The organism is Arthrobacter bussei, assembly GCF_009377195.2.
Taxonomy (GTDB): Bacteria; Actinomycetota; Actinomycetes; order Actinomycetales; family Micrococcaceae; genus Arthrobacter_D; species Arthrobacter_D bussei.
The window spans coordinates 57,423-171,249 of sequence record NZ_VJXX01000004.1 but is presented as its reverse complement, the minus strand read 5'-3'; the positions used below and the strand labels follow the sequence as shown (position 1 = coordinate 171,249).

Below are 113,827 nucleotides of genomic sequence, written 5' to 3'. Positions count from 1 at the left end.
GCCTGCCCGGCATGCAAACCGTCAGCATCAACCGATAAGGTTCTTCCGTGAGTACAGCCCTCTACCGTCGCTACCGTCCGGAGACCTTCGCGGACGTCATCGGTCAGGAGCATGTCACCGACCCCCTGATGGCGGCCATCGACAAGGACCGCATCAACCACGCCTATCTGTTCTCCGGGCCGCGCGGCTGCGGCAAGACCACCTCCGCGCGCATCCTCGCCCGGTGCCTGAACTGCGCCCAGGGGCCCACTTCCACGCCCTGCGGCGTCTGCGACAGTTGCGTGGAGCTCGCCCGCAACGGTTCCGGGAGCCTCGACGTCATCGAGATCGACGCCGCCAGCCACGGTGGCGTGGACGACGCCCGGGACCTCCGTGAGCGCGCCACGTTCGCGCCGGTCCGCGACCGCTTCAAGATCTTCATCATCGACGAGGCCCACATGGTCACGTCCGCCGGGTTCAACGCCCTCCTGAAGATCGTGGAGGAGCCGCCGGAGCACATCCTCTTCATCTTCGCGACCACCGAACCGGACAAGGTCATCGGCACCATCCGTTCGCGGACGCACCACTACCCCTTCCGGCTCGTTCCGCCGGAGCCCCTCCTGGGGTACCTCGAGCTGCTGTGCCGGCAGGAGAACGTGCCGGTGGCGCCGGGCGTCCTGTCGCTCGTCATCCGCGCGGGCGGCGGCTCGGTCCGCGACTCGCTCTCCGTGCTCGATCAGCTCATGGCCGGTGCCGGCGAAGCGGGCCTCGACTACGAGCTCGCGGTGTCCCTCCTCGGGTACACGCACGCCACCCTGCTCGACGACGTCGTCGAGTCGATCGCGGCAGGAGACGCCGGGACGGTGTTCGATGCCGTGGACCGCGTCATCCAGACCGGTCATGATCCGCGCCGTTTCGTCGAGGACCTGCTCGAGCGCTTCAGGGATCTGATCGTCATCAATGCGGTACCCGAGGGTGCCTCCTCGATCCTCCGCGGCGTGCCGGACGACCAGCTGAACCGCATGCGGACGCAGGCCACGCAGCTCGGCGCCGGGGAGCTGTCCCGCTCGGCTGACATCACCAACACGGCGCTGACGGAGATGACCGGCGCCACCTCGCCGCGCCTGCACCTCGAACTCCTGTGCGCACGGCTCCTGCTGCCGGCCGCCGATGCCTCCGCCCGGGGCACGCTCGCCCGCGTGGACCGGATCGAGCGACGCCTCGAGTACGCCGGCGGCGCCCCGGCCGCAGCGTCACCCGCGGCGTCACCCGAGGCATCGCCAGAGGCATCACCCGAGACGGAACCGGATGCGGCGCCCGCACGCCCGGCGCGGGCGCGGCTGGACGTCCCACGCAACGCGGAAGAGGCGGCGGCTCGCTGGTCGCTTCCCGCAGCTGATCCCGCCGCTCCAGCCATCCCTGCAGCGGTACCGGCAGCCAACTCCCCCGCCGCTCCGGCTATCCCTGCAGCCGTGCGCCCCGATCGTGCGGGGCAGGGCTCCGCAGCAGCGGATTCATCGCCGGATTGGGGTGGCGCCTGGGGCGTCTCCACCGATTCGGCCTTCAGTGACGCGCCGGCAGGCCGACGTTCCTCCGGTAACGGTGCGGCTCCGGCCCCCTCCGGTGCCGGGACCAGTTCGGGTGCCGCGGGTGCCGCGGGTGCCGCCGCCGGGACCGGATCAGGTTCCGCCGGCGCCGACTCTGTCGCAGCCGGCACGAGTCCTGATCCAGCCGACGCGGGTTCCGCTCCAGCCGACGCCGGTTCCACTCCAGCCGGCGCTGAGGCCGCGTCCGGTTCCGCCACATCCGGTCCCGCCAGGTCCGGCGCCACCCCGTCCCCCTCCGCGTCACCCTCCGCACCGAGCGACGCACACCCCGGTACCCCGTCATCCGAGCACGGCGCACAGGGTGCCGCGGAGTACAGCCAGTCGACGCGTCCCGTGGCAGCCGGCGGTGACGCCCAGGGGCGCCGTCCCGAGCAGGACGACCGCGCTCCAGCCCCCCGTCCAGCAGACGCCCGGGGTCCTGGTCCGGAAGCCCGACCAACCCCCGCTGCAGAGCCCGGCGCACCTTCAGGCGCTCAGGGTGCTCCGCCGGCGGCCCGCGGCGGCGGGAACGTCGAGATGGTGCGGCGAGCGTGGCCGGAGATCATGGACGAGGTGGCGAAGATCAAGCGGGCCACCTGGCTGATCGTGAACGTGTCCGCGAAACCGCGCTCCTTCGAGGGCAACCAACTGGTCCTCGCCTTCGCCAACCAGGGAACGGCCATCGGGTTCCAGCGCGGTCAGCACATGGACAACGTGAAGCAGGCCATCCACAAGGTCCTTGGTCTGACCTGTTCCATCGAAGCGGTCCACGACGCCGACGGGGCGGGTGAGTCGGGCCCAAAAGTACCGGCTAGCCAGAACGGTCCGGGGAGCCCGGACCCGGGCTCCACTGTGCCCACTCCTGCGCCGGAAGAGCGGCCCATGGGTATCGGCGCTACTGCGTCAGGCCCCGCTGCACCCTCGTCCGACAGCCCACACCCGGCCGTTGCTGCCGGATCCCGCCACGGTGGGACGCCCGGCGTCGGTGCGCCTGCTGCAGCGGGTCCTGCTGCTCCCACTGCACCCGGCCCCGCTGCACCCTCGGCCGACAGCCCACACCCGGCCGTTGCTGCCGGATCCCGTCGCGGGCGGACACCCGGCGTCGGTGCACCTGCTGCAGCGGGCCCTGCTGCTCCCACTGCACCCGGCCCGGCTGGATCTCCGGCCGGCGGTAGCCCCTCGCCAGCTGCGCCGGCATCCCGGAGGGGTGACGTAGACGCTCAAGGCGCCGCCGCATCCCCACCCGCAGCCACGCCGCCCGAGACGGTTGCGGAGGCTCCACGACGTGGTCCTGCCATCACCGGCCCGCTACGCGACGCTGCATCTGCATCATCGGGCATGCCGCCGCACCGCAACGCCTCAGCCGGCAGCGGAGCGCTCCCCGATCAGCCACGTCGACCGGCTGCACAGCACCCGAGGGGCGCTGCGGCACCGGGCGCCCGTGACGAGACCCGGCAGGAAGCGGTCAGCGCCTGGGATCCGTCCATGTCCGACGATTCCTGGGCCCTGGTGGAACCACCGGAGGAAGCGTTCGACCCCGGCCCCGGCTGGGGCTCCGTTCCCGCGGATCCCTACGACCGTCGGTCGCCGTCGCCCGGCGTCGACCAGACCTCCCGCCCGGACCGCAGCGCCGGACAGCGGGGTGGACCTGCAGCGCAGGCGAGCGGCACCCGTCCTCCCGAGCGGTCCGGCTCCCACTCCGCCGTCGGAGGAGTGGGCCAGCGTCCAGGTGATCCTGTCCGCCCCGTGCCCCACACCTCAGCGCGCTCCGGCAGTGCCGAACCGACAGGCCAGGATCAGCGCGCACCGGGCCCCGCCCCGTCCGGGCGAGCCGATCAGCGTGGTCCCACCCCCGCTGGCGGATCACCTGGGCAGGTGTCCGACCCTGCAGGGGGAGCCGATCAGCGGGCTGCCGAGCGGACGGCATCACGCAGTGTCGTATGGAGCCCTCCGGCCGCCGCACCGGAGCGAGCAGCGGACCGATCGGCGGACAGCAACGCAAAGACCGTCGATCGCGCCGATCCCGGGGACGGACTGTCGCCGCCGGTGCAGTCCTCAGTGCCACTGGAGGCGCAGCCTGCCCAGCGGGCGCCCGAGAGCGATGGACCGGTCTCGCCGTCCGAGGCTGGTGGACCGGACGCGTCGCCTGCTGGTGCTCGTCCGGCCGGCCCCGTCATCCCGAGCTTCATCCGCACGGACGCTCTTGCGGACAGCCGTTCCGGTGCCGCGCCCGCCGCCCAGGGATCACCGGGGCCGGGGTCGATGGCACGGGGATCCGCTGCCGTCGTTGCGCCCGACGACGCAGCGGAGAGGGTCGGCTCGCCGTCCGACCGGCCGGCCGATCCCGGCAACGCACTGCGCAAGCCGGTCAGCCGCTACCAGAAACTGCTCGACGAAGCCGAGCGGAAACGGGCCGAGGAAGCGGCCGCTGTGCGCAGTACGGTCGACCTCCGCTTCGTCGAGGACGAGCCGAGCGCGGATGACGAGACGATCGAGGAGTCCGCCCTCGTGGGCAGGACCGCGATCGAGCGCATCCTCAACGGCCGGCTCGTCGAGGAGCGGAGCCTCGACGGTCAATAGGCGGCTCGCTCCCGCCAGGGCGTCGTCGCCCCCTGCCGCGTGGAGTCGGTGGGGGGCGCGCTCCTGGACGCCAGGCGCCCCGACAGGGCGGACAATGGAAGCAGTGCCGGGACGTCATGTTGCGGCCGGCCTGGACGGCGGCGCACGGACGCGGCGGCGCCGACGCCGGCCATTCCTCAGCTGGAGGCAGCCGCCGTCGACCGGCGTCCGCACGATCATCATCGAAGCAGTGCAGAGAGGGAACAGCGTGTACGAAGGAGCAGTGCAGGAGCTGATCGACGAGCTCGGACGCCTGCCCGGGGTGGGACCGAAATCTGCCCAACGCCTCGCGTTCCACATCCTCGAGGCGGACAGCGACGACATGAAGCGGCTCGTCACGGCCATCACGACCGTCAAGGAGCGGGTGAAGTTCTGCATCGTCTGCGGCAACGTGGCGGAGCAGGACAAGTGCGCCATCTGCCGCGACCCTCGCCGCGATCCGACCATGATCTGCGTGGTCGAGGAGTCCAAGGACGTCATCGCCGTCGAGCGGACCCGGTCCTTCCGGGGCAGGTACCACGTCCTCGGAGGTGCCATCAATCCGATCGCCGGTGTCGGTCCGGACCAGCTGCGTATCCGGGAACTGCTAGCGCGCCTCTCGGACGAGCAGATCCAGGAGATCATCATCGCCACGGACCCGAACCTCGAAGGTGAGGCGACGGCGACCTACCTGGTCCGCATGCTCAAGACCATCGGCATCCCGGTGACCAGGCTCGCCTCAGGCCTGCCGGTCGGCGGGGACCTCGAGTACGCGGACGAGGTCACCCTCGGCCGCGCCTTCGAGGGCCGCCGCGCCATGTCCTGACCCGGCCGGCACGTCTGTGTCAGGCGATGCGCGTCCCCTGCGTCAGCCGTCTGGCCGGCATGGTCAGTCTCCTCCGGCCGATCAGGAGGAGCCCGCCCGCCAGCAGGAGCTGGATACCCAGCCCGAGGGGCCAGATCGGCACCCCCTGCGGGAGTGGCTGCACGCCGCCCATCGACTCCTCGCACGTCACCTCGAGGTCCGGCCCCGCCTGGGCCGAGCGGACTCCCTGGCTGATGGTCTCCATGACGCCGGGTGTGTAGAACGGGCCGGTGGAGTACCCCATCGGCTGACCGCCGGTACTGCCGGGTTCGGGCAGGGTGTACGGGACGGCGTCGGCGACCACCACGAACGGATTCGCCGCGAGGATCCACGTGATGTACTGCGTGTCCGGCAGGTCGGTGGTGTACGTCTGGGCCACGCATTCCATCTCGGCGTCCGGAGCGGGAACTCCGAGGCTGTCGATGCTGCTCTCCGGATAGGTGTAGTACGAGGACCGCACCGTCCGCTCCTCCATCACCAGCAGGGTGCTCAACCCGAAGACGATCACCGTGCCGACGGCGAGCAGCGCCACCAGCATGTAGGTGCTCACGATGGAGAAGAGCGGACGGGTAGCGAGCGAGGAGACACCCACACCGATGGCGCAGGCCACCCCGAGTTCGACGGCGAGCATCACCAGCGAGACCAGGGCCTCCTGCAGGTTGACGCCCCCGAGGGCCAGTGCCCAGAAGATGAACGGGCAGCTGAGGACGAGGAACGCGAGGGACCCCACCCAGGACGCGAGCCACTTGCCGGCCAGGAGCTGTCCCGGGGTGATGAGGGTGACCTGCAGGATCGCGAGCGTACCGCCCGCGCGGTCCCCGTTGACGGCGTTCGCGGACAGACCGGGGGCCACGAGCAGGCCGAACAGCAGCACGAACCCGACGATCAGGTCGAACAGGATGCCGCCCTGGTTGTCCATGGTGCCGATCACCCCCGTTCCGAGGACGAAGATGAAGCCGATCACCACGAACCAGATGCCGAGCATCCAGTACCAGCCCTTGCCACGGAGCCGCTGCTTCATCTCGAGGACGAAGATGGTACGGACGGCGGACCGGAAGGGGAGGGCTGCCGTGCGAACGGGCTGTGGGCTGGATGGTTCAGTCACGGTGCTCATCGTCGATCCGTATCCAGGCTCATGTAGGTTTCCTCGAGTGCGCCGCCCGCGGGCGCGAAAGCGGTGACGACGACGTCGCTCATCACCAGGGTGCGCAGCAGCCAGGACGCTTCCGCGGTGCTGCCGAGTTGGACGAGGAACTCCTCGCGTCGCGAGTCACCGCGCGTCTCGAACCGCACGCCGTAACTGCTCAGTGCCTCGGCGAGGGCGGACATGGGCTCGGCCTGGACGTAGTAGCGGCGTGTCTGGCTGCCGGCTTCGTCGAGGGTCTGGCTCTTCACGGACTGTCCGCGACTCACGAACACCGCCCGGTCGGCGATCTCGTCGAGTTCCGAGAGGACGTGGCTCGAGACGACGATGGTCTTGCCGTCCGCGGCCAGGGAGCGCAGGAGCGACCGCAGTTCCACGCGGGACCCGGGGTCGAGGCCTGATGCCGGTTCGTCGAGCAGCAGCACGGCGGGGTCGTGGATGAGCGCCCGCGCGAGGCTGAGCCGTTGCTGCTGGCCACGGGACAGGACGCGGGCGGGCTGCCGGCCGAACTCGGTGAGGTTCACGGAGACCAGGAGTTCCTCCGCCCGCCGGGCAGAGTCAGCGGCGCTCATCCCGTAGAGCGCACCGAGCGTCTTCAGCACCTCGAGGGAGGTGAGCGAATCCCAGACGCCGAGGGTGTCCGGCATCCAGCCGACACGGCTCCGCACCTCGGCCGGGTGGCTGACGGGATCGAACCCCGCCACCCGGACCGTGCCGAGATCTGGAGCCAGGAGGCTCGCGAGGATCAGCATCAGTGTGGTCTTGCCGGAACCGTTGGGACCGATCAGTGCGGTCACCTCTCCGGGCGGAGCCTCGAAATCGATGTCGCGGATGGCCTGCACGGTGCCGAAACTCCGCGCAACCCCCTCGACAACTATTCCCCCATAGTCGTTGGTCATGGTAAGAGGGTATGCGACGGGACTCCGTCCGGACGGGAGCGAGCGCCTACTTATTCGGACCCAGACTTTGGGAGCGCAAATAGGGCGCCGCTACACTGGCACCGGCGCCGGGCCCACGCCCGCCGTCCACCGAGGCGCCGATGCTGCCGCCCCTTTCGCAACCATCCGTGCGGCCGGGTGCACAGCCGTCGTCCGCCCTTCATCAGTGAGCGAGTGCATGAGCCTCATAGTCCAGAAATTCGGCGGGTCCTCGGTCGCCGACGCCGAGGGCATCAAGCGGGTGGCCCGGCGCGTCGTCGACACGCAGTCCGCAGGCCACCAGGTGGTGGTCGTCGTCTCGGCGATGGGTGACAGCACCGACGAACTGCTGGACCTCGCCGGCCAGGTGAGTCCCGCGGCGTCGGACGCCCGCGAGATGGACATGCTCCTCAGTGCCGGCGAGCGCATCTCGATGGCTCTCCTCGCGATGGCCATCCACGGCATCGGAGCGTCCGCCCAGTCCTTCACCGGCAGCCAGGCCGGCATGATCACCGACGCCATCCACGGCAAGGCCCGCATCATCGACGTCTCACCGCACCGCATCCGGACGGCCATCGAGAAGGGTGACGTCGCGATCGTGGCCGGGTTCCAGGGCATGAGCCGGGACAGCAATGACATCACGACGCTCGGCCGCGGCGGGTCGGACACCACCGCCGTCGCACTCGCGGCAGCGCTCGACGCCGACGTCTGCGAGATCTACACCGACGTCGACGGCGTCTACACGGCGGATCCGCGCGTGGTCCCGTCGGCGCAGAAGATCGACACGATCTCCAGCGAGGAGATGCTGGAGATGGCCGCGTCCGGCGCGAAGATCCTGCACCTGCGCTGCGTCGAGTATGCACGGCGCTTCGGGGTACCCCTCCACGTCCGTTCATCGTTCAGCCACAACGAAGGCACCTGGGTGCTGCCCAGTCCCGACGACCAGATCAAGATTCAAGAGGGAGAACCCTTGGAACAGCCCATCATCTCCGGCGTTGCGCACGACCGCTCCGAGGCGAAGGTCACGGTGGTCGGAGTACCCGACATCCCCGGCAAGGCCGCGGAGATCTTCGGGATCGTCGCGGGCGCCAACACGAACATCGACATGATCGTGCAGAACGTCTCGACGCACGGCTCCGGCCGCACCGACATCTCCTTCACGCTGCCCATCGTCGACGGCGCGGAGGCGCTCGCCGCTCTGGGAGCGGCGCAGGACCGCGTGGGCTTCGAGACGGTCGAGTATGACGAGAAGATCGGCAAGCTCTCGCTGATCGGCGCGGGCATGCGCTCCAATCCGGGCGTCTCCTACCGTTTCTTCCGGGCACTGTCCGACGCCGGCGTGAACATCGACATGATCTCGACCTCGGAGATCCGCATCTCCGTCGTCACCGGTGCCGAACTGCTCGACACCGCGGTCCGGGCCGTCCACGCGGCCTTCGAGCTCGACGGCGACACCACCGCCACGGTCTACGCCGGCAGCGGGCGCTGACCTCCCGGGCCCTCCTGCCGCGCGATCGACCCGGCGCAGCCGTGGCCGCGTAGGCGACGGCTCCCGAGCGGGTGTCCGACGTCGCCCCTCCCACCGACCGCCGTCGACGAGCGGACGTCCGACGTCGCCCCTCCCCCCGACGCCCCTCGTAGGGCGGGCGTCCGACGTCGCCCCTCCCACCGACCGCCGTGGTCGGGTGGGCAGCAGCGAGCATTCCCATGCACGGGACCCGGTCAGTGGGAGGGACGCCCGCCCCGATCGGGCCGGGACGCGAAGAAGGCCGGCGGATCGGGATCCACCGGCCTTCTTCGTGTCATCGATCAGTCAGGCATGGCCTACTTGTTGCCCGTGGGGGTGATCGCCTCGCGGGGACCGGTCACGAGCTTGTCCGCAGGGCTGACGGTGGGGACCTCGGCCGCCGGTGCAGCCGCGACCGCGCCCGCTCCGCCGACCGCGACACTCACGTACGTGACAGCGGAGGATCCTGCGTAGCTGACGCGGCCCACGTAGGAGCCGGCGGTGAGGCCGGTCCAGTTGAGGGTCACGGCGCCCGTGGTGCCGTTCGCCAGGGCGAGCGGGTTCGGGGTCAGGGTCGCGTTGTTCTCGTTCGCGCCGAGGGCCACACCTTCGATGGTGCCGGACGTGGCCTTGTTGCCGACGCTCGAGTACAGGTTCGCGATGATGCGGTAGGTGCCGGGAGCCGGATCCTCGAGGACGAAGGTCTCGCTGGCGTCGGAGGTCGCGACCTGCTCGACCGTCCCTGCGGGCGTGATCAGGAACATGTCGAAGTCAGCCGTGGGATCGTCCGAGCGCACCGAGAACCTCGCGGCCGTCGCGCCGTCGGGAACGACGACGTCCTTGAAGGCGTTACTGGCGTTGTTCGCGTTGGCGGAGGCGCCGGGCACGAGCTCGATGTCCGCGGTCTCCGCCTTCGAGAGGCCCTCGAGCGTCATCTGGATCGGGGTGTTGGTCCCCGAGATCACGTCGTAGCTGCCGGACCCGTCAGCGCCTGCCGAGGTGAACGCGGCGTCATCGGGAGCGTTCAGGGCCTGGGGGCGGACCGCCACCGGGGAGGTGACCTTCTTGCCCTGGCCGGACCACGTGAGCGAACCGGCGGCGAACGACCCGAAGGGCGCGGTCTGGTTCTCGAAGGAGACCTTGAACGTCCGGGTCTCGCCTGCAGCGCTGAAGTTGAGGATCGACGGCGTGACCGTGACCTTCACTCCGGGCACGTTGGACGTGGCGCGGTAGATACCGGGCGTGACCGCCGTGACCGTGCGGGTCACTTCGGTACGGCCGGTGAGGTTACCGAGCGCGAAGGACGGCACGTTGGTGTCCTTGGCGGCGACGGGCTCGATGCCGTCGATACCGAGCGCGACGCCGGTTCCCTCGATGAAGCTGAGGTAGTCGTCCTCGTTCTGGTCGTAGACCAGGCCCGGGCTGAGGACGGTGGCCGGGTTGATGTGGCCGGCGCCCACGGCGAGGACGTCGGTCTCGACGCCGCCGGTGGCGGTCTTCAGCGGGTAGGCGGTGGTCATCATGGCCGACTTGACGGCTGCGGGCGACCACGTGGGGTTCTTGCCGAGCACGAGGGCTCCGAGACCCGCTACGTGGGGCGATGCCATCGAGGTACCGGACAGGAAACCGAACTGGGCGCCATTGGAACCGACGGTGGAGACGCCCGCGAGGACGGCGACACCGGGAGCCGTGATGTCCGGCTTCAGCAGGTCGGAATCGGTGGCGAGCAGCGGACCGCGCGAGGAGAATCCCGCGATCTGCGGGGTGGGAGGCAGGGGCTTGCCCGTGGTGTCCGTGGCCTTCAGCGCGACGGTGATGGCCGGGTTGGCAGCGACCTTCGCCTTGAGCTCGAGCGCCTCGGGGGCGTTCACGTGCACGGTGGGGACGGCGTGCTGGTCGGTGTCCGTGGAGGAATCGACCAGGTTCACGAGGATCATGCCCACGCCGCCGCCACGTGCAACCTCTGCACTCTTGGCGGTGCGGTCGACGACGCCGCGGTCGCAGACCACGATCTTGCCGGCGACCTTCGCGGGATCCAGGGTGTTCGGACCGCACAGGTTCGGGGTGACGGCACCGGCTGCTGCCGCGTTCACGGCCAGAACGACGGGGCTCGCGGCCACGCCGTTGCGCATGATGGACGCGCCACGGTACTTGGTGCCGTCGGAGAACTCGGCGGTGCCCTGCAGCTCGTAGTTGAACGTGCTGGCAGCGACCGTCGTCATCCACGGGGCACCGTGGTTGACGGTGCTGGCGGTGGGGCCGGAGTTGCCCGCCGAGGCGGCCACGAAGATCCCGGCCGAGGTGGCCGAGAGGAAGGCCAGGGACACGGGGTCCGTCGTCGTCGTCGTGCTGCCGGAGATCGAGTAGTTGAGGACGTCCACGCCGTCGAGGATCGCCTTGTTGATCGCATCGATGGCGGCCGAGGAGTAGCAACCGCCGGTGTCGGGGTCGTTGTCCTCCCAGCAGGTCTTGTACACGGAGATCTTGGCGGCGGGGGCGACGCCGGAGGAGACGCCGAAGTCGCGGCCGTCGACGCGCTGGGTCACACCGGCGTTACCTGCGGCGGTGCTCGCGGTGTGCGTCCCGTGGTTGTCGATGTCGACCGGGGAGATGACTTCCTGGGGTGCACGGTCAGCTTCCCCGACGCTGTCGAGGAAGGTGTCGGCGAAGTACTGGGCGGAGAGGACCTTCGAGTTGCAGAGGCTGCCGTCGAAGTCCTCGCCGACCTGGCACTCACCGATGAAGGTGCTGCCGTCGGTCTTGAGCATCGCGATCTCGCCTGCAGCGTTCAGGTAGGGCTCGCCCACCTTGGGCTTCGCATTGCCCTTGAGCGGCTTGACCGGGGATCCGGCGAAGAAGGGGTTGTCGGGGGCGTAGCCGGTGTCGATCACGCCGACCACCGTGCCCTTGCCGGCGTTCTTCTCTCCGCCGAACTGGGTCTTCCAGGACCCCTTGTTGCCGTTGAGGCCGAGGAAGTCGATGCTCGAGTAGTCGGGCGCGTTCTCGACGTCGGGCGCGACGAACAGGACGTCGTCGCTCTTGGCGAGCTCCACGGCCTGGTCGGTGCTGAGGTCTGCTGCGAAGCCGTTGATGGCAGCCGTGTAGGTGCGCTTGATCTCGACGTCGCCCTCTGCGGCGACCTCCTGCTGCTTGGTCTCGAGGAACTCCGAGTACTGCTGGACGTTGCCGGCGGTGGCGTCGAGCTTCGCACCGTCCTCGGGCTTGGTCGGTGCGATGCCCTCGACGCCGCCCTCATACGTTGCCACCGGCTTGTCGGCGAGTACGACGATGTACTTGCCGTCCGGGTACTGCGCGGGGTCGAGCTCCTTGGCGGGTGCCTTCTGGGGTGAGACCGTGGTGGCGGGCAGGGGCGCTGCGAAGGCAGCAGGCGCCACGGCCGTCGACGTCACCAATAGCGGCAGACCCAGAACGATAGCCGTGGCAGTGCGCAGGGTGCTGCGCCCCTGCACGGCTTTTCTCCGTTGTGTCATAGGAAGGTAGTGCCTCTCGTGAAAGTGCGGGCCGGCCACAGCCGTTCCCCCGGTGCCGCGGTCTCCTGGATAGGACCCCCGACCTGTGAGGATGCTCACAGACGCCACGGCGAGCACAAACTTACCCGAGGCAACACACCCTGACCACCGCATCGGGGTCGCGTCACACAGAATTTACACAGGGTATTTACCAATTCTGGTCGGAGTGATAATGGGTCGGTGCCCACCGACCTCCTGACCCACTGCTCCGAGGCGGACTGGCAGGACCAGGCGCAACGCCACCGCGAACGGGTGTCCCGCTTCTCCGACCCCTACCTCGAGCGCAGGTCGCGAGGGGCCAGGCACCCCGTGGAGGACTTCCTCTTCACCTACTACAACCAGAAGCCCGGCCGGCTGCTGCGGTGGCATCCGGGTGCGGGCGTGCTCCTCGACGGCCCGGCGGCCCGGGAGCGGGCGGGCTGGAAGTACTACGTCGCGGAGGGCGACGGCGTCCGCGTGGACGCCCGCCGGTTCGCTGAGGAGCGGCGCGAGGCGATCGACTTCGCCCGCCTCATCCTCGCCAGGACCGCCGCGCGCCCCGCACAGTTCGGCTGCTTCGGCCTCCACGAGTGGGCCATGGCGTACCGCTCCGCCGTCAACGGCATCCGCCACGAGTATCTCCAGCTCAGGCTCGGCGCGGCGGGCACGGACGACGTCGTCGAGGCCGCCCGCATCCGCTGCACGCACGTCGACGCCTTCCGCTTCTACACGCCGGAGGCCGTCCCGCTGAACGAACTCACGCCCACGCGTGAGACGCAGCGCGACCTGGAGCAACCCGGCTGCCTTCACGCCAACATGGACCTGTACAAGTGGGCGTACAAGCTCACGCCGCTGCTGCCCAGCGGGATCGTCATGGACTGCTTCGAGCTGTCCTGGCGCATCCGCACCATGGACATGCGCGCTTCCCCCTATGACCTCGCGGAGTGGGGCTACGAGCCCATCGAGATCGAGACGGCGCAGGGCAAGGCCGAGTACGTCCGGCTGCAGCGCGGTTTCGCCGACGAGTCGCAGACCCTCCGCGCCCGCCTCCTGGAGCACCTCGACCGCGCGCTCACGGACACCTGAACCGTCCGGGCACGACGGCGGGACGTGCCGCCGTCGTCCTTCGTCGTCCTTCGTCGTCCTTCGTCGTCCTTCGTCGTCCTTCGTCGTCCTTCCACCAGCGGTTACGCTGGTGAGCCAGCCGAGGGGGACGCCATGAACATGACCGGTCCGACGACCACACCGCACGGGCCGCGCCGAAGGATCCTGGCGCTCGTTCCGCCCCTCGTCGCGTTGTCCCTCGCCCTGACGGCATGCAGCCAGGGCGGTCCGGCCGCAGAACCGACCCAGCAGGAGACCACCGTGCAGTCAGCCACTCCCCCACCCTCGCCGTCGTCCGGAGCGCCGGAGCCGACGCCCGCGCCGTCCGCCCCCGCCACGGGTCCGACGACGGCGCCCACGCGTCCGGCGACGGGCCCCGCGGTCTCGCGCACCAACGCCAGGCTCACCATCTCCTTCAAGCAGGACGCAACGGCAGAACCCGTGCAGTACGTGCTCGAGTGCGTCGACGGCACCCCTGGGCCGGCGTCGACCCTGCCCAACGCGGAGGCAGCCTGCGCGCGCCTGAGAGAAGTCGGCGCGCAGTTCTTCACCGCCCGCCCGAACAAGGACGTCATCTGCACCCAGCAGTACGGCGGCCCGCAGACCGCGAGCATCACCGGCGACATCGACGGGACCTCCGTCGTGGCGGCGTTCGCGCTGACGGACGGCTGCGAGATCTCGCGCTGGGACCGGGTGAAGGACATCCTGGGCACGCCCGGCGCGCAGTAGCGGCGTAGCGTCATCGCGCGCCGGTGCCCGCACCGGCGGCCCCGGGCGCCCTCCGGTTCCCGGTAGACTTGTCGAGCAAGCTCGCGGAGCGCCGGTGTCATCCCGGACAGTCCTCAGGACGGTCCCTCGGATACGGCGTGAGACGGCACTTCCGGGCTCCTGCATTCAATGCTGGAACCCCCAGCACTTGCCGCTCACGCACAGGAGTTGCCGGATGCCCCGGATCGTTGTCGACGTCATGCCCAAGCCCGAGATCCTCGACCCGCAGGGGAAGGCGATCGCGGGAGCCCTTCCCCGGATCGGCCTCACCGGTTTCGCCGGCGTCCGCCAGGGCAAGCGCTTCGAACTGACCGTCGACGGCGAGGTGACCGGGGAGATCCTCGAGCAGGCGCGCCACGCCGCGACGACGCTGCTGTCCAATCCGGTCATCGAGGATGTCACGCGCGTGGAGGTCATCGAGGAGGACGGCCAGTGACCGCCGCAGGCCTCGAGACGCCCCTCATCGGCGGGCCGCAGCCCGTCGCCTCGAACAACGACGACAGCCCGCTGAACGGCGTGACCGTCGGCGTGGTCACCTTCCCGGGCTCGCTCGACGACCGCGACGCCGTCCGGGCCGTCCGCCTCGCCGGCGGCAGCGCCATCCACCTCTGGCACGGCGACCACGACCTCCGGAACGTCGACGCCGTCATCATCCCCGGTGGCTTCTCCTACGGCGACTACCTCCGCGCCGGCGCGATCTCCCGCTTCGCCCCGCTGATGGAGCAGATCACCTCGGCTGCCTCCGGCGGCGCCGACGCCCTGCCCGTGCTCGGCATCTGCAACGGCTTCCAGGTCCTCACCGAGGCGCACCTGCTGCCCGGTTCCATGATCAAGAACAACCACCTCCACTTCATCTGCCGCGACCAGCGACTGCGCGTCGAGAACGCCGGCACCTTCTGGACCTCCGACTACGGGCAGGACGAGGAGATCGTCATCCCGCTGAAGAACCAGGACGGGCAGTTCGTGGCCGACAACCGCACGCTCGACGAGCTCGAGGGCGAGGGCCGCGTGGTGTTCCGGTACGTCGACGGCAATCCGAACGGCTCACGCCGCGACATCGCCGGCATCTCCAACGCTGCCGGCAACGTCGTCGGGCTCATGCCGCACCCCGAGCACGCCGTCGAGGCAGGGTTCGGCCCTGACTCCTCGGCACGCGGCGAGGTCGGCGTCCGCGGAGGCACCGACGGGCTCGGCATCTTCACCTCGGTACTCAAGAAACTGGTGGGCTAAGTGACTGCAGAGACGACCCGTACGTTCAACATCGACACCGTCGCGAACGCCGAGGCCACGCCCGGCCATGCGCTCCCGTGGGCCGAGCTCGGCCTGAAGGACAACGAGTACCAGCGGGTCGAGGAGATCCTCGGCCGCCGTCCCACCGGCGCCGAACTCGCCATGTACTCCGTGATGTGGAGCGAGCACTGCTCCTACAAGTCCTCCAAGGTGCACCTGCGGCAGTTCGGGGAGAAGGTCACCGACGCCATGAAGGAGCACCTCCTCGTGGGCATCGGCGAGAACGCGGGCGTGGTGGACATCGGTGACGGCTGGGCCGTGACGTTCAAGGTGGAGAGCCACAACCACCCCTCCTTCGTGGAGCCCTACCAGGGAGCGGCCACCGGCGTCGGCGGGATCGTCCGCGACATCATCTCGATGGGCGCCCGACCGGTCGCCGTCATGGACCCGCTGCGCTTCGGCGCGATCGACCACCCCGACACCGCGCGCCTCGTCCACGGGATCGTCGCGGGCATCGGCGGCTACGGCAACTCGCTCGGCCTGCCGAACATCGGCGGCGAAGTGGTCTTCGACTCCGTCTACCAGGGCAATCCGCTGGTCAACGCCCTCGCGGTCGGCGTCCTGCGGCACGAGGACATCCGCCTCGCCAACGCCTCCGGCGCCGGCAACAGGGTGGTCCTCTTCGGTGCCCGCACCGGCGGCGACGGCATCGGCGGCGCCTCCGTGCTCGCGTCCGAGTCCTTCGACTCCTCGAAGCCGTCCAAGCGCCCGGCCGTGCAGGTGGGCGATCCCTTCGCCGAGAAGGTGCTGATCGAGTGCTGCCTCGAGCTGTTCAAGGCCTCCGTGGTCGAGGGCATCCAGGACCTCGGAGCCGCCGGGATCTCCTGCGCGACGTCCGAGCTCGCCTCCAACGGCGACGGCGGCATGCACGTCGAGCTCACCAACGTGCTGCTGCGCGACCCCTCCCTGACTCCCGGCGAGATCCTCATGTCGGAGTCGCAGGAGCGCATGATGGCCGTCGTCACGCCCGGGAACGTCGCGGACTTCGAGGCCATCATGGACAAGTGGGCCGTCGAGTACTCCTGGCTCGGCGAGGTCACCGACACGGGCCGCCTCGTCATCGAGTGGGACGGCGAGAAGATCGTCGACGTCGATCCCCGCACCGTGGCCCACGAGGGCCCCGTCTACGAGCGGCCCTACCACCGCCCCGAGTGGCTCGACCGCGTCCAGGCGGACGGCTTCGCCGCCGACCGGCCCACGGACCTCCGCGCGGCCGTCCTCGAACTCATGGCGTCACCGAACATGTGCTCGAAGGACTGGGTGACCGACCAGTACGACCGCTACGTGCAGGGCAACACGGCCCTCGCGATGCCCGACGACGCGGGCGTGGTCCGGGTCGACGAGGAGACCGGCCTGGGCGTGGCGATCTCCACGGACGCGAACGGACGCTACTCCTACCTCAACCCCTACGAGGGCGCGCGCCTGGCCCTCGCGGAGGCGTACCGGAACGTGGCGACGTCGGGTGCCGAGCCCCTCGCCGTCACCGACTGCCTGAACTTCGGTTCCCCCGAGGACCCCGAGGTCATGTGGCAGTTCGCCGAGACGGTCCGCGGCCTCGCCGATGCCTGCCAGGAACTCGGCGTCCCGGTGACCGGCGGGAACGTCTCGCTGTACAACCAGACCGGCGGCATCGCCATCCACCCCACACCGGTGGTCGGCGTGCTCGGCGTGTTCGACGACGTCGCCCGCCGCACGCCGTCCGGCTGGCGTGAGGACGGCCAGGCCGTGTACCTGCTGGGGACGACGGCGGACGAGCTCGACGGCTCCGAGTGGGCGAACCTGCGCGGTCACCTGGGCGGACAGCCGCCGGCCCTGGACCTCGCGGCGGAGAAGACTCTCGCGGCGATCCTCGTCAACTGCTCGCGCGACGGCATGATCGACGGCGCCCACGACCTCTCCGAGGGCGGGCTCGCGGCAGGACTGAGCGAGATGGCGCTGCGCTTCGGCGTCGGCGCGCGGATAGGCCTCGACGAACTGTGCGAGCGCGACGGGATCGACGCGTTCACGGCTCTGTTCAGCGAGAGCCAGGCACGCGCGGTCGTCGCGGTCCCCCGCTCGGAGGAGGTCCGCTTCAACGACATGTGCACGGCGCGGAACTTCCCGACCATCCGCATCGGCGTGGTGGACACGGAGAACCGGGCGCTCGACGTGCAGGGCTACTTCAACCTGCCGATCGACCAGCTCCGCGAGGCGCACGAGGGGACACTGCCGAAGCACTTCGGCTAGGGCCCGGCCGGCGGGGTCTCCCGCCGGCCACCCCGGAGGTGGCGGAACGAGCCGGACGGCGGCTGACGCGCCTCGCGATCACTCCGGCACGAACCGGTACCCCATTCCCGCCTCGGTCAGCAGGTGCCGCGGCGTCCCCGGATCCCGCTCCAGTTTCTTCCGCAGTTGCCGGATGTAGAGGCGGAGGTACCCGGTGTCGCGGATGTGCTGCGGCCCCCAGACCTCCGTGAGCAGGATCTCCTGCGTCACGAGTCGCCCGGCGTTCACCATCAGCGTCTCGAGCAGGCGCCACTCCGTGCGGGTGAGGTGGATGTCCGCGCCGTCGGTCGTGCGGACCACCGATCTCGCCACGAGGTCCACCCGGACGTCCCCGAACGTGGCCCCCGACTCCTCGCGGAGCGGCAGCCGACGCCGGGTGAGCGCCCGCACCCGTGCCAGCAGTTCGTCGGTCAGGAAGGGTTTGGTGACGTAGTCGTCGGCGCCGGCGTCGAGCGCCTGCACCTTGTCGATCGAGTCCATGCGCCCCGAGATCACGAGGATGGGCACCGTGCTGTAGCCGCGCAGGCCGTGGATCACGTCGATGCCGGAGAGCTGCGGCATCCCGAGGTCCAGCACCACGATGTCCGGGTGGTGCTCGGCCGCGCGGCGCAGGGCCGCGGCGCCGTCGCCTGCCGTGACGACGTCGTAGTCCGACGCCGTGAACGTGATGCTGAGCGCCCGGAGGATCTGCGGGTCGTCGTCGGCGATGAGGATCTTCATGCGGTTCCCGCCCCGTCGTCCGCACCGACGAGCGCATCGGCCCGTGGCGCCTGCGGCAGGGATACCACGGACGTCAGGCCGCCACCCGGGGTGTCCTCGAGCGTCAGCCGGCCACCCATCCCCTCCACGAACCCGCGGGCGAGCGCCATCCCGAGGCCGAGCCCGGTGTCGTTGTCGGTGTCGCCGAGCCGCTGGAACGGCAGGAGCACCTGGTCCTTCCGGTCGTCGGGGATGCCCGGCCCGCGGTCGATGATGCGAATCTCCGCCCGGCCGCCGAAGTCGCTGACGGACAGCACGGGCGCCTGCCCGGCCGCGGTGTAGCGGGCGGCGTTGGAAAGGAGGTTCACCACCACGCGCTGCAGCAGCACGGCGTCCGCGAGGAGGAGGGGCGACGCCGCGGGCAGTTCGAGCTCCACGTCGCCGGGCCCGAGGTCGAGCTCCTCGAGGGCCGGCAGGATGACGTCCTCGGGGCGCACGGGTTCGAGCACCACGCCGAGCACGCCGGCCTGGATGCGGCTGGCGTCGAGCAGGTCGGTGACGAGGGTGGAGAGCGTGCCGAGGCTCTGCTCGGCGGTCTCGAGCAGCGCCTCCTGCTCCTCGGGCGAGAACGTGATGTCGGCGGAGCGGAGGCTCGTGACGGCAGTGGTCGCCGCCGTGAGCGGGCGCCGGAGATCGTGCCCGACGGCGGCCAGCAGTGCGGTGCGCACGCGGTCCGCCTCGGCCAGAGGCCCCACCGCACTGGCCGCACGCGAGAGCTCGCGGTACTCGAGCGCCGCTTCGAGCTGCGCGGTGATCACGGCGAGCAGACGCCGGTCCGCGGCTTCCAGCGTGCGTCCCTCCAGTTCGAGTACGGCGGCTTCGCCGACGGGGAGGGCCACGGGTTCGCTGAACGAGGACGGCGGCGGCGCGCAGGTGTCCTCGCAGAGGACGGTTCCGTCCAAGCCGCGCAGCCGTGCGACGTCGAGCCCGAAGGCCTCGCGGGCCCGGGCGACGAGGGCCTGCAGGGTGTCCTGCCCCCGGATCACGCCGCCCGCCACGGTGGCGAGGAGCTCCGACTCCGCCGCGGAACGGGAGGCCGCCCGGGTCCTCCGGGCCGCCTGGTCCACCACGTAGCTCACGAGGACGGCGTTGACGATGTACAGCGCGAGGGCCGTGAAGTGCGCGGGCTCCCCGATGGTGAGGGTGCGGACGGGGTCGATGAGGAAGAAGTCGAGCGTCAGCCCGGACAGCACGGCCGCGAAGAGGGCGGGCCAGATCCCCCCGATCAGCGCGACGACGATCACGAGGAGCTGGTAGCTGAGGACGTCCCCGGTGATGGACTCCTCGGAGCGGAGCAGGACGAGCAGCAGCGTCAGCAGCGGTCCGCCCGCGAGCGCCACCAGTGCGCCGAGCAGCCGGCGCCGCGCGGACAGCGCCCCGCCGGCGTGAGGCAGGGCGAAGCGCCGTCCGGCCGCGCCGTGGTTGACGATGTGCACGTCGATGTCGCCGGATTCTCGGATGACGGTGGCGCCGATGCCGGGGCCGGTCAGCAGGGCCGCGAGCCGCGAACGTCGGCTCACACCGATCACGAGCTGGCTCGCGTTGGCACCCTTGGCGAAGTCCACGAGCGCCCTCGACGTCTGGTCGCCCACCACCTCGTGGAAGGTACCGCCGAGCTTCAGCACGAGGGCCCGCTGGGCGGCGAGCTCGGCGGGGTCGGCGTCGCGCAGGCCGTCCTGGTTGGTGACGTGCACCGCGAGCAGCCGACCCCCCGAGGATCGCGACGCGATCCGCGCGCCGCGGCGGAGCAGCGTGCGCCCCTCGGGTCCGCCGGTGAGGGCGACGACGACGCGCTCGCGGGCCTCCCACGTGTCGTCGATGCCCTGCTCGGCGCGGTACCGCTGCAGCGCGCTGTCCACCTCGTCGGCGAGCCAGAGGAGCGTCAGCTCGCGGAGGGCGGTCAGGTTCCCGACGCGGAAGTAGTTGGAGAGGGCGGCGTCGATGCGTCCCGTGGGGTACACCGACCCCTCCGTCAGCCGACCGCGCAGGGCTTCGGGGGCGAGGTCCACGATCTCCACCTGCGCGGCGCGACGCAACACCTCGTCCGGGATGCTCTCCCGGTGGGGAACGCCCGTGATGCGCTCCACGACGTCGTTGAGGGACTCGATGTGCTGCACGTTCACGGTGCTCATGACGTCGATCCCGGCGTCGAGCATGACCTCGACGTCCTGCCACCGCTTCTCGTGCTCCGTGCCCGGCGCGTTGGTGTGCGCGAGTTCGTCGACGAGCGCCACCTCGGGGCGCCGGGCCAGCACGTTCTCGAGATCGAGGTCCGTGAGGTGTACGCCTCGGTGGTCCACCGAGCGTCGCGGCAGCACCTCGAGGCCGTCCGCCATGGTTTCGGTGGCGACTCGCCCGTGGGTCTCGACGATCGCGACGACGACGTCGTGCCCCTCACCGCGGAGCCGCCGGCCCTCCTCGAGCATGGCGTAGGTCTTGCCCACTCCGGGTGCCGCTCCCAGGAACACCCGTAACCGCCCTCGTGTCATGGCCTAAGTGTCCAGCCGCGCCAGTGCGAGATTCAACTCGACCACGTTGACGGACTCCTCGCCGAGGAAGCCGAGGTCGGGGCCCTGGGTGTTCTCCTCCACGAGGGCCTCGACGTCGGACTCCGCGAGGCCGCGCTCCGCCGCGACGCGCGGCACCTGGAGCTGCGCGTACTCGGGGCTGATGTGCGGATCGAGGCCCGAGGCCGACGCCGTGAGCGCGTCCGCGGGGACGGACGCCGGGTCCACGCCCTCGAATGCCGCGACGGCGGCACGGCGCTCCTCGACGGCGGCCACGAGGTCCGGGTTCTCCGGGCCGAGGTTGCTGCCGCTGGAGCCGCCGCCGTCGTACCCGTCACCGGCCGCGGAGGGCCGCGACTGGAACCATGCGGAGAGGGCCGCGCCGTCGGCGTCCGTGAAGGACTGGCCGATGATCGCGGAGCCGACGGTCACGCCGTCGAGCGTGAGGGGCTGACCGTCGGCCCGGTCGGGGAGCGCCACCTGGCCGATGCCGGTGATGGCGAGCGGGTAGCCGACGCCGAGGACGAGCGTCAGGACGACGAGCGCCCGGACGGCCGTGCCGAGCTGACGGACGGTACTGCGGGAGGAAGCCATGGAGGAGCCTTTTCGAGAGGGAGGGTCAGAAGCCGGGGATGAGTGTGAGTACGAGGTCGATGGCCTTGATGCCGATGAACGGCGCGATGATGCCGCCGAGGCCGTAGATCAGCAGATTCCGGCTGAGCGTGCTGGACGCCGATGCCGCCCGGTACGTCACGCCCTTCAGCGAGAGCGGGATCAGCGCCACGATGATGAGGGCGTTGAAGATGATCGCCGAGAGGATCGCCGAGGACGGCGAGTGCAGCTGCATCACGTTGAGCGCCGCGAGGCCCGGGAACGTGCCGATGAACATGGCGGGGATGATCGCGAAGTACTTCGCGACATCGTTCGCGATCGAGAAGGTGGTGAGCGCGCCGCGGGTGATGAGCAGCTGCTTGCCGATGCGGACGATCTCGATGAGCTTGGTCGGGTCCGAGTCGAGGTCCACCATGTTGCCCGCCTCCTTCGCCGCCGAGGTACCGGTGTTCATGGCGACGCCGACGTCCGCGAGAGCAAGGGCCGGGGCGTCGTTGGTGCCGTCACCGGTCATCGCGACGAGCGCGCCACCCTCCTGCTCCTTGCGGATCAGGCGCATCTTGTCCTCGGGCGTGGCCTCGGCGAGGAAGTCGTCGAGGCCGGCCTCCTCCGCGATGGCCTTGGCGGTCAGCGGGTTGTCGCCCGTGATCATGACCGTGCGGATACCCATGGTGCGGAGCTCCGCGAAGCGCTCGGGGAGCCCCTCCTTCACGACGTCCTTGAGGTGGACGACGCCGAGGACCCGGGCCTTGCCGGAGGTGTCGCGCACGGCCACGACGAGCGGCGTGCCGCCCAGCTGGGAGATGCGGTCGACGGCCTCGCCGAGTTCGGCTGTGACGACGCCGGACGACGCCGTCACCCACTCGCGGACCGCGCTGCCGGCGCCCTTCCGCACACTGGAACCGTTCACGAAGTCGACGCCGCTCATCTTGGTCTGCGCCGAGAACGGGATGACCTCGCCGTCGATCTCGTCACGGACGAAGCCCTCGGTGACCGCGAGGTCCACGATCGAGGTGCCCTCCGGCGTGGGGTCGCTGAGCGAGGACTGCGCAGCGGCGGCGATCAGCTCACGCCGGTCGGAGCAGCCCACCGTGATGAACTCGCTCGCACGACGGTTGCCGTAGGTGATGGTGCCGGTCTTGTCGAGCAGCAGGGTGGTGACGTCACCGGCGGCCTCGACCGCACGGCCGGACATCGCGAGCACGTTGCGCTGTACGAGCCGATCCATGCCGGCGATGCCGATGGCCGAGAGCAGGGCGCCGATGGTGGTGGGGATGAGGCAGACGAGCAGTGCCACCAACACCGGCACGCTGACGGTGACGTTCGAGGAACTGGCGATCGGGTTGATGGTCAGCACCACCACGGTGAAGACGATCGACAGCGTGGCGAGGAGGATGTTCAGCGCCACCTCGTTCGGCGTCTTCTGACGCTCGGCGCCCTCGACCAGGCGGATCATGCGATCCACGAAGGTGTCGCCGGGCTGGCTGGTGATGCGGACCACGATGCGGTCGGACAGCACACGCGTGCCTCCCGTGACGGCCGAACGGTCGCCTCCGGACTCCCGGACCACGGGGGCGGACTCGCCGGTGATCGCGGATTCGTCCACGGAGGCGATGCCCGAGATGATCTCGCCGTCTCCCGGGATGAGTCCGTTGGCCTCGATCACGACGACATCGCCGAGCGTCAGGTCCGACGACGGCACCTCCGTCACCGCTGCCGAGTGGGCTCCGGGATCCGTGTCGGCCGCATAACCGCGGAGCACGCGCGCCGTCGTCCCCGTCCGCGCCTGGCGGAGGCTGGACGCCTGCGCCTTGCCGCGACCCTCGGCGACCGACTCGGCGAGGTTCGCGAACAGGACCGTCAGCCACAGCCAGAGGGCGATGAGCCACGTGAACGACGCCGGGACCTCGCTGCCGCCGGAGGCCTGCGGTCCGCCGAGGAACGGCTCGGCGACGGCGATCGCGGTGATGAGGACCGCGGCCACCGTTCGGGGATGGCCGCTGTCGGAGGCGGTGCTGTCACTACTGTCGGTCGGTGTTCCGGTGAGGGTGGACATGGTCTAGAGGAGTCCTTCCGCGAGCGGACCCAGTGCGAGCACCGGGAAGAAGGTGAGGGCGGTGACGACGACGGTGACGCCGACGAGGAGGGTGACGGACTGCACGCGGTCGGTGGGCAGGGTTCCCGCCGTGGCCGGCGCCCCGTCCTGAGCCGCGAAGGCGCCGGCGAGCGCGAGCACGAAGACCATGGGCAGGAAGCGCCCGAGGAGCATCGCGACGCCGAGGGCCGTGTTGAGCCACGGGGTGTTCGCCGTGAGACCCGCGAAGGCCGAGCCGTTGTTGTTGGCGGCGGAGGTGAACGCGTACAGCACCTCCGAGAGACCGTGCAGCCCGGCGTTGAGGATCGACGTGCCGTCGATGTCCGCGCGGAGGGCCGGGACGGCGAAGCTGAGCGCGGTGCCGCTGAGCACGAGCGTGGGCATGGTGAGGATGTAGAGGCTCGCGAGCTTGATCTCCCGGGCGCCGATCTTCTTGCCGAGGTACTCGGGGGTGCGCCCCACGAGCAGACCGGAGATGAACACCGTGACGACGGCGAGGATCAGCATGCCGTACAGACCCGACCCCACCCCACCGGGCGCCACTTCCCCGAGCATCATATTGATCATCGGCAGCATGCCGCCGAGGGCGGTGTAGCTGTCGTGCATCGAGTTCACGGCACCCGTGGAGGTCAGGGTGGTGGCCGTGGCGTACAGCGTCGACCCCACGATCCCGAAGCGCTGCTCCTTGCCCTCCATGACCGCCCCCGCGGCCTGCGGGGCCGTGCCGCTGCCGCCGAGTTCGGCGAGGGTCACGGCGGTGAGCGAGAGGAGGAAGATCACGCCCATGGCGGCGAGGATCGCGAAGCCCTGACGGCGCTGCCCCACCATGGTGCCGAAGGTGCGCGGGAGGCTGAACGGGATGGCGAGCATCAGGATCACCTGCAGCACGCTCGTCCACGGGGAGGGGTTCTCGAACGGGTGCGCGGAATTCGCGTTGAAGAAGCCGCCGCCGTTGGTGCCGAGGACCTTGATGGCCTCCTGCGAGGCGACCGGACCGCCGGGAAGCGTCTGCGCCGCCCCCGTGAGCGTGGTCACCGAGGTGAACCCGTTCAGGTTCTGGATGACACCGCCCGCGAGCAGCACCAGTGCCGCGAGGACGGCACCCGGGAGGAGGACGCGCAGCAGCGCCCTCGTGAGGTCCACCCAGAAGTTGCCGAGCGTCCCGCTCCTCCGCGCCACGAACCCGCGCACGAAGGCGATCGCGACGGCGAGCCCGACCGCGGCGGAGACGAAGTTCTGGACGCCGAGTCCGGCCGCCTGCACGGCGTAGCCGAGGGTGACCTCCGGCGAGTAGGACTGCCAGTTCGTGTTGGTGACGAACGAGACCGCGGTGTTGAAGGCGAGGCCCTCCGGGACGGCAGGCAGGCCGAGCGAGTAGGGCAGGAACGCCTGGGTGCGCTGGAGCAGGTACACCGAGAACACACCGACCGCCGAGAACGCGAGCACCCCGCTGAGGTAGGAGCGCCAGGACTGGTGCGACGCCGGGTCCACGCCGAGCACCTGGTACAAGCCGCGCTCCACGCGGAGATCCTTGGGCGCCGTGAACGTGCGGGCCATGTAGTCACCGAGGGGCCGGTGGATCGCCGTCAGCACGGCGACGACGGTCAGGAGCGGGAAGATGGCTGCTGCGAGCGTCATCAGAAACGCTCGGGACGGACGAGTGCGTACACGAGGTAGCCGAGGGCGGCGATAGCGAGTGCGACGGCGATGAGATCGAAGACGATCACAGCTTCTCCACCGCCCGGGCGATCAGGGCGACCAGACCGAACAGGGCTGCGACACCCACGACATAGATGACGTCTTGCACGAGGAACTCCAGGGGACTGCGTTTTCACCGTCCGCCGGCTTCCTGCCGGCGGGCACCTGTGGGAGGCACGGTGTCGATTACATACCCGCGACGGACGGAGATCGGCCGTCCTCACGTTTTCCTCACGGCCCACGGGCAAACGCCTACGCGTTCTTGATGGCGGGCCGTCCGGGTGTGCCGTAACGGCCCTGAAACACAGGAGCCTCGTCATCGACATGTCCCGCTGGTTCGATGACAGGACTGTTGCTCCAGCCCACCATTCCCGCAGAGGACACTCCCATGCCATTGCTCCTGTCGCCCGCACGGCCCCGCACCCGCCGCGTCACTGCCGGTCTTGCCGCGGGGCTGCTCGCCGCCGCCGTCGTCGCGGGACCCGGTCCGGCCGTCGCCGCGCCGAAGCCGCTCCCCCTCGACCTCAGCACCGCCGGTGTCGCCGAGGTGCAGGCAGGACTCGCGGCGCGCAGCTTCACGTCCGAGACCCTGACCCAGGCCTACTTCGACCGCATCCAGGCCCTCAGCATCGACGGCCCGCACCTCAACGCCGTGCGGTCGATCAACCCCTCCGCGCTGGCCGACGCCAAGGCCCTCGACCAGGAGCGGAAGAAGGGCGCCGTGCGCGGCCCCCTGCACGGGGTGCCCGTCCTCGTGAAGGACAACATCGACGTCGCCGGCATGCCGACCACCGCGGGATCAGTCGCCCTCGCGAACTCCTATCCGGCCGCGGACGCCCCGCTGGTCACGGAGCTGAGGAAAGCCGGTGCCATCATCATCGGCAAGACGAACCTCACCGAGTTCGCGAACTTCATGACCAGCGGGATGCCCGCCGGGTACAGCTCCCTCGGCGGCCAGGTCCTCAACCCCTACGACGCGAGCCAGACGCCGAGCGGCTCGAGCGCCGGATCGGGCTCGGCGGGCGCTGCGGGCCTGGCCACTCTGACCATCGGCACGGAGACCTCCGGCTCGATCCTCAGTCCCGCTCGCGCCAACTCGCTGGTCGGCGTCAAGCCGACCGTCGGCATCGCCAGCAGGACCGGCATCATCCCGATCTCGGCGACGCAGGACACCGCGGGACCCATGACCAGGTCCGTGTACGACGCCGCGGCCCTCCTGACGGCCATGACCAGCATCGATCCCGAGGACCCCGCGACGGCGGCGAACCCGAGCGACGACGTCGACTTCACGGGGGCCCTGAGCGACACCGCGCTCGAGGGTCAGCGGCTCGGCTACGTCGCGAGCACCACCGACCCCGTCTACACCGCTGCGCTGGACGAGCTCCGGGCGCAGGGTGCCACCCTGGTACCCGTGACGGTCGGCGGCAGCGCGGCACCCAGCATCCTCACCCTGGAGTTCGAACGTGACCTGAACGCCTATCTGGCGCGCCTCCCGGAGGACGCTCCGATGGACACGCTGAGCGACATCATCGCCTACAACACCGCGAATGCTCCGGCGGCTCTGAAGTTCGGGCAGACGCTGCTCACCGCCTCCGAGGCCGTGGACCTGGACGACCCGGCGCAGCAGGCGCAGTACGTCGCTGCGAGGGACACCGGACTGGCCGAGAGCCGCGCGGCCATCGACACGGTCCTCACCACGAACGACCTCGACGCGATCGTCTCCAACTCGGCGACCGTCGGGGTCGGCGCGCGGGCCGGCTACCCGTCGGTGATCGTCCCGTCCGGCTACACCGAGGCCAACCGGCGCCCCTCGGGCGTCGTCTTCCTCGGGACCGCGTGGAGCGAGGAGGACCTGCTCGGCTTCGCCTACGACTTCGAGCAGGCCGTCAAGGCCTGGCAGTCGCCCCAGAACCTCAACCCGTCGCTGTTCCGGTGCACCTCGGTGGTCCCGGCGACCGAGTGGGATGCCTCGTGCACGACGACGGCGGTCAAGCCGGGCAAGGGCAGGAAGTAGGCAAGCGCGGACAAGAACCGGAAGAGGCCCCGCCCCGTCGCGGGTGGGGCTTCCTCCGTACCGGGCGGGATCCTGTCAGGCGGCCTTCGGCATGGCCGTGACCACGACGTTCTTGCCCCAGGGGTCCTCGGTGTAGCAGCTGATGAGGACGACGCGATTGGGCACGATGTTCCAGATGTCGCTGTCCTTCAGGGTGTCCTTGTCGTGCGTGATGACCGAGTCCACCACGTAGGTCATGCTGCCCGTCTGCGTGGCGAGCGTGAACTCCTGGCCCACCAGCGACTCGTCGCTGAGCCGGTTGAAGGGTGCGTCCTTGCCGTCCCAGCTGTGGCCGGCGATGTACGTGGTGTTGACCGATCCGGCACCCGGGACGCCGTACGAGGTGATCCAGTAGGCGTCCACGGTGAGCGGCGGCACGAGGCTCTGCGAGGAGAGGTCCTCCTCGCTCGGGGTGAGCGGGAGCACGGCCATGTCGATCCCGGCTGCAGGGAAGGACAGACCGGTAGGCTGCGCGGCCGCCGGTCCCGGGTCGACGGAAGGAGGTGCCGCGTCGACGGGGGCGGGCGTGGGCGCGATGGCCGATGGCGCGGCCGACGCCGAGAGGGAGGGAGCGGCCGTGGTCGTGGTCGCCGCGGTCGGGGCTCCGGCGGATTCGGGCGGCATGACCGAGACGGCGATCGCCAGGCCGGCAGCGGCGACGAGCGGCAGGGCGAGCCAGCGCCTCCTGAACGTCCTCCTGGCGGTTTCCGTCGCGGTGGCGCCGGGTTCCTCGTCGGGGGCTACGTCCGGACTACGGTGCTGGACCATGTACTGCGCTGTCCTCGGGTAGGAAGGGGGATGATGCACTGTCCCGGTGCGGGCGGCACGGCCGGAAGACCGCGACCCGCACCGGGACAGCCAGTGTACTAGCGCTGTGCGCGCTCCAGGCGACGCATGCGGGCCGCGGTTGCCAGGGGAACCGCGACGCCGACCGCCAGCAGTGCCGCGATGAGGGCGACAGCCGGGCTGTTGTCCTCGGTGGTGACGGCGGTCTGCACGTTGAGGCCCTTGTTGGTGCCGGTGGGAGTCTTGACGCCGGGCGCCGGGGTGGTGGGTGCGGGCACGCCGACCGGGGTGACCGGGGTGACACCGATGGCGCCGGCATCACAGGCCGCGAGGAACGCCTTGAACAGCTCCACGAGCTCCGCCGCAACGGCCGGATCGCTGCTCAGCTGCAGCGCGAGGCGCTCGGCCTCGGCGCTGGCTGCCACGAGGTTCGCCTCCGCGGCGAGCAACGACGGGTCGTTCACCGCGACGTCTGCTGCAGCAGCAGCAGCGATCGCGGCCTCGACGGCGACGGTCTCCGCCGTTGCGGCTGCTTCGAGCGTGACGCCGGCCTCGACCAGCGCGGCGCCGGTCGTGACGACTGCGGCATCAGCGGCGACGACGGCCGCGGCAGCCGTGTCGAGCGCGGCCTCAGCGGTTGCGAGCGCGGCGCGAGCAGCGACGACCTCGGGGTCCGTCTCGACGTCCGGGTAGGTGTCCGGATCGGATGCTGCGATCGCGTCATCGACAGCAACCAGCGCGGAATCGACATCGACCTGGGCCTCTCCGGCGGCGACGCGTGCGGCGGCGGCGATAGCCGGAGCGCCGTCAGCGGCGACCTGGGCATCCGCGAGAGCGATCTGTGCGAGCTCGACGGCGACCTGGGCGTCCTCGGCAGCGACGTTCGTCGCCTCGGCATCCGCGAGGAGGGCCTCGATGTTGAGGGACACGGCGATGGCTTCGTACTCCGCCGCAGAGGTCACGACGGCGGCCGTCGCGGCTTCGAACTGGTTGACGAAGGTGACGTCGATCCCGGCCAGGCCGAGCGCAGCGTTGAGCTGCGTGGAAGCCTGCAGGCAGGCGGCATCACCGGGTGCTGCTGATGCCATCGGAGCGCCGAGGAACAGTCCACCGGCGAGAAGGGTGGCCGTCGATCCGGCAGCAACCCATTTTTTTGCAACGATCATGTGTGCGCGTCTCCTGAAAACACGTAGATTCCCCCGGGCCATTCCCGACGGCGCAGCCTGCGGCGCCACAAGCTGGCGGCGTCCTCCTGGGAGGGCGCCGCCTGCAGAAGAGCGTGGTCCGCCGATCGGGTGGTCCTACCGTCAACTCAGACGAACCTGAGGGAGGGCTGGGCGATCGCTGTACTTTTCAACCTAGGCGTGATCGGTGCCATGGGCAATGGACCGGATCGCCTCGGATGTAACGGTTTGGCATCGGGCGTAACCCCAGCCGCTGCCGTTGCAGCGCGACGCCGGAGAGAGAGGGGTACCGCCTCGTCGCCTCCCATCTCGCGTGCAGTGTCAGCCGAAGTGCGCCTTCGCGATCAGGCCGTGGACGCCGACCGTACGGTCGACCACCTGCGAGATGGCGAAATCTGCCGCGGCGGACAGGTACGCGTAGGCGATGGCCCGGTCCATGCCGCGATCGTGCTCAAGGAAATCCAGGGCATTGACGACGGCGCGGCGCATCGCGACGTCCAGATCGCTGGACACTCCTCCGCCGGCCAGACCGTCCGGGTCGGACAGGCCGATCGGGATCCACGCGTCCTTCGTCTCCGCGAAGGGATAGGAGTAGGCCACGGACGGCGCATCGCCGGACCCCGGCTTACAGACCGTCAGGCGGAAGGTCCCGCGGAGGGACCCCTCCATCGCGGTGAGGGCCACCTCGCCGTCACCCATGCCCATGTGCGGATCCCCGACGTAGAAGAGTCCGCCCGGGGGCCGCACCGGCAGGTAGAAGGTGGAGCCTGCCCCCAGGTGCCGGATGTCGATGTTCCCGCCGCCCAGGGTAGGGGGCACCGAATTCGCCTCGGGGGCCGTCAGCCCCTCGGCCTCGGCGAAGGCGACGCCCATCATCCCCATGAAGGGGCGCAGCGGGAACCGGACCTCCATGTCCCCGCTCGTCATCACTCCCTTGCCCTTCTCGATCCTGGTGAAGACCGAGACGTTCCCGTAGTCGGTCGGCACACCCGATGCGCGGTTGTCGGTCGCCACCGGTGGCATGACCTCGTCGAGGGTGATGCCGGCGGGTGCGGCGGGTCCCGGGAGCGATGCCAGGCCACCCTTGCCGTGCCTGCTGGAGACCACGCCGTAGGGGACGCGCGGCACCACGTCGAGGGTCTCGATCTTCAGCACATCCCCCGGTTCGGCGCCCTCGACGGCGATCGGACCCGTCACGATGTGCGGCCCGTCCACGTCGAACCGCCGCTGGGTCCGCCGGTAGCCCGCCGCGATCTCGACGGCGTCAGCCAACACGGAGGAGCTGCCCACTCCCAGCGACCCGAAGTACTCCAGCGGGTCGCGCCCCTGGTCCTCGAGGATCCCCTCGTGCGAGAGCGCATCGATAGTCACGGTCCTCCCGGACCGCATGGTCATCACCGGTGTGGCGTGCACCGTGGGCACGTACCCCCACAGCACCTCGTCCGGCGTGGACGAGAGGTAGCTGTCCCCCTTGATGCGGCCCTGTCCGGGCTGCAGGATGTCGGCGCCGGGCCTGCCCTGGCCGGGCGGCCTGCCCGGGGCGTCAGGAGCCTTGGCCGGCACGACGACGCCGCCTCCGGGCGCGGCTGCGGGCGCGGATGGTGCCCCCGCGACCGACGCCGCGGACAGGGTGCCGAGCGCCGCCACCACCCCCATGAACCTCCGCCTGCCCAATCCGTCGGCGAGTACCTCCGCCGCTTGCTGCCCCACTGCGTCATCCATGCTGAACCTCTTCCGGGTCGTGGAGCTTCACAAGCTAATCGCCGGTGGTTACCTTCCCGTTTCGGATCCGATTCGGTGAGAAGTCCTGCGCCCTCCGCCCGCTCGAGGGCCGATCAGGACACGTACGCTCTGACGCATGGAACCACTGCCGCTCCCGCCCCTGACCGCCGTGGCCGCCGTCGTCGCGGCGCTCGTCCACGTGCTGATCTTCGTCCTGGAGTCGGTCCGCTGGCGTCTGGAACGGACGTGGCGCGTCTTCGGGATCGCGAGCCAGGAGGATGCGGAGACCACGCAGCCGCTCGCCTACAACCAGGGCTTCTACAATCTGTTCCTCGCGGTCGGCGCGCTGGCCGGCGTCGTCCTCATGCTCCTCGGCGGGGTGACAGCCGCGGCGATCGGGCTGGGGTTCGTCGTCCTCTCCACGGGCTCCATGCTCGCTGCGGCGCTCGTGCTGATCCTCGGCAACGCGAGGCTCGCCCGCCCGGCAGCGATCCAGGGCCTGCCTCCCCTGATCGCACTGCTCGGGCTCCTCGTCCTGGTGTGATCCCCGCTCGGCCTCGGGACGGGCCCCTGGACGGGTTCCCGGACACGCCCGGACAGGCCCGACCTAGCCGAGACGGGCCAGGGCCCGTGCCGCCGCGACGTAGCGCGAGAGGACGTAGCGCTGCGTCAGCCGGGTGACCGGCGCGGCGAGCCGGAACAGGGGGCCGGCCGGGACGCTGTAGGCGGAGCAGATGAACAGCAACCGGTTGTCCGCCGTCAGCTCGGCGTAGAAACCCTCCTCGCCCCGCACGGGATGGCCCGGCAGCGTTCCGTACCCGAAGCCGCCCCGCTGGCCGGGTACCGCCCTGCCGGCGCCGTCGAGCTGGGGTGCCCTGGACCAGATCACACGGCACGGTGCCTTGATGCGCGCCCGCCCGAGGCCGAATCCGGAGATGACGTGCGCCCCGGGCTCGGCCCGTTCGACGGGCGAATCCATGGTGAGCCCCGCACCCCGGTGCAGTTCCCACGCCAGGATGCCCTCGGTCAGCGCGATGAACGATGCGGACGGATCGTCGGTGGCGATCTCGCGGGACTCGACCATCACGGTGTACCCGGAGGGCCAGCCGCCCTCCAGCGAGCCGGGGAACGGCCGATCGGTTGCGCCGCGCTCCTCGTACGTGAACTGCTCCATGGCATCCTCTTCCGTCGGTGTGCGGTGCCGTGCCGGCCGCCGCCCCGGACCCAACCTAGTGGACCACCGCGCCCGTGGCGGGGCGGGCGCCCGGGGAGGGCCACCCGCCGTATCTCCCCATCCCGGGGAAGCAGTGGCAAGATGAGGTCCGGACCGGTGGGACTCATCCGAGACATCCCCCGCCGCGCCACCAGGAAGGCGGGACCACCATGGCATCAGGGACGACGTCGGGCAGGAGCGCGGGGGGCGGGACCGGTGACGCGATGGACCGGGCCTCGGACGCGGCGGAGGAAGCAGCGGATTCGAAGGGCTTCGAACTCGCGGCCCGCGCCGGCTACGTCGCTGCGGGGATCCTGCACGTCGTCATCGGCGTGATCGCGCTGGGACTCGCGACGGGCGGATCGGGGAGCGCCGACCAGAGCGGAGCCATCGGCCAGCTCGCCGGCAGTCCCGGGGGCACCGCACTGCTGTGGTTCTGCTTCCTGGGCTGTATCGCGCTCGCCCTCTTCTTCCTCAGCGAGATCTTCTTCGGTGTCCGCGCACTGAGCGGGAAGGAGAAGCTGACGGCCCGCACGAAGAACGGTGGCCAGGCCGTGGTGTACGCGGTGATCGGCGCGACGTTCGGGCAGTTCGCGCTGGGCGGGTCGAGCGACAGCAGCAGCTCCAGCAGTTCGCTCAGCGCGTCCCTCATGGCGCATCCGGCCGGCGCAGCGCTCCTTTTCGCGGTCGGTGTCGGCGTCCTCGTCGTCGGCGGCTATTTCATCTACAGCGGGGCGACGCGCCGTTTCCGGAGGAAGCTCTCCAGCCTGCCGTCCGGAGGAATCGGCACCGCCGTCACGGCGCTCGGCACCGTGGGCTATATGGCGAAAGGTTTCGCGCTCGGGGTCCTCGGCGTACTGATCCTCGTCGCCACGGTCACGAACAACCCGGAGCAGTCCACCGGGCTGGACGGCGCGCTGAAGTCCCTGCGGGACCAGCCGTTCGGGACGTGGCTGCTCGGCGCCGTCGCACTCGGGCTCATGGCCTACGGCGTGTTCATGGTGGTGCGCTCGAAGTACCAGCGCATGTGAGTCGGAGACGCTACAGCCCCAGGGCTGGGGCCTCCATGACGGGGCAGGTATCCATGACGACCTCGAGCCCGGCGTCCGCGGCCCGGCGGGCGGCGTCCTCGTCGATGACGCCCAGCTGCAGCCACACCGCACGCGCCCCCACGGCGATCGCCTGATCGACGACGGCGCCGACCCGGTTCGAGTTCACGAAGCAGTCGACGACGTCGATGCTTCCCGGGACGTCCGCGAGGCTCGTGTAGCCCTTCTGCCCGTGGACGTCGTCGCCCTTGAGGCTCACGGGGACCACCTCCATCCCGAGCCTGTCCATCAGGAACCTCGATACCCCGACGGCGGCCCTCCGCGGATTGTTCGAGAGCCCGACGACGGCCCACCGCCCGTGCTCGCCCAGGAGCCTGCCGATCACCGCTGGATCGTTCCGGTGTGCCATGTGCCTCTTTCCGATAGGTCGAGCCGGGGCGGGAATTGTTACAGCCTTTGTTACAGGCCCTATTTTGCTCCTGCCGTGCCGCGGGCGTTTCATGGGAGTGACCATCCCGAGCGGCCGAGAGACCTGGATCAGTGAAGCCGCAGCAACCCTGGTCGTCGTGCATCCCCCGGAGGCGCGGCGATAGCGAGGTCCGAGCCCTGGGAACCACCGCTCCGCGGTGGCGAAGGCCCGGTCCGTAGGGTGCTACCGCCAGGACCGATGGAGACACCATGACTGCAGTTCTGGCACCCGGCACCACCCGCACCACCTCCAAGCAGGCCCTCGGCGTGCACTTCTCCGGCCTCGGTCGGAGTTTCGGCGCCGCCGGCAGCCGCCGCGCGGTCCTGCGGGACGTGTCGGTGGAGGTGGAGCCGGGTGAGATCCTGGCCATCCTCGGCACGAGCGGCTGCGGCAAATCCACGCTCCTGCGGGCCGCCGCAGGACTCGACGTGCCGGACAGCGGCGAGGTCCTGATCGACGGCACGCCCGTCTCCGGGATCGACGAACGCTGCGCCGTGGCCTTCCAGGAACCGCGCCTGCTGCCCTGGCACACCCTCCAGGCGAACGTGGCCATCGGACTGCCCAAGTCCTCGAGTGCCAGCGCGGGCAAGGCGAAAGTCCTCGAACTGCTGAAGCTCGTGGGCCTCGACGCCTTCGCCAAGCACCGTCCGCGGGAGGTCTCCGGCGGCATGGCGCAGCGCACCTCCCTGGCGCGGGCCCTCGCCCGCAATCCCGGTGTCCTGCTGCTGGACGAACCGTTCGGGGCACTCGACGCCCTGACGCGCATCCGGATGCAGGACCTCCTCCTGGACATCCACAGCGCCCAGCCCACCACGGTGCTGCTCGTGACGCACGACGTCGACGAGGCCCTCCAGCTCGCGGACCGCATCCTGGTCCTCGGGCGCGACGACGACGGGCACGACGACGGACGCGAGGGCTCCACGATCACTGAGCTCGTGACCGTTCCGGGCGCCCGCCCACGTGACCGCAACTCCGCGGATCTCGGCGCGCTCCGCAGCTCGCTGCTCTCCCTGCTCGGCGTCACCGGGCACTAGCCCGCCCTCCGCCGCACTGCCCGCCGGGTTCCGCCGGGGACTTCCCGGGCGCCCTCCCTTCCTTTCCGCACCTCCCTTTCAATGAAGGACCACCATGAACCGCCGCGCCCTCCTGCCCACCCTCGCCCTCGCCTCCGCGCTCTCGCTCAGCCTGAGCGGGTGCCTCGCAGGTGAGAACGCCTCCGATACCGCCCCTGCCGCAGCGGACGGCGGCACGCAGGGCGGCACCCTGAACATCGACTTCGCCACGTACAACCCCCTGAGCCTCATCATCAAGGAGCAGGGCTGGCTCGAGGAGGAACTCGCCGACCAGGACATCACCGTCACCTGGGTGCAGTCCGCGGGCTCCAACAAGGCGAACGAGGCCCTGCGTGCCGGAGCGATCGACGTCGGCTCCACCGCGGGATCGGCCGCACTGCTCGCCCGGTCCAACGGGTCCCCCATCAAGGCCATCGACATCTACTCGCAGCCCGAGTGGTCCGCCCTGGTGACGCTGCCGGACTCGGGCATCACGAGCGTGGAGGACCTGCGCGGCAAGTCCATCGCCGCGACCAGGGGAACCGACCCCTATTTCTTCCTCCTGCAGGCGCTCGAGGCGGCGGGCGTGGACCAGTCCGAGGTCACCATCGAGAACCTGCAGCACGCGGACGGCCGCGCGGCACTCGCGAGCGGCGCCGTCGACGCCTGGGCCGGCCTCGATCCGATCATGGCCGCCGCGGAGCAGGACGGCGCACAACTGTTCTTCCGCGACATCGACTTCAACAGCTACGGGTTCCTCAACGCCACCGAGGACTTCCTCGCCGAGAAGCCCGACGTCGCCCAGACCGTGGTGAACGCCTACGAGAAGGCGCGGGAGTGGGCCAGGGAGAACCCCGAGGAGACGGCAGCCATCCTCGCGGAGGTCGCAGCCATCGACCCGGCGGTCGCGAACTCCGTCATCATCGAGCGCACCAACCTCGACGTCGACCCGGCCCCCGGTGACGCGCAGCGCGCCGTGCTCGAGAAGATCGGCCCCGTGTTCGTCGAGACAGGCGACGTCCAGTCACAGGAGCAGATCGACGAGGCCCTCGGGTCCCTCCTCGATCCCTCGCTCGTCGAGAAGGCCGATCCCGCCTCGATCGGCGCCGGCTCATGAGCTCCGAGGTGGGGCAGCGGGCCGTCCCGATCAGCCGGGCCGAATTGGCGGCGATCGGCTCTCCCGTCACCGCCGAGGACGCCGTCGGCCAGGGCGATGTCCCGGCCGGGTTCGGCAGGGGCGCCCGGAGCACCACGGGACGCCGCATCGGCATCATCCTCCTCGGTCTGATCGTCCCCGCCCTGCTGCTGCTCGGCTGGCACCTCAGCACGGCGTCCGGCTTCTTCAAGCCGTCGCAGCTGCCCTCCCCGACCTCGGTCCTCGCGGCCGCCGTCGACCTGGTGGACCGCGGCCAGCTCGCAACGCACATCCTCATCTCCACCCAGCGCGTCGTCCTCGGCTTCCTGATCGGGTCCGTGCTCGGCGTGGTGGCGGGCGCCGTCCTCGGCCTCTCCCGCGTCGCAGACATCTTGCTCACCCCGACGGTCGGCGCCCTGCGCGCCGTCCCGTCGCTGGCCTGGGTGCCGCTCCTGGTCCTGTGGATCGGCATCAACGAGGACTCGAAGGTCACCCTGATCACCATCGGTGCCTTCTTCCCCGTCTTCACGACGCTCTACCTCGGACTGCGCCACGTGGACCGGAACCTCGTCGAGGCGGCCCGGGCCTTCGGGGTCAACGGTCTGCGCCTGCTGACCACGGTGCAGCTCCCCGCCGTCGTGCCCGCCCTGTTCTCCGGCCTGCGACTGGCGCTCGCCCAGTCGTGGCTGTTCCTCGTCGCGGCGGAGCTCATCGCCTCGTCGATGGGGCTCGGGTTCCTGCTCGTCGACTCCCAGCAGAACGGGCGCGTGGACCGCATCCTCCTCGCCATCATCCTGCTGGCGATCATCGGCAAGACCACGGACGCCCTGCTCGGGATCGCCGAGCGCTGGGCGGTGCGCCGGTGGGCCTAGGAACGACGACGCACGCCGCGGCACCCCTGCAGGACGAGGCAACGCGCCTGGCCTTCTGGGAAGAGCAGGCGGCCCGGCTCGAATGGGCGGAGCCCTGGGACACCCTGCACTCCTTCGCGAAGGCAGAGCCCCGGGCGGACGGGACGCTGAGTGTCCCCGTCATCGAGTGGTTCGCCGGCGGCACCCTGAACGTCGCCGTCAACTGCGTGGACCGGCATGTCCGCGCCGGTCGCGGAGACCGCGTGGCCCTGCACTTCGAGGGCGAACCCGGTGACCGCCGGACGGTGACCTACGCGGACCTGCAGGACGAGGTGTGCCGCGCGGCGAACGCGCTGCTCGCCCTCGGGATCGGGAAGGGCGACCGCGTGGTCGTGTATCTCCCTGTCCTCGTCGAGACCGTCGTCATCACCCTCGCGTGCGCGCGGATCGGCGCGGTCCATTCGCTCGTTTTCGGCGGGTTCTCCGCCGAGGCGCTGCGCTTCCGCGTGGAGGACACCGGCGCCAGACTCCTCGTCACCACGGACGGCCAGTACCGCCGCGGAACGGCCGTGCCCGTCAAGGCGAACGCCGACGCGGCCGTGGCGGGCAGCAGCAGCATCGAGCACGTCCTCGTGATCCGGCGCACCGGCTCGGACGTCCCGTGGACGGACGGCCGCGACGTCTGGTGGCACGACGTCGTCGACGCCGCGCCCAGCGACCACGAGCCGGAGGCGTTCGACGCCGAGACGCCCCTGTTCATCATGTACACCTCGGGGACCACGGGCAGGCCGAAGGGTCTGGTCCACACCTCGGGCGGCTACCTGACGCAGGCGTCGTGGAGCTTCGAGCACCTGTTCAGCCACCCCGATCCGGCCCTGCGCGACGACGACGTGCACTGGTGCACCGCCGACCTCGCCTGGGTGACGGCGCACACCTACGAGATCTACGGCCCGCTCTCCAACGGTGCCACGCAGGTGATCTTCGAAGGCACACCCAACACACCCCACCCCGGCCGCCACTTCGAGATCATCGAACGCTACGGCGTGACGAGCTACTACACGGCGCCCACCCTGGTCCGTTCCCTCATGGGCTGGTTCCCCGACGGTGTCCCGTCCACCTGGGACCTCTCGAGCCTCCGCGTGCTCGGGACGGTCGGCGAGGCCGTGAACCCCGAAGCCTGGCGCTGGTTCCGCCGGAACCTCGGCCGCGATGAGCTCCCCGTCGTCGACACCTGGTGGCAGTCCGAGACCGGCGCCACGATCCTCTCCCCCAGCCCCACCGACACCTCGTTCAAGCCGGGCTGCGCAGCGCGGGCCCTGCCGGGGGTCTCCACGCGGATCGTCGACCGGCACGGCGTGGCGGTACCGGCGGGCGAGCAGGGCCTGATCGTCGTCGACCGCCACGGCCCCGCGATGGCCCGGACCGTCTGGGGCGATCCCCAGCGCTACCTCGATTCCTACTGGCGGATGTTCGCGGCCGAGGGCTGGTTCCTCGCCGGCGACGGCGCGCGGTACGACGACGACGGCGACACCTGGATCCTCGGGCGCGTGGACGACGTGATCAACGTGTCCGGTCACCGGCTGTCGACGATCGAGATCGAGTCGGCCCTCGTCGCCCACCCCCTCGTCGTCGAAGCGGGCGTGTGCCCGATCGCACACCCCGTGACGGGCCATGCCATCGCGGCGTTCGTGGTGCTGGCCGCCGGCACCGATTCGTCGACCGACGTCTCCGGGACGCTGCGGGCCCAGGTCGCCGAAGCGATCGGGCCGATCGCACGCCCCTCGGCCGTCGTGGTCGTCGAGGACGTGCCGAAGACGCGCTCCGGCAAGATCATGCGGCGCCTGCTCACGCAGCTCTTCGAGGGCACGGAGCTGGGGGACACGACATCCCTGCAGAACGAGGGGTGCATCCCCGGGATCCAGGACGTCCTCCGCCGCAGCGCCTGAGGCGCCTATCCGGCGGTACTGCACCGCGGGTCAACGACGAAGGAGACGGCAAGCGCCCCGTCCAAGCGCCTGCCGTCTCCCGTGCGTGGTCCGTCCGGTATTAGCCCACCCGGACGAAGGATGCTCCCGGAAGATCCGAGAGAGGGTGCTGCATGGTGGCGTTGATGCCGTTCATGCCGCTGCTGATGACCTGTCCGCCGCCGACGTACACGGCCACGTGGCCGCCCGTGATGACGAGGTCACCGGGAGCGGGGGTGGACACCTGGGCGCCGAACTGGAAGAACTGCGAGGGGCCGAGGTCCCCGACGGAGATACCTGCGGCGCGCAGGGCCTTCTCGACCAGCACGGTGCAGTCCTGCACGGCACCGGCCGCGAGCTGCGCCCGGGCGGAGCCGAGGATGGCGCCCGCGGCGTTGCCCGAGGGAGCGGTCTCGGCGGCGACCGGGGTGACCGCTGCCGAGGCCAGGTAGACACCCGATCCGGGGTCCGTGGACACGGCCGGAGCCGGAGCGACGGCGGCGGCCTGCTGGAAGGCAGGAGCCGCTGGTGCAGCGGCGACCGGAGCGGACACCGTCTGGGCCGGCGCCGCGACGGCAGCACCGGCGGCGGGGATGACGATCGTCTGGCCGGGGAAGATGACCGATGCGAGCGAGAGGCCGTTCGCGGTCAGGACCGTGGTGAGCTCGACGCCGTAGCGGGCCGAGATGGCACCCAGGGTGTCGCCGGCGGCGACGGTGTGGGCGGTGCCCGCGGCGGTTGCTGCGGCAGCGGGAGCCACGGCGGCGACCGGGGCCGTCGTGCCCTCGGCGGTGTAGGTGCCGGCGTGTGCGGTGCCGACGGCGCTGAGGGCGAGGCCCGACGTCACGGCGACGATGGCGACCGGGCGGCCCACGGCGGTGGCTCCGCTCTTCACGGCGCGGGACAGGCCCTGCAGCGCGAGGTTTCCGTCGACGTCCGCGCGGTGGCGTGCCGGTGAAGTGATTCGTGACATGGTTCTATACCTCTCCCATGCCTGCGGGGTGAGCTGTCGGGTTCGGATGGGAGTCACCCGGCCGCGGGCACCGCCGGTGGGCGGTGCGGTGCGACTTAACCCCGAGGACGCGTGCAGGGATCCTGCGCGTCCGGTGGAACTGATGGTTCCCCCGTCCCTGCCTTCGGTGTATGCGGACGTATCCCGATCGGCGGCAGGGCTCGGCAATCCGTGCGGGAGCGCCCCACGTGGACGGGAGCACCGAACGAGAGTACCCAGCGCTCCGAGCGTTTGTCACATTTCTGTAACGGGGCGTATCCTGCCCTGCCCGGCGGTCACCGATCGCCCTGCGGCGTCCGCTCCCGGCGCGATCCCGCGGAACGCCATCGACGGAAGGCGAGCACGGTCCCCGTTGCGCTGAGGATCAGCAGGCCGCACTGCTGCACGAAGAACCACACTCCGACGGATGTCCCGCCGGTACTCGATGCCGCCACGATGCTGCCGGCCAGGACGAGCGTGAGGACGGCACCGACCCAGCACAGGGTGTTCCACAGGAGGCGCTCCTGCTCGCGCGTCGCAGCCCTCCACTCCTCGGTTCCGCCGTGATCCATGCACCAACCCTAGGCGTACGGACCAGGACTCCGCCCTGACATCCGGCACCACGCAGAGCGACACATTGTTTGGATTGTCTGGCCCCCGGTGTCACACTCGTGCTTGACCATCCCGAGCGGCCGAGAGATCTGGCTCATTGACGCCGCAGCAACCCTGGCCCCCGTCCACCACGGGGACAGTAGGGTGCTACTGCCAGAACGATGGAGGAAGTCATGAGCGTCGCCGACCTGTCCACTCCCCTGAAGTTCGCCTACTGGGTCCCCAATGTCAGTGGAGGCCTGGTGGTCTCGACCATCGAGCAGCGCACCAGCTGGGACTTCGACTACAACCGCAAGCTCGCCCGGATCGCGGAGGACGCCGGCTTCGAGTACGCCCTCTCGCAGACGCGGTACGCCGCCTCCTACGGCGCGGACAAGCAGCACGAGGCCACGAGCTTCTCCCTCGCCCTCCTCGCAGCGACCGAGAGACTCAAGGTGATCGCCGCCGTCCACCCCGGGATGTGGCACCCCGGGGTGCTGGCCAAGTTCATCATCACGGCCGACCACATCTCGAACGGCCGCGCGGCCGTGAACATCGTCTCCGGCTGGCTGAAGGACGAGTTCGTGAACTTCGGCCTCGAGTGGCTCGAGCACGACGAGCGCTATGTCCGCACGGAGGAGTTCATCCGCGTGCTCAGGGGCCTCTGGACCGAACAGGGCTACAGCCAGTCGGGGAAGTACTACGACATCACCGACTTCACGCTGAGCCCTCCACCCGTCGACGTCCCCGGCCGCCCGCACCCGGAGGTCTTCTTCGGCGGCAACTCGACGGCGGCGCAGGCCACTGCCGGCCGTGTCGCCGACTGGTACTTCTCGAACGGGAAGGACCTCGACGGGTTCCGGGAGAACATCGCCGGGGTGCAGGCCTCGGCGACCGCCGCCGGGCGCCGTCCCCGGTACGGACTCAACGGCTTCGTCATCTCGCGCGACTCCGAGAAGGAGGCCCGTGACACGCTCCGTGAGATCGTGGCCAAGGCCCACCGTCCCGCCGTCGAGGGCTTCCGCGATGCCGTGCAGGAAGCGGGCGCCTCCACGAAGGACGGCAAGGGCATGTGGGCCGATTCCTCCTTCGAGGACCTCGTCCAGTACAACGACGGCTTCAGGACGCAACTGATCGGCACGCCGGAGCAGATCGCCGAGCGGATCGTCGAGTACAAGAAGATCGGCGTCAACCTCTTCCTGACCTGCTACCTGCACTTCCAGGAGGAGGTCGCCGCCTTCGGTACGGACATCCTCCCGATCGTGCGCGAGCTCGAGGCGGATGCGGCCCGCAGGGCCGGCGTCGACTTCGATCCGGACGAGACCCTCGCCGCAACCCATCCCAGCAAGGCAGGTGTCTGATGGCAGAACGTTCCTTCGGTTTCCGCACGCGTGCGCTGCACGCCGGCGGAACCCCCGACGCCACGCACGGCGCGCGGGCCGTGCCGATCTACCAGACCACGTCCTTCGTGTTCAAGGACACGAACGACGCCGCGAACCTCTTCGCGCTGCAGAAGTACGGCAACATCTACTCGCGCATCGGCAACCCCACCGTCGCGGCCTTCGAGGAGCGCATCGCCTCCCTCGAGGGCGGGATCGGCGCCGTGGCGACGGCGTCGGGCATGAGTGCCGAGTTCATCACCTTCGCGGCCCTGTGCCAGGCGGGCGACCACATCGTCGCCGCCTCCCAGCTGTACGGCGGGACGGTGACCCAGCTCGACGTCACGCTGCGCCGCTTCGGCATCGAGACCACCTTCGTTCCGGGGACCGACCCGGCGGACTACGCAGCGGCCATCCGCGAGAACACGAAGGCCGTCTACGCCGAGGTGATCGCGAACCCGTCGGGTGAGATCTCCGATCTCGCGGGACTCGCGCAGGTCGCACACGACGCCGGCATCCCCTTCATCGTCGACTCCACCCTCAGCACGCCGTACCTCGTGCGGCCCATCGAGCACGGCGCCGACATCGTCATCCACTCCGCCACCAAGTTCATCGGTGGCCACGGCACCACCCTCGGCGGCATGATCGTCGAGAGCGGCCGGTTCGACTGGGGCAACGGCAAGTTCCCCATGATGACCGAGCCGGTGCCCTCCTACGGCAACATCCAGTGGTGGGCCAACTTCGGTGAGTACGGGTTCCTCACCAAGCTCCGCACCGAGCAGCTCCGCGACATCGGCCCGTCGCTCTCGCCGTCGTCGGCCTTCCAGCTCCTGCAGGGCGTCGAGACGCTCGCCCAGCGCCTCGACGAGCACCTCGAGAACGCCCTCGCCGTGGCGCAGTGGCTCCAGGCCGATCCTCGCGTGGAGTACGTCAACTACGCAGGCCTGCCCACCCACCCGCACCACGAGCGCGCGAGGACGTACCTCCCGCAGGGGCCGGGGTCCGTGTTCAGCTTTGGTATCCGGGGCGGGCGCAAGGCAGGCCAGAAGTTCATCGAGTCGTTGCAGCTCGCCTCGCACCTCGCGAACGTCGGCGACTCCCGCACCCTCGTGATCCACCCGGGCTCGACGACGCACCAGCAGCTCTCCACCGAACAGCTGCTCGCGGCAGGCGTTCCCGAGGACCTCGTCCGCATCTCCGTGGGTCTGGAGGACCTGGAGGACATCCTGTGGGACATCGACCAGGCACTCGCCCTCGCGGTCGATGCCGCGGACGAGGCCTTCGACGACCTCCCGCAGGAAGCGGCAGGCGGGAACGACGACAACGCGTCGGCGACGCGCGCAGTGGGAGTGGGAGCATGAGCGGCACGGAAGCAGCACCGCGCACGTGGGAGGGGCCCTCGGCCCCCGAGCGGCTCGCGCTGCTCCGGAGCGCCCGGTCCGTCGCGATCGTCGGTGCGTCCGACAAGCCGTCCCGGGCCTCCTACTTCGTGGCGACCTACCTGCAGTCGTCCTCGCCGTACCGCCTGTACTTCGTCAATCCGGTGGCGAGCCGGATCCTCGGGCAGCCCGCCTACGCCTCGCTCAAGGATCTCCCCGAGGTGCCCGACGTGGTCGACGTGTTCCGGAAGCACGACGACCTGCCGACCGTCCTGGAGGAGACCCTCGACGTCGGAGCGAAGACGCTGTGGCTGCAGCTCGGCTCCTGGCACGAGGACGTGGCGCGTTCCGCGGAGGCGGCAGGCCTGGACGTCGTCATGGACCGGTGCATCAAGATCGAGCACGCGCGCTTCCACGGTGGACTGAACCTGGCGGGCTTCAACACCGGGGTCATCTCCTCGAAGCGGCAGATCACGTCCTAACCGGCCGGCGCTGCGGCGTTGTCCTCCGCCGGAGTGTCGCCTGCGTCGACCGGGGCTCCGTCGCCGTCGCCCGCGTCGCCGTCGGAGGTCGACACGGAACCGGACCCGGATGTCCCCGCGTCCGGCGCCATGATCGCTGCGTCCACTGATCCGTCGTCCTGCGCAGCCACAGGGCCGACCGGACCGGGAGCCGCGTCATCGACGGGTACCGCTCCACCCGTGTTCCCGGCCGGGGCGACCCCCGCTGAAGCACCGACCTGAGTGTCGGGCACGGCAGGCACGGCAGGCACGGCAGGCACGGGCCCGTCGACGGGAACGTCATGGAGTGTCCCGTCGCGCACCGGGGGCTCCTCCGGCGCGGTAACCGGGCCGACCGGCACCGGGGCGTCCGCGGTGAGGCTCCACCAGGTCCCGTCATCGACACCAGGGTCGGCGACGAGCGTGTACAGCCACTGATCCTCCTCCCGCAGCGGGGAGGACGGGACCAGCTCGTCCCATGGCTCGACGGGCGCCATCCGCAGGAAGCGGGCCTGCGGGCCGAGCGTCGGCGTGGTGTGCGGCGACACTGGAGCACCATCGGCATGGACCGGGTGCGTGGACCTGCGGAGCCCGGGATCGCCGAGGTGCCCGGCCTGGTCGCGGACAGCCTTCGTTCCGGCGTTCGTGTCCCGGGGCCCGGCCGGGACGTCGGGCATGGCCTTGCCCGTACCCGGCGTCGATCGCTCCTGCCGGGAACCGGGGACGCCCGGTGACAGGCCCGGCGCGCTGGTCGTGCCGGGGCCGGGTGCGGGCACGGGCGCCCGTGCGCCGGGTACGCCGTGCACGCTCTCCGTCGTCGGGCTGCCCGACAAGGTGGCGGTCGGCGCAGACGTGATCGGCATCGGGGCCGGAGCCACGACGGACCGCACGGCGGGAACCGACGCCGCGGCGGGAACAGCACCCGACGCCGAAGCGGGCACGCTCGTCGGAGCGCCGGCACCGCCGGAGGATGCACCGGGAGCCCTGTCACGTGGGGCGGGCGCTCCGCCGGACAGGGCGGCACCCGCTCCCGGCTCGGCCGCAGGACCACCGGGGGCCGGGTCCGCGGCAGGTGCCGGCAGTGGTGCGGCCGGACCCGTCAGGGACGCTCCGGGAGCCGGGCCGGACGGTGCCCTGCCGGCGCCGGCCTCGACCAGCGGAGCATGGCCGCGCTCGGCGCGGTCAGCGCTGTCCCGGATGGAGAAGCGGGTGATCGACTCGACGGCGTCACCGATCCCCTGGGGGAAGTGGAGCGTGCCCGCGGCGACGCCGGACATCCCGACTCCCATCGAGACGGCGAGTGCACCGCCGATGAAGGTGATGCGGCGCTTGTGGCGCCGGCCCTGCCCTGCCCGGCCGCCGTCGGCCATGAGCTGCGCCAGAGCCGCGGACGCATCGGGCGCGGGGCCGGTGGCGAGGTCCCGGACGATCCCGACGGCGCGGACGAGGGCCGGGTCCTCGGGGATGCCGGACTCCTGGAGGAGGTGCAGCACGGGGTCCGGCGACGGGGTGTCATGACCAGTCATAGCGCGTCCGATTCGTTGGGTTGTACGAGTTCCTTCAGCTTGAGCAGTCCCCGCCGCTGCAACTGCTTGACCGATCCCGCCGATCTCCCCAGGATCTCGGCCACCTGTTCGATCGGCAGTTCGGCGACGATGCGGAGCAGGAGCACATCGCGCTGCTCGTCGTTGAGCTGGGCGAGCATGCTTCCTGCACCTCCGAGGTCGAGCTGACCGAGGGCCACGGTCTCGGCGGAGTCCGTCAGCCGCGTGTCACCGTCCACCTCGTAGCCGACGACCACGGGCGTCCGGGCCCTCCTCCGCACCTCGTCCACGTACCGCGCGTGCGCGACGGAGAACGTGAAGGTCCGGAGTCCGGAGAGCCCCCCTGCCACCGTGTCGATCTTCGAGAAGACCGTGAGGAACACCTCCTGGGTCAGGGCTTCCGGATCCTCGGAGCCGCGCCCCGCGAAGTATCCCAGCACGGCCGGACCGAGCGCCTGGTAGAGGAGGGAGAAGGCCGCGGGTTCGCCTGCTTGAGCGCGGGTGAGCGCATCCTCAGGCAGCGGTGTGACCACGGTCTATTCCTTGTTCAGGCGGGGCGGCGACACCATCGTAACCGCTCTGCCCCACCCGCAGGCTTCGGCCTCGAAGGCCTGCGGCAAAGAAAAGGCCGCACCGAGGCCCGTTGGGGGATAAGCCTCGGTGCGGCGCTTACATACTGGTAATCGACGGACGGAACGGGAAGGTTACGCCCTCTCCCGGTTTTTTCCCGCCTACTTCAGGGCGCTGGACGCACGGCGCTTGTTGAAGACGTCGAAGCCGACGGCGAGCAGGAGCACCATGCCCTTGATGAACTGCTGGTAGTCGATGCCGACGCCCAGCAGGGACATGCCGTTGTTGAGCACGCCCATGATGAGGCCGCCGGTGATGGCTCCGATGACTGTTCCCACCCCGCCCGTCACGGCCGCCCCGCCGATGAACGCCGCCGCGATGGCGTCGAGCTCGAAGAGGTTTCCCGCACCCGGGCCAGCGGAGTTGAGCCGGCCGGTGAAGATCAGTCCCGCCAGTGCCGCGAGCACGCCCATGTTGACGAAGAGCATGAAGTCGATGCGCTTGGTGTTGACGCCGGAGAGCTGGGCCGCCTGGAGATTGCCACCGCGGGCGTAGACGTGGCGACCGAACACGCTGTTGCTCATCACGAGGCTGTAGGCGACGATCAGGATCCCGAGCACCACCAGCACGATCGGCGTCCCGCTGCGGGAACCGGCCAGCAGGTAGGTCAGGCCCAGGATGAGGACGGCGATGAACGCCAGCTTGGTGAAGAACCACGCCGCGGGCTCGTCCTCGAGCGCGAGGCGGGCGCGCGTGGCCCGCCCCCGGAGCTGGCTGACCACGAGCAGGACGACGGCGATCACGCCGAGGCCCACCGTGGTCCAGTCGAGGATGTTGGTCTCCGCCGGGAAGAGGCCGGGGAACAGGAAGCCCCCACCGAGCTGGCGGTACTCCTCGGGGAAGCCGGTGATGCGCTGGTTCTCCAGGACGATCTGCGTGAGACCGCGGAAGACGAGCATGCCCGCGAGGGTCACGATGAAGGCCGGGATGCCGACGTAGGCCACCCAGAAACCCTGCCAGGCGCCGACGAGACCGCCGATGACGAGGGAGACGATGAAGGCCAGCCACCAGGGGAAGGACCAGTCCTGCACCATGATCCCGGACATGGCACCGACGAAGGCGGCCACCGATCCGACGGACAGGTCGATGTGCCCGGCGACGATGATCATGACCATGCCGATGGCCAGGAGCAGGATGTAGCTGTTCTGGACGATGATGTTCGAGACGTTGTCCGGCATCAGCAGCGCGCCGCCGGTCAGCACCTGGAACAGTGCGACGATGACGATGAGGGCGACGAAGATGCCGATCTGCCGCAGCCGGCTCGTGAGGAAGGCCAGCCCGTGCTTCACGGGAGGCGGCGGCGCGGTCACCGCGGGGTCCTTGACGGTGGTAGCCATGGAGTCAGTCCTTTTCCTTGGTCATGTACTGCATGAGGAGTTCGGGGGTCGCCTGCCCGATGGGCACTTCCGCGGTGATGCGGCCTTCGGCGAGGGTGTAGATGCGGTCGCAGATGCCGAGCAGCTCGGGCAGCTCGGAGGAGATCACGATGACGGCCTTCCCCTCTGCGGCGAGGCGGTTGATGATCGTGTAGATCTCGTACTTGGCGCCGACGTCGATCCCGCGGGTGGGCTCGTCGAGGATCAGGACGTCGGGGTCCGAGAACATCCACTTGGAGAGCACCACCTTCTGCTGGTTCCCGCCCGAGAGCTTGCCCGTGATGGCCGTGACCGTCGGGGCCTTGATGTTCATGGACCGCCGGTAGTCGCCGGCGACGACGGCTTCACGGCCGCTGTCGACCCAGCCGCGCTTCGCGAGCTTGCCGAGGGCGGCACCGGACACGTTGCGTTTGATGTCGTCGATCAGGTTGAGTCCGTACTTCTTGCGGTCCTCCGTGGCGTACGCGATGCCGTGCCGGATCGCCTCGCCGACGGTGCGCGCGGTGATCGGAGCACCGTTCTTGTAGAGCGTCCCGGTGATGTTCGAGCCGTAGCTGCGGCCGAAGATGCTCATGGCGAGTTCGGTGCGGCCTGCGCCCATGAGTCCGGCGATGCCGACCACCTCGCCGGCGCGCACGGAGAGGTTGGCCGCATCGACGACGACGCGGGCCGACTCCTGCGGGTGGTGCACCGTCCAGTCCTCGACGCGGAGCACCTCCTCGCCGATCACCGGTGTGCGATCGGGGTAGCGGCTTGCCATGTCACGGCCGACCATCCCCTTGATGATGCGCTCCTCCGTGACGGAGCCGTCGTGCAGGCTCAGCGTCTCGATGGTGCGGCCGTCACGGAGGATCGTCACGGAGTCCGCGATCGCCCTGATCTCGTTCAGCTTGTGGCTGATGATGATGCTCGTGATCCCCTCCTTGCGGAGTCCTTTCACGAGCCCGAGGAGGTGCGCGGAATCCTCGTCGTTCAGGGCTGCGGTGGGCTCGTCGAGGATCAGCAGCTTGACGTTCTTGGACAGCGCCTTCGCGATCTCCACGAGCTGCTGCTTCCCCACGCCGATGTCACCGGCACGGACCACGGGATTGAGGTCGAGCCCCACGCGGCGGAGGAGCTTGGCCGCCTCCAGGTTGGTCTCGTTCCAGTCGATGAACCCGCGCTTCTCGCGCTCGTTGCCGAGGAAGATGTTCTCGGCGACGGAGAGGAACGGGGACAGTGCCAGTTCCTGGTGGATGATGACGATCCCGTCGCGCTCGCTGTCGCGGATGTCCTTGAATTCGACGACACCGCCCTCGAACTCGATGTCGCCGTCGTACGTGCCATGGGGGTAGACCCCGGACAGCACCTTCATGAGGGTCGACTTGCCGGCCCCATTCTCCCCGCAGATCGCGTGGACTTCTCCGCGCGCGACGTCGAGGTTGACGTCCTGCAGTGCCTTCACGCCAGGGAAGGTCTTGGTGATGCGGCGCATCCTGAGGATGTTCTCCGCCATGGTCGAGCCTCGCTTACTTGAGTGGAAGTCCCGGCAGGGGCCGGGCGAGGTACAGCGCCTGTGGCTCCGGACCAGGGACGGTCCGGAGCCACAGGCATCATGGGTGCTGCGGGACGGCTACTTGAGCTCGTCCTCGGTGTAGTAGCCGGTCTCGACGAGCGCGGCCTCGTAGTTGTCGACCGTGACGATCTGCGACTCGAGCAGGTAGGAGGGGACGATCTTCTCGCCGTTGTCGTACGTCTCGGTGTCGTTGACCTCGGGCTCCTCGCCCTTCATGAGGGCGTCCACCATGGTGACGGCCTGCTTGCCGAGCTCGCGGACGTCCTTGAAGATCGTCGAGTACTGCTCGTCGGCGATGATCGACTTCACGGAGCCGACCTCGGCGTCCTGGCCGGTGACGACCGGGAGGTCGTCCGCGGAGTAGCCGCCGGAGGTCAGGGCCGAGATGATGCCGATGGACAGGCCGTCGTAGGGCGACAGGACGCCCTCGAGCTGCTCGCCGCCGCCGACCGTGAGGAGGTCCTCCATGCGGTCCTGCGCGGTGTCGGGGAGCCAGCGGAGGATCGCGGCCTGCTCGAACTCGGTCTGGCCGCTGGGCACGCGCAGCACGCCGCTGTCGAGGTAGGGCTGGAGGGTCTTCATGGCGCCGTCCCAGAAGAAGGTGGCGTTGTTGTCGTCCGGGCTGCCGGCGAAGAGCTCGACGTCGAACGGCCCTTCCTCGCCGGTCTCGGCGCCCTCGGCGTCGAGGATCCCGAGGCCCGTCAGGAGCGAGGTGGCCTGCTGGACGCCGACCTCCTCGTTGTCGAAGGTGGTGTAGTAGTCCACGGTGTCGGAGCCGTTGATGAGGCGGTCGTAGGCGATGACGGGGATGTCCTGCGCCTCCGCCTGGTCCAGCACGCTCGTCAGCGTGGTGCCGTCGATCGACGCGACGACCAGGGCTTTCACGCCGCCGTTGATCATGTTCTCGATCTGGCTGACCTGGGTGGGGATGTCGTCGTTGGCGTACTGGAGGTCCACCTCGTAGCCGAGGTCCTCCAGCTGGCTCTTGACGTTCTCGCCGTCGGCGATCCATCGCTCCGACTGCTGCGTGGGCATGGCCACACCGATCTTGGCGCCCTCGTTGGAGCCGCCCTCCGCAGCGGCGTCGTCGCCGCCGCCCCTGCTTCCACCGCAGGCGGTGAGGCTGAGGGTCAGGATGCTGGCGGCCGCGATGCCGGCCAGGTATTTCCGATTCATGGTGGAACTTTCTTGTGAGTGGTTTCCGGCGGCAGTGCCGGCTTTCGGGGAGTGGCTTCTACAGTTTCTGCGCGAGCCGATAGTACGCGGCGTTCCAGCGCAGCTCGCGCTGGAAGTCCCGCAGCTTCGTGTCGGCGTCGATCCGCAGCAGTTCGACCTCGGCGATGGCCGCGAAGTCCTCGAAGACCTCGAGGCCCACCGCGGTGGTGAGGACGGTGTGGTGCGCGGCGCCGGCGCTCAGCCAGGCCGCCGCGGACGTCTCGAGGCTCGGCTCCGGCTTCCAGACCGCGCGGGCGACCGGCAGGTTGGGCAGCGGGGCGTCCGGCGGGACGACCTCCACGGCGTTGGCCGTGAGGCGGAAGCGGTCCCGCATGTCCGACATCGCGACGACGACGCCGGGTCCGGCGTCCGTGTCGAACACGAGCCGCACCGGATCCTCCTTGCCGCCGATCCCGAGCGGGTGCACCTCGAGGGAGGGCTTCGACGTGGTGAGGGTGGGGCAGATCTCGAGCATGTGCGCGCCGAGGATCTTCTCCTCCCCCGGCGTCAGGTGGTACGTGTAGTCCTCCATGAGGGAGGCGCCGCCGGGGAGTCCGGAGCCCATAACCTTCGCGGCACGGACGAGGACGGCGGTCTTCCAGTCGCCCTCGGCGCCGAAGCCGTAGCCACGGGCCATGAGCCGCTGCACGGCGAGGCCGGGCAGCTGCCGGAGCGCGCCGAGGTCCTCGAAGTTGGTGGTGAACGCACCGAAGCCGCCCTCCTCGAGGAAGGACAGCAGGCCGAGTTCCTGGCGGGCACCGTAGCGCAGCGACTCGTGGCGGTCACCTCCCCGGCGCAGTTCCGGGACCACGTCGTAGGTCTCCTCGTACTCGGCCACGAGGGCGTCGACGTCGTCGTCCGACTGTGCCTCGACCGCCGCGACGAGGTCGTTGACGCCCCACGTGTTGATGGAGACACCGAAGCGGAGCTCGGCCTCGGTCTTGTCCCCCTCGGTGACGGCGACGTTGCGCATGTTGTCACCGAAGCGGGCCACCTTGAGCTCGTGGACGGCGGCCCAGCCGGCGGCGGCGCGCTGCCACGAGGCGACCTTCGCGCAGACGTCGGGGCTCGAGACGTGCCCGACGACGGTCTTCCGCGGCACCCCGAGGCGCGACTGGATGTACCCGAACTCGCGGTCGCCGTGCGCGGCCTGGTTGAGGTTCATGAAGTCGAAGTCGATCTCGGCCCACGGCAGCGCCACGTTGATCTGCGTGTGCAGGTGCAGCAGCGGCTTGCGGAGGGCGTCGAGGCCCGCGATCCACATCTTGGCGGGGCTGAAGGTGTGCATCCAGGCGATCACGCCGATGGCGTGGTCCGCCGCGTTGGCCTCGAGCGCCATGCGGCGGATCGAGGCGGAGTCCTTGAGGGTCGGCTTCCACACGACCTTCACGGGGAGCCCCGAGTCCGCGAGCATCCGCACGATCTCCTGGGACTGCTCCGCGACCTGCTGCAGGGTCTCCTCGCCGTAGAGGTCCTGGCTGCCGGTGAGGAACCAGACTTCGTAGGTGTCGAGGGTGGTGCTGAGCGGGCTCATGCTGGGGCTCCTGGGGTCGAGGGCTGACCGTACACGTTCTGGTACCGGTCGAAGAGTGAGTCGATGTGCTCGGACTGGATACCGGCGGGCGCACCGAGCTGGCGGGAGATATGGACGGTACGTGCCACGTCCTCGAGCATGACGGCCGCCTTGACGGCATCCTTCGCGTCCCTGCCGATGGTGAAGGGGCCGTGGCTCTTCATGAGCACGCCGCGCGAGCGGTGGCCGGTGAGGGTGTCCACGATGCCGCGGCCGATCGAATCATCACCGATGATCGCGAACGGACCCACGGGGATCTCCCCGCCGAACTCGTCCGCCATGGCCGTGATGACGCAGGGGATCGGCTCGCCGCGGGCGGCCCAGGCGACGGCGTAGGTGGAGTGCGTGTGCACCACGCCGCCGACGTCGGGCATGTGGCGGTAGACGTACGCGTGGGCGGCGGTGTCGCTCGAGGGCGACCGCTCGGATCCGGGAGTGCCCTCGACGACGTTGCCGTCGAGGTCGCAGAGGATCTGGTTCTCCGGCGCCAGCTCGTCGTAGCTGACGCCGGAGGGCTTGATGACGAACAGATCGGCGCCCGGCACGCGGCCGGAGACGTTCCCGCCCGTCCAGACGACGAGTCCGTAGCGCACGAGTTCGGCGTGGAGGGCGGCGACGTCCTCCCGGACGGCGAGGATCGCCGCCTCGACCTCGGGGCTGAAGGTCGCGGGGGTCGAGGTGCTCATGCTGACACCGCCTGCGGGGCAACAGCCGTGCGGGCCGCACGGCGCAGGGCCTTCAGCCGGTGCATGACGTCGTTGGCGCCGCGGCCGAAGTAGTCGTGCAGGTCGGTGTACTCGTGGTACAGGGCGTCGTACGCCTCGGCCCTCTCCGGATCCGGGGTGTAGGCGGCACGGTCCAGGTGGCCCATCGCCGCGGCTGCGGCGTGGATGTCCTCGTACGCGCCGGCGGCGACGGCGGCATGGATGGCGGAGCCGAGGGCGGGGCCCTGCGCGCTGCCGATCACGGAGATGGGCATGTTCAGGACGTCCGCGTAGACCTGCATGAGGAAGGGGTTCCGGATGAGCCCGCCGGCGGCGACGAACTCCGTCACCGGGACGCCGGATGCGTTGAAGGTCTCGACGATCTTCCGGGTGCCGAACGCCGTGGACTCCAGCAGCGCACGGTAGACCTCGTGCGGCTTGGTGGCGAGGGTGAGTCCCACGATCGTTCCGGACAGCTCATGGTCCACCAGGACGGACCGGTTGCCGGAGTGCCAGTCGAGGGCCACCAGGCCGTGGGCGCCGACGGGTTCCCCCTGCGCCTGTTCGGTGAGGTACTCGTGCACGCTGAGTCCCTCGGCCGTGGCGGCGTCCTTGATCTCGCCCGGCACCTGGTTCGCGACGAACCACGCGAAGATGTCGCCGACGCCGGACTGGCCGGCCTCGTATCCGTAGAATCCTTCGACGATCCCGCCGTCGACGACGCCGCACATGCCCGGCACCTCGCTCAGGCGGTCGGAGTTCATGACGTGGCAGGTGGAGGTGCCCATGATGGCCACCATCTGGCCAGGGTCCGTGGCCTGCGCCGCGGGAGCGGTGACGTGGGCGTCCACGTTCCCGACGGCGACGGCGATGCCCGCGGGCAGGCCCGTCCAGGCGGCGGCCTCCTCGGACAGGGAGCCCGCCCTCGACGCCAGGGCGCCGATGGCGTGCTCCACCTTGTCGCGGGCGAACCCGGCGAAGTCGGGGTTGAGGGCGGCGAGGAATTCCTCGGACGGATAGGCGCCGTCCTGGTAGATGCCCTTGTAGCCTGCGGTGCAGGCATTCCGCACGTACTCCCCCGTGAGCTGCCAGACGATCCAGTCGGCCGCCTCGACCCAGTGCTCCATGACGTCGTACAGCTCGCGGTCCTCCTCGAGCAGCTGGAGACCCTTGGCGAACTCCCACTCGCTGGAGATGAGCCCGCCGTAGCGGGGCAGCCACGCCTCGCCGCGTGCGGCGGCGAGTTCGTTGATGCGGTTGGCCTGCGCCTGGGCCGCGTGGTGCTTCCACAGCTTCACGTACGCGTGGGGGCGGCCCTCGTAGCCGGGCACCTCGTTGAGGGGGGTGCCGTCGGCGAGGGTGGGCACCATGGTGCAGGCGGTGAAGTCGGTGGCGATGCCGACGACGTCCTGCGGGTCGATGCCCGACTCGCGGACGGCGGCGGGGACGGCGGAGCGGAGGACGTCGACGTAGTCGGAGGGCACCTGCAGGGCCCACTCGGGCGGCAGCTGCGCACCTGTGGCCGCGAGCGTGGTGTCCATGACGGCGTGCGGGTACTCGAGCGTCGCGGCACCGAGTTCGGCACCGTCGGAGACGCGGACGACGACGGCGCGGCCGGACAGGGTGCCATAGTCGACGCCGATCACGTAGGTGTCGCCGCCGGCACCGGCCGGGGTCGTCGCGGAGCCCGGGGTGGAGTCACTCAAGGGAAGGACCTCTTTGTTCTTCTCGAGACCGCGAAGCGATGCTCTGGTGGATCGGAGCGCTGTAGGTGATCGGCCATGTGACCGTTCACATCAACGGCTAACAGTGTAGGTCCTTCCGGGTGGGCTGTGTCAACGGTCACGCTCGGGGACAACCGGCCGGGATGTCGGGGCGCCCCGGAACCGGACCGGCGCGAGGGCAGCCGGAGAGCGATTCCACAAGTGAGGCGCTCGGACGTCCTCGGGATGGGACAGCGCATCGGGCGTCCCGGTGCCGCGTGGGTCAGGAGGGCGGACGCGCCGTCGAGCCCCTCGACACGAGTTCCGTGCGGACCTCCGGGGCTGCGTCCCCATCCCGGACGGGCTCCGCCTCGCCGATGAGCCCGAGCAACCGGGCGACACACCGCCGGCCCAGCTCGGGGAAGTCCTGCCGCACCGTCGTGAGGGGTGGCTGGTAGTGGGCGGCCTCGGGGACGTCGTCGAACCCGACCACGCTCATGTCCTCCGGCACGCTCCGTCCCCCTTCACGCAGGGCATGGAGCAGCCCGAGGGCCATCTGGTCGTTCGAGGAGAAGACCGCCGTCACGCCCCGGGAGGAGGCCCCTGCGAGCAGCGTGCGGCCGGCACGGTAGCCGGAGTCGGCCGTCCAGGTGCCGGCGAGGAGCGGCTCCGGGTCGAGGCCCGCGTCCCGCATGGCGCGGCGGTATCCGCGGATGCGCGCCTCCGTCTCGAACCACCCGTCGGGCCCGGCGATGTGCGCTATCCGCCGGTGGCCGAGGTCGATGAGGTGCCGCGTGGCGAGCGCCGCCCCGCCCGACTGGTCGACCGAGAGCCGGTGGTCGTCGTGGCCCTGCGCGGAGTGCACCGTCACGAAGGGCAGGGTGATGGACAGGTGCTCGATCTCCGCCAGCGTCCGGGTCTGCGGCGCGAGGATGATGAGGCCGTCCACCCCGTGCGCGAGCAGGCGGTCGAGGGCGGACCGGATGGAACCGTCGTCGACGTCGTCGAGGTGTGCCACGTCCACCCCGTACCCCGCCTCCCGGGCTGCGCTGTCGATGGCCTGGAGGCTCGCTGCGGGCCCGTACTCGAAGCCCTTGCTGACAAGCACGCCGATGGTGGTGGAGCGGCTCGTCACCAGCGCGCGTGCAGCACGGTTGGGCCGGAAGCTCAGCTCCTCCATGGCCGCGAGCACGCGGTCCCGCGTCTCGGCGCGCAGGCTCGGGTGACCGTTGAGGACCCGCGACACCGTCTGGTGGGAGACCCCGGCGAGTCGGGCGACATCGCGGATGTTCGCGGCTCGCGGCGGCGCCGGGCCGTCCGCGGCCGTCACGGCGTCAGTGGGAGTCGACAATGGTGTCGTTCCGGGCGAAGCGCCTGTTGCGGAGTACCGGCAGGAATTCGCGGACGTCGTCGAGCCGGCGGCGCGTGACCTCGGTGGTCACGACGCCGCGCTCCTCGTCCTCGAGGTGCACCTGCGGGATACCCATGGGGTCGATGATGGCCGAGTGCCCGATGGTGTGGCCGCCGGAGGTACCCGCCGCCGCGACCCACAGCGTGTTCTCGATGGCCCGCGCCTTCAGCAGCGTCTCCCAGTGGTCGATCTTGTGCTCGCCCTTGAACCAGGCTGCCGGCACGCAGATGAGGTCGGCGCCGGCGTCGGCCAGGGCCCTCGCCTGCTCCGGGAACCGGACGTCGTAGCAGGTCATCAGCCCCACCCGCACGCCTCCGAGCTCCGCGACCTTGATGCCGCCGTCGCCCGGCTTGATGCGCGTGGACTCCTGGTAGCTGAAGGCGTCGTAGAGGTGGAGCTTGCGGTAGGTGTCCACGATCCGCCCGGTGGCGTCGATGAGGACGAGCGTGTTGAACGGCCGCTCCTCGCCGCTGGACTCGTAGCCGCCCGCGACCACCGCGATGGACTGCTCCGCCGCGAGGAAGGACAGCTGCTGGACGAAGGACGTCCAGTTCTCCTCCACAGCCTGCTGGAGTGGACCCTCGACCCTGCCGATCGAGAACATCGACTCCTCGGGGAAGACGATCAGTTCCGCGCCCTCGGATCTGGCCTCGGCGGCCAGCTCCCGCATGACCGCGAGGTTCGCCGTCGCCTCCCCGCCGGGTCTGAACTGGCCAACGCTGACTTTCATGCTGAACCTCACGTGTAGGCGGTATGGTGCGTCCAGCGTACAGACTCACGCGCAGCCTCCCGGAGTAGCCTCGTGGCATGAGGAACCCGATGAAGAACAAGCGCGTCACACCCGGACCCGGCCAGGAGTCCGTGTGGGACTACCCGCGGCCGCCGCGCGTCGAGGCCTCGCCCGCCACCATCGAGGTCCGCTTCGGCGGGCAGGTGATCGTCCGGACCACCCGGGCGGTGCGGGTCCTCGAGACCAGCCACCCGCCCGTGTACTACCTGCCCCTCGACGACTTCGCGCCCGGCGTGCTGGTCCCGGTCGAGGGCACCACGCACTGCGAGTTCAAGGGCGCGGCGAGCTACTTCGACGTAATCGCCGGCCGTGCCCGCAACGCGCGCGGCGCGTGGACCTACCCCACCCCCGTCCCCGGGTACGGGGAGCTCTCCACCCGTGCCGCCATCTATCCGTCGCAGATGGATTCCTGCACGGTCGACGGCGAGACGGTGCAGGCGCAGGAGGGCGATTTCTACGGTGGCTGGATCACGCGGTCGATCGTCGGGCCGTTCAAGGGCGGCGCCGGCACCTGGGGCTGGTGATGCGGGAGCGCCGGCCGCAGGGACCCCCGCCCCGCTCCGCCGCGGTCCTGCAACCAGCGGACCGCCGGCGCTCACGCCGCCGCCTGTCACCCGCGGTTGCTACAGTGGCACGCTGACCCGGACCACGAGGTGAGGACAAGGACCATGGCCTTCGGAGCCACAGCACGGAAGAGGCAGCTGCTCGCTGCCGTGTTCATCGGGGCGGCGGCGGTCCTGACCGCCTGCAGCGGCGATGGCGGCACCGCGGACAGCGCCCCCGCGTCGAGCGCCGCGAGCGACCCGGCGGCGGACACCGCGGAATCGGCCCCCGCCCTGCCGGAGCCGGACCTCGAGGGCCTGCCCGACGTCGTCGCCGTGGTCAACGGGACCGAGATCAGCCGCGACACCTTCACCACCACGTACACGAGCCAGTTCCAGCAGGCCGCCGCCTCGGCGCAGGCCAGTGGGCAGGAGCTCGACCAGGACCTGCTGAAGACCACGGTTGCCGACAACCTCGTGAGCACCGAACTGCTCCGGCAGGAGGCGGACGCCCGGGGCATCGAGGCCACCGACGAGGCGCGCGCCGCGGCGATCAGCGACCTCCTGGAGACCAGCGGCCTGGGGTCCGAGGAGGAGCTGCGCGCAGCCTTCGCGGAGCAGGGCCTCGACGAGGGAGCCTTCGACCAGCAGCTCTCGGACCAGGTGAAGCTGGACGCGCTGCTCGCCGAGGAGGCCGGCGACACGGCCCCCACCGACCAGGAGATCCAGGACACCTACGACTCCGCCGTCGCGCAGCAGGAGGCCAGCGGCGAGACGAGCACGCCGATCCCCCCCGCTGGAGGACGTGCGTGAGCAGATCGAGGAGCAGCTATCCGGCGAGAAGCTGTCCACGGCGACGCAGACCCTGATCGCGCAGCTGCGCGAGGATGCGGAGATCACGGTCAACCTGTGATCCATGCGCGGCCGGAACGGCGACGGCACCCCGCAGCGCGGGGTGCCGTCCGTGTCTGCGGCGGAACCCGGGCCGGGCTCAGTCGCCGATGAGGTCGCCGGCCGGGCTCAGTCGCCGATGAGGTCGTTGACCACGATGGTCTGGTCCCGGTCCGGCCCCACCCCGATGGCGGAGAACCGCGTGCCGGAGAGCTTCTCGAGGGCCCGCACGTAGGTCTGCGCGTTGGCCGGCAGGTCCTCGATGGTCCGCGCTCCCGTGATGTCCTCGGTCCAGCCGTCGAAGTACTCGAAGATCGGCTTCGCGTGGTGGAAGTCGGTCTGCGTCATGGGCATCTCGTCGTGGCGCACACCGTCGACGTCGTACGCCACGCACACGGGGATGGTCTCGATGCCCGTGAGGACGTCGAGCTTCGTGACGAAGTAGTCGGTGAAGCCGTTGACCCGCGAGGCGTGGCGCGCCAGCACGGCGTCGTACCAGCCGCAACGGCGTGGACGCCCGGTGTTGACGCCGAACTCACCGCCGGTCTTCTGCAGGTACAGGCCCATCTCGTCGAAGAGTTCGGTCGGGAAGGGACCGGCGCCCACGCGCGTGGTGTACGCCTTGATGATGCCGATCGAGCGGGAGATGCGCGTGGGACCGATCCCGGACCCGACGGACGCGCCGCCCGCGGTGGGGTTCGACGACGTCACGAACGGGTAGGTGCCGTGGTCGACGTCGAGGAAGGTGGCCTGGCCGCCCTCCATGAGGACCACCTTGCCGGCGTCGAGCGCCTCGTTGAGCACGAAGGTGGAGTCGATGACGAGGGGCTTGAGCCGCTCGGCGAAGGACAGGAAGTACTCGACGACCTCCTCGACCTCGACGTCGCGGCGGTTGTAGACCTTCACCAGCAGCTCGTTCTTCTGCTTGAGGGAGCCCTCGACCTTCTGGCGGAGGATCGACTCGTCGAAGACGTCCTGCACGCGCAGGCCGAGGCGGGCCACCTTGTCCATGTAGGCCGGGCCGATCCCGCGGCCCGTGGTGCCGATGGCGCGCTTGCCGAGGAAACGCTCGGTGACCTTGTCGAGCACCTGGTGGTACGGCGCCACGAGGTGGGCGTTGGCGGAGATGCGCAGCTTCGACGTGTCCGCCCCGCGGGCCTGGAGTCCGTCGATCTCGTCGAAGAGTGCCTCGAGGTTGATGACGCAGCCGTTGCCGATGACCGGGACGGCATTGGGGCTGAGGATGCCCGCGGGAAGGAGCTTCAGCTCGTACTTCTCGCCATTGACGACGACGGTGTGCCCGGCATTGTTGCCGCCGTTCGGCTTCACGACGTAGTCGACCCGACCGCCCAGCAGGTCAGTGGCCTTGCCCTTACCCTCGTCGCCCCACTGGGCGCCGACGATGACGATTGCTGGCATGGGATCCTCCCCCATTCGGTACGGGTCCTCCCCGCGCGACCGCGGTGGAGTTCGCCGTGCATCAGAACGCCCCAACCGGCCGCACGGTGCGCGGCCACTGGGGCTCTTACCGTCCGAGTTTAGCCGAGGCGCTCACGGGCCGTCGAAAGGCGGCGGGTATGACGGGAGCGGACCGGCCCGTGTGACGCCGGCGTCCACCCGCGCCGGGGCCGTGGAGAATGGGCGCATGGACCGCTTCGAAGGACACATCGCCGGGATCGGCACCGCCTCGGGTACGCGACTGGTGATCGGGAGGTGGGACTCGTCACCGTTCGGCGCCTTCACCGACGTCATGATGGAGGACTCGGCCGGTGTGCGCACCCTGCTGGCGCCCACCCGGGAGATCGCGGACTACGTCGGGGCGACCTACACCTTCGACGACGTCGTCCTCCTCGAGATCGTCTCGTCGCTGGAGTCGTCCCGCCTCCTCGTCGATGCCGGGGACCTGCAGGTCCAGGCCGAGGTCGGTCCGGTGACGCTGCTCGGGCGGCTGCTCGGTGTCCTTCCCTCGCGCCTGGCCACCCATCCCCGCTGGCTGGCACTGATCAACCCCGTGGCATCGCTCCTGGTGAAGGGGGTCGCGACGGCGGGCTCCGCGGGCAACGGCCGGACCGAGTACTACGGCGTGACATCCGCCCGCTCCCTCACGGGGGCGACGGCGTCCTGGCGCGGGTCGGATCTCGGCACGCTGGCCCCCGTCAGCCCGCCCGTCCGCTTCGGGTTCAGTTCGGCGCCACCGCGCCCACAGCTGGTCACCGTGACGACGACGATCAGGCGCCCCGGGGCCTGACCGCCCGGGCCCGGCCCATTCGCCCGCGCCGCGCGCCCACTTCCCGGTCGCCGGGCGCTGCCACGGCCTCCCCCGAGCTACCGGCCCATCCGCTCGCGCCGCGCGCCCACGTCCGGGTCGCGGGGCGCTGCCACCCCCGGCTACCGGCCCATCCGCTCGCGCGCCACGCGGTAGTGCGGCCAGTGGCGGAGCCGGTCCGGGAGCAGGGGCACGACGACGCGCGCGGCGCGCCGGACGACGGCGAACGCCAGCCGTTCCCGGCGTCGCCAGGGCAACCCGTAGGCCTGCCGGAGGGCCTCGGGGAGGACTCCCGCAGCCAGGACGGACGGGAGGGGGCGCAGCGGCCTGGCGACGATCGGCGGTTCCGGCGCGAGGATCTGCCCGGCGATCAGCCGGGCGGTGGGGCCGACGTCGAGCACGTCGCGCACCTGCTCGTCGACGTAGCGCTCGAGGCCCGGGTAGTCCTCGGGCAGGAGCGCCTCGGGAACCCCGAAGACCCGGCCCAGTTGCTTCATGTCGCGGTAGTAGTCCATCCGCTCCCCGGGCCCGAGCGGGCGCAGGAACCCGTCCGTCACCTCGATCGCCGTCCAGACGAGTGTCGAGAAGACCCAGAGGGCCGGCCCCGGATCGAAGGCACTGTAGGCGGTACCGGCGGGCATGGACGCGGCGTCGTCGGGCAGTGTGCCATGGACGGGACGGTGCTTCCCCGCGACCTCCCGCGCCGCATCCCTGACCTGGCCGTGATCCCCGAAGGTGACGGTCAGGACGGCGTCGAGCGTCCCGCGCAGTCGCCGCAGCGGATCGGAGGCGAAGCCGCTGTGGGCGCGCACGCCCTCGGCGACGAGCGGGTGGGCCACCTGCAGCAGGAGGGCTGCCGGGCCGCCCGCGACGATCAGCCGCTCACGGGCCACCCGCCACGCCGTGGAATCGGGACCGAAGAGGCCCGCGTCACCGGGCCGACCGCGAGCCGGGGCCCCGGGGAAGAACCGGGCCAGGCCCATCATGCAGGATCCCCCGGCGGCGGGACGACGCCGGGGGAGGACGCGCCCCCCGGGGAATCCGCCGGGGCGGCATCCGCGGAGTCGTCCTCGTCGGTCCACTCCAGCAGGTCGCCGGGCTGGCAGTCGAGCACCCTGCACATCGCTTCGAGCGTGCTGAACCGGACGGCCTTCGCGCGGCCGTTCTTGAGCACGGCGACATTGGCCGGAGTCAGGCCGATGCGCTCGGCGAACTCCCCGACGCTCATCTTCCGGCGCGCGAGTTCGACGTCGATCCGCACGATGATCGCCATCAGATGACCTCGTCGAGTTCCGTGCGCAGCTGGCGGGCTTCGAGGTCGGTGCGGACGGCCTGCACGAGCAGCGCCCGCAGCACGAGGACGATCAGCGCCACAGCACCGATCATCACCGCCACGCCGCCGATGAGCAGGACGACGCCGGGAGCCACCGCCTCCCCGGGGGCGAGGGCCACGCCGAGGCCGAAGGCCAGCAGGCTCGCGGCGGTGAAGGCCCCGATCACGATGTCCACCAGGCGGAAGGCGCCCGTCGAGAAGACCGTGCCGCGCCGCACCATGGTCAGCAGCCCCCACACGCAGACGACGGCGACCTGCAGGGCGAGGATGCCGAGCACCGTGAGGACGACCAGCGGTGTCCTGATGAGGGCTACGTCGGGATCGGCGGTCGAGACGTCGAGGGTCAGCAACGAGAGCATCACGACCTGGATGAAGACCGAACCGGCGAAGATGAGGCCCAGCACGATGCGCAGGGCCACGACGGTGATGTGGTGCATGACAGCTCCTTCTGCTGTTGGTCAGCACAAAGCTATCGTTCATCGATCGATACCACAAGCTTTACGACAGACAGCTCATACCTGACACCCCAAGGGTGCCACCGCGGTCCATCAGGTCCTCTCCGGGGACGGGCCGGAGTGGGCCTCCGTCCTCAGATCGAGTAGTCGGACCCGCGGTTCGTGGAGTCGATGTAATCGCGCACCGCGTTCTGCGGTACCCGGTAGGACCTGCCGAACCTGATGCTCTGGATGGTTCCCGATTGCACCAGCCGGTAGACGGTCATCTTCGAGACCCGCATCATCGCCGCTACTTCCGCGACCGTGTACAGCTGTCCCGTGGTCACACCTGTCGACATATCCAGCACCGCTCCCGATTCGCCTCACCACGCTCTGTGGAGCCTTTAACTCTGGCCGCACGCGTAACAGCTGCACAAGGAAGTGCACTACTCGTTTATGGTTCCGGGCATCACGATTCGGAGTGTGTTAGGACCTGCTTAACCCAGGACGCACAGGACGCACAGGACGCCCGGACGGCAGGACGGGCGGGGGGCTCGCGCCGCTCCGCCCGTCCTGGGATCCGTTCCCGCCGTCAGTTCGCGAGCTGGGCGCTCGCTTCCGGATCCGATTCCCTGAGGAACACCGCGATCCGCTCTGCCTCCTCGATCTCGCCGATGGACGCCGCGGCACGTCCCAGCGCGTACAGGGCGCGCAGGAAGCCACGGTTCGGTTCGTGGGAGTACGGGATGGGGCCCGTCCCCCGCCAGCCGTTGCGCCGGAGCGCGTCCAGCCCGCGGTGGTAGCCGGTGCGGGCGTAGGCGTAGGACTCGATGGTGCGGCCCTCACCGTAGGCCTCGTCGGCGAGGATCGCCCAGACCAGCGACGACGTCGGATGCCTGGCTGCGAGGTCCACGGCCTCGTCACCTGCGGCGAGACGCTCGACGACGTCGGTCTCCTCGGGCAGCAGCGTCGGCTCCGGACCCAGCAGGTTCCTGCGGAACTCGTCGGACACGGGTCAGAGCTTCTTTCCGGCGGACCCGAGCGACGTCGCGGCGGCCACGACGCGGGCCGCGAGGCCGGCCTCGGCCGAGGCGCCCCAGACGCGGGGGTCGTACGTCTTCTTGTTGCCGACCTCGCCGTCGACCTTGAGGACGCCGTCGTAGTTGCGCAGCATGTGGTCCGCGACGGGACGCGTGAAGGCGTACTGGGTGTCCGTATCGATATTCATCTTGATGACACCGTAGGAGACGGCGTCCGCAATCTCCTGGTCGGATGAACCGGATCCGCCGTGGAAGACGAGGTCGAACGGCTTGTCCTTGCCGAGCTTCTGCCCCACCTGGTCCTGGATCTCCTTGAGGATCTCGGGCCGCAGCTTCACGCCGCCCGGCTTGTACACGCCGTGCACGTTACCGAAGGTCAGCGCCGTGATGTAGCGGCCGTGCTCACCGGCACCGAGGGCGTCGATGGTCGCGAGGGCGTCCTCGACCGTGGTGTAGAGCTTGTCGTTGATGGCGTGCTCGACGCCGTCCTCCTCGCCGCCCACGGTGCCGATCTCGACCTCGAGGATGATCTTCGCGGCAGCGGCGCGGGGCAGGATCTCCCGGGCGATGCGCAGGTTCTCCTCGAGCGTCTCCGCGGAGCCGTCCCACATGTGCGAGTTGAAGATGGGGTCGCGGCCGTTCTTCACGGCCTCCTCGGACGCGGCGAGCAGCGGCAGCACGAAATCGTCCAGCTTGTCCTTGGGGCAGTGGTCCGTGTGCAGCGCGATGTTGACGTCGTACTTCCTGGCCACCTCCTTCGCGAAGGCGGCGAAGCCCAGCGAACCGGCGACCATGTCCTTGACGCTCGCGCCGGACCAGTAGGCGGCACCGCCCGTCGAGACCTGCACGATGCCGTCGGAGCCGGCCTCGGCGAACCCGCGCATCGCGGCGTTCAGGGTCTGCGAGGAGGTCACGTTCACTGCCGGGAATGCGAACCCGCCCGCCTTCGCGCGGTCGATCATCTCGGCGTAAACATCAGGGGTTGCTATAGGCATGCTGAGGACTCCTTCGTGGTGGTGAGTGCTTGCCTCATCCTAGCGAGCGGGTCTTCGGGGCGCAGAAGAAGTCGGCCGGGACGGCCCGTTCAGGCGTGCTGCCCGAAGACGTGGCGCCGCACCCAGCCGTGCATCGCGATGGCGGCCGCGGCGGAGGCGTTGATGGAGCGGGTCGAGCCGAACTGGGCGATCGACAGCGTCGCCTTCGCCGCCGCGTGCACCTCGGGGGTCAGGCCCGGGCCCTCCTGGCCGAAGACGAGGACGCAGCGCTCGGGCAGGTCGTACGTCTCGAGCGGCACCGAGTCGGGGAAGTTGTCGATCCCGATCACCGCGAGGCCCTCCCCTGCCGCCCAGGCGGTGAAGTCCGCGACCGTCGGGTGGTGCCGTACGTGCTGGTAGCGGTCCGTCACCATCGCGCCGCGCCGGTTCCACCGCCGTCGTCCGATGATGTGCACCTCCTGCGCGAGGAAGGCGTTCGCCGTGCGCACCACCGAGCCGATGTTGAGATCGTGCTGCCAGTTCTCGATGGCGACGTGGAAGCCGTGCCTGCGTCCGTCGAGGTCCGCGACGATGGCCTCGTGGGTCCAGTAGCGATACGCGTCGACGACGTTCCGGGTGTCCCCCGCCGCCAGCAGCTCGCGGTCCCAGTGGTCGCCGTCGGGCCACGCGCCCACCCAGGGACCGACCCCGACCGCGGGCGCACCGGTCGCGCCGTCCCGAGCCGCCGGAGCGTCGTCGGCGGTGCGTCCGGGCTCAGGCAGGGTTTCTTCCACCGTCCCAGCGTAGACGGCGGCAAAGGTGGAAGACTGGCAGCGGACGGCCCACCCCGGAAGGACGAACATGCGCGAGAACGAACACATCGAGTGCTGGCTCACCGACATGGACGGGGTCCTGGTGCACGAGAACCACGCCATCCCCGGCGCGGCCGAACTGATCGACCGGTGGGTCGCCACGTCCAAGCGGTTCCTGGTGCTGACGAACAACTCGATCTACACGCCACGCGACCTCGCGGCCCGCCTGAAGGCATCGGGCCTCGAGATCCCCGAGGAGAACCTCTGGACCTCCGCGCTCGCCACCGCCCAGTTCCTGCGGGACCAGCTGCCGGGCGGCCGCGCCTACGTGATCGGCGAGGCCGGACTGACCACGGCGCTGCACGAGGCAGGCTTCGTCCTCACGGACACGAACCCGGACTACGTGGTGCTCGGCGAGACGCGCACGTACTCGTTCGAGGCGATCACCAAGGCCGTGCGCCTCATCCTCGACGGCGCACGCTTCATCGCGACCAACCCGGACGTCACCGGTCCGTCCAAGGAGGGCCCGCTCCCCGCGACGGGCGCGATCGCCGCGATGATCACGGCGGCGACCAGCCGCGACCCCTACATCGTCGGCAAGCCGAACCCCATGATGTTCCGGTCGGCGATGAACCAGATCGACGCGCACTCCGAGACCACGGCGATGATCGGCGACCGCATGGACACCGACATCATCGCCGGCATGGAGGCCGGGCTGCACACCGTGCTCGTCCTGAGCGGGATCACGCAACCGGCCGACATCGAGGCCTACCCCTTCCGCCCGGCGCAGATCGTCGACTCCGTCGCGGACCTCATCGACCAGGTCTGACACGGCTCAGAAGTAGCGCTTCCACCCGCCGCCGCCGGGCGCCGGGACGTACGCGTCCTGCACCGCGGTGACGATCGACTGGTAGATCCCGGGGTTCCACTGGGGGCTGGCGTGAGCCGGAAGCGCACCCGCGGTGACGTAGTCCGTCGCCACCACGTTGTCGGGCAGTCCCCGCACCCACCCCGCCCGCGCCGTCGGATAGTCGACGACGCCGTCGTCCGGGTTGCCGGCGAACACCACCTTCGTGTCCCCGAGGGACAGGCTGAAGCGCGAGACGTCGAAGTGGTAGATGTACGAGGACTCGGACTGGATGAGTTCGCTGCTGGGAGCCAGGGGCGAGACCTGCTCGAGGGTCTGGTCGACGATCTGGCTCCAGGTCCGCTCGTTCTTGTGGACGATCCGCTCGCCGAGCTCGTACGTGCCGCGCAGGCTGATCGGCACGCGGACGCCGGCCTCGTAGAGCAGCACCACGCCGTCGAACATGCGCTGGTCCCGCACGTCGAACCGGCTGGACGGGGAGGAATCGAGGAGGACCAGTTCCACGGGGATGCCGCGGTCCTGCAGGCGGGCGGCCACCTCGACCGCCACCATCCCGCCGAAGCTGTGGCCGTAGAAGTACAGCTTCTCGAGCCGGAAGTTGTCGACGTAGCGGTTCATGGTGGCGACCACGTTGTTGATGTCCAGGCCCCGGTTCGAGTACCCCATGACGGCCATCTGTGCACGCCGTGACAGGGCCGGCCGGATCGAGTTGAGGATCCAGAGCCCCTCCTCCCAGCTGGTCTTGTACCCGGGGAACAGCACCCAGCGGTCGTTCGGGAAGCGGGCGCGCGCCGCTTCGTCGTCGAGCGGCAGGATCCGCGTCTGCTCGCGCTGGGACTGGATGACCCGGGTGAACGCGAGGTCGGTGCTGACCACCGCGGCGAGCGCCGAGCCGATGAGGAAGGACCGGCGGGATGACCGGCGGAAGTCGCGGGCGCGCTGCAGCGAGAGCGCGTCGTCGTCCACCCGCCGCTCCCCTCCGTCAGCGCTACCGGAGGTGCCCGTCAGGCGAGGCCCAGCTCGTCCTTGCCGAAGGCGAAGAGGTAGGGCACCCCGGCCTCGGACTCGATCCGTTCCTTGGAGCCCGTGGTCCTGTCCACGATCACGGCGACCGCCCGGACGTCACCGCCGGCCCGGCGCACGCCCTCGACCGCGGTCAGGGCGGAACCGCCCGTGGTGGAGGTGTCCTCGAGGACGACGACGGGACGGCCGGACACGTCGGGTCCCTCGACCTGCCGGCCCATGCCGTGCGTCTTCTGGGTCTTGCGGACCACGAAGGCGTCGACGGGACGGCCGGCCTGCGCGGCGGCGTGCATGACGGCGGTGCCCACCGGGTCGGCCCCCATGGTCAGGCCGCCGGCGGCCTCGAAGGCGATGCCGGCGTCGTCGAGCAGTGCGAGCATGACCCGGCCCACGAGCACCGATGCCTCGTGGTGGAGGGTGATCCGGCGGAGGTCGATGTAGTAGTCCGCCTCGACGCCGCTGGAGAGCGTCACGCGCTCGTGCACCACGGCGAGGTCCTTGATCAGCTCCAGGAGCCGGGAGCGGTCGGAGGTCTGCACGGAGGTCTCGGCGGTCATGCGGCCAGTCTATCGAGAGCGCGTGTCACGCTGCGCACCGGTCCGCGGCGTTCGCGTGGTCTCAGCCCGGGATCGTCTCACCGAGGCCGAGGACCATGTCGTCGATCCGCTGGGGGGACATCGCGTCATGGATGGCCAGCATGCTCGCGCCCAGCACGCCCGCGTCGATCCCGGAGGACGACTGGACGATCTGCAGGTGCTGCGTGGCGAGGGGGACCGTGCGCGAGTAGACGACCTCACGGATACCGGCGATGAAGTGCTCGCCCGTGAGCGCCATCGACCCTCCGATGACGATGACCGACGGGTTCATCAGGCTCACGCAGGCCGAGAGGACCTCTCCGACATCACGACCGGCCTGACGCACTGCGTGGACCGCGTCCTTGTTCCCGCTTCCCACGAGACGGACGACGTCCTCGGCAGTATGCGCGTCCAGCCCGAGCGCACGAAGCTTCGCGGCGACGGCCGGGCCGGAGGCGACGGCCTCGAGGCAGTCCAGGTTGCCGCAGTGGCACGGGACGCCCGTGCCGTTGTGCACGCGGATGTGCCCGATATCACCGGCGACACCGTCCGCGCCACGCTGCAGCATGCCGTTGGACACGATGCCCGAGCCGATACCCGTGGCGACCTTCACGTAGATCAGCTCACCGGTGTCCGGCCACGCCGCGTTCCGCTCCCCCACGGCCATGACGTTGACGTCGTTGTCGACGAGGACCGGGACGTGGAAGTGGTCCTGCAGGTAGCCGGGGACGTCGAAGCGGTTCCAGCCGGGCATGATCGGCGGGTTGATGGGCATGCCGGTCCTGTGCTCCACGGGCCCCGGCACACCGACCCCTATCGCCAGGAGATCCGCGAGGTCACGGTCCGAGTCCGCCAGCAGTCCGGAGGCCATCTCCACCACCGCATCGAGGACCGCGGTCGGGCCGATGGCCACCTCCATCGAACGAGCGGCTTCACGCAGCTGGTGACCCGTGAGGTCGGTCAGTGCCACGCGCAGGTGCGACGCCCCGATGTCCACCCCCAGGACGACCTTGCTCCCCGCCTTGAGGGCGATCCGCGAGGACGGCCGCCCACCCGTGGAGACGGCATCGTCGACGAAACCGACCAGGCCCAGCTCCATCAGGGATTCGATGCGGAGCGTCACCGTGGAGCGCGCGAGTCCCATCTGGCCGGCGAGCTCGGACCGGGTGCGGGGCCGTCCGTCCCGCAGGATCTGAAAGAGCTCGCTGGCTCCGGAGGAGCCGAGGCCGTTGAAGCTGCTTACGTCGCGCATCGACTTATTACAGCATGAAAACCGACGGAACACGGGTGGCACGGGATCGTGCGTGATCCACCCTTGGTTCGCCGCTCCACGGGGATCAGCTCGTCGCCGCTGCGTCTGTCCGGACCGCGTTCTTCAGGCGCCTGCGCGGCCCCTGCGAGGCGAAACGCTGCTGCAGGAGGACGGCGCCCACGAGGATGAGGGCCCGGGCCAGCGCCTGGATGGAGGTGTCGAGGTTGTTCTGGGTGAAGACGTTGATGAGGGTACTGAAGATCAGCACCCCGAGCACGGTGCCCATGATCGTGCCGCGGCCACCGACGAGTAGGGTCCCGCCGACGACGACGGCCGCGATGACGTCGAGTTCGACGAGGAGCCCGTGCGTGGAGGTACCGGCCGTGGTGCGGCCGAGGTACATGATGCCGCCGATACCCGCCGTGAACCCCGCGAGGACGTAGAGGTACACCAGGTGACGCCTCACCTTGATGCCGGCGAGCCGGGATGCCTCGAGGTTCCCGCCGATGGCGATGGTGCGCCGACCGAAGGTGGTGCGGTTCAGGAGGAACCAGCCGCCCGCGGCGACCACGGCGAAGATCCAGACCAGGATGGGGACGCCGAGCAGGTCGGCGCGTAGGACCTCGAGGAAGTCCCGGTTGCCGACCACCTGCGTCCGGCGGCCGGAGATGAGCTCCGCGAGACCACGTGCGCCGATGAGCATGGCCAGGGTGGCGATGAAGGCGACCACCTTGCCGTACGCGATCAGGACGCCGTTGACGAGTCCGGCAGCGGCGCCGACGGCGAGGGCGACGATCACCATGAGGAGCCATGAGGACTGTGCCGCCGCCATCTGCACGCTGGTGAGGCTCGCCACGACCGTCGTCAGGCCGATCACCGACCCGACGGACAGGTCGATCCCGCCCGCGGTGATGACGAAGGTCACGCCGATGCTCACCACCCCGATGATCGATGCGTACCGGAGGATCGTGAGCATGTTCTCGAGGTTCAGGAAGCGGTCCCCACTGGTGACCGCTCCCACCACGAGGAGCAGGGCGAGCGCGATGACCAGTCCGAGGTTGCGCCCTGCCGAACCCCGCACGAAGGCGTGCAGCGGATTGGTCCGCCCGGGGCGTCCGTGCTCCGGCGCATCGGGGTTCGGCTCGGCCACCTTCGTGTTCTGCTCGCTCACGCGGCACTTCCCTTCATGATGAGGTCGAGCACGCGGTGCTCGTCCAGGTCGCTGGCATTCGTCTGGGTGAGGACCCTGCCGTCATCGATGACGAGCACCGTGTCCGCGAGTCCCAGGACTTCTTCGATCTCGCTCGAGATGACGATGATGGCGGTACCGGCGTCGGCGAGCGCACGGATGAGCTCGTAGATCTCGGCCCTCGCTCCGACGTCGACGCCGCGCGTCGGTTCGTCGAGCAGGAGCACCGAGGTCCCGTGCACGAGCCACCGGCCCAGCAGGATCTTCTGCTGATTGCCGCCGGAGAGGGTCCGGGCCGGGCGGTCGGGATCGGCAGGACGGAGTTCCAGAGCCGCGATCTGCTCGCGAGCCGCCTGCCGCTCGGCCGCCTCGTCCAGATACCCGGCACGGGCGAACCGCCCGAAGGTGGACAGCGTGACGTTCTTGAACACGGGTTCGTCCAGGATGAGTCCCTGGCTCTTGCGCTCCTCCGGGGACAGGCCGATACCGGCGTCGACGGCCGAGGTGACGGAACCCGGGCGAAGGACCTTCCCCTGGACGGTGACCGTCCCCGAGGACGCCTTGCGCGCTCCGTAGATCGTCTCGATGATCTCCGAGCGCTTCGAGCCCACCAGGCCGGCGAGGCCCAGGACCTCACCGGCGCGCAGGGTGAAGCTCAGCCTGTCGAAGTGGCCGTCGAGCTCGAGGTCCTCCACCGCCAGCACGACCGGCGCGTCAGCAGCCGGGGGCCGCCGCTCGGGGAACACGTTCTCGATGTCCCGGCCGGTCATGAGCCGGATCAGCTCGGCTCTCGGGGTGTCCCGGACGTCGAGGCCCGTCGCGGTGCTCCGACCGTCCTTGATGACGGAGATGCGATCACCGATCTGCCTGATCTCCTCCAGCCTGTGGGAGATGTAGACCACGGCGATCCCCTGCGTGGTGAGCTCACGCACCACCCGGAACAGATTGGTGACCTCCCCCGAGTCGAGGATGGCGCTCGGCTCGTCCATGATGATGAGCTTCGTGTCCCGCGACAGCGCGCGAGCCAGGCTGACGATCTGCTTGTTGGCCGCCGACAGCGCTCCGACTTCCGTCGACGGCGACAGCCGACCATGACCGAGGCGGTCGAGCAGCGCCCGCGTCAGCGCGTGGGCCTTCCGGACGCGGAGCACTCCCCCGCTGGCCACCTCGTGCCCGAGGAAGATGTTCTCGGCGATCGACAGTCCGTCGACCACATCCAGTTCCTGGTACATCGTGGCGATCCCGAGGGCGAGTGCCGCGGTCGGACCGGGTAGGGAGATCGCCTCGCCCTCCCAGTAGATCTGCCCGCTGTCGGGCTGATGGACCCCGGACAGCGTCTTGATGAGCGTCGACTTGCCGGCACCGTTCTGGCCCATGACGCAGTGCACCTCTCCCCGTCGCACCTGCAGGTCCACGCCCTTGAGGGCCTGGACCCCGGCGAACTGCTTGGTGATCCCGCGGACTTCCAACAGGGGCAGGGAGTGATCGTCATCGAACATGTGACGAAGGTAACACATTATGTCGATTATCGGTGGAAAGGCGTCGATTCCTTCCATCCTTCTGTTACTGTGAGGCAAGTCATGCTGAGTTGCCCCACTCGGGCGAGGATCGCGGCTCTGCCAAGTTCATTACTCAAAGAGGAGAAACCATGCTTGCAGTTCCTGTGAACCGGAGAGTGCTCGTCACGACCGGGGCCTTCATCTCCATCGGCGCCCTCCTGACCGGATGCACCCCGGGTGACGACGCGACGAACACCCAGCCGACCAACGCCTCGGTCGAGGGGAACCAGGCCGAGGGGGACACCGTGGTCATCGGCTTCTCGGGGCCCGCGGCGGACCACGGATGGCTCGGTGCCATCAACGCGGCGGCGCTCGCCACCGCCGAGGAGTTCCCCGACATCGACCTGCGCGTGGCGGAGGGGACCAACGACGCCAATCTGCAGATCAGCCAGGTGGAACAGTTCATCAACGACGGCGTCGACGCCATCGTGCTGCTTCCGACCGACGGCGCGGCGCTGACACCCGTGGCCACCCAGGCCATGGAGGCGGGCATCCCCGTCATCAACGTCGACCGCGAGTTCTCCAGCTCGTTCGCCGCACGCGCCACGGTCCTGGGTGACAACTACGGGATGGGCGTCAGCGCCGGGACCTACATCTGCGAGAAACTCGGCGGGAACGAGGACGCGGTCGTCGCGGAGGTCGCCGGCATCGACTCCCTGCCGCTGACGCAGGACCGTAGTCAGGGCTTCGCCGATGCGCTCGAGTCCTGCGGACTGGACGTGGACAACCGGGTCGCCGCCGACTTCACGGTCCAGGGCGGCGAGGCGACGACGTCCCAGCTCCTCTCCGCAGCACCGAAGATCGACGCCATCTGGAACCACGACGACGACCAGGGGATCGGCGTCCTCGCCGCCATCGACAACGCCGGGCGGGACGAGTTCTTCATGGTCGGCGGAGCCGGATCAGCCAACGCCATGCGCGAGATCCAGTCCGGCGAGAGCGTGCTCGAAGCAACGGTGATCTACCCGTCCACCCAGGCAGCAGTCGGCATCCGCATGGCACGCCTGATCGCCCAGGACAAGGCCATGAGCGACCTGGTGGAAGTCGAGGTCCCCAAGCGCGTGGTCCTGAACGCCCCGGTGGTGACGAGCGACAACGTCGACCGCTACCTGCCCACCGCCTTCGAATCGTAGGGCCGGGGGATCGACGGTGTACCCCGGTCTTCACGGACCGGGGTGCACCGACCCCGCGCCGACCCACTGCGCCCGCCACGAGATAGAGGAACTATGCCCCACGACGTCGCGCCCCTGAAGATCGCCCTGATCGGGCACGGTTTCATGGGAGCCGCACATTCCCAGGGATGGCGGGTCGCACCGCGGTTCCACGACCTGCCCGTCCGGCCCGAGATGACGCTGCTCGTGGGCCGGAGTGCCGGGGCGGTGGATGCAGCAGCCGAGAAGTGGGGGTGGCAGGAGACCGCCACGGACTGGCGGGAGGCCATCGACCGTGACGACATCGATGTCATCGACATCGTCACGCCGGGTGGCTCCCACGCCGAGATCGCCATCGCGGCGCTCGCTGCAGGGAAGCACGTCCTGTGCGAGAAGCCCCTGGCCAACACCCTGGAGGAAGCCGAAGCGATGGCGGACGCCGCCGACCGCGCCGGCACCGATGTCTTCGCGATGGTCGGTTTCACCTACCGTCGGGTCCCGGCAGCGGCCTTCGCACGGGATCTCGTCCTCTCCGGCGCCATCGGCGACGTGCGCCAGGTCCGAGCCAGTTACCTGCAGGACTGGCTCGTCGATCCCGAGGCACCGCTCACGTGGCGCCTGAAGAAGGATCAGGCAGGATCAGGCGCACTCGGCGATCTGGGAGCGCACGCGGTCGACCTGGCACAGTTCATCACCGGCCAGAAGGTGACCGGGGTGAGCGGCCTGCTCAACACCTTCGTGCACGAGCGTCCGATCCCCCTCGACGCGATCGGGCTCGGGGGTACGCCCGGCCTGGATCGCGGGCAGGTCACCGTCGACGACCTCGCGCTGTTCACCGGCCGGTTCGACGGCGGAGCGGTGGGCTCCTTCGAGGCGACGCGGATGTCCACCGGGCGGAAGAACGCGCTGCGTCTGGAAGTGGCAGGCACCACGGGCGCAATCTCCTTCGACCTGGAGAGCATGAACTCGCTGGGATTCTACGACGCGACGGCACCGCAGACGCGGCAGGGATTCACCGAGATCATGGTGACGGAACCGGACCACCCCTACCTCTCCGCGTGGTGGCCTGCGGGCCACGCCCTCGGATACGAGCACGGCTTCGTCCACCAGGCGAAGGACTTCATCGAGGCCGTCTCGGAGAAACGACAGCCGACCCCCTCCTTCCCGGACGGTCTCCAGGTCCAGAAGGTCCTCGCCGGCGTGGAGCGCAGCGCCGCCAGCGACAGCATCTGGACCAGCATCATCTAGCGGCACAGCCCCCGACCACCCTTTTCCAAGGAGCCAGAATGTCCCGCAAATTCACCCTGTTCACCGGCCAGTGGGCCGATCTCCCCTTCGAGAAGGTCGCCGAACTGGCCGGCCAGTGGGGCTACGACGGACTCGAGATCGCCGTCTCGGGCGACCACCTCGACGCCTGGCGCTGGGACGACGACGCCTACATCCAGGACCGCCTCGACATCCTCGAGCGCAACGGCCTCAAGGTGTGGACCATCTCGAACCACCTGAAGGGCCAGGCCGTCTGCGACGACCCGATCGACTTCCGCCACCAGGCGATCGTCGGCCCGAAGGTGTGGGGCGACGGCGACCCGGAGGGCGTCCGGCAGCGCGCCGCCGAGGAGATGAAGCTGACCGCGAGACTCGCGAAGAAGCTCGGCGTGGACACCGTCGTGGGCTTCACCGGCTCCTCCATCTGGCAGTACGTCGCGATGTTCCCACCGGTTCCGGCGTCCACGATCGAGGCCGGGTACCAGGACTTCGCCGACCGCTGGAACCCCATCCTCGACGTCTTCGACGAGTGCGGTGTCCGCTTCGCCCACGAGGTCCACCCCTCGGAGATCGCCTACGACTACTGGTCCACGCAGCGCACCCTCGAGGCCATCGGCCACCGCCCTGCCTTCGGCCTCAACTGGGACCCCAGCCACTTCATGTGGCAGCAGATCGACCCGGTGGCGTTCATCTCCGACTTCAAGGACCGGATCTACCACGTGGACTGCAAGGACACGAAGATGCGCATGGGCGGTGGGCGCAACGGCATCATGTCCTCGCACCTGCCCTGGGGGGACCCGCGTCGCGGGTGGGACTTCGTCTCGACCGGCCGCGGCGACGTGCCCTGGGAGGACAGCTTCAGGGCGCTCACCGCGATCGGCTACACCGGCCCCATCTCGGTGGAGTGGGAGGACGCCGGCATGGACCGGCTGCAGGGCGCTCCCGAGGCGCTCGCCTTCCTCAAGCGCTTCGACTTCTCGCCGTCGGACACCTCGTTCGACGCGGCGTTCAGCCAGTAGTCCGGGGCGGAGCACGCCGGGTGCACCCGACCGGCTGCCGGACCCGCGGGAGCACCTGCGGGTCCGGCAGCTGGTGGGGCGGCCCGCCGGCCCCGCTCCGAGATTCCCCCCGATTTCGTAACCTTGTAGAAATGGAACGGGAGTAGCCTTGGGGCATGCGTGAAACCCAGGCTCAGATCATTGCGGAGATGGGCGTCCAGCCCACCATCGACCCGGCTGCAGAGGTGCGCCGCCGTGTCGGATTCCTGAAGGAGTACGTCCGGTCCACGGGCACCCGGGGCTTCGTCCTCGGCATCAGCGGTGGGCTCGACTCGACGCTCGCCGGCAGGCTCGCCCAGCTCGCCGTGGACGAATTGCGCTCCGAGGGAGCGGACGCCGACTTCATCGCCCTGCGCCTGCCCTACAACGTGCAGAAGGACGAGGAGGACGCGCAGGCCGCGCTCGCCTTCATCGGACCCCGCACCTCGAAGGTCTTCAACGTGGCCCCCGCCGTGGACGGGATCCAGCAGGAATACGCGGACGCCCTCGGGGAGCGGGTCACCGACTTCACCAAGGGCAACACCAAGGCCCGTGCCCGGATGGTGGCCCAGTACGCGATCGCGGGCCAGCACAACCTGCTGGTCATCGGTACGGACCACGGCGCGGAATCGGTGACGGGCTTCTTCACCAAGTTCGGTGACGGCGGGGCTGACATCCTGCCGCTGTTCGGCCTGAACAAGCGCCAGAACCGGGCACTGCTGCAGGAGCTCGGCGCACCCGCCGCCCTGTACAACAAGATCCCGACGGCGGACCTGCTCGACGACCTGCCGGGCCAGGCCGACGAGCACGAGCTCGGCCTGACGTACGAGCAGATCGACGACTACCTCGAGGGTCGCGACGTGGACCCCGACGCAGCGAAGGCCATCGAGCACCGCTACTACATCACGCGGCACAAGCGGACGGTACCCGTGACCGTCTTCGACTCCTGGTGGCGGGAGTAAACAGCGCCGTTGGTAACGTAGGGACCGTGAAGATCGCCACCTGGAACGTCAACTCCCTCCGTGCCCGCGCCGACCGCGTCGAAGCCTGGCTCAACCGGTCCGACGTCGACGTCGTCGCGCTGCAGGAGACGAAGTGCAAGGACGACAACTTCCCCTGGGACCTGTTCGAGAACAGCGGGTTTGAGGTGGCGCACTTCGGTCTGAGCCAGTGGAACGGCGTCGCCATCGCCTCCCGGGTTGGCCTCGACGACGTCGAACGCACCTTCCCCGACCAGCCCACCTTCGGCAAGCCGGGCACCGAAGCCGTGCAGGAGGCCCGCGCCATCGCGGCGACCTGTGGCGGTGTCCGCGTGTGGAGCCTGTACGTCCCGAACGGGCGTGCCCTCGACGACCCGCACATGCCCTACAAGATCGACTGGCTGGACACCCTCCGCGGCCACGCAGCCCAGTGGATCACCGAGGACCCGGAGGCGCAGATCGCGCTCATGGGTGACTGGAACATCGCCCCGCAGGACGAGGACGTGTGGGACATCGACCTCTTCGTCGACGGCGGCTACACCCACGTGAGCCCGGCCGAGCGCGCCGCCTTCCAGGCCTTCCTGGACACGGGCTTCGCCGACCTCGCCCGTCCGTTCACCCCCGGCCCGGGCCTCTACACCTACTGGGACTACAAGCAGCTGCGGTTCCCCAAGAAGGAGGGCATGCGCATCGACTTCGTGCTCGGCTCCCCCGCCCTCGCGAAACGCGCCACCCATGCCTTCGTGGACCGTGAGGAACGCAAGGGCAAGGGCGCCTCGGACCACGCCCCCGTCATCGTGGAACTCAGCGGGCCGTGAGCCGCGGGGGCGCCCGCGCCCGGCCCTTCCCGTACGTCTCCTACCTCCGCGTCTACGAGCCCCTCGACGCCTTCTCCGACGCACAGCAGCTCGTGATCCTGGAGCAGCGGTCCCGTGAGCGCGGGCTGACGGAGTCGATGGAGCAGGAGCAGTCGCTGCGCCGGGTGATGCGCCCGGTCTCCGATCCGTTCCCCCACCACGAGCCCGAGCTCGTCAGGGTGACGCACTTCCCCGGCCTCAACGGCGCGACGGCTCCCTACTACTGCCCCAACCAGCTGGCCGTCCGCACCACCCTGGCCGCCGAGTCGCTCGACCAGAGCCTGCGCGGTCCGTTGATCGATGTGCTCGTCCCCGAGGTGGCACGCGAGGCCCATCAGGCCCGGCTCGATCCCGACACGTTCGCCGACTCCGTCGCCAAGCTGCACACGCGGTCGGCCACGTGGGGCGTACCGTTCGCCTGGTTCGCCCTGATGCACGAGGACGACCTCACGGAGGTCGTCGAGGACGACGGCCGCGTCACCACCGTCCGCGTCACGGCGAGGATCGGCGACTGCATCGACCGCGGACGCCGTTCGGTCGCCCAGCTCGCGATCGGCGCCCCGGAGATGGACCTCCTCGACGAACTCACGGAGATCGTCGAGTGGCTCGAGGTGTTCCGCCGTGATGCGGTGGTCGAGGTGGACTACGGTCCCGTCGCCGACCGCGTCTTCCCCGACGACTCGCCGATGGACGTGCGCCTCGGCATCGAGAGCCTCGCCGAGGCCGACATGATGGGCGCCGCGGCGTCCTACCGGCGGCTCGCCTCACGCTGGATCCCCATCCGGCAGCTCGCCCGCTCCTCCTGAGCCTGCCGTCGCCGCCCCGCTCGACCGAACCGCCGGAAGCTGCCCGGTGTCCGCTCCTTGTGCACGGGCGCGCCGGTGCCCTCCCGGATCGGCACGACGGCGGCGGATCAGGCCCTGACCGGACCCGTCGTCCAGCGCTCGACGAGGGTGTGCGGCCGCGACGGCGGGTAGTCTGCCGGCTGGTTGCGCAGCAGCTCGCCGAGCAGGAGGTCCGCGGCGAAGGCACCCTGGTCCTCGGGGTCCTGGCGGATGGTGGTCAGGCCCATCGGCTCCGCGAACTCGTGGTCGTCGATGCCGATCACGGACAGCTCTCCCGGTACGTCGATGCCCAGTTCCGCCGCGGCCTTCAGCACACCGAAGGCCATCTCGTCCGACGAGCAGAACACCGCCGTCGGCCGGTCCTCCGGGTCCTCGAGGAGCGTGAGTGCGGACGTCCGCGACGTCGCGAACCGGAAGTCGCCGAACGCGGACCACTCCTCCCGCACACCCAGACCGTGCGCGGCCATCGTGTCCTGGAACGCCTGCTCGCGGATGCGCGGCACCTCGAAGTCGATGTCGAAGGACCCTCCGCCGCGCATGTGGGCGATCCTCGTGTGGCCGAGGGAGATGAGGTGCTCGACGGCGTCGCGTGCCGCCGCGGCGTCGTCGATACCCACGTGCCGGACCCCCTCCACGGCCCCGCCGACCACGATGCTGGGGTACTCCAGCTGCTGCACGGCCTTCCGCTCCTCCTCCGTCAGGTGCATGCACATGACCAGCAGGGCATCGATGCGCTTGCGGAGGATGGAGCGGTGGAACACCAGGTCACGGTTCACCCCGGCCCCGCCGAGGCTGAAGACGATCAGGTCGTAGCCGGCGGCGCGCAGTTGCCGGTCCACGCCCTCGAGGACGGCGGAGAAGTACCAGCGATCGATCACCGGGACCAGGACGCCCAGGGCCATGGTGCGCCCGGAAGCCAGCCCGGAGGCGGCCGACGACGGCACGTACCCGAGCTCCTTCGCCGTCGAGGTGACCCGCGCACGGGTCTCCTCCGCCACGCCGGGGAGACCCCGGAGGGCCCGGGAGACGGTGGCCGTGGACACCCCGAGGGAGGCTGCGACGTCGTCGATGCTCGTCACGGTCAGCCCTTCAGGCCGCCAGCCAGCAGCCCTCGGACGAAGTACCGCTGCAGTCCGAAGAAGACGGCGAGGGGCACGATGATCGAGACGAAGGCACCGGCGGTGAGGCGCTGCCACTCGCCGCCGCGCGACCCCTGGAGTTCCGCGAGCCGCTGGGTGATCGGGGCGACGTCGGCCCCGCCGCCCGAGAAGACGAGGGCCACCAGGAGGTCGTTCCACAGCCACAGGAACTGGAAGATGCCGAACGACGCGAGCGCCGGCGTCGCCAGCGGGACGATGATGCGCCAGAAGATGGTGCTGTGTCCGGCGCCGTCCACCCGTGCCGCCTCGATGACCTCACCGGGGATCTCGGCGATGAAGTTGTGCAGCAGGAAGATGGCCAGGGGCAGCCCGAAGATGGTGTGGGCCACCCAGAGCTGGGCATAGGTGCCGCTCGGCAGGAGCTGGAAGTCGCCGAACTTGAGGACCTGCGTGAACAGCTGCAGGAGCGGGATCAGGGCCATCTGGAGGGGGACGATCTGCAGGGCGAAGACGAAGATGAACAGGCTGTCCTTGCCCTTGAAGCGCCCCCACGCGAACATGTAGGCCGCCATGGCCCCGAGGACCAGCGTGAAGATGGTCCCGGGGATCACGATCGCGAGCGAGTTCACGAAGTAGGACAGCAGGTTCGGGGACTGGCTGCCGCCCGGGCTGAGGACGTCGGCGTAGTTCTCGAGGGTGAACTGGCGGTCCGTGATGACGTTCCACCAGCCGTTGCCCTTGATGTTGTCCTCCGGGCGGAAGGACGAGATCAGCAGGCCGAAGGTCGGGATGGTCCAGATGACGGCGATGATGACGGCAGCGGCCGTCGCGGTCCGCGAGGTGAGGCGCTGCTTCACCCGGCGCTGCATGGTGGGGCGGCCCTGCGTGGCGTCGTCGGCGACGTCCGGCAGGAGGTTCTTCTTGTTCTCCAGGGGAACGGTGCTCATCGGATTTCCTTCTGCTTGCGGAGCAGCCGGGCGTTGTAGACGACCACGGGCAGCACCATCAGGAACAGGACCAGGGCGAGTGCGGCACCCCGGCCGGGTTCACCCGCCCTGAACGCCTGGGTGTACATCTCATTGGCCACGACGGAGGTCTCGTACTGGCCGGCAGTCATCGTCCGGACGATGTCGAAGACCTTCAGCGTGCCGATCGTGATGGTGGTGACCACGACGATGAGTGAACCGCGGATCGTCGGGATGGTGACGTTCCGGAACTGCTGCCATGCACTGGCGCCGTCGAGTCTCGCCGCCTCGACGATCTCGGTCGGGATGCCCTTGATGGCCGCGGAGAGCACCACCATGGCGAATCCGGTCTGGATCCAGATCATGACGGCGATGAGGAAGAGGGTGTTCTCGGGTGCGTCGAGCAGGAACTGCTTCGGTTCCTGTCCCAGCCACACGAGGATCTGGTTGAACAGTCCGATCTGGTCCTGCTCCGGGCCCTTGTAGGCGTAGACGAAGCGCCAGATGACGCCTGCGCCGACGAAGGAGATGGCCATGGGCATGAACACCAGGGCCTTCAGCGCCTTCTCGCCGCGGGCCCGGTCGATGAACACCGCGTAGGCCAGACCGATCGACGAGGCCAGCAGCGGCACGAGGACCACCCAGATGACGGTGTTCCTGAGGGTGACGAGCGCCTCCGGCTGGGTGAACATCCAGACGAAGTTGTCCAGTCCCACGAACTCGCCGTTGCGATCCGTCAGGGAGAGGTACGAGGTCTGGAGGGCAGGGTAGACGAGGCCTACCGCCAGCAGGACGAGTGCCGGAGCCAGGAACCCGGCGATCTGCACCTTCTCGCGGCCCGATTTGGGGGCACGATCGACGAGCAGCATGATCAGTCCGATGATGGCTGCGAAGACGGCGAGCCCCACCACCACCTGTAGCCCTTTTTCTGCAATATCTTCCACAGCACAGCCTCCTTGGTGCGCATGACGTGATGGGGGGAGGGCCGGCAGCACGGGGTACACCGCGGCGAGCGTGGTGTACCCCGTGCCGTCGACGACGTCCGGCGCCGACCCGCGGGCCGGCACCGGACGTCAGTGCATCAGGAGCTGGGCCAGCTGTCCTCGACGGACTGCGTGACTTCCTCGGTGGAGGAGCCGTTGATCCAGTTGACGATGCCGCTCCAGAAGGAGTTCGCGCCCACGGCGCCGGGCATCAGGTCGGAGCCGTCGAAGCGGAAGACCGTCTCGGGGTCCTGCAGCAGCTCGATCGACTGGCGGTCGAGGTCCGACTGCGCGTTCGCGGGGTCGAGTCCCTTGTTCGCACTGATCGCACCGCCCTGCGAGACGCGGGCGTTGGCGAACTCGGCGCTCGCGAGGTACGTCTGCAGCGCCTGCACCTCGGGACGATCGGCGTAGGCGCCGATGAGCTCGCCTCCGCCGGTGATCGCGGTGCCCTGCGAGGCATCGATCGGCGGGGTCATGAAGGCCCAGACATCGCCGTCCTCCGCCACGTTGGTGCCCTCCGGCCAGTTGGCTGCCTGGAAGGACGCCTGGTGGTGCATGGCGCACTGGCCGTCGAGAACCGGCTGCCCGGCTTCGGCGAACGGCGTGGAAAGGATGGACCGGACGTCGCCGAAGCCGCCGTTGACGTTGCTGTCGTCCTTCAGGATCTCGCCGACCCGGTCGAAGGACGCGACGATCTGGGGATCGTTGAAGGGGATCTCGTGCGTGACCCACTGGTCGTAGACCTCCGGGCCGTGCTCGCGGAGTACCGCGTCCTCGACCCAGTCGGTGCCCGGCCAACCGGTGGCCTCACCGGACTCGAAACCTGCACACCAGGGCTTGACGTCGCCGCCCTCGCCCGCGATCTGCTCCGTCAGCTCGGTCATCTCGTCCCACGTGGTGGGGACCTCCCAGCCGTTCTCCTCGAAGGTGGCCGGGACGTACCAGACGTAGCCCTTGACGTTGGCGAGCATGGGAGCGGCGTAGAACGTGCCGTCCACGGTGCCGTACTTCTTCCAGTCCTCCGACCAGTTCTCGTCCACGAGATCCGAGACGGCCTGGGGGGCGGCGACGAGGTTGGAGGCCTGGTCGGCCAGCAGGCCGGGCTGCGGGAAGATCGCCAGGTCCGGAGCGGTGCCGCCCTGGGCGCGGACGCCGATCTGCGTCTCGAACTCCTTGGACCCCTCGTAGGCCACCTCGATGCCGGTGCACTCGGCGAAGTCCGCCCAGGAGTTCTCGAGCAGTTCGGCCTCGAGGTCGACGATGGTCGAGTAGACGCTGACCTCGGCGCCGTCGAACGTTCCGTACGTCTCGTAGTCGGCGCAGTCCGCATCACCGGAGCCGGCGCTGTCGGAGCCTCCTGATCCGCAGCCTGCGAGAGCGAGGAGGGAAACACTGAGTGCCGCGACGGGCACCATCAACTTGCGTGAGCGAAGTATCGCCATGGAACAGACTCCTTTGTCCTGCGGACCGCGAGGGTGCCTCGGCAACCTGGTTGCCCGCCTCGACTGCGCCGCCTCACTGATGTGTACCTGAACAGTAAGCGCTTACATGAGCACTCACAAGGGGCTCGGGCGGGTCCGGGCATTCGATACCGAAACGTGACGCGCGTCGCACCCCCTGCGCATCCGGCGGGAGATCCCGGACATCGCCGCGCATGGGCGCAGCAGAGCTAGTCGACGCGCTCGGTGCGCATGAACCGTGCGCGGGCCCCCGAGGTGATGCTGATGAGCACCGGCGTGCGGTACCCCGTGACGGCGTCCAGCGCCTCGACCAGGCGGGAGACCTCCTCGGCGACCGCATAGGGAGGGACGCCCTTCCTCGGGAACACCCTGACCCTCAGGCCCGCAACACCGCGGATCTCCCAGGTGCTCACGGACGCACCGGCGAGGTCCGACCGCTCCAGCAGCGCGGCCTTCAGCACCTGCTCCGCGGCGGCGGCGGTGATGGTCACCGTCCCGGGCACGCCCCCGTCGTCGTCGCCCTGCCGGGCGGGCGCCGTGCGCCCGAGACGGCCGCCCACGGAGGCGAACAGGCCCGTGCGCCCCCGGCCCTGCGCGGCGATCCACAGGACGAGCAGGACGATCGCGAGAACGAGCACGGCGGCCAGGGCGATCCACAGCCAGGTGTCGGCCTGTCCTTCGAGCGTCGTCCCGGTCCGGACGGAGTCGATGCGGTCCCCGATCCGCGGCGCCGTCCGGTTCCACCACGGAGCGACGCCGGGCACCACCAGGAGCGCGAGCCCGAAGGCGCCGACCGCGAGGGCGATGAGCCCGACGACGGCGAGGAGGAGTCGGTTGAGCAGGCGCGGAGTGGTGTTCACTGACCGATCACCCCCGTGTCGGCCACGACGACGGAGATCCGCGGTGCGGGTTCCACACCGGAGCGTCGCAGGTCGTCGGCCACCGCGGCGCGGACCGCGTCGGCGTCGACGGGCATCCCGGACGTGGGACGGATCTGCACGGTGACGGACGACCGCCCCACCGTCACGAGGACCTGCTCGGGAGCCACGCCGGCTGCCGCCCTGGCGCGGCGGGCGAGGGAGGACGCCACGACCTCGGCGTCGACCACGACGGCGGCACGCCCGTTCGGGATGGTGTAGCGGGCACGGCGCCCCGGCAGCAGGGCGAGCAGGAGGAGCAGGAGACCGAGCACGAGCAGCAGGAAGGAGCCCGCACCGAGGAGCGACGCCGGGACACCGGCCGGGACAGCCCCGACCCACGCGGCAGCGGCGTCGAGGTCCACGAGGAACGGGCGGTCCCCCACCGCCTGCAGCACCGCCTCGAACAGCAGCACGAGGCACACCAGCACCAGGACCACCGCCGTCACCACGGAGGGCACGGCGCGGGAGGAGTGCATCTCGCGCCGGACGAGGCGTGCGGTCCCGGCGGCCGTGGACCGGTCGAGCGGATCATCGGTCACAGGACCCTCGCCCCCCGGGTGACGGTGCTGCCGATGATGCGGATGTCGACGCGGCTGAGCCGTGCGCCGGTCAGGTGCTGGACGCGGTCGAGGATCTGCCCGCGAGCGGCATCGGCCCGCGACCACAGGGGTCCGCCGAAGGAGTCGACGACGGACGGATCCTCGGCCACCCGGGTGAGCGCCGGTACCGGTAGGGGCAGGGCGAGCTGGAGGGCCAGGAGGCCGGCGTCATCCGTGAAGGACGCCTTCACCTGTGTGGGTGCGACGCCGAGCACCTCGGCGGTCGCGGCGCGCGCGGTGCTGGTGAGGGCCTGCGTGGTGATGCGGTTGTGGCCCTCGCGGGGGCGGGCATCAGGACGTGCACCCTCGGCGTCCCGCGGACCTGCGGCGTCCACGGGGCCGACGCTCGGGGGCCGGACGGGCGCGCCTGCCGGAGGTACCTCTCCGGTCACGAGGACGAGCGACGGCCGGCCAGGGCGTCAAGGACGCCACGGAGATCGAGCTTCCCCTCGGCGATCCGCCCCAGGACGGCGCCGCAGAGCATGAGGACGAGGGTGAGGAGGAAGCCCCAGAACCCGAAGATGAGCGCCGCGAAGGCGAGGACGGCGCCGGCGGCGATGCCGATGGTGGTGGGTGTCAGCATCGCGTCACTCGCCCGCCTGCTCGAGCTGGGTGGCGCCCGTCGGGCGGACGCGTCCGGCCGACCCGGGCTCGATCCGCCTGGTCCCGGCGGTCCCCGACACCATGGCCCTCGACTCGGCCCTCGACTCGGTCCTCGACTCGGTCCTCGACTCCGCGGGTGGGGGCAGATGCACGTCGAGCACCTCGATGTTGACCTCGATCACCTCGAGTCCCACCAGGTCCGTGAGGGCGTCGTAGACCGCGGCGCGCACCGCGTCGGCAAGTGCGTTGAGGGCGAACCCGTAGTCGGCGACGAGGCTGATGTCCACGGCCAGCTGCGTCTGTCCGATCTCCACCTTCACGCCGTGCGAGAGGTCGTTCGCGCCGACGGCGTCGCGGATGGCACCGAGCGCCCGTCCCGTCCCCGGACCCAGGGCGTACACTCCCGGAACCGCGCGGGCGGCGATCGCCGCGATCTTCACGGCGGCCGGATCCCCGATCACGGTCCTGCCGGCTGGCGCGTCCTGCAGGACGGGCAGTGGCTGCCCCATGGGTTGCTCGGTCATCGACGTCCCTTTCGCTCGTGCCCCAGCCTAAGCCACGGGGCGTGCAGCCCGCGGGACGCGAGCGCGTCGTCGTCGCACGTCAGCGCGTTGCGGCGCCGGGATCGGACGGGACGGACCGGGGACGGTGTCAGGAACGGTCGCAGTGCCGGCCGAGCCAGTCCTGCACGGGCGTCATCGCCCGGCGGAACGCCTTCTCGTCGAAGGTGCCCGAGCCCTCGGGCGGCGCCTCGACCGAGGTGGCCAGCCGCGTGAAGTCGTCGTGGAGTTCGGCGGGCACCTTGTCACGGAGGACGAGGAGCTGCTCCTCGAGGGTCTCGAGGTCCTCCGCGTCGGTCGAGGACCGCAGGCTCAGGGGTGCGAGCATCGCCGTCGTCATCCCGCCGGCCACGATCACGCAGTGGGGCGAGGGATCGGTGGCCGCGGAACCGGTGGCCCCGCCGGCATCGGGCGAGGGGGCACCCGACGCCGGCCCCTCACCCGGAGCCGGCTCGGCGTACGGGCCGGCGGGCATGGTGAGCGTGGTGCCGGTCGGCGAAGGATCACCCTGACTGCATCCGGCCAGGGCCAGCGCGAGGGCGCAGAGTCCGACGACGGACGGCGGGATTCTCACAGGCGCCCTTTCGTCTCGGTACGGTGCCGGGGGTTCAACGCGTGAAGCCTCGACAATGATCCCAGGTGGTTCCCCCGGGCAATCGATGGATCGCGCCGTTCGGACGGAGACCCGCCGGACGCGCAGCCGTCCCGGTGATGGTACGGTGCGAACCCCCGGTTTGGCTGGGAGGAGGGAGGGCCCCGCCGCATCGCGACGGAGCCCTCCTGCGGTGACCGCGCCTGCGGACCGTTCCGGGTCAGCGCTTCCCGCCCTGCGCGCGGGTGGGCAGCACCTTCTCCTTCACGACGCCGCTGACGTTGCCTGCGGCGTCGATGGCCCGGACGTACACGGTGGCCGCCCGGTCACCGATCGCTATCGGACCCTCGTACTCGGTGAAGGAGCCGTTGTTGCGGTTCACCGAGTACTCGATCCGGGAGATACCGGTTTCGTCGTCGGCATCGACCACCACGGTGCGGGTCGCGGGATCGAGGGCTGCGGAGACGGTCGGTGCCGTGGTGTCGGCGCCGAGCACCTCGCGGACGTGGTCGGAGTGGAGGCCGAAGGAGTCGGCGATCCGGGGCACCCAGCAGTCGTCGTTGTGCCGGCCCTCGGGGTAGACGGCGGAGGCGTGGTCGATCCCCTTCGCGTCGAGCAGCGTGTCCAGTGACCGCACCGCGTTGTCGAACCGGTAGTCGTCCTCCTCGCATGCGTCGTAGAAGAACGCGTAGCGCGAGAGCTGCTCGGTGGTGCGGGCGGCGACGTCGGCCAGCGGCGAGGCGGACTGCCCTGCCGGTCCGCCGGGCGAGGTGACGCCGACGACGGCGGGCGCCAGGCTCAGCGCGCCCATGTGGGAGGCGAGGGACGAGAACAGCTCGGGGTGCGCCAGCCCGATCGAGTAGGCGCCGAAGCCACCCATCGAGACGCCGGAGAGACCGCGGAACTCACGGTCCGCGAGGGTGCGGTACTCGGCGTCGACCTGAGGGATCAACTCGTCGACGAACATGCTGCGCCAGGGCGTTCCGCCCTGGTTGTCCACGTACCACAGCGATTCGCCGTCGGGCATGATGACGATCGACTCCTCGAGGCCACCGGTGGTGTAGAGCTCGTCGAGCCTCGCGCCGAAGTCGCGGGGCTCCCACTCGCGGCTGCCGCCGTTGACGCCGTGCAGGAGGTACACCACCGGGTACTCGCGGTTCGGGTTCTCCAGGTACGACGGCGGCAGGTAGGTCACGTACTCCCGGCGCGCGTCCTCGAGCCCCGACTCGACGAAGTCGCGGAAGAAGCGGGACTGGTTGCCGCTCTCGGTGCGCGTCGCAGCGTCGAGGGTGAGGAACTCCTGGGTCCGCGGCTGGAACGCGAAGGGAACCCCGTCCCGCGTACCGGAGATGGTGCGGTTCGTGTCGACGAGCAGGCGGCCGTCGTCGGACCGGATGATCTCCACGCCGCCGTCGTCGACCGTCAGGGTGCCGGACTCCGCGAGCCAGCCGCGGATCTCGCGCTCGCGCCGCTCACGGTCGCGCCCGTCGTGGAAGTAGCCGTCGGAGAGGGTGGCGAGGTAGGCCTCGGCATCGCCCGCCGCGAGGGCCGCGGCCTGGCGTCCGAGGAGGCCCGTGACCCATGCCGTGGTGGCCGCATCGGCCGGCGAGCCGCTGATCCCGTACACCTGCTCACGGAGCGCGTCCTTCGAGAAGAGGCCCACGGGACCCTGGTACCAGCCGCCGCCACCGGACATGTCGTAGAGCCGGACGGCCAGCGTGTTGGTCCCACCGAAGACGGGCGCCTCGGCCGGGACCGGGTACAGGCGCTGCTCGAACCACTGGCTCTGAGCGTTCGGCGGCATGGAGCCGGAGCCGCCGATCTTCACCCCGTTGAGGAACGCCTCGTCGACGTCATCGAGGAACCCGAGGGACGCCACGAGGTTCTGACCCTCGGCACCGGCCGGGAGCTCGAAGGTGAGGCGGTACCAGCCGAAGCCGTCGTAGTCCGCGAACTGCGGCGCCCCGTCCGTCTGCGGGACCTGCAGATCGGTCCACGCGGAATCGTCGAAACCGGGCGCGGCGAAGGCCGGATCATCGCCCGTGGCGAACTTCCAGGTACCCGAGAGGTCGAGGTCCACCGCGGCGGCGGCTGACGGAGCCTCGGCGGAGGTGCCGGCGGCCGGGCCGGGTGCGGCGGAGGCCGGCAGGGCCGGCGAGAGGGCGACGGCGGCGATCGCGAGGGAGGCGACCAGCCGTCGGGTGAACGTGGGGAGGTGCTGCTGCGCCATGCGCGTGCTCCAACTTCGTTGTTGAACAGGGACATCCCGAACTTACTGGAACGTTCACAGAATGCGAGCAGTCGATGTCCCTCCGCCTCGATGGCGCAGCCTGGCGACGTCGATCGCGGCTATCGGAGGACGTGATGCCGGTGTCGCGAAGAGGCGGGGGCAGGCCCGCATCGGATGGCTGGATCGGGGCAAAAGAAAAACCCCCGGGTATCCGGGGGTTTTCAGCGGTGGCTCCGACCGGCGTCGATCCGGTGACCTTTCGATTTTCAGTCGAACGCTCTACCAACTGAGCTACAGAGCCTTGCGACCATCTTCGCGATGATCACCGTATCCAGCCTGGCCGAACTCCCCGAAGGGATCCAGCCGCCTGAGCGACCCTGACGGGACTTGAACCCGCGACCTCCGCCGTGACAGGGCGGCGCGCTAACCAACTGCGCTACAGGGCCTTGCTAACTTCACTTGCCGATTTGCAAGAGTTCCAGCCTACCAGCACTTTTCGCTCCGGTTGACCGCCCGCGAGGGCTGCTCATGCGTACCCCCAACGGGATTCGAACCCGTGTCGCCGCCGTGAAAGGGCGGTGTCCTAGGCCACTAGACGATGGGGGCCAGAACCACAGTTCGGGTTCCTGCGACCTTCCGGAACACCATGCATTTCCGGCGGATCATTCCCTGTCGTGGACCTATAAAACTATAGGGGCACCGTCCCGATTCCACAAAATCACCACCCGGCACCCGGGACCGGGCCGGTCACCGGCATCAGCGCCGTGTCGGTACGATCGGGGCGTGCCGTTCGAGATCACCCGCCAGGAGTTCGAGGAAGCCGTCGACGACGCGATCGATCGCATTCCCGACGACCTCGCCCAAGCCATGGACAACGTGGCGATCTTCGTCGTGGAGGAGTACGAGCCCGGCCCCGGCGAACCGCCGGACACCGAACTGCTGGGCCTCTACGAGGGTACGCCGCTCACCGAGCGCGATGGCTGGTGGGAGGCCGGCTCCCTGCCGGACCGGATCAGCATCTTCCGTCAGCCACTCATGCGCCTGTGCGAATCGCGCGAGGAACTGGTCGAGGAGATCCTCGTGACCGTCGTGCACGAGATAGCGCACCACTTCGGCATCGACGACGCCCGGTTGCACGAACTCGGGTGGGGCTGACGCGACACGCTGTCGGGATCCGCCTAAATGACACGGATGTTGTTTACGATACTGATGTGACGTCTGTTGCCAAAGTGACTGAAGGCGTCCTATCGTCGTGACTGTTATGTGATCCACCACCATCGGGCGTGACGAAAGAGCGGCAGAACGTGCAGTCATCGAGCAGTACGAGCCACTCCCTCCGCCGCAGCATCGCAGCTCTCGCTGCCGCCGTCCTGCTCGGTGGAGCGGCCATCTCCCCCGCATATGCCGCTCCCCCGATCGCCACACCGCGGGCTACGGACATCCCCTCGGTCGAGGAGATCGCCCGCGCCCAGGACGACGCCGCAGCGACAGCGGGCCTGGTGGAGGACATCGAGGACGTCATCGCCGCGGCCGGCACCCAGCTCCAGGAGGCGCAGCTCTCGGCGTTCCAGGTGCAGAACGCCTACACCACGGCCCTCGCCGTCCTCGAGGAACGGCGCACAGCAGCGGACCTGGCGGAACAGCGCGCAGAGGAGGCGGCCAGCCGGCACGCAGCCGCCTCCGACCAGGTGGGCAGGCTGGCCGGTGACCTGTATCGCTCGGGCGGGATGAACCCGGGGATCGAGAGTGTGCTCGACGGCAGCGATCCGGACGAGGTCATGTACCGGGCATCCACCCTCTACGGGCTCTCGAGCAACAGCACGCGCACCCTCGACGACGCAGCGGCCGCCACCGAGGCGTGGACGTCCCTGACGGAGGACGCGGCGGCAGCGCGCCAGGCCGCGCAGGACGCCGCCGACGACGCGGAGACCGCAGGGAAGGAAGCCCGGAGCGCGGCCGACGACGCCCAGCGCCTCGTCGTCGAGAAGGCGACGGAGCGGGCTACCCTCGTCGGACAGCTCGCCACCCTGCGCAACACGACGGCGGAGCTGGAGGACAGGCGGATCGCGGGTCTCGAGCAGGTCCGGCGCGAGCGGGATCTCGCCCGTACCATCGCCGCATCGGCGGCTGCAGCGGCAGCGGCTGTCACGGGACCTGCGTCCGCGCCGGTCACGACGCCGCCCCTGCGCGACCCGGCACCGATCGACTCGGCTGGACCGCCGATCGCAACCGCCCCCGACGCACCCGCGCCCGCCCCCTCCGAGGTTCCTGCACCGGCGCCCGAGCGCCCCGCGACTGCCGCCCCTGCTCCCCCGGCTCCGGTCCGCCCTGCCCCGGCTCCCCCCACGGCCCCTGCGCCTCCTGTCCCCGGGCCGCCGGCCCCCGTGCAGCCCGCACCCGCACCTCCCGCTCCCGTGCGGCCCGCACCCGCACCGCCGGCTCCTGCACCGGCACCTCCCGCACCGGCTCCGGTACCGGCTCCGATGCCGCCGTCGCCACCCTCGAGCAGCGGTGCCGGTGCCGTCGCCGTGAGCTATGCCCTGTCGAAGAGGGGCGCGCCGTACTTCTACTCCTGGGGAGGCAACGGGCCGCTGGGGTACGACTGCTCGGGACTCACGCAGCAGGCCTTCGCCTCCGCCGGCGTATCGCTGCCGAGGACCGCCGCTCAGCAGTACTTCGCCGTGCAGCACGTCCCGCTGTCGCAGATGCAACCGGGTGACCTCGTGTTCTGGGGCGAGGGCGCCGCGATCTGGCACGTCGCCATCTACATCGGCGACGGCACGGTGGTCAACGCGCTGAACCCGGACCAGGGCATCCTGACCACCCGGCTGGCGGACATGGCCGGCATGGGTGCGCTGAACCCCTCGGCCGGGCGCGTCTGATCACCGGCCTCCACGCGACAGCGGTCGGACGTCCGGCCACGGCGGTTCCAGCCGGAGCGCTCGGCGACGAAGGCCCACCGGATCGCCCAGCCACAGAGTCCCGGCAAGAGCGGCCCAGCCACAGCGGTCCACCGGATCGCCCAGCCACAGAGCCCCGGCGAGAGCAGCCCAGCCACAGCGGTCGACCGGATCGCCCGCCACAGAGTCCCGGCAAGAGCGGCCCGGCACAGCACCGAGCTGCAGGGTCCCGGCGACACTGTTCGAGGGTCCCGGCGACGCGGCCCGCGCAGCGCCGTCCGCGCTAGCGCGCCGGCGCGACCATCGGGCCGAAGGAGCTGCGGTCCTCGAGCCGCGGATCAGCCTTGTCCGGCACCACGAGGACGGGGCCGCGGGCGTGGTGCAGGACTCCCTGGCTGGTCGACCCCATGAGCATGCTGGCGAAGCCACCACGGCCCCGCGTGCCCACCACGAGGAGCTCCGCCGTCGCCGATGCGGCGATCAGGACCTCCGCGGGCGGCCCGTCCACCAGGTCCACCCTGATGTCGACGTCCGGGTAGTGGCTCTGCAGCCAGTCACGACCGGCGGCGAGCTGGAGGGCGAGGTCCGCGTGCAGGGCCTCCCGGTCCACGGGGGCCGGCACCCAGGCCAACGACCCGTTGAACGGCGCGACGGAACAGATGACACGCAGGGCGAGTCCGCGTGACCGGGCCTCCTCCGCTGCGGCGAGGGACGCCATGCGTGCCTGCTCCGACCCGTCGACGCCGACCACCACGACCGGTTCGACGGCGAGGGCGGGCCTGTCCCGGTCGCGCCCCTGCTTCCTTCCGAGCTCCGGGTGCCCCAGGCGCGCGCCGGTGCAGACGGGGATGACCGCCGTCGGGCACTTGGCATGTGCGGGGAGGGCGCTGCTGACGGAACCGAGCAGACGGCCGACGAACCCGCCGCGACCCCGCGAGCCCACCACCATGAGTTCTGCCTGCTCCGAGAGGTCGAGGAGCACCCCGGCGGCATCACCCGTCTCGATGCGGGGATGGACATCGACCCGCAGACCGGACAGGTGCGTCAGCGACTCCTGCAGGACGGACTGTGCGCTCTCCCGGATGACCTCGTCGTCCACGGTGGCGTAGCCGGCGTCCATGCTGGACGCCGCGAAGACCGGGACGGTATAGGCGGTCACGACATAGAGCGGCGCCTTCCGTCGCTCGGCCTCCTGGGCGGCCCAGAGCAGGGCGCACGTGCTCTGGTCCGAGCCGTCCACACCGACGACGATCCCGTGCTGCGCCAGCTCCTCCGACGAACCCTCTGTGTGCTCGCTGCCCACGGCAGGCCTCCCTCGGTCGCGTGTCCCGGCCACCGTCGGCGGCCGGTCAACCATTTGTAGCGCACCTCTCGGGGAACGGTCTATCCACGGTCTGAAAAGTTATATAGGCTTCGAACACCCGTTGCGGGGCTGCCCCCTGGGCAACTCATCCCTGCACGCAGTGCTCTTGGATGACCCGTTCGCAGCCAAGAGTCCGTACGGCCCGGAAGAGGCGCCGGGCCGTACGGGACCAATGCTTCGTGTGGAGGTAACCCGGTGAATTCGTTGCCGCTCGACCCGGTCCGCTCGGCGTCCGCGACGCCCGCTTCCGCGGAGCATACGAGCACCGTGGTGATCGGCTCGGGACTGTCCGGCCTCGCCGTCGCGAGCGAGCTGAGCCGCCGCGGCATCGATTCGATCGTCGTCGAGAGCCTCGAGTGCTTCGACTCGGGCGCCATGCGCACCGTGATGACCGACTCCGTCTCGCTGTCCGAACGGACCGAACTGATGCGCCTCCTCCGCGGGTACGCAGCCGCCCACCAGCTGGACGTGAGACAGAGCACCGTGGCGGAGCAGCTGAGCATCATCGGCCATCCCACACTCCTCAAGGCACCCGTGGGGCGGAAGAAGTGGGCCGTGCAGACCGCCGACGGCGTCCTCCTCGCCGACCACGTGGTCCTCACCAAGTACCCGCAGAACGAACTCCGGAGATTCCTCCGCTCGATGGGCATCGCGATCGGACGCGACTTCAAGGCAGCGCTGCGGGCGATCGGCCTGCACCTCGTCGGCGTCGGCGAACTGCTGACGCCCACGACGAGGGAGATCGTCCGCCAGGCCAAGCTCGTGAGCGACGCCATCCAGGCCCAGGGTCCCGTAGCGCTGAACCGCTTCTCGCCGCCGCGCGCCGCCATCTCCCCGCTGGGCGCGTAGCCGGCGGGACGCCTCCGGCGGTTCCGCGTCCTACCTGCTCGCGCCGAGCCTCCTGCGGGCGGTGATGGCCAGGGCGACGGCGATGGCCACGAGGGCCGCGATCATCAGGATGATGCTCCACGGGAAGTCACTGACGCCCGCTGTCTGCGTCTCGTTCGTGACATCCTCCCGCGTGTCCATCGGTCCGGCCGTCGTCGCCGCGTCCGGCACTGTCGTCCCGCCCTGCTGTGTGGTGAAGGCGAACGTCCCCTCGATGGGGTGCGAATCCGAGCTGACGACGCGCCAGTTGACGGTGTACTCGCCGGCTGGCGCCCCGGCCCGCAGCGCCTGCGTCGCCGTGCGGTCCACGATCTCCACGGGGCCGTCCGCCCAGTCCTCGCCGGCCTCGTCGAGCACCTGCACCTGTGATCCGATCCCCGACGGCACGCTCGAGAAGGCGAGTTCGAGCGTGGGGGGCAGGACGTCGATGGTGGTGCCCTCGGCCGGTGTGGTGCCGACCAGCTCGTCATGGGCGCTGGCCGCGCCGCCGGCGCCGACGAGCGCGGCGAGCGCCAGGAGGACCGCGAGAAGCCCGGCGGCGGCGGCCCGGAACGGATGCTTCCGCAGTCCGGAGGGGGTCGCCGGGCGAAGGGAGGGAGTCTGGAGGAGGGCAGCCATGCTGCAACCCTACGCGGAGACCCTGACCGGGTGCTGGGACGCGTGCCGCCCTGTGGCCGGCGTCATGAACCACCGGGACCGACGGGGCGCCGGGATAGAATCTTCGCGACCGCTCCCGCCCCTTCCGCCCTAGGATCCCCCATGCTCAAAACTGGTTCCGTGCTGGATCGCTACTTCGACATCACGCAGCGGGGGTCGACGTTCTCCCGGGAGATCCGTGGAGGCCTCGCCACGTTCTTCGCCATGAGCTACATCGTGGTGCTCAACCCGCTCATCCTGGCCGGTGCGGATTCCGCCGGCACCGAGCTGGGGTTCGAGCGCGTCGCGGCCGTCACCGCGCTCGTCGCGGGCATCCTGACCATCGCCATGGGTGCGTGGGCGAAGTATCCGTTCGCCCTGGCCACCGGCCTCGGCGTCAACGCGTTCGTGGCGATCACCGTCGCCACCAACCCCGGCCTCACCTGGCCGGACATCATGGGGCTCGTGATGCTGGCGGGCCTCACCATGCTCGTCCTGGTCCTGACGGGCTTCAGGACCGCGGTGTTCAACGCGGTGCCGGAGAGCCTGAAGACGGCCATCGTCGTCGGCATCGGCCTGTTCATCGCCCTGATCGGGCTCGTCAACGCGGGCTTCGTGCGCCGCGTGCCCGACGTCGCCGGTACCACCGTGCCCGTGGGCCTCGGCTTCGGTGGCGTCCTCATCGGCTGGCCCACGCTGGTCTTCGTCTTCGGCCTCATCCTGACCATCGCCCTCGTGGTCCGCCGGGTGCGCGGCGCCATCCTCATCGGGGTCCTCGCCGCGACGGTGCTCGCCGTGCTCCTCGAAGCCGTGTTCGACGTCGGGCCGAGCTTCATCCCCGGCCAGGACGCCAACCCGGCCGGATGGTCGCTCGTGGTGCCGGAACTGCCGGCGGGCTCGTGGGTGGGACTGCCGGACCTCGGACTGATCGGCAACGTGAGCCTGTTCGGCGCGTTCGGACACCTCGGCGGCACCGCTGCGCTCCTGCTGACCTTCACCATCCTGCTGAGCATCTTCTTCGATGCCATGGGCACCATGGTGGGCCTCGCGAACGAGGCGAAGCTCGTGGACTCCAAGGGGAACATCCCGGGCGTCAACCGCGTGCTGGTCGTCGACGCGCTCGGCGCGGTGGCGGGCGGCGCCGGTTCGGTCTCCTCCAACCAGATCTACGTCGAGTCCGGCGCAGGCATCGGCGAGGGTGCCCGGACCGGCCTCGCCAATGTGGTGACCGGACTGCTGTTCCTGCTGGCGATGTTCTTCACCCCGCTCATCAGCCTCGTGCCGTTCGAGGCCGTGGCGCCCGCGCTCGTGGTGGTCGGCTTCATGATGGTGGCGCAGGTGGGCCGCATCGACTTCGACGACTGGGGCATCGCCATCCCGGCGTTCCTGACCTTCATCCTCATGCCGTTCACCTACTCGATCGCGAACGGCCTGGGCGCCGGGTTCATCGCCTTCGTGCTGATCCGCGCCATCCAGGGCCGCGGCCGTGAAGTGCATCCCCTGATGTGGGCCGTCGCCGCCGCCTTCGTGGTGTTCTTCGGCATCGGCCCGATCGAGGAGATCCTGGGCATCTGACCACCGGGAGAAGGAGCGACGACGGCGGATGGGGAACCGCCGTCGTCGCCGGTTCGCGGGCCGGGCGCCGGGTCAGCGGGCGGACCAGCCGCCGTCCATGACGTAGGACGAGCCCGTCACCATCCCGGCGTCGTCGCCCGCGAGCCAGGCGACGAGCGAGGCGACCTCCGCGGGCTCCACGAGGCGCTTGATGGCGGATTCCGTGAGCATGATCTGCGAGAGCACCTGCTCCTCCGTGATGCCGTGGACACGGGCCTGGTCCGCGAGCTGGTTCTCGACCAGCGGCGTGCGCACGTACCCGGGGTTGACGCAGTTGCTCGTCACGCCGTGCGCGCCGCCCTCGAGCGCCGTGACCTTGGAGAGGCCCTCGAGCCCGTGCTTCGCGGTCACGTACGCGGACTTGTAGGGCGAGGCCCGCAGTCCGTGGACCGAGGAGATGTTGATGATCCTGCCGTAGCCGCGCTCGTACATGCCCGGCAGAGCGGCCCTGATGAGGAGGAAGGGTGCCTCGACCATGAGCTTCTGGATGCGGCGGAAGTCCGCCGGCCCGAAGTCCTCGATCGGGCTGACCACCTGGATGCCGGCGTTGTTGACGAGGATGTCCGCCTCGAGGGCGGGCTCCTCCAGCGCGGTGGTGTCGAGGAGGTCCACGGCCCACGCCTCACCGCCCAGTTCGTCGGCGAGCGCCGCCGCACCGTCTCCGTCCCGATCGGCGACGACCACGTACGCGCCGAGGCCGGCGAGCGTCCGGGCACACGCCGCTCCGATGCCGCTCGCGCCGCCGGTGATCACTGCGCGTCGTCCCTCGAGCGGACCCGCGGAACTGCCCGCACCTGGTTGAGCTGCCACTCCGTCGGGGCCCATCGTGTTCCTTCCGCACCGGGCGGGATGACCCCGCATTCACCCTGAGTATTCCTGCAGGCTGAAGGAGGGCCAATGACCAGTTCGGCAGGCTCAGCCTGCGATACTGCACACATGGACGCCCCGAACGCACAGGATCTCCTCGTCCTGAGGGCCGTCGCGCAGACGGGACGCTTCACCACGGCGGCGGAGACGCTCGGCCTGAACCACACGACGGTCTCCCGGCGCATCGCCGCGCTCGAGAAGGCGCTCGGCGGCCACGTCCTGTCCCGCGGTGCGGGGGGATGGGAACTCACTGATCTCGGCCGGCGTGCCGCGGACGCGGCGGAGACCGTCGCCGCCGCTGTCGACCTGCTGGGCGACGACGACCGCGGGGCCCTCTCCGGCGTCGTCCGGATGAGTGCCACCGACGGCTTCAGCGCCTTCATCGCGGCACCGGCCTTCGCCCGGCTGCGGAACGGCAATCCGCGGCTGAGGATCGAGATCGTCGCGGCGACCCGGCGGGCCTCCCAGACCCGCACCGGGCTCGACCTCGAAGTGGTGGTCGGCGAGCCGCAGGTCCACCGCGCCGAGGCGACGCGGCTCGGCACCTACGTGCTGGGGCTGTACGCCTCCCGGCGCTACCTCGCGGAGCACGGCACGCCGTCGGACCTCGCGGGCGCGGTGGCTCACCCCCTCGTCTACTTCATCGACTCGATGCTGCAGGTGGACAGCCTCGATGCGCCGCGACGCCTCCTGCCCGCCATGCGGGACGCCCTGAGCTCCACGAACGTCTTCGTGCATGTCGAGGCGACGCGGGCCGGTGCGGGCCTCGGGCTCCTGCCCTGCTTCATGGCGGACCGCCACCCGGATCTCGTCCGGATCCTCCCGGAACTCGTCGCCGAGCGGCTGGACTACTGGCTCGTCGTGCGGCCCGACGCCCTGCGGCAGCCCGCCGTCGCCGCCGTCGTCGAGGCCCTCCGCGAGGCGACGCGCGCGCTCGAACCGGATCTCCTCGGCCGGCGCGGCACCGCTCCGCCCGGTACCTGAGGCGGTCGCCGCACCGTCAGTGCGCCGCGCCGCCGTGGGGCCGCAGCCGTGTCTCCTCGACGTCGAGGATCCGCTGCGCCCTCGCGAGGGCACGGGACGAGTAGGTCCCGCTCGCACGGGCGGCCAGCAGTGCCGCCCGCTCCGCCTCGAGGACGGCGAGCCGGAGGTCGCGGTACTGGCGATGCGGTGAACGCACGAGCTTCTTCTCCGGCAGGCGCGCCTTCTCCCACTCGAATTCCGACCGCATGCCCGTGTCCGCCCGGACGCGGTCCAGGACATCCTGGTCCACCATGACGCCCTCGCCGATGATCGATCCCGGATCGGCGAGGACCCGCAGCCCCTCGGTCCGCAGTTCGTCGAACAGGGTGGCCGACTCCTCGCGGTCCGATCCGACGTCGATCCCCTCGATGCGCAGCACCCGGATGAGCCAGGGAAGCGTGCTGCCCTGCACCAGGAGCGTGGTAACCGCCACGGTGAAGGCGATGAGGACCAGCTGCTCGCGGTACGCGAACGACGACGGCAGCGACTGCGCCGCGGCGAGGGTCACGACGCCGCGCATCCCGGACCAGCCGAGCACCGTGGCGCCCTTCCACCCGAAGCCCTCGCGCCTCTCCAGCTCGAGGTCCGCCTGCCTCCGTGCGTACATCCGGGTCAGGGCCCGCTTGCGCCGCTCCTGCCGGGCGTCGAGCGTGGGCAGGCGTTTCAGCCGGTTCAGCCCGCGGCGCAGCTGCAGCGAGCGGCGGGCTGCCCGGCTCGGCAGCCACCGCATGAGCAGGACCAGGGGGAACACCCACAGGAAGCGCAGTGCGATCAGTGCGAGGGTCGCGAGGAGGCCGATCGTGACCGTCTGGCCGACGGTCAGCAACGACTCGTCGATGTTTTGCAGGAGGCTGCGGACCTCGAGGCCGATCAGCAGGAAGACGCCGTTCTCGAGGAGGAACTGCACCGTCCGCCAGTTGACGTTGTCGCTGATGCGGGCGCGGGCGTCGAGGTGGCTCGCGCTCCGGTGCCCGGTGTAGATCCCGGCCACGACGACCGCCAGCACGCCCGAGGCGCCCAGCTCCTCGGCCGGGATGAACGCGATGAACGGCACGGCGAAGGAGATTGCGGTGTCCAGCACCGGGTCGTCGAGCTTCGAGCGGACGAACACCGTGACCACGCCCACCGCGTAGCCGACCACCACCGCGACGACGACGGCGAAGGCGAAGTCTGCAGCCGCCGCGCCGAACCCGGCGAGCGCCCCGGCCGAGGCCGCGATGGCACTGCGGAGCAGCACGAGGGCCGTGGCGTCGTTCACCAGGCCCTCCCCCTCGAGGACCGTGAGCAGGCGGGGCGGAAGGCCGAGCCGGCGTCCGATCGAGGTGGCGGCGACGGCGTCGGGCGGACTGATGACCGCGCCCAGGGCGATCGCCGCGGCGAGGCCGAGACCCGGCAGCAGCAGGTGCAGCACGAACCCCACGGCGAACGCGGAGACGACCACGAGTGCCACCGACAGGCTCGCGATGGGCGTGAAATTGCGGCGGAAGTCCATCACCGGGGTCTTGATCGCGGCCGCGTACAGCAGGGGCGGCAGGATCCCGGTGAGGATCCACTCGTCCGGGATGCTGAAGGACGGCACGCCGGGGACGAACGAGAGCCCGATGCCGACGACGACCAGCAGCAGCGGGGCCGCGACCCGCACGCGCTGCGAGAGCACGGCGACGGCCACGAGGACGGCGATTCCGATGATGCCCAGCAAGCCCAGTTCCACCGTGCAAGCCTAGTGGGGCGCGGGCTCCGCCGTCCGGTCCGGTCACGCGTGGGGGAGCGGGCGGCGTCGCACCCGGCGGTGCCGTCGAGCGCGCCGCGGTCAGTCCGTGATGACCTGCGCCCCGGCCGCGAACGTCCGGACCCGTTCGTCCTGCCAGAGCTGCGCCGGGACACCGCCGCCCAGCAGCTCGCGCGCCAGTCCCGGAGCGGCCCCGAGCGGAGCGTCGCTGCCGGCGATGATCACGTTGCCGTAGCGCCGCCCCTTGAGCATCGCGGGGTCGGCGATGATCGCGGTGTGGCCGAACTCGCCTCCGATGGTCGCCGCCTCACGCCGGGCCATGGCGAGGTCCGGGCTGTCGCCGCAGTTGACCACGTACACGCCGTCCGGCCCGAGCACGCGCTTGACGGCGCGCGTGAACTCCCGCGTGGTCAGGGGCGCCGGTGTCACGGCGCCGGCGAAGACGTCGCGGATCACGAGATCCCGGCTGCCCTCGCTCAGCGACTCCGTCACGGCACGGGCCTCGCCGACGCGCAGGCGCATGAGCGGCGCGCGCGGGAGGTCGAACCATGCGCGGACCAGTTCCGCCAGGCGGCCGTCGAGTTCGACGACGACCTGCCGCGCCTGCGGGTGCGACGCGGCGAAGCGCCGCGCGAGGGAGCAGGCTCCGCCGCCGAGGTGCAGTGCGCGGAGCCGATCCGTCGCGGGGAAGCGTGCGTCGACGAGGGAGGCGATCCAGCGCATGTACTCGAAGTCGAGCCGCAGCGGGTCGTCGAGGTCGATGTGCGAGCTGGGCACGCCGTTGATGCGCAGCACCCATCCGTTGGTGCTGTAGGGGTCGGGCTCGAGTTCGCAGGTGCCCGTGTCGATCGGGAACTCGCCGATCTGCGGCTGCGGGCCGGAGGGCTTCGCCATCAGGCGCGGTCCGGACGCCGGGAGACGGACGCGAGGGCGCCGTCGGGCACGGTCGGACGCACGGAGGAGGGCATGGTTCCCATGCTAGCCGCGGGCCGGACCCGCCTCAAGCGGTCTGGTCGGGGCGGTGCATGCGGAACATGGGCCGATGGTGCCAGGTGGGCCCGCAGAGCATCGACGTGCCGTCCGGCCCGAAGCCGTTCCGCACGTAGAAGCGCTCGGCGCGCGGGTTGTCGTTCAGGATCCACAGGTAGGCGGCACGTCCGCCGATGGCCGTGTCCAGCAGGCGCTGCCCGAGGCCGGTACCGTGCGTGGAGCGCAGCGTGTAGATGTGGTGCAGCTCGAAGTCGGGGCGGTCGTCGTCGCGCCCCGGACCGGATGTCGCGATGCCGACCGGCTCGCCCTCGTCGTCGGACGCCAGCCAGCTGCGCGCACTGCCGGGCGTCCGTTCAGCCTCCGCGAAGGCCGCGCGGCGGCGCTCGATGAGAGCCGGCAGCTCGGCGTCGTAGTAGTCGTGGTACTCGCGCGGCATGATGTGCTCGTACGTCTCGTGCAGGCCTGCGACATGGGTGCGTGCGTAGGCCTCGGCGTCGTCGACCGTCGCGGGCCGGATGACGTAGGGCAGCGTGAGCGGGGGGTGGGTCACGGCACCAGTTTAGTGGCCTGGGGCTACCGAGTGGCGCGCGGATACGGCCGGATCAGGAGTGGCCCTCGAACTGCTCCTGCTCGGCGAGCGCGGCCTCGAGGCGGTCGAGCTTGCCGGTGAGCTCACCCGTCCGTCCCGGCCTGATGTCGGCCTTCAGCACGAGCGACACGCGGCTGCCGTACCGGCCCACCGCCTCGGTGGCGTGCTTCACGACCGCCATCACCTCGTCCCATTCACCCTCGATGGTGGTGAACATCGAGTCGGTGTGGTTCGGAAGCCCCGATTCGCGGACGACGGCGACGGCCGCCGCGACGGCGTCGTGCACCGACCCTTCGGGATTCTCACGGGAGAGGTCGGAGGAACCGGACGGGGCGACGCTGAAGGCTACGAGCATGGACCCCAGTCTGGCACGGGCCCGGCCTGCCGGTCAGGCCCCGGTGACCGCCTTGACGAGCTCGTTCACGCCGAGCACCAGGAAGACGACGGTCGTGATGACCAGGAACACGTTCGAGAGCCACCGGTTCCGCCACTCCTTCGCCAGCCGCGTGCTGTTCAGCAGGACCAGGAGGGTGATGGCCAGGAACGGCATGAAGAGCGAGCCGAGAACGCCGTAGAGGAGGATCAGGAAGAACGGGCGACCGAGCAGGAGGAGCAGCATCGGCGGGATGGTCAGCCAGAGCATGTAGGCGCGGGCGGGGACGCTGTGCGAGCCGGGGGCGTCGTCGTCCGAGAGGTCGTCCGCCTTCTTGCGGAAGTTCGCCCAGAAGTCCGCGAACATGAGGCTCACGCCGTGCCAGACCCCGAGGAGCGAGGAGAACGACGACGCCCAGAAGCCGATGAGGAAGACCTTCGCCCACACCACGCCGTACCGGTCCTCGAGGACGACGCCCATGTCGAGGAGCCCGCGATCGCCGCTCTGCAGCGAGATGTTCGCGCTGTAGAGGAGCTCGGCGCCGAGGATGAGCATGCAGACCACGAAGATGCCGGTCATGGTGTAGGCCACGGTGTTGTCCACCCGCATGACCTTCATCCACCTGGGCTTGTTCCAGCCCTTCTCCCGCAGCCAGTAGCCGTACGCCGCCAGGGTGATGGTGCCGCCCACACCGCCGGCGAGGCCGAGCACGTAGAACACCGATCCGCCGGGCAGGGTGGGAACGAGGCCGCCCAGCATGGCGGGGATGTTCGGCAGCGCGAGGATCGCGGACCCGACGACGGAGATGAACATGATGCCGACCATCACGGTCATGATCTTCTCGAACAGGCCGTACCGCCCGAACCAGACGAGGGCCAGTCCGATCAGCCCCGAGGCGACCGCGAAGACGTTGAGCGGTATCGCGGGAAACAGCGCCTGCAGCGGGAGCGCCGTCGAACTCATCGCCGTCGCGCCGTACACGAAGCCCCAGATGATGATGTACGGGCCGAAGTACCAGCTGGTCCATGCACCGAGGGTGCGCCAGCCCTGGAAGATGGTCTTGCCGGTCGCGAGGTACCAGCGACCCACACCCTCCACGAGGACGATCTTCAGGACACAGCCGATCACCGCCGCCCACAGGAGCGCGTAGCCGTAGCGGCTGCCGGCGATCAGGGTGGCGACGAGGTCGCCCGCGCCGACACCGGTGGCCGCCGCGAGCAGGCCCGGCCCGACGAGCCGCCACTTCGGTTTCTCGAGTCCGTCGACGTCCGTGCGTGCGGTATCAGCCACAGCCTGCTCCTTTGAAGTCGTGATTCCTGCTGCGAGCCTAGCAAGGGGCCTGATCATCCCTGCCCCGCTGCCCGGACCCGCGCCAGCGCGTCGGACCGGCGTCAGCCCCCGCTGAGCCGGCACCCCGGCCCGCGGCTCCACCCGATAGGTTCGAGGGAGGGATTGGCACCGGACGGAGGACACATGCTGGGACTGCTGGGCGGGTTCGCCGTCGTCGGAGCCGTGATCTTCGTCGGCTACATCGCAGGGCGGCTCGTGATCGGCGGACCGCAGGCGGGGTTCGCGCTGAACCAGGTGGCGTTCTTCGTGACCAACCCGGCCCTCCTGTTCACCGTCCTGGCCGATGCCGATCTCGCTGCGGTGTTCTCCGAGTACGTGCCGATCGCCCTCATCTCGTCCGTGGCCATCGCCGGCCTCTACGTCCTGGTCAGCCGGTTCCTGTTCCGCCGTCCGGCCGCGGAGACGGCGATCGGTGCGATGGCCAGCTCGTACGTCAACGCCAACAACATCGGGATCCCCATCACGGTCTACGCACTCGGCGACGCGACGCTGATAGCCCCCGTGCTGCTCGTCCAGCTCCTGGTCCTCGCGCCGCTCTACCTGACGATCCTCGACCTGACCTCCAGCCGGAAGCCCTCCGTCCGCACCATCCTCACGCAGCCGTTCCGGAATCCGATGATCATCGCGTCGCTGCTCGGCGTCGCCGTGTCGGCAACGGGGCTGCGGCCCCCGGGACCCGCGTGGGACTCGATCGCCCTCATCGGCGGAGCCGCCGTGCCGATGGTCCTGATCTCCTTCGGCATGTCACTACCCGGCAGCAGACCGCTGGAGCCCAGCCCCGACCGGCTGCAGGTCCTCACCGCGACGCTCCTCAAGACGGCGCTGATGCCCGTGGCGGCCTATCTCGTCGCGCATCATGTCTTCGGGCTCACGGGCGATCGCCTGCTCGGGGCCGTCGTCGTCTCGGCGCTCCCGACCGCACAGAACGTCTTCATGTTCGCCAGCCGCTACGCGCGCGGGATCCCGCTGGCACGGGATACCGTACTGCTCTCCTCGATCCTCGCCATCCCCGCGCTGATCGGTGTCGCCGCCCTGCTCGCCTGAGCAGCACCCCGAGCGTGCCACCCGGATGAGCTCAGGAACGGCACGCTCCAGCCCTCGCGCGTCAACCCGTCGGTGCTCAGCAGACTGCTTGCTCCGGTACCCGGACCGGGTCTAGCCTTCACTCGATCACCGCGCGAGGCGCGGACGGCAGATGGAGCGGACATGAAGAGCAGGATCTCCCCCGACGAGCCCTTCCCGGCGAGGCTCGAGCGTCTCCGGGACGAGGACGTCGAGGTCCTCAACAGCAAGGTGCACCGGGAGATCGAGCACGAGTTCGCGACGGACGGTGAGGTCGACGCCGAGACGGCCGCCCGCAAGGACGAGATCGCGGACGAACTCGACGAACGCGACGCGGGCCCCCGCCTCCGCCTCGTGCCCCAGCGGGAGGACGACGACGCGGAGCGCGGCTACGCCTCCGCCGGGCACGACGGCGCGATCCAGGCCGGGGACGCGGGTGCATCCGCCGGCCTCCCGGTGCGGGCACGCGGTGGGTCCTGGGCGGACACGCAGCGCGGCTGACGCACCAGGGCCGCCGCGGGCCCCGATGTCGGGGAGGCCTCCGGACGGCGATGCGGACGGCGAAGGTGACGCACAGGGTGACGCGGACGGCGACAGTGACGGCGACAGTGACGGCGACAGTGACGGCGACAGTGACGGCGACATGAGGAACGACGCGGAATGTCACGGGGGCGAGCGGTGTTAGCCCAGGGGTCGAGGCCTCGCTAGCCTTGACCGCAGCACGCCCTCCGGTATCCAACGGTGCACCCGGGGCGCTCCCCCGACCGGAACCCATGATTGGTGCCCCTTGTCCGTCTCCTCACCGCCCGTGAACAGCACCGCGCCGTTCCCGTACCTGGGACTCCTGTCCCTCGCCGGCGCCATCTTCGTCTCCGTGACCAGTGAGTTCCTCCCCACGGGCCTGCTGCCCGCGATGGCGCGCGACCTCGATGTCGGCATCTCGACCGCCGGGTACCTCGTGACGATCTTCGCAGGGACCGTCGTCGTGGCCACCACGCCCCTCGCCGCGATCACGCAGCGTTTCTCCCGCAAGTCGCTGATCGTCGTCGTCCTCTCGGTGATCGCCATCGCCAACGTGCTCGCGGCCGTCGCACCCACCTACGCCGTGCTGGTCGCGGCGCGGATCCTCGGCGGGCTCGCGCACGGGCTGTTCTGGGCCGTGGTCGCCGCGTACTCCGCGCACCTCGTACCGGCGCACCAGCTCGGCAAGGCCGTGGCGATCACGGCCGGCGGCGGCACCGCGGCCTTCGTCCTCGGTGTGCCCGTGGGCACGGCGATCGGCAACGCCTTCGGCTGGCGGACCGCGTTCACGATCATCGGCGTGGTCGTGGCACTCCTGGCGCTCGTGATCGTGAAGTTCCTGCCGCCCGTGAACCACCACGTGGAGCGGAAGGCGGGCGAGGAACGCGTTCCCCTGACCCGGGACCCGAGCTTCAGGGGTGTCCTGCTGCTCTGCACGGTCATCCTCATCCTCCTGACCGGTCAGAACACCTTCTACACGTACATCGCCCCCTGGCTGACCGACGTCTCGTCCTTCGAGCCGAGATCCATCGCCCTCGTCCTGTTCCTCTACGGCGGCGCCGGCATCATCGGGCTGTTCGGTGCCGGCTACGCCGCCGACCGGTTCCCGCGGAAGGCGTTCATCGGCGTCGTCCTCGTGGTCATGGCGGCCGTCCTCACCCTGGCCCTCGCCACCACGAACACCGTCGTGGTGCTGATCGCGGTCATCGTCTGGGGTGCAGCCTTCGGTGGCATCCCGGCCATGCTCCAGACGCGCATGCTGCGCACTGCCTCCTTCCGTACCCGCGACCTCTCGGCCGCCCTGCAGACGACGGCGTTCAACATCGGCATCGGCGGTGGCGCGCTGCTCGGCGGGCTCCTCCTCGACGGGGTCGGGCTCGAGATCCTGCCGTTCGTGATGATCGTCCTCGTGGCCGCGGGGCTCGGGCTGAGCCTCACCACCGACGTCCGGGGGGATCGCAGGGAGCGGCACCGACTCCGCGAGGGCTGAGCGCGTCCGGATCCCGGGCGGGCGGATTCTCGCACGCCGGGAGACCTCCCGGATGGGTCCTTCGTCACACCGGGGCCCGGTGACCCGACCACGGCCCGGACCGCTCGGAGGCCGGATCCGGGGACCCTCGTCGCTGTGCCGCGTCACCCGGCAGCGGAGCATCGAGACCGGTCCGGATCGCCGCGTACACAGGGAAGCAGAGGCTGTCCCGCGTGAACACCCGACGACCGCGAGAGGTCTGCGGACGCCGGCGGGCATCACTCGACGGGCGCCGCCGCAAGCAGCGATCATGGGCGTCCCGTGCCGGACCGGGTACCTGACCCGCGCGTACCCTGAGGCGTATGTCTAATTCAACCGAGCCCATTCAAGGATCACCGCCCAGCGAGGACACGCCGTTCGAGGCGCCTCCAGGAGAGGCTCCCGCGAAGGCCCCGCTGGACAGGCCCGTCCTCTTCGTCTCCCTCTCGATCGTCATCCTGCTCATGCTCGTGGCGGTCGTCTTCCCGGCCGGATTCTCGGCCATCACCACGTCCGTGCTCAACGGACTCGTCGCGAACTTCGGGTGGGCGTTCGTGCTCACGGCCACGGGTTTCGTGGTGTTCGCCCTGTTCCTCGCCTTCAGCAAGTACGGGCGGATCCCGCTCGGCCGGGACGGTGAGAAGCCCGAGCACAGCAGGGCCTCCTGGATCGCCATGATGTTCAGCGCCGGCATGGGGATCGGGCTGATGTTCTACGGGGTCACCGAGCCCATCTCCCACTACCTCACGCCGCCCGTCGACGGCATCACGCCCGGCACGCCCGAGGCCGCGCGCCAGGCGATGAACTACACCCTGTTCCACTGGGCCATCCACCCCTGGGCCATCTACGCGGTGGTCGGCCTGGCCCTCGCCTACTCCGCCTTCCGCAAGGGCCGCGGCGCGGGCTTCAGCGGCGCCTTCACAGCTCTCTTCCGCGGCCGTCCGACCCCCCGGGGCCTGCGGGCCATCGATGTCTTCGCCATCTTCGCCACCCTGTTCGGTTCCGCGACGTCCCTCGGGCTCGGCGTGCTGCAGATCAACGGTGGACTCACGGAGGTGTTCGGCGTGGGCAGCAGCCTTCCCCTGCAGATCACCCTGATCGCCGTGCTCACGGTCTGCTTCATCGTCTCCGCCGTGAGCGGTGTCAGCCGCGGTATCAAGTGGCTGTCCAACGGCAACATGATCCTGGCCCTGGCCCTGCTGTTCTTCCTCTTCGTCGTCGGGCCCACGGTCTTCATCCTGGAACTCATCCCGGCCTCCGCGGGCAACTACCTCATCGGCCTGCCGCAGATGGCGTCCCGGACGGGTGCCTTCGGGGGCCACGAGTGGCTCGCCGCGTGGACCATCTTCTACTGGGCGTGGTGGGTCTCCTGGACGCCCTTCGTGGGCTCCTTCCTCGCGAAGATCTCGCGGGGCCGCACCATCCGCGAGTTCATCATCGGCGTCGTCGCCGTCCCCAGCGTCATCAGCGTCGTCTGGTTCGGCGTCTGGGGCGGCTCTGCCCTCAACCTCCAGGACAACGGTGTGGACATCGCGGCAGCAAACGCGGAGAGCCAGGAGTCCGCGATGTTCGCCCTCCTCGCCGAGTACCCGCTGGCATCCGTGACCTCGATCCTCGTCGTCATCCTCGTGGCGGTGTTCTTCATCTCCGGGGCCGATGCGTCATCGATCGTCCTCGGTTCGCTGTCCTCCTTCGGCGCGGCCGTACCGAGGAAATGGCTGACCATCCTCTGGGGCGCGCTGACCGGTGGCGTGGCCGCCGTCCTGCTGTCGGTCGGGAGTCTGGAAGCCCTGCAGACGCTCACCATCATCGCGGCCGCACCGTTCCTCCTGGTCATGATCGGCCTGTGCGTGGCGCTGATGATGGATCTCGCGAAGGATCCGATGATCACCGGGACACGGCGATCCGGAGCCCGTCCGGCCCGGAAGGCCGTCCAGCGCGGGTCCTGACCCGGCACCGGCGCGGACCGATCCCCTGATCCGACCCCGCGGCGGAGGATCCGCGGGCAGAATGGTGCCATGCGCGCTGTCTGCTTCGACGGGTTCTCCGCCCGCCCTGTCCTCCGGGACGTCCCCGAGCCCACGGTCTCCCCCGCGGGGGTCGTCGTCCGGGTGGAGACGACCGGTCTCTGCCGCAGCGACGTGCACGGCTGGCTGGGGCACGACGACGGCATCTCGCTCCCGCACGTGCCCGGCCACGAACTCGTGGGGATCATCGAGGCGGTGGGGGACGAGGTCCGGCGCTTCGCCGTCGGCGACCGCGTGACCACGCCCTTCGTCTGCGCGTGCGGCACCTGCCCCGAGTGCCTCTCCGGCAACGGCCAGGTGTGCCGGAACCAGACGCAGCCCGGCTTCACGCACTGGGGCTCGTTCGCGGACCTCGTGGCACTGCACCACGCGGACACCAACCTGATCCCCGTCCCGGCAACCCTCGACGCCGGTGCCGCCGCGCTGCTCGGCTGCCGCTTCGCGACGTCGTACCGCGGCCTCGTCCACCAGGCGCGGCTCGCCGCCGGGGAGACCCTCGTGGTGGTCGGCTGCGGCGGGGTGGGGCTGAGCGCAGTGATGATCGGCGTAGCGCTCGGTGCGCGGGTCCTCGCCGTGGACATTGACGGCGACGCCCTGGCGCGTGCCGCCCGGTGCGGCGCCGACACCACCGTCGATTCCTCGGGCCGGTCCCGCAAGGAGGTGCTGGCGGCGCTCCGGGATGCCGCTCCGGAGGGTGTGGACGTCTCCGTCGACGCCCTCGGCCGGGAGGAGACCGCTGCCGTGGGCATCCTCTCGCTCCGGCCGCGCGGACGGCACGTGCAGATCGGGCTCTTCCCCGCCGACCCGGTCCTGCCCATGGGCGCGGTGATCGGCAGGGAGCTCTCGATCCTCGGCAGCCACGGAATGCCCGCGCAGGACTACCCCGGGCTCATGGCGCTGGTCGCGGAGGGGCGGCTGCGACCACAGGATCTCATCGAACGCCGCATCACCCTCGCGAACGTTCCGGACGCCCTCGTCGCCATGGCGGGCGATCGCTCGGCGGGCGGCGTGACCGTCATCGACGTCCGCGGCTGACGACGACGGCCTACCGCTCGACCACGTCCCGTGGGGATACTGGGGAATGAACGAACCCTCGCCCGCCGTCGACACGCTCCTCGAACGGTCGGATTACCCGCTCCGGACCACGATCATGTTCCTGCGGACCTCGATCCTCGCCCTGCCCCTGCCGCTCGGCGAGCACGTGAAGTGGAACGCCCCCAGCTACACCCACGAGGGCGAGGACCGCGTCACGTTCAACCTCCGTCGGGTGGACCGGGTGCAGCTCGTCCTGCATCGGGGTGCGGCGGTGCGCGACGACGTCGACACGTTCGTCTTCGCCGACCCGTCGGGACTGTTCGCCCCGATCACCGCCGACCGCGGGACCGTGGCTTTCACCGACCTCGAGGACGCCCGCGCCCAGCAGGAGCGCTTCGATGCCCTGCTGCTCGCCTGGCTGCAGGCGTGAGGGCTGGATCATGGACACCATGAGCACCCCGCCGAACGCCGTCACCCTCCGCTTCCTCGCCTCCCCCACGGACCTCGGGCACAGCGGGTCCGTGGACGCCGGAACCGTCCTCGAGTGGGTGGACAAGGCGGCGTACGCGGCGGCCGTCGGATGGGCCAAGACCTACTGCGTCACGGCGTACGTGGGCAACATCCACTTCGCCGATCCCGTGGTGGTCGGCGACCTCGTGGAGGTCGAGGCGACGATCGTGCACACCGGCACATCCTCCATGCACATCCGCACGGTCGTGTCCTCCGGCCCGGTCTCCGGGGACGGCGGCGGCAGGCGCAGCGAGTGCCTCGTCGTCTTCGTGGCGGTCGGTCCGGACGGCACGCCCGTCCCCGTGCCGGCCTTCGGGCCCCGCACAGCGGCGGAGCGGCGGGAGAGCGAGCACGCGGTGGCGCGGATCGGCGTCCGCAGGGAGATCGTCGAGGAGATGCGGCGGCAGGAGTACACGGCGGCGGGCACCGCCGAGCGGACGGTCCTGCGGTTCCTCGCCGCGCCCACCGACGTCAACTGGGGCGGGAAGGTGCACGGCGGCACGGTGATGGACTGGATCGACGAGGCGGCCTACGTGTGCTCCGCCCGGCACTGCGGGCTGGACACGGTCGCCGTGTTCTCCGGCGGCGTCCGGTTCCTGAAGCCACTGCGCATCGGCGACGTCGTCGAGGTGGAGGCGCGCCTCGTCTACACGGGGAACAAGGGCATGCACGTCGCCGTGCACGTGCGCTCGGGCAGCCCGCGCTCCCGCGAGATGGACCTGACCACCACGTGCCTCACCGTCATGGTGGCGCGAGACGCCGAGGGCTCCGCCGTGCCGGTGCCGCCCTGGGTGCCGCGCTCCGAGGAGGACCGCCGGCTGCACCAGCACGCCCTGGATCTCCTCCACATCCGCAGCCGTGCGCCGGGCAGCGTGCTGCCCACCCACCTGCGCGCGCGTCCGGCCGGCGTCGAGGAGGGCTCCGACTAGGGCGCCGGCTGGGGCGGCCGAGTAGGACGGGCCGGCACGTCGGGTAGTGCAGGGGGACGAACGGGTACCGATGTGGTCGACCGACGTGTCGACCCGCCGCCAGAATCGAAGGAGACCACTCTCCCTCCACAGTGTCAGGAGCCATGCCATGACGGCCGATCCCGCCAGGACCAAGGGCCCCCGCCACCGCCGCGCCACCCGGCACAGCCCGCCCGGACGGCTCGTCGTCGCGCTCGCAGCCCTCGCGGGCGCCGTCCTGATCACGTTCGTCGTGGTGGATACGGCGTCCGCCGCGGAACCGGCCGGCGTGTCCCCCGCAGCGCAGCTCGCGACGTCGCTCCCGTAGCGGGATCCACGCGTCAGGGCGTCCTGGTCCCGGCGATCCGGTAGGACTCCTCGATCAGTTCGGTCAGCTCGTCGCCGCCGATGCGGCCGAGGCGCACCAGGACGAGCGAGGGATACCGCGCGTGGTGCGGGTGGACGAAGAATGCGCCGGGCTGCCCGGCGAGCAGCGCGTCCCGCTCGCCGGTCTTCACGGTCAGGACGGTGTCGTCCCACATGCGGGCGAACAGCGTGCTCGCGAACCAGGCGGGCCTGCTCCAGCTCAGCCGCTCGGTGGTGCCCGGCAGTGCGAGGCACGTGGACCGGACGTCGTGTTCGCTGACCATGGACCCACCATCGCACCGCACGTGCCACCGGTCCAGGGAATGTCGCGTCAGGCGCGGAAGAGACGCTCCAGGAGGTCCACGGCGATCACCAGGGCGTCCTCGTCGAGGTCGAACCGCCGATGGTGGTGGGGCGCGGGGTTGGCGGCCCCGACGAAGACGTACGTGCCCAGTCCGCCCGAGCGCTGGACGTCGTCGATGAGCAGGTGGGCGTCGTCGCTCCCTCCTCCGGAGGCGCCGGCCGGCGTGAAGGTGGTGATCGCGGGGACCCCGTCCGCAGCGCGGCCCACGTCCTCCACCAGCACAGTGTCGGGCTGGGACACCGCGGCGCGACCGTAGGCCTTCGTGCCCGCCTCGACCCCGTACATCAGCGCTGCGCCCTGCACGGCGGCTTCGGCGCGGCGGTTCAGCTCCTCCAGGACGGCGTTCGACGTGGAGCGTGTCTCGTAGGTGATGGTGGCGAGGGCAGGGATGATGTTCGCGCTCCCGGCGGCGTGGAAGGTCCCGACATTGACGCGTGTGTCCGCCTCGGCGAACCGGGTGAGCCCGAGGATCGCGAGGGTGGCCTGCGCGGCCGCGGCGAGTGCGTGCCTGCCCTTCTCGGGGGCGGCCGCGGCGTGGGCGGCCTCGCCCTCAAAGCGGGCGGTCCACTTGGTGGTGGCCATCGCGTCGGTGACCCCGCCCAGCACGGTGCCGGTGGGCAGGTCACCGCCGAGGTGCACGGCGAGCATCCGGTCCACCCCGCGGGTGACGCCGGCGTCGATCATGGGCTGCGCCCCGCGCACGCCCTCCTCGGCGGGCTGGAACATGATGCGTACTCGGCCGGGGAAATCGCCGTCGCGCAGGCGGTCGGCGAGGGCGAGGCCGATCGCGGCGTGCCCGTCGTGCCCGCAGGCGTGCATGTACGGTGTCGTGGACCGGAACCCGCCCGCCACCGGCGCATGGTCCGCCGCCGTCTCCTCGTCCACGGGCAGGGCGTCGATGTCCACCCGGAGGCCCCAGGTGGGACCGGGGCGGTTGCCCTCGAGCTCGGCGATGACCGCGGTGCCGTGCTGCCGGAGCCAGGCGACGTCGTCGGCCGGCGCCCCGGCTTCCACGGCGCGTCGCGCCCACTCCTCCTGCTCCGCCTCGGTGGGCGGCAGCGCGATGCTCCCCAGGGCGATGGCGTCCGTGCCCGTCGTGGTGCGGACACCCATCGCGCGGAGCTCACCGAGGATGACGGACGCCGTCCGGTACTCGAGGAAGCCCGGCTCGGCGTGGGCGTGGAACTGGCGGCGGAGGGCGATGATCGCATCGGGCTGCATCCTCCGACCCTATGCACTGCGGCGCGGCCCGGGCTACCCGGGCAGCATGCTCTGGCGGTCGAGCACGGCGTCGTACTGCCCCGTGGCCTCCGCGAACCGCAGGTGCTTCACGCGCTCGACGAGGATCTGCCGGGCCTCCGGTCCGGCTGCCAGCAGCGCCATGGTCTCGTCGAGGAACTCCTCCAGCGGCATGCCGTGCTCATTGTCCTGGTTGCCCATGAGCGTGGTGCGCACGAGCGGCGGGGCCAGCTCGATGACCTGGACGGAGGTGTCCCCGAGGTGCACGCGCAGGCTGTCGGTCCAGGAGTGCAGCGCCGCCTTCGTGGCGCTGTAGGTCGGTGCGACCGGCAGGGGCACGTAGGCGAGGCCCGAGGTGACCGTGATGATCGCCGCATCCTCCCGGCTCTCGAGGTGCTGCACGAAGGCGCTCACCAGGCGGAGGGGGCCGAGCAGGTTCGTGGTCACGGTGCGTTCGGCCGTGGCGAGCGACGACGGGTCCCGGAGGTCCTCGGGCTCCATGATCCCGGCCATCGCGACGACGACGTCCAGGTCCGGGTGGGAGACGAGCAGGGCATCCCGCAACGAGGAGATCGAGTCCGGATCCGCGATGTCCAGGACGGCGGTGTCGATCCCGGGATGATCCGCGGCGATCCGCTGCAGGATCTCCTCCCGGCGGCCGGCCACGATCACGCGGTTGCCTGCGGCATGGAAGCGGAGGGCGAGCCCCAGTCCGATGCCCGAGGTTCCGCCGGCCATGAGGATGGTCTTTCCGGTGAGCTGCATGATGGTCCTTCCGAGGGGCTCTGTGCTGATGCCTCAACAGTGCCCCGGCCCGCCGGCGGGCGGGAGAGGAGGGCTCATCCACGGATCGGTGGTCCCTGTCTCCACTCCCGGCAGGGGGCCATGATGGAGCCATGAAGCGCGATGACCTGGCCGAGTTCCTCCGCAAGCGCCGTGAGTCCCTCCGGCCCGGCGACGTCGGGCTGGCGCCGGGAGTGCGACGCCGGACGGCCGGCCTGCGCCGCGAGGAGGTGGCGGTGCTGTGCGGCATGTCCACCGACTACTACACGCGCCTGGAGCAGCGCCGCGGCCCGCAGCCCTCGGACCAGATGCTCCTGGCGATCACCCGCGGGCTCCGGCTGAGCCTCGACGAACGCGACCACCTCTTCCTCCTCGCCGGTCAGCGTCCGCCCGCGCGATCGCAGCCCTCCGAGCATGTGGGCCCGGCCCTCATGCGCGTGTTCGACCGCCTCGAGGACACTCCTGCCCTGGTGCTCTCGGATCTCGCGGAGACCCTCGTGCAGAACAGGCTCGCGGTGGCACTGCTCGGGGACGACCTCCGCCACCGGGGGCTCGCCCGCAGCTCCTACTACCGTTGGTTCACCGATCCCGCCGAACGCCGGTACTACCCCGAGCGGGACCACGCGCACCAGTCACGCGTGCGGGCCGCGGCCCTGCGGGCAGCCCTGGGAACGGGTACCTCCACCCGTGGCAGGCGGATCGTCGACGCCCTCCTGGCGGAGAGCGAGGAGTTTGCCCAGGTGTGGAGCGGATACGAGGTCCGCAGCCGGTTCGACGACCACAAGACCCTCGTGCACCCCGAGCTCGGCGAGATCGAGGTGGACTGCCAGGTGCTCTTCACGGAGAACCAGGCGCAGTCGCTCCTGGTCCTCACCGCGCCGCCGGGCTCGGAGGGCTTCGAGAAGCTGCAGCTCCTCAGCATCCTCGCCGCCCGCCAGCCGATCTCCTGAGCCCGGTCGACCGGTCGTTCCCCCGACGGTGAGCCCTTCTCCGACGCGGGGCCGGCGCCTCCTGCTCCGCCGGTGCGGCACGGGCCGCGCAGGCGGCTACCCGGCGGTCGCCTGCGGCTTCCCGTACAGGTAGCCCTGGCCCTGGTCGCAGCCCAGGCCGTGCAGGATCAGCGCCTGGGTCCGGGTCTCGATGCCCTCGGCGATGACCCGCAGGCCGAGCAAGTGCGCGAGGCTGATGACGGCCGTCACGACGGCGAAGGACTCCCGCCGGCGCATCGGACTGTCGAGGCCGGCCACGAAGGAACTGTCGATCTTGATCGTGTCCACGGGGAACTGCCCGATGTAGGAGAGCGAGGAGTACCCCGTCCCGAAGTCGTCGATGGCGAGCTGCACGCCGAGTGCACGCAGGCGCATGAGGTTCTGGTGGGCCTGCGAGAGGTTGGTCATCAGGACACTCTCGGTGATCTCGATGCCGAGCACCTGGCCGGGCATCCCGTGGTCTGCCAGGGCCTTCTCGACACCTGCCGCGAAGTCGGGATCGTCGAGTTCGCTGGCCGAGGCGTTGACCCAGGTGACCATCGGCTCCGCCGTCCCGTCACCCCGCTGCGCAGCCTCCGCCAGGACGGCACCGAGCACCCTGCGGCCGAGGTCACGCATGAGGCCCGCCTCCTCCGCCAGTCCGACGAACTCGTTCGGCAGGAGCAGCCCGAGCTCGGGGTGCTCCCACCTGACCAGTGCCTCGCGCGCCACCTGCTCCTCGGTGGTGAGATCCACCTGCGGCTGGAAGTGGACGCGCAGCTGCCCGTCCGCCAGCGCGCCGGGCAGGTCGGCCAGGAGCCGGAGCCGATGGCGGTTGACGGCGCCGTCGGCTTCGTCGTGCACCCGGTACTGGTCCCGGCCCGAACCCTTCGCGGCGTACATGGCGTCGTCGCTGTCCCGGAGGAGTTGCTCGGCCGTGCTGATGCCAGCCACCGACAGGGCGATCCCGATGGAGGTCGTCACCGCGATCGCCGCCCCGTTGACCACGATCGGCTGCGCCAGGACGTCCCTGAGCACGTCCGCCATCGCCGTGGCCTCGGCGGGACCGGAATCGGTGCAGAGGATGACGAGCTCGTCCCCGCCGAGGCGTCCCACGGTGTCCACCGGGCGCACGACCGAGAGCAGGCGTTGCGCGATCGTGGACAGGACGAGGTCACCGATGTGGTGGCCGTACGTGTCATTGACGGTCTTGAACCGGTCGACGTCGCAGAAGAGGACGGCCA

General features: G+C 70.2%; 105 protein-coding genes, 3 tRNA genes and 2 riboswitches (2 of these 110 only partly in view). Of the genes, 43 read left to right on the top strand and 65 right to left on the bottom strand.

Translation table 11 applies throughout. From position 1 onward, the window contains the following. The 3 genes from gluQRS to recR all read left to right on the top strand — a co-directional run. Nucleotides 1-51, top strand: the end of a protein-coding gene (gluQRS, locus tag FNH21_RS12805; RefSeq protein WP_191931949.1) for a tRNA glutamyl-Q(34) synthetase GluQRS. 903 nt of this gene lie to the left of the window's left edge; only the last 51 of its 954 coding nucleotides appear in the window; its start codon lies beyond the left edge, outside the window; the stop codon is at nt 49-51. Then, nucleotides 48-4,145: a DNA polymerase III subunit gamma and tau gene (locus FNH21_RS17140; protein ID WP_152816283.1), complete on the top strand. Its 4,098-nt coding sequence runs from the start codon at nt 48-50 to the stop codon at nt 4,143-4,145. Before gluQRS ends, FNH21_RS17140 begins: the two co-directional genes overlap by 4 nt. 247 nt (nt 4,146-4,392) lie before the next feature. Next, nucleotides 4,393-4,989 carry a recombination mediator RecR gene (gene recR / locus FNH21_RS12795; protein ID WP_191931948.1) on the top strand — a complete coding sequence of 199 codons (597 nt, stop codon included), beginning with the start codon at nt 4,393-4,395 and terminating at the stop codon, nt 4,987-4,989. 19 nt (nt 4,990-5,008) lie between these two features. Here recR and FNH21_RS12790 read toward each other — a convergent pair whose 3' ends face one another. Beyond that, nucleotides 5,009-6,142 carry an ABC transporter permease gene (locus FNH21_RS12790; RefSeq protein ID WP_152816280.1) on the bottom strand — a complete coding sequence of 378 codons (1,134 nt, stop codon included), beginning with the start codon at nt 6,140-6,142 and terminating at the stop codon, nt 5,009-5,011. Then, nucleotides 6,139-7,071: an ABC transporter ATP-binding protein gene (locus tag FNH21_RS12785; RefSeq protein ID WP_152816278.1), complete on the bottom strand. Its 933-nt coding sequence runs from the start codon at nt 7,069-7,071 to the stop codon at nt 6,139-6,141. The genes FNH21_RS12790 and FNH21_RS12785 overlap by 4 nt, the downstream gene beginning before the upstream one ends. Nucleotides 7,072-7,288: 217 nt before the next feature. Here FNH21_RS12785 and FNH21_RS12780 point away from each other — a divergent pair, with 217 nt between their 5' ends. Next, complete coding sequence (locus FNH21_RS12780) at nt 7,289-8,578, top strand: aspartate kinase (RefSeq protein ID WP_152816276.1); 1,290 nt, start codon at nt 7,289-7,291, stop codon at nt 8,576-8,578. 335 nt (nt 8,579-8,913) lie between these two features. On the opposite strand, the gene FNH21_RS12775 is transcribed toward FNH21_RS12780, so the two are convergent. Continuing rightward, nucleotides 8,914-12,087 (bottom strand): S8 family peptidase, encoded by a 3,174-nt coding sequence (locus tag FNH21_RS12775; protein ID WP_152816274.1) that lies wholly within the window; start codon nt 12,085-12,087, stop codon nt 8,914-8,916. 219 nt (nt 12,088-12,306) lie between these two features. Here FNH21_RS12775 and FNH21_RS12770 point away from each other — a divergent pair, with 219 nt between their 5' ends. From FNH21_RS12770 to purL, 5 genes are all read left to right on the top strand, one after another. Next, a complete protein-coding gene (locus FNH21_RS12770) occupies nt 12,307-13,191 on the top strand; it encodes a 3-methyladenine DNA glycosylase (protein ID WP_422108777.1) in 885 nt (294 codons plus the stop codon). 132 nt (nt 13,192-13,323) lie between these two features. Then, complete coding sequence (locus FNH21_RS12765) at nt 13,324-13,938, top strand: SSI family serine proteinase inhibitor (RefSeq protein ID WP_152816272.1); 615 nt, start codon at nt 13,324-13,326, stop codon at nt 13,936-13,938. A gap of 214 nt (nt 13,939-14,152) precedes the next feature. Beyond that, complete coding sequence (gene purS / locus FNH21_RS12760) at nt 14,153-14,413, top strand: phosphoribosylformylglycinamidine synthase subunit PurS (RefSeq protein WP_152816270.1); 261 nt, start codon at nt 14,153-14,155, stop codon at nt 14,411-14,413. Beyond that, a complete protein-coding gene (gene purQ / locus FNH21_RS12755) occupies nt 14,410-15,207 on the top strand; it encodes a phosphoribosylformylglycinamidine synthase subunit PurQ (RefSeq protein ID WP_422108776.1) in 798 nt (265 codons plus the stop codon). The genes purS and purQ overlap by 4 nt, the downstream gene beginning before the upstream one ends. Continuing rightward, entirely contained in the window at nt 15,208-17,493 is a 2,286-nt protein-coding gene (gene purL / locus FNH21_RS12750) for a phosphoribosylformylglycinamidine synthase subunit PurL (RefSeq protein WP_191931947.1), read from the top strand. A gap of 78 nt (nt 17,494-17,571) precedes the next feature. Here the strand turns inward: purL and FNH21_RS12745 are convergent, their stop codons facing one another. From FNH21_RS12745 to kdpF, 6 genes are read right to left on the bottom strand one after another with little or no spacing between them, the layout of a single operon-like run. Beyond that, a complete protein-coding gene (locus FNH21_RS12745; protein ID WP_152816268.1) occupies nt 17,572-18,252 on the bottom strand; it encodes a response regulator in 681 nt (226 codons plus the stop codon). Further along, complete coding sequence (locus FNH21_RS12740) at nt 18,249-20,780, bottom strand: DUF4118 domain-containing protein (RefSeq protein WP_152816266.1); 2,532 nt, start codon at nt 20,778-20,780, stop codon at nt 18,249-18,251. The genes FNH21_RS12745 and FNH21_RS12740 overlap by 4 nt, the downstream gene beginning before the upstream one ends. A gap of 3 nt (nt 20,781-20,783) precedes the next feature. Then, complete coding sequence (kdpC, locus tag FNH21_RS12735) at nt 20,784-21,392, bottom strand: potassium-transporting ATPase subunit KdpC (protein WP_152816264.1); 609 nt, start codon at nt 21,390-21,392, stop codon at nt 20,784-20,786. Between the two features lie 25 nt (nt 21,393-21,417). Beyond that, entirely contained in the window at nt 21,418-23,466 is a 2,049-nt protein-coding gene (gene kdpB, locus FNH21_RS12730) for a potassium-transporting ATPase subunit KdpB (RefSeq protein ID WP_152816262.1), read from the bottom strand. Between the two features lie 3 nt (nt 23,467-23,469). After that, on the bottom strand, nt 23,470-25,143 hold the full coding sequence (kdpA, locus tag FNH21_RS12725; RefSeq protein WP_152816260.1) for a potassium-transporting ATPase subunit KdpA: 1,674 nt from the start codon (nt 25,141-25,143) through the stop codon (nt 23,470-23,472). After that, a complete protein-coding gene (gene kdpF / locus FNH21_RS17435) occupies nt 25,143-25,232 on the bottom strand; it encodes a K(+)-transporting ATPase subunit F (RefSeq protein ID WP_191931946.1) in 90 nt (29 codons plus the stop codon). Before kdpF ends, kdpA begins: the two co-directional genes overlap by 1 nt. Before the next feature lie 359 nt (nt 25,233-25,591). On the opposite strand from kdpF, the gene FNH21_RS12715 reads away from it, so the two are divergent. Next, nucleotides 25,592-27,217: an amidase family protein gene (locus FNH21_RS12715; RefSeq protein WP_152816258.1), complete on the top strand. Its 1,626-nt coding sequence runs from the start codon at nt 25,592-25,594 to the stop codon at nt 27,215-27,217. A gap of 75 nt (nt 27,218-27,292) precedes the next feature. Here the strand turns inward: FNH21_RS12715 and FNH21_RS12710 are convergent, their stop codons facing one another. From FNH21_RS12710 to FNH21_RS12700, 3 genes are all read right to left on the bottom strand, one after another. Continuing rightward, complete coding sequence (locus FNH21_RS12710; RefSeq protein WP_152816257.1) at nt 27,293-28,024, bottom strand: class F sortase; 732 nt, start codon at nt 28,022-28,024, stop codon at nt 27,293-27,295. 98 nt (nt 28,025-28,122) lie between these two features. Then, a complete protein-coding gene (locus FNH21_RS12705; protein WP_152816255.1) occupies nt 28,123-29,208 on the bottom strand; it encodes a hypothetical protein in 1,086 nt (361 codons plus the stop codon). 339 nt (nt 29,209-29,547) lie between these two features. After that, a complete protein-coding gene (locus tag FNH21_RS12700) occupies nt 29,548-30,948 on the bottom strand; it encodes an acetamidase/formamidase family protein (protein ID WP_152816253.1) in 1,401 nt (466 codons plus the stop codon). A gap of 136 nt (nt 30,949-31,084) precedes the next feature. Between FNH21_RS12700 and FNH21_RS12695 the strand changes: the two genes are divergently transcribed. Beyond that, nucleotides 31,085-31,492, top strand: a complete 408-nt coding sequence (locus tag FNH21_RS12695; RefSeq protein ID WP_191931945.1) for a DUF1304 domain-containing protein — start codon at nt 31,085-31,087, stop codon at nt 31,490-31,492. Nucleotides 31,493-31,555: 63 nt separating this feature from the next. On the opposite strand, the gene FNH21_RS12690 is transcribed toward FNH21_RS12695, so the two are convergent. Next, nucleotides 31,556-32,122 carry a DUF1990 family protein gene (locus FNH21_RS12690; RefSeq protein WP_191931944.1) on the bottom strand — a complete coding sequence of 189 codons (567 nt, stop codon included), beginning with the start codon at nt 32,120-32,122 and terminating at the stop codon, nt 31,556-31,558. A gap of 209 nt (nt 32,123-32,331) precedes the next feature. Between FNH21_RS12690 and FNH21_RS12685 the strand changes: the two genes are divergently transcribed. Continuing rightward, a complete protein-coding gene (locus tag FNH21_RS12685; RefSeq protein WP_241743244.1) occupies nt 32,332-33,192 on the top strand; it encodes a DUF1206 domain-containing protein in 861 nt (286 codons plus the stop codon). A gap of 10 nt (nt 33,193-33,202) precedes the next feature. Here the strand turns inward: FNH21_RS12685 and FNH21_RS12680 are convergent, their stop codons facing one another. After that, nucleotides 33,203-33,619: a CoA-binding protein gene (locus FNH21_RS12680; protein ID WP_152816249.1), complete on the bottom strand. Its 417-nt coding sequence runs from the start codon at nt 33,617-33,619 to the stop codon at nt 33,203-33,205. Nucleotides 33,620-33,888: 269 nt separating this feature from the next. Between FNH21_RS12680 and FNH21_RS12675 the strand changes: the two genes are divergently transcribed. The 4 genes from FNH21_RS12675 (at nt 33,889) to acs (ending at nt 38,663) form a co-directional block, all read left to right on the top strand. Further along, on the top strand, nt 33,889-34,713 hold the full coding sequence (locus tag FNH21_RS12675; RefSeq protein WP_152816247.1) for an ABC transporter ATP-binding protein: 825 nt from the start codon (nt 33,889-33,891) through the stop codon (nt 34,711-34,713). Between the two features lie 94 nt (nt 34,714-34,807). Continuing rightward, nucleotides 34,808-35,848 carry an aliphatic sulfonate ABC transporter substrate-binding protein gene (locus FNH21_RS12670; protein WP_152816245.1) on the top strand — a complete coding sequence of 347 codons (1,041 nt, stop codon included), beginning with the start codon at nt 34,808-34,810 and terminating at the stop codon, nt 35,846-35,848. Next, nucleotides 35,845-36,738 carry an ABC transporter permease gene (locus FNH21_RS12665; RefSeq protein ID WP_152816243.1) on the top strand — a complete coding sequence of 298 codons (894 nt, stop codon included), beginning with the start codon at nt 35,845-35,847 and terminating at the stop codon, nt 36,736-36,738. Before FNH21_RS12670 ends, FNH21_RS12665 begins: the two co-directional genes overlap by 4 nt. Continuing rightward, on the top strand, nt 36,729-38,663 hold the full coding sequence (gene acs, locus FNH21_RS12660) for an acetate--CoA ligase (protein WP_191931943.1): 1,935 nt from the start codon (nt 36,729-36,731) through the stop codon (nt 38,661-38,663). The genes FNH21_RS12665 and acs overlap by 10 nt, the downstream gene beginning before the upstream one ends. A 100-nt stretch (nt 38,664-38,763) precedes the next feature. Here the strand turns inward: acs and FNH21_RS12655 are convergent, their stop codons facing one another. Together FNH21_RS12655 and FNH21_RS12650 are read right to left on the bottom strand one after the other, a co-directional pair. Beyond that, nucleotides 38,764-39,654, bottom strand: coding sequence for a C40 family peptidase (locus FNH21_RS12655; RefSeq protein ID WP_152816241.1), 891 nt, complete (start codon nt 39,652-39,654; stop codon nt 38,764-38,766). Between the two features lie 3 nt (nt 39,655-39,657). Beyond that, a riboswitch (cyclic di-AMP (ydaO/yuaA leader) is annotated at nt 39,658-39,833 on the bottom strand. A 135-nt stretch (nt 39,834-39,968) separates the two neighbouring features. Continuing rightward, nucleotides 39,969-40,244, bottom strand: a complete 276-nt coding sequence (locus FNH21_RS12650) for a hypothetical protein (RefSeq protein ID WP_152816239.1) — start codon at nt 40,242-40,244, stop codon at nt 39,969-39,971. Nucleotides 40,245-40,348: 104 nt separating this feature from the next. Then, a riboswitch (SAM riboswitch) is annotated at nt 40,349-40,452 on the top strand. On the opposite strand from FNH21_RS12650, the gene sfnG reads away from it, so the two are divergent. The 3 genes from sfnG to FNH21_RS12635 all read left to right on the top strand — a co-directional run bounded on the left by sfnG (nt 40,446) and on the right by FNH21_RS12635 (nt 43,503). After that, nucleotides 40,446-41,624 carry a dimethylsulfone monooxygenase SfnG gene (gene sfnG, locus FNH21_RS12645; RefSeq protein WP_152816237.1) on the top strand — a complete coding sequence of 393 codons (1,179 nt, stop codon included), beginning with the start codon at nt 40,446-40,448 and terminating at the stop codon, nt 41,622-41,624. It overlaps the preceding riboswitch by 7 nt. Next, nucleotides 41,624-43,003, top strand: a complete 1,380-nt coding sequence (locus FNH21_RS12640) for an O-acetylhomoserine aminocarboxypropyltransferase/cysteine synthase family protein (protein ID WP_152816235.1) — start codon at nt 41,624-41,626, stop codon at nt 43,001-43,003. The genes sfnG and FNH21_RS12640 overlap by 1 nt, the downstream gene beginning before the upstream one ends. Continuing rightward, nucleotides 43,000-43,503, top strand: coding sequence for a CoA-binding protein (locus FNH21_RS12635; protein ID WP_152816233.1), 504 nt, complete (start codon nt 43,000-43,002; stop codon nt 43,501-43,503). Before FNH21_RS12640 ends, FNH21_RS12635 begins: the two co-directional genes overlap by 4 nt. Here the strand turns inward: FNH21_RS12635 and FNH21_RS12630 are convergent. The 10 genes from FNH21_RS12630 to FNH21_RS12585 form a co-directional block, all read right to left on the bottom strand. Further along, on the bottom strand, nt 43,500-45,047 hold the full coding sequence (locus FNH21_RS12630) for a hypothetical protein (protein WP_152816231.1): 1,548 nt from the start codon (nt 45,045-45,047) through the stop codon (nt 43,500-43,502). The genes FNH21_RS12635 and FNH21_RS12630 overlap by 4 nt on opposite strands. Then, nucleotides 45,044-45,598, bottom strand: coding sequence for a sigma-70 family RNA polymerase sigma factor (locus FNH21_RS12625; RefSeq protein ID WP_191931942.1), 555 nt, complete (start codon nt 45,596-45,598; stop codon nt 45,044-45,046). The genes FNH21_RS12630 and FNH21_RS12625 overlap by 4 nt, the downstream gene beginning before the upstream one ends. A 198-nt stretch (nt 45,599-45,796) precedes the next feature. Then, nucleotides 45,797-47,032 (bottom strand): multiple monosaccharide ABC transporter permease, encoded by a 1,236-nt coding sequence (gene mmsB / locus FNH21_RS12620; protein WP_082471137.1) that lies wholly within the window; start codon nt 47,030-47,032, stop codon nt 45,797-45,799. Nucleotides 47,033-47,036: 4 nt separating this feature from the next. Beyond that, the gene (mmsA, locus tag FNH21_RS12615; protein ID WP_055765436.1) at nt 47,037-48,566 is read right to left on the bottom strand and encodes a multiple monosaccharide ABC transporter ATP-binding protein; all 1,530 of its coding nucleotides are present in this window, start codon (nt 48,564-48,566) and stop codon (nt 47,037-47,039) included. A gap of 117 nt (nt 48,567-48,683) precedes the next feature. After that, on the bottom strand, nt 48,684-49,802 hold the full coding sequence (gene chvE, locus FNH21_RS12610; protein ID WP_152816229.1) for a multiple monosaccharide ABC transporter substrate-binding protein: 1,119 nt from the start codon (nt 49,800-49,802) through the stop codon (nt 48,684-48,686). Between the two features lie 58 nt (nt 49,803-49,860). Continuing rightward, a complete protein-coding gene (gene araA, locus FNH21_RS12605; RefSeq protein WP_152816227.1) occupies nt 49,861-51,375 on the bottom strand; it encodes an L-arabinose isomerase in 1,515 nt (504 codons plus the stop codon). After that, on the bottom strand, nt 51,372-52,100 hold the full coding sequence (locus FNH21_RS12600) for an L-ribulose-5-phosphate 4-epimerase (protein ID WP_152816225.1): 729 nt from the start codon (nt 52,098-52,100) through the stop codon (nt 51,372-51,374). Before FNH21_RS12600 ends, araA begins: the two co-directional genes overlap by 4 nt. After that, nucleotides 52,097-53,824, bottom strand: a complete 1,728-nt coding sequence (gene araB, locus FNH21_RS12595; RefSeq protein WP_152816223.1) for a ribulokinase — start codon at nt 53,822-53,824, stop codon at nt 52,097-52,099. The genes FNH21_RS12600 and araB overlap by 4 nt, the downstream gene beginning before the upstream one ends. A gap of 280 nt (nt 53,825-54,104) precedes the next feature. Continuing rightward, nucleotides 54,105-55,172 carry a LacI family DNA-binding transcriptional regulator gene (locus FNH21_RS12590; protein WP_152816220.1) on the bottom strand — a complete coding sequence of 356 codons (1,068 nt, stop codon included), beginning with the start codon at nt 55,170-55,172 and terminating at the stop codon, nt 54,105-54,107. After that, the gene (locus FNH21_RS12585) at nt 55,156-55,962 is read right to left on the bottom strand and encodes a carbon-nitrogen hydrolase family protein (RefSeq protein ID WP_152816217.1); all 807 of its coding nucleotides are present in this window, start codon (nt 55,960-55,962) and stop codon (nt 55,156-55,158) included. Before FNH21_RS12585 ends, FNH21_RS12590 begins: the two co-directional genes overlap by 17 nt. 77 nt (nt 55,963-56,039) lie before the next feature. Here FNH21_RS12585 and FNH21_RS12580 point away from each other — a divergent pair, with 77 nt between their 5' ends. Next, nucleotides 56,040-56,546, top strand: coding sequence for a DUF427 domain-containing protein (locus tag FNH21_RS12580; RefSeq protein ID WP_241743243.1), 507 nt, complete (start codon nt 56,040-56,042; stop codon nt 56,544-56,546). A 144-nt stretch (nt 56,547-56,690) separates the two neighbouring features. After that, nucleotides 56,691-57,377, top strand: a complete 687-nt coding sequence (locus tag FNH21_RS12575) for a SurA N-terminal domain-containing protein (RefSeq protein ID WP_152816214.1) — start codon at nt 56,691-56,693, stop codon at nt 57,375-57,377. A gap of 207 nt (nt 57,378-57,584) precedes the next feature. On the opposite strand, the gene FNH21_RS12570 is transcribed toward FNH21_RS12575, so the two are convergent. After that, nucleotides 57,585-58,874, bottom strand: coding sequence for an adenylosuccinate synthase (locus FNH21_RS12570; protein ID WP_152816210.1), 1,290 nt, complete (start codon nt 58,872-58,874; stop codon nt 57,585-57,587). Between the two features lie 226 nt (nt 58,875-59,100). On the opposite strand from FNH21_RS12570, the gene FNH21_RS12565 reads away from it, so the two are divergent. Then, a complete protein-coding gene (locus tag FNH21_RS12565; RefSeq protein WP_152816207.1) occupies nt 59,101-59,703 on the top strand; it encodes a hypothetical protein in 603 nt (200 codons plus the stop codon). 140 nt (nt 59,704-59,843) lie between these two features. Here FNH21_RS12565 and FNH21_RS12560 read toward each other — a convergent pair whose 3' ends face one another. From FNH21_RS12560 to FNH21_RS12530, 7 genes are all read right to left on the bottom strand, one after another. Then, nucleotides 59,844-60,707, bottom strand: coding sequence for an oxygenase MpaB family protein (locus tag FNH21_RS12560; protein ID WP_152816205.1), 864 nt, complete (start codon nt 60,705-60,707; stop codon nt 59,844-59,846). Then, nucleotides 60,704-60,994 carry a helix-turn-helix domain-containing protein gene (locus FNH21_RS12555; protein WP_152816203.1) on the bottom strand — a complete coding sequence of 97 codons (291 nt, stop codon included), beginning with the start codon at nt 60,992-60,994 and terminating at the stop codon, nt 60,704-60,706. Before FNH21_RS12555 ends, FNH21_RS12560 begins: the two co-directional genes overlap by 4 nt. Next, a complete protein-coding gene (locus tag FNH21_RS12550) occupies nt 60,994-61,491 on the bottom strand; it encodes a DUF2975 domain-containing protein (protein ID WP_152816201.1) in 498 nt (165 codons plus the stop codon). The genes FNH21_RS12555 and FNH21_RS12550 overlap by 1 nt, the downstream gene beginning before the upstream one ends. A 152-nt stretch (nt 61,492-61,643) precedes the next feature. Continuing rightward, a complete protein-coding gene (locus FNH21_RS12545; protein WP_152816198.1) occupies nt 61,644-61,847 on the bottom strand; it encodes a helix-turn-helix domain-containing protein in 204 nt (67 codons plus the stop codon). 233 nt (nt 61,848-62,080) lie between these two features. Continuing rightward, on the bottom strand, nt 62,081-62,500 hold the full coding sequence (locus FNH21_RS12540) for a DUF3151 family protein (RefSeq protein WP_191931941.1): 420 nt from the start codon (nt 62,498-62,500) through the stop codon (nt 62,081-62,083). A gap of 3 nt (nt 62,501-62,503) precedes the next feature. Next, nucleotides 62,504-63,523 (bottom strand): class II fructose-bisphosphate aldolase, encoded by a 1,020-nt coding sequence (fbaA, locus tag FNH21_RS12535; RefSeq protein ID WP_055765477.1) that lies wholly within the window; start codon nt 63,521-63,523, stop codon nt 62,504-62,506. Nucleotides 63,524-63,612: 89 nt separating this feature from the next. Beyond that, entirely contained in the window at nt 63,613-64,197 is a 585-nt protein-coding gene (locus tag FNH21_RS12530; protein ID WP_338403282.1) for a TrmH family RNA methyltransferase, read from the bottom strand. A gap of 166 nt (nt 64,198-64,363) precedes the next feature. Between FNH21_RS12530 and FNH21_RS12525 the strand changes: the two genes are divergently transcribed. Beyond that, nucleotides 64,364-65,143: an HAD-IIA family hydrolase gene (locus FNH21_RS12525; protein ID WP_055765482.1), complete on the top strand. Its 780-nt coding sequence runs from the start codon at nt 64,364-64,366 to the stop codon at nt 65,141-65,143. Nucleotides 65,144-65,149: 6 nt separating this feature from the next. Here the strand turns inward: FNH21_RS12525 and FNH21_RS12520 are convergent, their stop codons facing one another. The 5 genes from FNH21_RS12520 to FNH21_RS12500 all read right to left on the bottom strand — a co-directional run bounded on the left by FNH21_RS12520 (nt 65,150) and on the right by FNH21_RS12500 (nt 70,720). Beyond that, nucleotides 65,150-66,148, bottom strand: coding sequence for a thioesterase domain-containing protein (locus FNH21_RS12520; RefSeq protein ID WP_191931940.1), 999 nt, complete (start codon nt 66,146-66,148; stop codon nt 65,150-65,152). A 38-nt stretch (nt 66,149-66,186) separates the two neighbouring features. After that, the gene (gene pyrE, locus FNH21_RS12515; RefSeq protein ID WP_152816193.1) at nt 66,187-66,762 is read right to left on the bottom strand and encodes an orotate phosphoribosyltransferase; all 576 of its coding nucleotides are present in this window, start codon (nt 66,760-66,762) and stop codon (nt 66,187-66,189) included. Between the two features lie 61 nt (nt 66,763-66,823). Beyond that, entirely contained in the window at nt 66,824-68,032 is a 1,209-nt protein-coding gene (locus tag FNH21_RS12510; protein WP_152816190.1) for an ROK family transcriptional regulator, read from the bottom strand. A gap of 85 nt (nt 68,033-68,117) precedes the next feature. Continuing rightward, nucleotides 68,118-69,203 (bottom strand): ABC transporter permease, encoded by a 1,086-nt coding sequence (locus FNH21_RS12505; protein WP_191931939.1) that lies wholly within the window; start codon nt 69,201-69,203, stop codon nt 68,118-68,120. Then, nucleotides 69,200-70,720, bottom strand: a complete 1,521-nt coding sequence (locus FNH21_RS12500; RefSeq protein ID WP_152816187.1) for a sugar ABC transporter ATP-binding protein — start codon at nt 70,718-70,720, stop codon at nt 69,200-69,202. Before FNH21_RS12500 ends, FNH21_RS12505 begins: the two co-directional genes overlap by 4 nt. A gap of 149 nt (nt 70,721-70,869) precedes the next feature. Here FNH21_RS12500 and FNH21_RS12495 point away from each other — a divergent pair, with 149 nt between their 5' ends. The 6 genes from FNH21_RS12495 to FNH21_RS12470 all read left to right on the top strand — a co-directional run bounded on the left by FNH21_RS12495 (nt 70,870) and on the right by FNH21_RS12470 (nt 76,877). Continuing rightward, nucleotides 70,870-71,913, top strand: a complete 1,044-nt coding sequence (locus tag FNH21_RS12495) for a substrate-binding domain-containing protein (protein ID WP_152816184.1) — start codon at nt 70,870-70,872, stop codon at nt 71,911-71,913. 93 nt (nt 71,914-72,006) lie between these two features. Further along, nucleotides 72,007-73,179, top strand: a complete 1,173-nt coding sequence (locus tag FNH21_RS12490) for a Gfo/Idh/MocA family protein (RefSeq protein ID WP_191931938.1) — start codon at nt 72,007-72,009, stop codon at nt 73,177-73,179. Between the two features lie 38 nt (nt 73,180-73,217). Beyond that, nucleotides 73,218-74,216, top strand: a complete 999-nt coding sequence (locus FNH21_RS12485; RefSeq protein ID WP_152816181.1) for a sugar phosphate isomerase/epimerase family protein — start codon at nt 73,218-73,220, stop codon at nt 74,214-74,216. Nucleotides 74,217-74,371: 155 nt separating this feature from the next. Beyond that, entirely contained in the window at nt 74,372-75,196 is an 825-nt protein-coding gene (gene nadE, locus FNH21_RS12480; protein WP_152816178.1) for an ammonia-dependent NAD(+) synthetase, read from the top strand. Between the two features lie 26 nt (nt 75,197-75,222). After that, nucleotides 75,223-76,032 carry an exodeoxyribonuclease III gene (locus FNH21_RS12475; RefSeq protein ID WP_191931937.1) on the top strand — a complete coding sequence of 270 codons (810 nt, stop codon included), beginning with the start codon at nt 75,223-75,225 and terminating at the stop codon, nt 76,030-76,032. After that, on the top strand, nt 76,029-76,877 hold the full coding sequence (locus tag FNH21_RS12470) for a DUF8083 family protein (protein ID WP_191931936.1): 849 nt from the start codon (nt 76,029-76,031) through the stop codon (nt 76,875-76,877). Before FNH21_RS12475 ends, FNH21_RS12470 begins: the two co-directional genes overlap by 4 nt. Nucleotides 76,878-76,984: 107 nt before the next feature. Here the strand turns inward: FNH21_RS12470 and FNH21_RS12465 are convergent, their stop codons facing one another. From FNH21_RS12465 to FNH21_RS12400, 14 genes are all read right to left on the bottom strand, one after another. Further along, nucleotides 76,985-77,995, bottom strand: coding sequence for a substrate-binding domain-containing protein (locus tag FNH21_RS12465; RefSeq protein ID WP_191931935.1), 1,011 nt, complete (start codon nt 77,993-77,995; stop codon nt 76,985-76,987). Nucleotides 77,996-77,997: 2 nt separating this feature from the next. Further along, nucleotides 77,998-78,885 carry a carbohydrate ABC transporter permease gene (locus tag FNH21_RS12460; protein WP_422108780.1) on the bottom strand — a complete coding sequence of 296 codons (888 nt, stop codon included), beginning with the start codon at nt 78,883-78,885 and terminating at the stop codon, nt 77,998-78,000. A gap of 74 nt (nt 78,886-78,959) precedes the next feature. Next, nucleotides 78,960-79,925 (bottom strand): ABC transporter permease subunit, encoded by a 966-nt coding sequence (locus FNH21_RS12455; RefSeq protein WP_191931934.1) that lies wholly within the window; start codon nt 79,923-79,925, stop codon nt 78,960-78,962. A 137-nt stretch (nt 79,926-80,062) separates the two neighbouring features. Next, the gene (locus FNH21_RS12450; RefSeq protein ID WP_152816169.1) at nt 80,063-81,409 is read right to left on the bottom strand and encodes an ABC transporter substrate-binding protein; all 1,347 of its coding nucleotides are present in this window, start codon (nt 81,407-81,409) and stop codon (nt 80,063-80,065) included. 227 nt (nt 81,410-81,636) lie between these two features. After that, nucleotides 81,637-82,287 (bottom strand): hypothetical protein, encoded by a 651-nt coding sequence (locus tag FNH21_RS12445; RefSeq protein WP_191931933.1) that lies wholly within the window; start codon nt 82,285-82,287, stop codon nt 81,637-81,639. Continuing rightward, on the bottom strand, nt 82,284-82,886 hold the full coding sequence (locus tag FNH21_RS12440) for a DUF6286 domain-containing protein (protein ID WP_152816166.1): 603 nt from the start codon (nt 82,884-82,886) through the stop codon (nt 82,284-82,286). The genes FNH21_RS12445 and FNH21_RS12440 overlap by 4 nt, the downstream gene beginning before the upstream one ends. Next, the gene (locus FNH21_RS12435) at nt 82,883-83,281 is read right to left on the bottom strand and encodes a hypothetical protein (RefSeq protein ID WP_191931932.1); all 399 of its coding nucleotides are present in this window, start codon (nt 83,279-83,281) and stop codon (nt 82,883-82,885) included. Before FNH21_RS12435 ends, FNH21_RS12440 begins: the two co-directional genes overlap by 4 nt. 53 nt (nt 83,282-83,334) lie before the next feature. Further along, nucleotides 83,335-83,526 carry a DUF2273 domain-containing protein gene (locus tag FNH21_RS12430; protein WP_152816447.1) on the bottom strand — a complete coding sequence of 64 codons (192 nt, stop codon included), beginning with the start codon at nt 83,524-83,526 and terminating at the stop codon, nt 83,335-83,337. A gap of 7 nt (nt 83,527-83,533) precedes the next feature. Beyond that, nucleotides 83,534-84,073 (bottom strand): Asp23/Gls24 family envelope stress response protein, encoded by a 540-nt coding sequence (locus FNH21_RS12425; protein ID WP_152816163.1) that lies wholly within the window; start codon nt 84,071-84,073, stop codon nt 83,534-83,536. Between the two features lie 127 nt (nt 84,074-84,200). Continuing rightward, complete coding sequence (locus FNH21_RS12420; RefSeq protein WP_152816161.1) at nt 84,201-84,683, bottom strand: hypothetical protein; 483 nt, start codon at nt 84,681-84,683, stop codon at nt 84,201-84,203. 238 nt (nt 84,684-84,921) lie between these two features. Further along, nucleotides 84,922-86,931: an alpha/beta hydrolase-fold protein gene (locus FNH21_RS12415; RefSeq protein ID WP_152816158.1), complete on the bottom strand. Its 2,010-nt coding sequence runs from the start codon at nt 86,929-86,931 to the stop codon at nt 84,922-84,924. 228 nt (nt 86,932-87,159) lie between these two features. Beyond that, nucleotides 87,160-87,232 (bottom strand) — tRNA-Phe (locus FNH21_RS12410). A 71-nt stretch (nt 87,233-87,303) separates the two neighbouring features. Next, a tRNA-Asp gene (locus tag FNH21_RS12405) sits at nt 87,304-87,377 on the bottom strand. A gap of 87 nt (nt 87,378-87,464) precedes the next feature. Beyond that, nucleotides 87,465-87,537 (bottom strand) — tRNA-Glu (locus FNH21_RS12400). 177 nt (nt 87,538-87,714) lie between these two features. On the opposite strand from FNH21_RS12400, the gene FNH21_RS12395 reads away from it, so the two are divergent. Together FNH21_RS12395 and FNH21_RS12390 are read left to right on the top strand one after the other, a co-directional pair. Continuing rightward, nucleotides 87,715-88,086, top strand: coding sequence for a metallopeptidase family protein (locus FNH21_RS12395; protein ID WP_338403276.1), 372 nt, complete (start codon nt 87,715-87,717; stop codon nt 88,084-88,086). A gap of 128 nt (nt 88,087-88,214) precedes the next feature. Next, nucleotides 88,215-89,813, top strand: coding sequence for a C40 family peptidase (locus tag FNH21_RS12390; protein WP_338403275.1), 1,599 nt, complete (start codon nt 88,215-88,217; stop codon nt 89,811-89,813). A gap of 301 nt (nt 89,814-90,114) precedes the next feature. Here FNH21_RS12390 and FNH21_RS12385 read toward each other — a convergent pair whose 3' ends face one another. Continuing rightward, nucleotides 90,115-91,134: a universal stress protein gene (locus tag FNH21_RS12385; protein WP_338403274.1), complete on the bottom strand. Its 1,020-nt coding sequence runs from the start codon at nt 91,132-91,134 to the stop codon at nt 90,115-90,117. A gap of 255 nt (nt 91,135-91,389) precedes the next feature. Between FNH21_RS12385 and FNH21_RS12380 the strand changes: the two genes are divergently transcribed. Further along, on the top strand, nt 91,390-92,043 hold the full coding sequence (locus tag FNH21_RS12380) for an FAD-dependent monooxygenase (protein ID WP_338403273.1): 654 nt from the start codon (nt 91,390-91,392) through the stop codon (nt 92,041-92,043). Between the two features lie 30 nt (nt 92,044-92,073). On the opposite strand, the gene FNH21_RS12375 is transcribed toward FNH21_RS12380, so the two are convergent. Then, on the bottom strand, nt 92,074-92,700 hold the full coding sequence (locus tag FNH21_RS12375; RefSeq protein ID WP_152816152.1) for a copper resistance CopC family protein: 627 nt from the start codon (nt 92,698-92,700) through the stop codon (nt 92,074-92,076). Between the two features lie 141 nt (nt 92,701-92,841). Between FNH21_RS12375 and FNH21_RS12370 the strand changes: the two genes are divergently transcribed. After that, nucleotides 92,842-94,293, top strand: a complete 1,452-nt coding sequence (locus FNH21_RS12370) for an NCS2 family permease (protein WP_152816149.1) — start codon at nt 92,842-92,844, stop codon at nt 94,291-94,293. Nucleotides 94,294-94,365: 72 nt separating this feature from the next. Here the strand turns inward: FNH21_RS12370 and FNH21_RS12365 are convergent, their stop codons facing one another. Then, complete coding sequence (locus FNH21_RS12365; RefSeq protein WP_152816146.1) at nt 94,366-95,157, bottom strand: 3-hydroxybutyrate dehydrogenase; 792 nt, start codon at nt 95,155-95,157, stop codon at nt 94,366-94,368. Nucleotides 95,158-95,268: 111 nt separating this feature from the next. On the opposite strand from FNH21_RS12365, the gene FNH21_RS12360 reads away from it, so the two are divergent. Next, nucleotides 95,269-96,183: a LysR family transcriptional regulator gene (locus tag FNH21_RS12360; RefSeq protein ID WP_152816143.1), complete on the top strand. Its 915-nt coding sequence runs from the start codon at nt 95,269-95,271 to the stop codon at nt 96,181-96,183. Nucleotides 96,184-96,199: 16 nt separating this feature from the next. Here the strand turns inward: FNH21_RS12360 and FNH21_RS12355 are convergent, their stop codons facing one another. The 5 genes from FNH21_RS12355 to FNH21_RS12335 all read right to left on the bottom strand — a co-directional run bounded on the left by FNH21_RS12355 (nt 96,200) and on the right by FNH21_RS12335 (nt 101,193). Then, nucleotides 96,200-97,933 (bottom strand): cation:proton antiporter domain-containing protein, encoded by a 1,734-nt coding sequence (locus FNH21_RS12355; RefSeq protein WP_191931931.1) that lies wholly within the window; start codon nt 97,931-97,933, stop codon nt 96,200-96,202. Nucleotides 97,934-98,032: 99 nt separating this feature from the next. Continuing rightward, entirely contained in the window at nt 98,033-98,845 is an 813-nt protein-coding gene (locus FNH21_RS12350) for a spermidine synthase (protein ID WP_152816140.1), read from the bottom strand. Nucleotides 98,846-98,951: 106 nt separating this feature from the next. Then, nucleotides 98,952-99,491 carry a GNAT family N-acetyltransferase gene (locus tag FNH21_RS12345; protein WP_338403272.1) on the bottom strand — a complete coding sequence of 180 codons (540 nt, stop codon included), beginning with the start codon at nt 99,489-99,491 and terminating at the stop codon, nt 98,952-98,954. 52 nt (nt 99,492-99,543) lie between these two features. After that, nucleotides 99,544-99,885 carry a thiamine-binding protein gene (locus tag FNH21_RS12340; RefSeq protein WP_055765553.1) on the bottom strand — a complete coding sequence of 114 codons (342 nt, stop codon included), beginning with the start codon at nt 99,883-99,885 and terminating at the stop codon, nt 99,544-99,546. A 33-nt stretch (nt 99,886-99,918) separates the two neighbouring features. Further along, entirely contained in the window at nt 99,919-101,193 is a 1,275-nt protein-coding gene (locus FNH21_RS12335) for an Nramp family divalent metal transporter (RefSeq protein ID WP_338403271.1), read from the bottom strand. Nucleotides 101,194-101,376: 183 nt separating this feature from the next. Here FNH21_RS12335 and FNH21_RS12330 point away from each other — a divergent pair, with 183 nt between their 5' ends. The 8 genes from FNH21_RS12330 to FNH21_RS12295 all read left to right on the top strand — a co-directional run bounded on the left by FNH21_RS12330 (nt 101,377) and on the right by FNH21_RS12295 (nt 109,191). After that, on the top strand, nt 101,377-102,297 hold the full coding sequence (locus tag FNH21_RS12330) for an AEC family transporter (RefSeq protein ID WP_152816132.1): 921 nt from the start codon (nt 101,377-101,379) through the stop codon (nt 102,295-102,297). Nucleotides 102,298-102,459: 162 nt separating this feature from the next. Next, complete coding sequence (locus FNH21_RS12325) at nt 102,460-102,816, top strand: hypothetical protein (RefSeq protein ID WP_191931930.1); 357 nt, start codon at nt 102,460-102,462, stop codon at nt 102,814-102,816. A gap of 307 nt (nt 102,817-103,123) precedes the next feature. Then, on the top strand, nt 103,124-104,326 hold the full coding sequence (locus FNH21_RS12320; protein ID WP_191931929.1) for an MFS transporter: 1,203 nt from the start codon (nt 103,124-103,126) through the stop codon (nt 104,324-104,326). Nucleotides 104,327-104,667: 341 nt separating this feature from the next. Beyond that, a complete protein-coding gene (locus FNH21_RS12315) occupies nt 104,668-106,293 on the top strand; it encodes a BCCT family transporter (protein WP_152816125.1) in 1,626 nt (541 codons plus the stop codon). Between the two features lie 69 nt (nt 106,294-106,362). Further along, entirely contained in the window at nt 106,363-107,406 is a 1,044-nt protein-coding gene (locus FNH21_RS12310) for an alcohol dehydrogenase catalytic domain-containing protein (protein WP_152816122.1), read from the top strand. Nucleotides 107,407-107,452: 46 nt separating this feature from the next. After that, nucleotides 107,453-107,836, top strand: a complete 384-nt coding sequence (locus tag FNH21_RS12305) for a DUF1801 domain-containing protein (RefSeq protein ID WP_152816119.1) — start codon at nt 107,453-107,455, stop codon at nt 107,834-107,836. A gap of 19 nt (nt 107,837-107,855) precedes the next feature. Further along, nucleotides 107,856-108,845 carry an acyl-CoA thioesterase gene (locus FNH21_RS12300; RefSeq protein ID WP_152816437.1) on the top strand — a complete coding sequence of 330 codons (990 nt, stop codon included), beginning with the start codon at nt 107,856-107,858 and terminating at the stop codon, nt 108,843-108,845. Nucleotides 108,846-108,993: 148 nt separating this feature from the next. Continuing rightward, the gene (locus FNH21_RS12295) at nt 108,994-109,191 is read left to right on the top strand and encodes a hypothetical protein (protein WP_152816116.1); all 198 of its coding nucleotides are present in this window, start codon (nt 108,994-108,996) and stop codon (nt 109,189-109,191) included. A gap of 13 nt (nt 109,192-109,204) precedes the next feature. Here the strand turns inward: FNH21_RS12295 and FNH21_RS12290 are convergent, their stop codons facing one another. Genes FNH21_RS12290 through FNH21_RS12280 form a run of 3 tightly spaced genes read right to left on the bottom strand, consistent with a single transcriptional unit; the run spans nt 109,205 to nt 111,597 of the window. Further along, nucleotides 109,205-109,513, bottom strand: a complete 309-nt coding sequence (locus FNH21_RS12290) for an MmcQ/YjbR family DNA-binding protein (protein ID WP_152816113.1) — start codon at nt 109,511-109,513, stop codon at nt 109,205-109,207. A 47-nt stretch (nt 109,514-109,560) separates the two neighbouring features. Then, nucleotides 109,561-110,814, bottom strand: a complete 1,254-nt coding sequence (locus FNH21_RS12285) for an amidohydrolase (protein ID WP_152816110.1) — start codon at nt 110,812-110,814, stop codon at nt 109,561-109,563. A gap of 33 nt (nt 110,815-110,847) precedes the next feature. Beyond that, nucleotides 110,848-111,597, bottom strand: coding sequence for an SDR family oxidoreductase (locus tag FNH21_RS12280; RefSeq protein ID WP_152816107.1), 750 nt, complete (start codon nt 111,595-111,597; stop codon nt 110,848-110,850). A gap of 131 nt (nt 111,598-111,728) precedes the next feature. Between FNH21_RS12280 and FNH21_RS12275 the strand changes: the two genes are divergently transcribed. Then, the gene (locus tag FNH21_RS12275) at nt 111,729-112,565 is read left to right on the top strand and encodes a helix-turn-helix transcriptional regulator (protein WP_152816104.1); all 837 of its coding nucleotides are present in this window, start codon (nt 111,729-111,731) and stop codon (nt 112,563-112,565) included. Between the two features lie 96 nt (nt 112,566-112,661). Here the strand turns inward: FNH21_RS12275 and FNH21_RS12270 are convergent, their stop codons facing one another. Next, nucleotides 112,662-113,827, bottom strand: partial view of a sensor domain-containing protein gene (locus tag FNH21_RS12270; RefSeq protein ID WP_152816101.1) — the final stretch only. Its footprint extends 1,303 nt past the window's final position; 1,166 of the gene's 2,469 nt are visible here — the last part of the coding sequence; the start codon falls outside the window, past its right edge; the stop codon is at nt 112,662-112,664.

Bases quoted from the DNA above. Each gene is read 5' to 3' on its own strand.
- FNH21_RS12790 (WP_152816280.1), bottom strand. From the start codon at position 6,142: ATGAGCACCGTGACTGAACCATCCAGCCCACAGCCCGTTCGCACGGCA.
- FNH21_RS12785 (WP_152816278.1), bottom strand. From the start codon at position 7,071: ATGACCAACGACTATGGGGGAATAGTTGTCGAGGGGGTTGCGCGGAGT.
- FNH21_RS12780 (WP_152816276.1), top strand. From the start codon at position 7,289: ATGAGCCTCATAGTCCAGAAATTCGGCGGGTCCTCGGTCGCCGACGCC.
- FNH21_RS12775 (WP_152816274.1), bottom strand. From the start codon at position 12,087: ATGACACAACGGAGAAAAGCCGTGCAGGGGCGCAGCACCCTGCGCACT.
- FNH21_RS12765 (WP_152816272.1), top strand. From the start codon at position 13,324: ATGAACATGACCGGTCCGACGACCACACCGCACGGGCCGCGCCGAAGG.
- purS (WP_152816270.1), top strand. From the start codon at position 14,153: ATGCCCCGGATCGTTGTCGACGTCATGCCCAAGCCCGAGATCCTCGAC.
- FNH21_RS12745 (WP_152816268.1), bottom strand. From the start codon at position 18,252: ATGAAGATCCTCATCGCCGACGACGACCCGCAGATCCTCCGGGCGCTC.
- FNH21_RS12740 (WP_152816266.1), bottom strand. From the start codon at position 20,780: ATGACACGAGGGCGGTTACGGGTGTTCCTGGGAGCGGCACCCGGAGTG.
- kdpC (WP_152816264.1), bottom strand. From the start codon at position 21,392: ATGGCTTCCTCCCGCAGTACCGTCCGTCAGCTCGGCACGGCCGTCCGG.
- kdpB (WP_152816262.1), bottom strand. From the start codon at position 23,466: ATGTCCACCCTCACCGGAACACCGACCGACAGTAGTGACAGCACCGCC.
- kdpA (WP_152816260.1), bottom strand. From the start codon at position 25,143: ATGACGCTCGCAGCAGCCATCTTCCCGCTCCTGACCGTCGTCGCCGTG.
- FNH21_RS12715 (WP_152816258.1), top strand. From the start codon at position 25,592: ATGCCATTGCTCCTGTCGCCCGCACGGCCCCGCACCCGCCGCGTCACT.
- FNH21_RS12710 (WP_152816257.1), bottom strand. From the start codon at position 28,024: ATGGTCCAGCACCGTAGTCCGGACGTAGCCCCCGACGAGGAACCCGGC.
- FNH21_RS12705 (WP_152816255.1), bottom strand. From the start codon at position 29,208: ATGATCGTTGCAAAAAAATGGGTTGCTGCCGGATCGACGGCCACCCTT.
- FNH21_RS12700 (WP_152816253.1), bottom strand. From the start codon at position 30,948: ATGGATGACGCAGTGGGGCAGCAAGCGGCGGAGGTACTCGCCGACGGA.
- FNH21_RS12695 (WP_191931945.1), top strand. From the start codon at position 31,085: ATGGAACCACTGCCGCTCCCGCCCCTGACCGCCGTGGCCGCCGTCGTC.
- FNH21_RS12690 (WP_191931944.1), bottom strand. From the start codon at position 32,122: ATGGAGCAGTTCACGTACGAGGAGCGCGGCGCAACCGATCGGCCGTTC.
- FNH21_RS12685 (WP_241743244.1), top strand. From the start codon at position 32,332: ATGGCATCAGGGACGACGTCGGGCAGGAGCGCGGGGGGCGGGACCGGT.
- FNH21_RS12680 (WP_152816249.1), bottom strand. From the start codon at position 33,619: ATGGCACACCGGAACGATCCAGCGGTGATCGGCAGGCTCCTGGGCGAG.
- FNH21_RS12675 (WP_152816247.1), top strand. From the start codon at position 33,889: ATGACTGCAGTTCTGGCACCCGGCACCACCCGCACCACCTCCAAGCAG.
- FNH21_RS12670 (WP_152816245.1), top strand. From the start codon at position 34,808: ATGAACCGCCGCGCCCTCCTGCCCACCCTCGCCCTCGCCTCCGCGCTC.
- FNH21_RS12665 (WP_152816243.1), top strand. From the start codon at position 35,845: ATGAGCTCCGAGGTGGGGCAGCGGGCCGTCCCGATCAGCCGGGCCGAA.
- FNH21_RS12655 (WP_152816241.1), bottom strand. From the start codon at position 39,654: ATGTCACGAATCACTTCACCGGCACGCCACCGCGCGGACGTCGACGGA.
- FNH21_RS12650 (WP_152816239.1), bottom strand. From the start codon at position 40,244: ATGGATCACGGCGGAACCGAGGAGTGGAGGGCTGCGACGCGCGAGCAG.
- sfnG (WP_152816237.1), top strand. From the start codon at position 40,446: ATGGAGGAAGTCATGAGCGTCGCCGACCTGTCCACTCCCCTGAAGTTC.
- FNH21_RS12640 (WP_152816235.1), top strand. From the start codon at position 41,624: ATGGCAGAACGTTCCTTCGGTTTCCGCACGCGTGCGCTGCACGCCGGC.
- FNH21_RS12635 (WP_152816233.1), top strand. From the start codon at position 43,000: ATGAGCGGCACGGAAGCAGCACCGCGCACGTGGGAGGGGCCCTCGGCC.
- FNH21_RS12630 (WP_152816231.1), bottom strand. From the start codon at position 45,047: ATGACTGGTCATGACACCCCGTCGCCGGACCCCGTGCTGCACCTCCTC.
- mmsB (WP_082471137.1), bottom strand. From the start codon at position 47,032: ATGGCTACCACCGTCAAGGACCCCGCGGTGACCGCGCCGCCGCCTCCC.
- mmsA (WP_055765436.1), bottom strand. From the start codon at position 48,566: ATGGCGGAGAACATCCTCAGGATGCGCCGCATCACCAAGACCTTCCCT.
- chvE (WP_152816229.1), bottom strand. From the start codon at position 49,802: ATGAATCGGAAATACCTGGCCGGCATCGCGGCCGCCAGCATCCTGACC.
- araA (WP_152816227.1), bottom strand. From the start codon at position 51,375: ATGAGCCCGCTCAGCACCACCCTCGACACCTACGAAGTCTGGTTCCTC.
- FNH21_RS12600 (WP_152816225.1), bottom strand. From the start codon at position 52,100: ATGAGCACCTCGACCCCCGCGACCTTCAGCCCCGAGGTCGAGGCGGCG.
- FNH21_RS12585 (WP_152816217.1), bottom strand. From the start codon at position 55,962: ATGAAAGTCAGCGTTGGCCAGTTCAGACCCGGCGGGGAGGCGACGGCG.
- FNH21_RS12580 (WP_241743243.1), top strand. From the start codon at position 56,040: ATGAGGAACCCGATGAAGAACAAGCGCGTCACACCCGGACCCGGCCAG.
- FNH21_RS12575 (WP_152816214.1), top strand. From the start codon at position 56,691: ATGGCCTTCGGAGCCACAGCACGGAAGAGGCAGCTGCTCGCTGCCGTG.
- FNH21_RS12570 (WP_152816210.1), bottom strand. From the start codon at position 58,874: ATGCCAGCAATCGTCATCGTCGGCGCCCAGTGGGGCGACGAGGGTAAG.
- FNH21_RS12565 (WP_152816207.1), top strand. From the start codon at position 59,101: ATGGACCGCTTCGAAGGACACATCGCCGGGATCGGCACCGCCTCGGGT.
- FNH21_RS12560 (WP_152816205.1), bottom strand. From the start codon at position 60,707: ATGATGGGCCTGGCCCGGTTCTTCCCCGGGGCCCCGGCTCGCGGTCGG.
- FNH21_RS12555 (WP_152816203.1), bottom strand. From the start codon at position 60,994: ATGGCGATCATCGTGCGGATCGACGTCGAACTCGCGCGCCGGAAGATG.
- FNH21_RS12550 (WP_152816201.1), bottom strand. From the start codon at position 61,491: ATGCACCACATCACCGTCGTGGCCCTGCGCATCGTGCTGGGCCTCATC.
- FNH21_RS12545 (WP_152816198.1), bottom strand. From the start codon at position 61,847: ATGTCGACAGGTGTGACCACGGGACAGCTGTACACGGTCGCGGAAGTA.
- fbaA (WP_055765477.1), bottom strand. From the start codon at position 63,523: ATGCCTATAGCAACCCCTGATGTTTACGCCGAGATGATCGACCGCGCG.
- FNH21_RS12525 (WP_055765482.1), top strand. From the start codon at position 64,364: ATGCGCGAGAACGAACACATCGAGTGCTGGCTCACCGACATGGACGGG.
- pyrE (WP_152816193.1), bottom strand. From the start codon at position 66,762: ATGACCGCCGAGACCTCCGTGCAGACCTCCGACCGCTCCCGGCTCCTG.
- FNH21_RS12510 (WP_152816190.1), bottom strand. From the start codon at position 68,032: ATGCGCGACGTAAGCAGCTTCAACGGCCTCGGCTCCTCCGGAGCCAGC.
- FNH21_RS12500 (WP_152816187.1), bottom strand. From the start codon at position 70,720: ATGTTCGATGACGATCACTCCCTGCCCCTGTTGGAAGTCCGCGGGATC.
- FNH21_RS12495 (WP_152816184.1), top strand. From the start codon at position 70,870: ATGCTTGCAGTTCCTGTGAACCGGAGAGTGCTCGTCACGACCGGGGCC.
- FNH21_RS12490 (WP_191931938.1), top strand. From the start codon at position 72,007: ATGCCCCACGACGTCGCGCCCCTGAAGATCGCCCTGATCGGGCACGGT.
- FNH21_RS12485 (WP_152816181.1), top strand. From the start codon at position 73,218: ATGTCCCGCAAATTCACCCTGTTCACCGGCCAGTGGGCCGATCTCCCC.
- nadE (WP_152816178.1), top strand. From the start codon at position 74,372: ATGCGTGAAACCCAGGCTCAGATCATTGCGGAGATGGGCGTCCAGCCC.
- FNH21_RS12460 (WP_422108780.1), bottom strand. From the start codon at position 78,885: ATGCAGCGCCGGGTGAAGCAGCGCCTCACCTCGCGGACCGCGACGGCC.
- FNH21_RS12450 (WP_152816169.1), bottom strand. From the start codon at position 81,409: ATGGCGATACTTCGCTCACGCAAGTTGATGGTGCCCGTCGCGGCACTC.
- FNH21_RS12425 (WP_152816163.1), bottom strand. From the start codon at position 84,073: ATGACCGAGCAACCCATGGGGCAGCCACTGCCCGTCCTGCAGGACGCG.
- FNH21_RS12415 (WP_152816158.1), bottom strand. From the start codon at position 86,931: ATGGCGCAGCAGCACCTCCCCACGTTCACCCGACGGCTGGTCGCCTCC.
- FNH21_RS12375 (WP_152816152.1), bottom strand. From the start codon at position 92,700: ATGGCTGCCCTCCTCCAGACTCCCTCCCTTCGCCCGGCGACCCCCTCC.
- FNH21_RS12370 (WP_152816149.1), top strand. From the start codon at position 92,842: ATGCTCAAAACTGGTTCCGTGCTGGATCGCTACTTCGACATCACGCAG.
- FNH21_RS12365 (WP_152816146.1), bottom strand. From the start codon at position 95,157: ATGGGCCCCGACGGAGTGGCAGCTCAACCAGGTGCGGGCAGTTCCGCG.
- FNH21_RS12360 (WP_152816143.1), top strand. From the start codon at position 95,269: ATGGACGCCCCGAACGCACAGGATCTCCTCGTCCTGAGGGCCGTCGCG.
- FNH21_RS12350 (WP_152816140.1), bottom strand. From the start codon at position 98,845: ATGGCGAAGCCCTCCGGCCCGCAGCCGCAGATCGGCGAGTTCCCGATC.
- FNH21_RS12340 (WP_055765553.1), bottom strand. From the start codon at position 99,885: ATGCTCGTAGCCTTCAGCGTCGCCCCGTCCGGTTCCTCCGACCTCTCC.
- FNH21_RS12330 (WP_152816132.1), top strand. From the start codon at position 101,377: ATGCTGGGACTGCTGGGCGGGTTCGCCGTCGTCGGAGCCGTGATCTTC.
- FNH21_RS12325 (WP_191931930.1), top strand. From the start codon at position 102,460: ATGAAGAGCAGGATCTCCCCCGACGAGCCCTTCCCGGCGAGGCTCGAG.
- FNH21_RS12315 (WP_152816125.1), top strand. From the start codon at position 104,668: ATGTCTAATTCAACCGAGCCCATTCAAGGATCACCGCCCAGCGAGGAC.
- FNH21_RS12310 (WP_152816122.1), top strand. From the start codon at position 106,363: ATGCGCGCTGTCTGCTTCGACGGGTTCTCCGCCCGCCCTGTCCTCCGG.
- FNH21_RS12305 (WP_152816119.1), top strand. From the start codon at position 107,453: ATGAACGAACCCTCGCCCGCCGTCGACACGCTCCTCGAACGGTCGGAT.
- FNH21_RS12300 (WP_152816437.1), top strand. From the start codon at position 107,856: ATGAGCACCCCGCCGAACGCCGTCACCCTCCGCTTCCTCGCCTCCCCC.
- FNH21_RS12295 (WP_152816116.1), top strand. From the start codon at position 108,994: ATGACGGCCGATCCCGCCAGGACCAAGGGCCCCCGCCACCGCCGCGCC.
- FNH21_RS12290 (WP_152816113.1), bottom strand. From the start codon at position 109,513: ATGGTCAGCGAACACGACGTCCGGTCCACGTGCCTCGCACTGCCGGGC.
- FNH21_RS12285 (WP_152816110.1), bottom strand. From the start codon at position 110,814: ATGCAGCCCGATGCGATCATCGCCCTCCGCCGCCAGTTCCACGCCCAC.
- FNH21_RS12280 (WP_152816107.1), bottom strand. From the start codon at position 111,597: ATGCAGCTCACCGGAAAGACCATCCTCATGGCCGGCGGAACCTCGGGC.
- FNH21_RS12275 (WP_152816104.1), top strand. From the start codon at position 111,729: ATGAAGCGCGATGACCTGGCCGAGTTCCTCCGCAAGCGCCGTGAGTCC.